We start from the raw sequence: 110,869 nt of genomic DNA on the forward strand, positions 1-110,869 counted from the left end.
CGTCGGCGTCCCCCGTCTTTTGGGGTGTTGCTTTTTTTTTTACTATTTGTCCCCCATTCCTGCCACCCAACCTGCCAAAAATTGCACAAAAACTCCCGTCCCGTTGACCGGTTGCCCGCACCGTGTAATCTTTATAGAACGAACGGTCGGTAATTTATTCGCTTCCGACCGCCCAGCTTCTGCGAAAAGGATGTTCTCATGGTCGAGGCTTTTCTGGTTGGCGGTGCCCGCACCCCGGTAGGACGATACGGCGGGGCGCTCTCGGCGGTCCGGCCCGATGATCTGGCCGCCCTGGTGGTGCGCGAGGCCGTGGCCCGGGCGGGCGTTGATCCGGACGCGATCGACGAGGTCATTCTCGGCAACGCCAACGGCGCCGGTGAGGAGAACCGGAACGTGGCGCGCATGGCCACCATCCTGGCCGGCCTTCCGTTGCACATCCCGGGCATCACCGTGAACCGGCTCTGCTCCTCCGGCCTGAGCGCCATCATCATGGCCAGCCAGATGATCAAGTCCGGGGCCGCGGACATCGTTGTGGCCGGCGGCGTGGAGTCCATGAGCCGTGCCCCGTGGGTCCAGGAGAAACCGCGGACGGCCTTCGCGAAGCCCGGAGACATCTTCGACACCTCCATCGGCTGGCGCTTCGTGAACCCGCTGTTCACGAAGGGCGAGCTGTCCCGCGGGGGCAAAATGACGTTCTCCATGCCGGAAACCGCCGAGGAAGTAGGCCGCGTGGACAACATCTCCCGCGAGGACGCCGACGCCTTCGCCGTCCGCTCCCACGAACGGGCGCTCGCAGCCATCGAGGCGGGCCGCTTCAAGGACGAGATCGTTCCGGTGACGGTCAAGACCCGCAAGTCCGAGACGGTGGTGGACACCGATGAGGGGCCCCGCGCGGGAACCTCCATGGACGTGCTGGCAGGCCTCCGCCCCGTCGTGCCCGGCGGCTCGGTGGTCACAGCCGGCAACTCGTCCTCCCTCAACGACGGCGCCTCCGCCATCATCGTGGCCTCCGAAGCCGCAATCCAGCGGCTGGGCCTCACGCCGCGCGCCCGCATCATCGACGGCGCCTCCGCCGGCTGCGAGCCGGAAATCATGGGCATCGGCCCGGTCCCGGCAACCCAGAAAGTCCTCAAGCGGAGCGGGCTCAGCGTCGGTGAAATTGGTGCCGTCGAACTCAATGAAGCGTTTGCCACCCAGTCCCTGGCGAGCGTCCGGCGCCTTGGGCTGGACCCGGACATTGTGAACAACGACGGCGGTGCCATCGCTTTGGGGCATCCGCTGGGTTCCAGCGGCTCCCGGATCGCCATCACCCTGCTGGGCCGGATGGAGCGGGAAGACGCGCGGATCGGCCTGGCCACCATGTGCATCGGCGTGGGCCAGGGCACGGCCATGCTGCTGGAGCGCGTCTAGTGCCGGGGCAGGAGAACGCGAACCAGGACAGCACGAACCAGGACAAAACGGCCCAGGACAGCGCGAACGGACACTTGGGCGCCCAGGAGTTCAGCACCCTCCTGGTCGAGGAGCGCGGGGACAGAGTGGTGGTGCTCCTCAACCGCCCCGAAGTCCGGAATGCGATCGACCAGCAGATGGTGGACGAGCTCCATGCCGTGTGCGCCGAGCTGGAGAAGACCCCGAAAGTCCTGATCATTGCCGGCACGGAGGGAGTTTTTGCCTCCGGCGCGGACATCGCCCAGCTGCGGGAACGGCGCCGCGACGACGCACTGCAGGGCATCAACTCCACCATCTTTGTGCGGATCGCCAAGCTGCCCATGCCGGTGATCGCCGCGCTGGACGGCTACTGCCTGGGCGGCGGCGCCGAGCTGGCGTACGCTGCCGACTTCCGGATCGGCACCCCGGCCATTCGGATCGGCAACCCGGAAACCGGCCTCGGCATCCTGGCCGCCGCCGGTGCCAGCTGGCGGCTGAAGGAACTCGTGGGGGAGCCCGTGGCCAAGGAAATCCTGCTGGCCGGCCGGGTGCTGAAGGCCGAGGAGGCCCTCGCCGTCAATCTGGTCACCGAACTCCACGAGCCTGCCGAGCTCATGGATGCCGCCCACCGGCTGGCCGACCGCATCGCCCGGCAGGACCCGCTGGCCGTCCGGATCACCAAGTCGGTGTTCCACGCCCCGGCGGAGGCGCACCCGCTGATCGACCAGCTGGCGCAGGGACTCCTGTTCGAGTCGCAGGCCAAGTTCGACCGGATGCAGGCCTTCCTGGACAGGAAGAACCCAGGCAAGAAGAACACCATCACAGACGGGACCAAACCATGACCGCCATTCCCCAGCACGTCGGAGTCCTCGGCGGCGGCCGGATGGGCGCAGGAATCGCCCACGCATTCCTCATCAAGGGTGCCACCGTGGTGGTGGTGGAGCGCGACGACGATGCTGCCGCCGGCGCCCGCACCCGGGTCACCGAGGCCGTGGCCAAGTCCGCATCCCGCGGCGCCCTGGACGGAACCCCGGAGGAAGTCCTGGTCCGGTTCAGCACGTCCACCGACTACTCCGCATTCGCCGGCTGCGGCCTCGTGGTGGAGGCCGTTCCGGAGGACTTCGGGCTGAAGGTCAGCGCCCTGAAGGCAGTCGAGGCGCAACTGGCACCTGACGCGTTCCTGGCCTCGAACACGTCCTCGCTCTCGGTCACAGACCTTGCCGCCCAACTGCAGCGGCCGGCCAGCTTCGTTGGGCTGCACTTTTTCAATCCCGTGCCCGCATCCACCCTGATCGAGGTCGTCGTGGCCAAAGAGACGTCGCCCGAGCTGGCGGCCCAGGCGAAAGGCTGGACGGAAGCGCTCGGCAAAACCGCCGTCGTCGTCAATGACGCCCCGGGGTTCGCGTCCTCGCGGCTGGGCGTGGCGATCGCGCTGGAGGCGATGCGCATGGTGGAGGAGGGAGTGGCCTCCGCGGAGGACATCGACGCGGCCATGGTGCTGGGCTACAGGCACCCCACCGGACCGCTGAAGACCACCGACATTGTGGGCCTGGACGTCCGCCTCGGCATCGCCGAATACCTGCACTCGACGCTGGGGGAGCGCTTCGCGCCGCCGCAGATCCTGCGGGACAAGGTGGCCCGCGGCGAACTGGGACGCAAGACCGGCAAGGGCTTCTTCGACTGGGCTGACTGACCCGCGGGGCACGCCTGACTGCCCGCAGGCGAGCCTTCAGCGGACCGGCGCGCTTACAGGAGAGCGTGCTATAGAAGGCCGACGATATAGCCGACGAAGAACAGCAGGCACAGCAGCACCACGATTCCGATGAGGACCAGCACCGCCACCTGGGTCCCACGTGGCGGTCCTCCCTCGTCGTGCCCCTGCGGTCCTCCGGTGGAGCTTTCAGCGGGCGGTGTTTCCCCGGGCGGCACTCCGCCGCCCGGTTCCAGCCCGGTGAGGTGGTCTTCAAGGGGATCGGGGTTCTGGCTGCTCACGGGGTCCTCCTTTGCTGGATTTGCGGCTGGCGGGCTACAGCGACTCGAGTTTCTGCCGCAGCCCGTTCAGGGCAGGGTCGCGCAGCTTCTTGAACTGTGGAGTGAGGAACGGCTGCAGCAGCTTATAGGGCCAGTTGATGCTGAACTGGGCCGTGTACAGGATCTCGGAACCGGAGCTGAGCGACCGCACGTCGATCGAATCAAAGGCCACGAGGTTCCGGTGTTCGCCCCGGAGCTTGATGTGGTTGTCGAACAGTTCGATGACCTCGTACTCGATGGGCTGGCGCCTGCCACGGAACACGGCCTCGGCATGGTAGCGGTGGCCGACGGCGACAGGCCCCTCGGTCAGCTTGTCCATGACCGCTGTGCCAGGGTCCCAGTCGCTGGTGTGCTCGAAGGCAGACAGGTAGGCGAACGCAGTCCGCGCCGGCAGGGATGAAGCGACAGTGCCCGACACTGTGATCATGACACCAGCCTAGCCACGCGCGGCGCCGGGCACACGGTGTTGGCCGCCGCCTAGTCGATCGCCGCCCGGATGGAGGCGGCGTACCCCTTGGCGTAGCCGTCGGCCGTCGGGTGGAAGATATCGGCGGTCTGGCTGCCGCAGGTGGCGGAAGCGGTGCAGATCGGCGGCAGCCCCACGATCCACGGCTCCGCGGACCCAATTCCGTGGCCGGAGAACGCGCGCGCCACATCGACGTATTCGACCTTCGCGCGGCCGCCGTCCGCCTGCCGGGCTGCCTTGGCAATGACCGCGTTCAGCTGCTGCGTCAGCCCGTTGATCGGATCAGCAGCGGGCCCGGCGCCCGGCTCGAACAGCAGGGGATACCCGGTCACGTAGATGTCAGCACGCGGTGCCTTTGACTTGACGTCGTTCAGCATGGCCAGAAGATCCTGGAAGAACGGGCTCGCCGCCGGGTTGGTCAGCGCGGTCTGCAGGACGGCGGCCCGCTGGGCCAGGGCGGCGGTGCACGCCGCGCCGGAGTCCTGCGAACAGATCACCAGCGCGCCGATGGAGTCCAGGTCGTTGCCGCCGGCGGTGACGGTCACCAGGTCCACCTTCTTGCTCAGCGCGGGGATCTGCTCCGCCCGGACGGTGCTGGTGGTGGCTCCACTGCACGCCGCATTCCCGGTCAGGCCGATCTTGCGCGCCGCGTCCAGCAGCACCGGGTAGCTGTGGCCGCTCCGCAGGCAGGCGTCCGCGTACGGTCCGGCGCCCTGGCCGGCGGCGTAGGAATCGCCCAGCGCCACGTAGGAATCGAACCGGTCCGCGGACGCCGGCGCGGCGGTCACGCCGGCGATGGCCAGCGCCGCGAGGACACCGGTGAGGCGGGCAATCCGCTGTCGCAAAGGCTGTCTGGCTGTCATCTGAATCCCCATATTCGCTCAGACCATGGAGCGGCGCCCCTGGTGTCCAAAGGTATTGTCCAAGGGTACGCCCGCCGTCAATGCGTGCGGCTGCAGGGGCAGGTGTGGTTAGCTGGCTCCGTGAACGCGAGGGGACAGGTCAGCTGGGACGGGGCGGTGAACGCGTGGCTCGTGGCTGGCTCCGTTTACCGGATGGGGCGGCGGGAATGGCTCACCGAGGCAGGTTGGAAGGAAGCCTACCGCGACGGCATCCGCACGATTATTGACCTCCGGAACTCCGGCGAACGGCAGCGCCGGCCCAGCGATCCGGACGTGGGCGCGGCACTCGCCGTGTTCGACGTCGTCCTGGCACCCACCGAGGATCGGGAGAACCCTGAGTTCAAGGCCCTGTGCGACCCCTACCTGAACGACCCCGCACACTATGCCGCCAACGCCCGCCTCTTTCCTGACAGGCTCGCCGCCGTGTTCAAGGCCGTGGCCGCCGCACCGGGCGGCGTGGTGATCCACTGCTCGGCAGGCAGGGACCGCAGCGGCATGATCGCCGCCATGCTCCAGGACCTTGCCGGGGCCAGCGACGCCGAGATCGTGGCCAGCTACCAGGCCGCCATGCGCAGCATCAACGAACGCCACCGGACCATGTGGCCGCCCCATCCGCACGAACGCTACCTCGACGAAGAAACCCTTGCCCCGCTCCTGGAGACCCGCGGCGCCAAGGTTCTGGACTTCGTGCGGGGGTTGAACACCCGCGAATACCTGCTCTGCAACGGCGTCACCGAGCCGGAGCTGGAAGCGGTGCTGGCCGCGCTCGGCGCCAGGGTGGCCCTGTGACTTCCCCCGCACCCGCCCGGGCACTCCGGCGCGCACTCGCCCTGTCGGCCGCGGTGGCGCTGGGCGCCCCGCTCGCGTCAGCGCCCGCCTACGCTGCCTTGGAAAGCACGACGACGGCGGAGGCCGGCGGAGCTGTCGCCCCGCCGGCGGTGCCGTCCCCGGCTGCGGATCCGGGAGGCCCGGCTGCAGGCACATCGACGGCTCGCACACCGGCCGCCGGTACAGCGGCCGCCGGCGCAACAGAGGCGGGCCTTGCCGAAGCCGTTTTGCGCGACCTGGGCATGACGCTTGAGGAATTCAACGCGGCAGGGGAGCAGGGCAAGCGTGCGGCGGCCGCCCTGGACACGCTCCGCGAGGTCTCTGGCTTCGACGGAATCATGCTGCACGGCGGCAAGATCGTGGTTTCAGGTACCGGCCCCGGCCTGGCCAGGGCTGTCGATGCACTCAACGCGGCCGACTCCGCGGCCCGCCAGGAGTTTGTGCTCGCTTCCCCGGAGCCCGCGGCCGGAAACACGGCGGCCCGGCAACCCGCGAAGGACCTTCGTGCCGCGAGCGTCCGGCAGCTCTACCAGGCGTACCTCCGCGAAGTGGGGCCGACTGGGCTCCAGGCTGTGGCGGAGGCGGACGGCAAGTTCATCGTCCGAACCGGCGGGGTAAACGAGCCCCAAGCAGACGCTGCCGATCCCACGGCCAGCCAGGCTCCGGCTCCGGCCGGCGTGGTGAGCGGCGGGCGACTGTCGCCGTCGGAATTCGTGGAGCAGTATGCCAACGTGGTCCTCGAATCCGGCGAACCGCTGGCTCCGGAGGAGGACTTTTTCGGCGGACAGGGGTACCGGATCGACGGCGGAGTGGTCTGTTCCGCCGGCTTCAGCGCGTTCAGCCCCGACGGCAAGCCCTTGGTCCTCACCGCTGGCCACTGTGCCGACGACGGCGCCGCACGGCTCGCCGAGGTGACCCTGCCGGCAGGGGATCCCGCTGGCGGATTCGCGGCCGACAATGCGGTCACCGGCGTACTCGGGACTTTCGGCTTCAGCCAGTTCGGCGGGCCCGGGAACTCGACGGTCGCGGACCCGGAGAATCCGGGCACGCCGGGGAACGACATCGCTGTCATCGGGTCCATCCGGCCGGACCTCGATCCGCTGCCGGCCACCACCACCTGGCAGGACCCCGCCAGACTCGGGACAGGTTCCGTGAAGATCGTGGGCATGACGTCGCCATTTGTGGGACAGTCCGTCTGCCGTTCCGGGCGGACCGCCGGTTGGTCGTGCGGCACCGTGGATGAGGTGGGGATTTACATCGTGGGCGGCGGCTCGGGGGACCCGGCCGACCTGCGGTCCTTCAGCGGCTTCCTCTCCACGTCCGTCCAATCCAGCGGTGGTGATTCCGGCGGGCCGTGGATCAGCGGAAACTACGCCGTGGGCACGCACTCAGCGGGCAACTCCAGCGACTCCGCCGAGAACTTCGCTGTCGCGGCCACGCTGCAGGATTCGATGTCAGTCCTCCCGGGCGTGCAGCTCAGGGTCTTCCTGAACAAGCCGGTCCTGGCTGGCTCACTTCCGGCAGGACCGATCGCTTCGGGTCAGCGGATCACCGGCCGGCTGGCCACTGCCCCGGCCACCGATGTTCCGGCCGGAACCCGTGTCCGGATCACGTTCCCGGGCAGCGAACCATTCGACGTGGAGGTCGACGCCGCCGGCAATTGGTCGTTCAGCGCGCCCGGCTCCGCCACGGAGTTCACCGCGCAGACGGTGAACGGGTTCAGCCGCTCGGAACCGGGCACATTCAGCACAGCCCCGGCGCAGACGCCCGGAGATTCCGACGCCGGCACCTCAGACCCCGCCGGCACCCCCGACCCCGCCGGGTCGCCGGCTGCGTCCCCGCCGGCCGCACAGGGCGGGCCCGCGGTGCTGACCCCGGCGCCGGAGCCGTCCGTGGTGGCCGTGCTTCCTGCCGCCGCCGGCCCCGCCGCTGCCGGAGGGCCCGACGGTGCTGCAGCCCCGGACCCGAACACGGTGCCGCCGATGCTTGCCGACACGGGCATATCGGGCCTGACCGTCGCCGTTGCCGGGGCGGGGACAGCTTTGCTGCTCGGTGTCGTATTGCTGGTAGCCGTGCGCCGCCGCGGCAGGCGTTAGGCCCGCGGCGAAGACAGGCTCAGCCGATGGTGGCGGCTTCGTCCAGCGTGTGCGGCTCGAAGTGCTCGATGATGTCACGGATCGACGCCAGGCCCTCGGTGAACGCAGCCGATGACCGCCACTGTTCCACCTGCTCGAGGGACGCCCACGGCCCGGTACTGATGAAGCGGTTGGGGACATCTCGGTCTCGCATCAGGAGGCCCCGGCCGCCCGGATAATCCTTGTGGGTTTTGTCGGCCATGTCCTTCCAGGCCTTCACGAACTCGTCCTCGCGCCCCGGCTTCACGAGCCAGATACCCATTGTGTACACAGACACATCCACCACCTCCATTGGTGTGCAGAGCGGATACCTGATTATCTTCCTGCGCTGCGACGCGCGGAAGGGCTGACCTGCCCCGCGCTAACAGTTGGACGGCTTGTATTCGTAGGCGCCGGCGTCGGACTGTCCGGGCCCGGCGCATTGACCGTTCTGCGGTACGGAGGCCTGGTCCAGGTCCACTCCGGACGGGCTGCTGCCGGCCCGGTCGATTGCCGGGCTGGCGCCGGTGAGGTGGAGGTCGTCAGGGGGATTGACGAGCTCCGCGGGAGCCGTGGTCGAACTGTTGTCCAGCGGGACGTTGCTGGGGCCGTTGACCACGTTGGCCTGTTCGGTCCAGCCCGATCCGTCCAGCCAGAGGGCGTCCCGGACGGCGACGAGGATGTTGGCGCGGATGACGGTGGAGGAGGGGCAGTTCGCGTGGCAGACCACGCCGCGGGAGTGGCTGCCGTCCAGCCACACGGTGTTGAACTCGAAGATCGTGCCGTTCGTGGGGCCGAACTTCGTGTCCGGGCCGCGGATGATCAGGCCTGCGGCTTCGGCGCATTCCGCGCCGCAGGAGGAACGGATGAGGTTGTAGCGGAAGACGTTCCCGTCGGCTGCCCCGTCGGAGCGCCCGATCTCTGAGAACACGTTGTTGTCGATGGCTTTGTTGTGGTGGATGTTGTTGCGGCTGCCGTTGTAGATCTCGAAGGCGCTTCCGTCCCGGCTGAAGTCGTAGGAGGATGCGGTGGAGCCGGTGACGGTGTTGCCGGAGAATTCGTTGTCGTTGCCGTTGATCAGTACGCCGAATGCGCCGGAGTCGTCGGTGCAGTTGGCCGCCTCCGGAGTGCCGCATTTGGTTCCCGGGGTGTTGACGTTCATGACGTTGTTGTCCGTCAGGACATTGTTGGTGTAGTTGCCGAAGTCAGAGCCCGTGCCCACCTTGATTCCGGCGGTGTTGTCCGAGGCCTCGGAATTTTTCACCACCACGTGGTCGCCGTAGACGTTGTAGCCCGCGTACCCGCAGTTGGTGGCCCGCAGCCCGTCCACCTCGATGTAGCTGCCGTCCAGCCGGAAGCAGTTTCCGCCCTCTCCGCTGGTGATGGTGGGCAGGGGCCCGTTTCCGTAGCCGTTCAGTTTGATGGCCGACGTCGGGGTTCCGCTTTCGTCCAAAACGACGTTGCCGATCCACTCGTCACCCCTGCGGAAATTGATGGAATCGCCGGGTTTAAAGGCCGTGTCGTTGATTTTCTGCAGCGACTGCCAGGGCGAATCGGGGGATGTCCCGGAGTTGGTGTCGCTTCCCACCGCGCTCACGTAGTAGTGCGTGGACGGCGTTGTGGGGTTCGCCGCCGAGACGCAGCCCGCCAGCAGCACCGGCAAGAGGACAGCCGCCAGTGCGGCGGCGGCCCTGGTGGAACGTGTGCTCATGATTGCACCTGCCGGGAGGCGGGACAGTAGGGCCCGGCCCAGGAGTGCCGCTGCCTCTGGTCCGGAGCGGCCAGAGTATAAAGCGCCCGGCGTAATGTCAACGGAACGGGTGCCGGGTTCGAAGGCGGGCGGTGGCACCCGGGGGAGGGCCGCCGTCGTACTCAGGAGGGGAGCCGCCTAGGGGAGCGGTGCCGGGCGTAGGCGGACGGGGGCCAGCAGGCTGATGAGCAGGATGGCGGTGACCGATCCCGCGGCCATGATCGAGGCCAGCACCACGATCTGGAACCGGCCCGCCTCCAGGGGTGAAAGGCCGCCGAAGATCGCCCCGACGAAGGCGCCCGGCAGCGTCACCAGGCCCGTCGTCTTGGTCTGGTCTACGGTCGGAATGAGCGCGGAGTACACGGCGCCGCGGGCCATCTCACGGGTGGCCTGCCTCGGAGTGGCGCCCAGCGCGAGCCAGCCCTCCACCTGGTCCCAGCGGTCGATCACGGACTCGTTGAACCTGCGGCCCGCGAGCCCGGCAATCGCCATGGAATTGCCGACGACGATCCCGCCGATCGCCAGCGCGTAGCGGGAGGTGAACTCGATGGCTCCGGTGCCGAACACGATGACCAGTGCGGCGAGGATGCCGGCGGCCATCGAGCCGGCCACAACGGCAAGGTGCCGCCAGGACCAGGCGAGGCGGAGTGCGGCGGTCACGGCGGCCACGGTGAACATGACGCCCAGCGCCACGGCCACCCATTCGGCGCTGGCGATCACAGCGCCGAGGATCAGGCTGACGGCGGCGAGTTGGGCGGCGCCGCGGAGGATGGCGAGGGCCGGCGCGAAAGCGTGCGGAACCCGGAATCCTTTGAGGACGGCGGCCGTCAGCGCCATCAGGAGGCCCACCGCGATCAGGGTGGGCGTCAGGCTGGCAAGCTCGGTCACCAGATCAGCCTAACCGGGGCGGCTGCTGGATGGCGGCTGTCCGGGGAGGCAGTCCGGCGGAAGGCGGTCCGGAGGGCGTCAGGCCCTCGGGGCGAGCAGCATGTTGGTGATCCGCAGCGTGCACAGCCGCTGACCCGCCTCATTGGTGATCAGCACTTCGTGGGTGGTCAGGGTGCCGCCGAGGTGGATGGGTGTGGCCGTGATGGTGATGAGCCCGCTCCGTGCGGACCGGTGGTGCGTGGCGGAGACATCGACGCCGACGGCGGTCTTGCCAAGGGTGCTGGCGTGGATCACCGCGGCCCACGAACCCACCGCCTCCCCCACGGCCAGCGAGGCGCCGCCGTGCAGCAGGCCGAACGACTGCCGGTTCCCCTCCACCGGCATGGTGGCCACGACGCGCTCGACGGACTCCTCGACGATCTTCACGCCCATCTTCTCGTCGAGCTCGCCGAGGGTGATCTTCCACAGGTCCGTCAGTTCTGCGTCGGGGGCGTCGGGCTTCATGGCTCTCCTTGGGTAGTGTGCGGTGCCGCTAGTGTGCAGCGGGGCACATTCATGTACTGTAGACATATTACCGAACGGACGGTCAGTAATGTTCTGGCCGGATCAGATTTGTCCCCCTTTGGAAGGACCCGTCAACGATGACCACCACCGCCACAGCCCCCGAAGCCACCCTGGACACCGTGGAAACCGTCCCCAGTTTCGTGCGGGATTCCTGGTGGACTCCCGACGCCGGCTCGGCAGCTTCCGCTGTCGCGGTCCGGGACGCCAGCACGGGGGAGATCCTGGCCAAGGTGAGCACCGACGGACTGGACCTGGCCGCCGTCGTGGATTACGGCCGCACCACCGGCCAGGCCGAACTCGGCAGGCTGACCTTCCACCAGCGTGCCCTCAAGCTCAAGGAACTCGCGCAGTACCTGAACGCCCGCCGCGAGCATTTCTACGCGTTCTCCGCGCAGACCGGCGCCACCAAGATCGACTCGATGATCGACGTCGACGGGGGCATCGGCGTGCTGTTCACGTTCGGTTCCAAGGGCCGGCGCGAGCTGCCCAACGCCCAGGTGGTGGTGGACGGCCCCATGGAGGTGCTGTCCAAGGACGGATCGTTTGCCGGCGAGCACATCTACACCCGCATCCCCGGCGTCGCCGTGCAGATCAACGCCTTCAACTTCCCGGTCTGGGGCATGCTGGAGAAGCTCGCCCCCGCGTTCCTCGCCGGCGTCCCCACCATCGTCAAGCCGGCCACCCCCACGGGCTACGTCGCGGCGGCCGTGGTCAAGGCCATCATCGAATCCAACATCCTGCCCAAGGGTTCGCTGCAGCTGATTTCCGGCTCGGTCCGCGGTCTGCTGGATGTGCTGGACTACCGCGACCTCGTGGCCTTCACGGGCTCGGCGTCCACCTCGCAGTCCCTCAGGTCGCACCCGAACGTGGTGCTGGGCGGGGTGCGGTTCACGTCCGAGACCGACTCGCTCAACGCAGCCATCCTGGGCCCGGACGCAGTGGACGGTACGCCGGAGTTCGACGCCTTCATCAAGTCCGTCGTCACCGAGATGACGGTCAAGGCCGGTCAGAAGTGCACCGCGATCCGCCGCGCCATTGTGCCGCAGGAGCTGGTGCCCGCCGTCGTTTCCGCCATCGGCGCCCGGGTGGATCAGCGCGTGGTTCTGGGCGATCCCCGGGCCGAGGGCGTCACCATGGGTGCGCTCGCCTCCCTCGAACAGCTCGCCGATGTCCGGGCCGCCGTGCAGTCCATGCTCGACGCCGGCGGCGAGCTCGCGTACGGAACCCTCGATTCGCCGTCGGTCACCAGCGCGGACGGCGCCACTGGCGTTGTCGAGGGCGGCGCCTTCATGTCTCCCGTCGTGCTCAGCTGGGCTGACGCGGAGGCAGAGCCGGTCCACTCGCTGGAGGCGTTCGGCCCGGTGTCCTCGGTGATCGGATACAAGGACATTCCCGACGCCGTCCGGCTCGCCGCCCGCGGCGGCGGCTCCCTGGTCGCCTCCGTCTGCACCAACGATCCCTCCGTGGCACAGGAACTGGTCACCGGCATCGCGGCCCACCACGGCCGGGTGCTCATGCTGAACCGCGAGGACGCGCGTTCGTCGACAGGCCACGGCTCTCCCGTCCCGCACCTGGTCCACGGCGGACCGGGACGTGCCGGCGGCGGCGAGGAACTGGGCGGCATCCGCTCGGTGATGCACCACATGCAGCGCACCGCCATCCAGGGCTCGCCCAACATGCTGACCGCCGTGACCGGGATCTGGCACACCGGGGCCGACCGCAACTTCACCGTGGAGACCGAGGGCACCCACCCGTTCCGCAAGTCGCTGAAAACCCTGCGCATCGGTGACGCCGTCCGCTCGGACCTGCGGCAGGTGACGCTCGAGGACATCTCCGCCTTCGCGAACTCGACCGGCGACACCTTCTACGCCCACACCAACCAGGAGGCCGCCGAGGCCAACCCGTTCTTCCCGGGCATCGTGGCTCACGGCTACCTGCTGCTGAGCTGGGCCGCGGGGCTGTTCGTGGAGCCTGCGCCGGGCCCGGTCCTGGCCAACTACGGCCTGGAGAACCTGCGCTTCATCACCCCCGTGGCCGCCGGCGATTCCATCCGGGTGACGCTGACCGCCAAGAAGATCACCCCGCGCGAAACCGACGAATACGGCGAGGTGGCCTGGGACGCCGTCCTGACCAACCAGAACGACGAAATCGTGGCCACCTACGACGTCCTCACCCTCGTGGAGAAGTAACCCGGACCCTCTCTCACTTTTCGCTGCCCAAGACCAAACCCTCTCTCACTTCCTGCCGGGTTTCCCCGGACCCTCTCTCACTTCCTGCCGGGTTTCCCCGGACCCTCTCTCACCTTTCGCTGCCCAAGACCAACCCTCTCTCACCGAGGTGAGGGAGGGTTTGGAACCTGCGACGATGCGATGGATCAGAGCTGATATTCAGCCTGGGTCCCGAGCGACTCGTGAACGCAGAGAATGTTGTTTTCGGTGTCCATGAACCAGGCGCATTTCTCGGCGTCGGTTGTACAGATGTGGTGATCGGTCTTCAAATTAGGGAGGTCGTAGTCCTGGAAACGGACGCCCTTGGACTCCATGTCCTGGACGGTCCGTTCGATGTCCGTAACCTCGAAACTCAATGTGGTGTGCTCGGAGTGCTTTCCGTCTTTCACAGGCATCAGCTGCAGCATCGGGCCGTCAGCGTTGCCGAATAAATCGCTTCCATCCTCTGCCTTGCCACGGTGTGGGAGGCCCAACGTTTCCGCGTAGAACCCGCGGGCGCGGTCCGGATCATCGACAGGCAGGATGGTTGTGGCTGTTCTTAGTGCTAGGGTCATTTCGCCACCTCCTACGGGGGTCATTTTACGCCCGGAAATCCCCGAAAGATCGGGGGAAATTCCCCGCTGCCCGGCACCATGAGGACGCGTTTCAGGAAACCCGGCAGGGTGTGATGACGCATTGCCAAATACCCTGCGGAAGGTGAGAGAGGGTCTTGGGGAACCCGGCGGAAGGTGAGAGAGGGTCTTGGGAAACCCTGCGGAAGGTGAGAGAGGGTCTTGGGGAATCGGTGAAAGGCGAGATACGCGTCAGGACCAGGGGGAGACCGGGTGCTCCTGCGGCTCGCCGTCCACAATCACGTCGGCGCGCTCGTTGAAGAAGCAGACCAGCCCGTGGATCTGCCGGGCATCGATGAACCGCGAGTCGTAGGCCCAGGCGATGTTCCTGCCCTTGGCGGACTCAGGGTAACTCCAGTACCTGGCCTCACCCTTGTAGGGGCAGACGGTCCGGTGCGGGCTCGCCTCCAGCAGGTCCAGCCGGACGTCCTCGGGCGGGATGTAGTACCGCACGGGAAGCAGCGTCTCGTACAGCAGGTGGGCGCCGACGGTGTCGGCCAGCCGCACGCCGTCGAGCTTTACTTCGATGTGCCGGAGCGTGGCGCGGATGTCCACGCGGTGGAACGGGTCCCGCGGGTGGCCGATGATTTCCTCGTGGTCCTCAAGCCAGTGGAACGCGCCGAAGTCCAGGATGACGTACCCCTCGAGATCCGGATCGGAGGGCCGGAACGCCGCCCGCGGCACGGTGAACGCAGACGCCACGACGTCGAGCTCCTCGCCGTCGGCCGTATGCCGCCGGAACCCGGTCCGCGGGTCCAGCGACTGCGGGGCGTCGGCCGACAGCCGGACGGGAAGCTCATCCGGCCTGCCGTCCCCGCCGGGCGCGGGCGGCTCCAGCCGTGCCAGCAGGTCCTTCTCGGGGACGGCGTACACCGGGGTGACGCGTTTCGGTTCCCAGACCAGGAGGGCTTCCTGGGTGTCGACGACGGGACTTCCGTCGATGCCTGCCCGGATCCTCTTGGAGGTGGGCTGATACCGCAGATCGGGAAATGCGCCGAACAGCAGCTCCGACAGTTTCGTGGCCATGCCTTCAGCGTGGGCACGCGGACGCCCGGCGTCAACGCCCAATTGTTGAGGGGCCCGGGGGGCCTGGCTCAGGGCTTGGCGTGCAGGCCGTCGAACGCCATGGTGATGACGTCGTCGGCCAGCTTTTCCGGCGAGAGCGAACCGCCCGGCTTGTACCACTCAACGATCGAGTTGATGGTTCCGAACAGGAGCCGGGTGACGGTGCGGGGGTCGATGTCCTGGCGCAGCGATCCCTCGTCGCGGGCGGCGGAGATCAGCCCGGCAACCTTGTGGTCGAAGGCGCGGCGGCGTTCCATGGCGTTGCGCTCGATGTCCGTGTTGCCGCGCAGCCGCAGCAGCAGCGTGACGAAGGGCAGCCGCTCCACCAGCACGGCGATGGTCTGGCGGAGCACGAACTCCAGCCGCGCGTCCGCCGCACCCGAGGTGGCCCCCGGCTGGTCCAGGATGGCCTCCAGCCCGCCGAGGGCATGGTCCAGGGCGAGCTTCAGCAGGTCCCCCTTGGACGGCACGTGATGGTAGATGGCCGACTTGGAGATGCCCAGGTTTTCGGCGAGGATGCCCATGGACGTGGCATCGTAGCCGTGGCGGTTGAAGACGTCGACGGCGATCAGCAGCACGGACTGCTGGTCGTAGCCCGGACGGCCGCGTTTGGTGGGGGCTGCTGTGCTGGCTGCTGTACTCGGCATACGGGCTATTTTCTCATGAACGTTCGGTAATCCCGGCACAGGCGAAAACAACACGCCCCGGAGTGCCAGCTCGTGACGCGGACCTGGGCATTCAGGACGGCGCCAGACCGCCTATTCGGAGGGTTTGCACGCTTGGCCATCAGTATTTTCCCAAGGTACGGACCCCACAGTTTTCGCCAGGGGAGTAGCGGCAGGAAAAGCGGCTCACGGGACAACGAGGTCCCGCGGCCAGGATTCGGTCTCATAACCAAACATATTGGGTTGACGACCGGGGCAGTGGAGTTGGCACATGCCCCATGCCAAGGAGGCGCGGACTATGTCTGAGGAACCTGAAAACACCAAGGGGCTGAGACGCCGGGCGCTGATACGCCTGGGTGCGGCCGGTGGAGCCGGCGCGGCGCTTGCGGCAGCACACACGTGGGCCAGCCCGCTGCTGGCCCGAAGAGGACTCCTGTCGCCCGACGGAGCATTCGCCGCCACGTCAACGGCCCTGAGTGATGAGCTCTTCTACATTGAAAAATACCCGACCAGCCCGTTGATCATTTCGCCGTTCAGCGACCCGCTGCCGATCCCGAAGGCGCTGGCCCCGGTGCCGAAATCAGTGGTGGACACGTGGAACAATCCACCCGGACCCGGACCGGGCCAGCAGAACTCGCTGCGCAATGAGCAGCACCAGCTCTGGCCAAGTCGGATCGGCTTTCCGGACCCCGTTGTCTACAAGATCAACGTGCTGCTCCGGACCCATAAATTCACCACGTCGCAGGTGCTGCCGATCGACTCAGACGGCAATCCGACGCGGTCTTTCGACTCCTTCGGCAGAAGGATCGAGGCGGGCATCAAGCGCACGCTTCCGCTCAGCACCATCTACGGCTTCAACGGCACGTTTCCCGGGCCCATGATCAACGCTGAGTACGGCAAGCCGGTGCTGGTCCGGTTCGAAAACCATCTGGACGAGAATCCGATGAATCTGGACCGCCAGGACTTCGGGTCGCCGGACCTGTCCTTCCTGACCCACCTGCACAATGGCCACACGGCGCCGGAGAGCGACGGCAATCCGCATTACTCGATGGTGGCCGGGCCGAAGCATCCTGGCTTCCGGCCGGGGATGTTCGTCGACAACCTGTACCTGAACTGGCCCGCCGGCGGCGACGAGCGGGAGAAGCAGAGCTTCTTCTGGTTCCACGACCACACCATGGACCACACCGGCTCGAACGTTTACAAGGGCATGGTGGGCATCTATCCAATCTATGACCCGAAGAACGGCACGGACATGGGCGACGAACGCCAGGGCCTCCGGCTGCCGGGTGTCCGGACAAACAATCCGGACGGGTCATTCGACGTGAAGTACGACGTCCCGCTGGTCTTCTACGACTGCCGGCTGGATGACGGCGTGACCATCCACAAGGACATCCACGACGTCCAGGGCGAATTTCCGGCGGCCAAAAACCCGGCCACGCATCCGGAATGGTGGGGTAAGACGTTCTACAAGCACTTCCCCAGCCACGGGTTCGTGGGCGATATCTTCACGGTGAACGGCACAGCTTCTCCGGTCATGGAGGTGAAGCGGCGCAAATACCGCTTCCGGTTCCTGGATGCCTCGGTGTCCAGGATCTACGAGTTCAAGCTGATGAGCTCCACCCAGGGCCCCAAATCGTCCGCGTCGCTCGGCTATCAGGATGACGAGCTGGAGGGCCAGTACCGTATCCCGGACGGGCAGCAGTGCATGCAGTTCACCCAGATAGCGTCCGACGGCGGGCTGTTGCCCGTTCCGATCAAACGCGACTCCTTTGAGCTGTGGCCGGCCAAGCGACGCGAGGTGATCATCGACTTCACGAAGTACCAGGACGGAACACCCACCACCAAGGGCGACGTCGTCTACCTCACCAACGTGATGAAGATGCCCAACGGCCGCATGTGGAGCAACTCGTCCCGGTTCTTCCCTGATCCGAAGTACAGAGTCCCGGTGCTCAAGTTCGTGATCGGGGATACGGCGCCGGACGACAGCAAGATCCCCACGGCGCTCCGCCCCCTGCCGCCGCTGCCGGGCAACTGGCAGAGCATGCTGGACAACCGGCTGATCTTCGAGGTGAAGCGCGGCAGCGCGGGCGGGGAGACCGAATGGCTGATCAACGGCAAGCCCTTTGATCCGGCGAAGGTGCCGGCGAGCCTCCCAAACCGGGCCGGCCGTACGCCGTTGGCCCAGCAGAAGACGGGCAGCTTCAACCTTTGGGAGCTCCGCAACGGCGGTGGTGGCTGGGTGCATCCCTTCCACCTGCACATGGAGGAGCACCGGACCGTCATGCGCAATGGCAGGGACGTGACCCGCGCCGCGGATTCGGGGCACCCGGACGACGTCTCCAAGGAAGACCTGGCAGCGCTGGATCCGGGTGAGTCGGTGATCGTCTACCGCGGCTTCCGGGACTTCGTGGGCCCGTATGTGGCGCACTGCCACAACCTGGCCCACGAGGACCACGCCATGATGTTCGGTTGGTCGATCACGCCGTGACCGGCCCCTGAACCCAGAGCGCCCATGAAAGTGCAGGCCGGGACCCGTCTTGGGACGGATCCCGGCCTGCAGTGCCCGGAGGAGGGCGGCCTATCCCTTCGGGCGCAGGTCGTAGATCCGGCGCAGCTTGCCGTTGGAACGCTCGAGCGAGCCGGGCTCCACCACATCCACGGTGCACGAAGAACCCACGTGGATCTTGATCTGCTCGCGCAGGGTCCGGGCCGCCGTCGTGCTGTCCTGGGCCGTGACATTGTCACGGCGCTCGATCTTTACGGTCAGCTGGTCCATCCGCTGGCCCTCGGGCCGGGTGAGCTCGAGCTGGAAGTGCGGGCTGAGCTCCGGGATGCGAAGGGCGATTTCCTCGATCTGGGACGGGAAGAGGTTGACGCCGCGGAGGATGATCATGTCGTCGCTGCGGCCGGTGATGCGTCCCATCCGGCGGTGTGCCGGGCGGGCGGTGCCCGGAAGCAGGCGGGTAAGGTCCTTGGTGCGGTAGCGGATGATTGGCAGGGCTTCCTTGGTGAGCGAGGTGAACACCAGTTCGCCGTGCTCGCCGTCGCCCAGCACGTTCTCCTGGCCCGGCGCCGGGTTGAAGGGGTCGATGATCTCCGGCCGGAAGTGGTCCTCCCAGATGTGGCTGCCGTCCTGGGTCTCCACGCATTCGCCCGCGACGCCGGGGCCCATGACCTCGGAGAGCCCGTAGATGTCACAGGCCTTGATGTCCATGGTCACCTCGAGCTCGTGGCGCATCTCCTGCGTCCAGGGCTCGGCGCCAAGCACCGCGTACCTCAGCGAGGTGGACGTGGGGTCGATGCCCATGTGGGCCATGGCATCGGCGATGGTCAGCAGGTACGTGGGGGTGGCCAGGATGGCGTCCGGCTGGAAGTCCTGGATCAGCTGGATTTGGCGCTCGGTCTGGCCGCCGGACATCGGAATCACGGTGCAGCCCAGGGCCTCGGCGCCGGCGTGGGCACCCAGCCCGCCGGTGAACAGTCCGTAGCCGTAGGCGTTGTGGACCTTCATGCCGGGGCGGACGCCGGACGCGCGCAGGCAGCGCGCCACCAGTTTGGCCCAGTCGGCCAGGTCCTGCTTGGTGTAGCCGACGACGGTGGGCCGGCCCGTGGTGCCCGAACTCGCGTGCACGCGCGCCACCTCGCTCTGCGGGACGGCGAACATCCCGAACGGATACTCCTGGCGCAGGTCCTCCTTGGTGGTGAAGGGGAAGTTGCCGAGGTCGGCGAGTTCACGCAGGTCCGAGGGGTGGATGCCGGCGTCGTCGAACTTGCGCTTGTACAGCGGAACGCGGTCGTAGGCGTAAGCGACGGTGTGCTGGAGCCGGCGGAGCTGCAGCGCCTCCAGCTCGTCCCGGGACATGGTCTCTTCGGGGTCGAGCACAGCATCGGCGGGTGTGGCGGCGGGAGCGGCGACAGCGGGTTCTGAGGCGTGGAGGGTCATGATCTGCTTCCTACTTCTTGGGGATGGTACGGCTGCGTCCGCGGAACTCTGCGATGAGTTCGCCGGGCTTGCCCGAGGTGAGCTCGGCTCCGGGATCGGCAGCGAAGATCTGGATGTCGTAGAGGCCGCTGCGGCCCGCACTTGAGCGGCGGTCGGCGACGGCGGTGATCACCTGGCCCTGATAGGCCGGCTTGAGGAAGTTGATGTCGACGCCGGCAGCAACGGTGATGCTGTCAGGGTCGGCGGGCGACGCGGGGTTGCAGGCGAGTGCGAAGGCGGAGTCGGCGAAGGCGAAGATCATTCCGCCGTGGGCCATGCCGAAGCCGTTGAGCATTTCCTGCCGGAGGGTCATCCGGACGGTTGCATGGCCGTCGCTGAGTGCAAGGACTTCTATGCCCATCCACTCCGAGGCGTAGTCGTTCTCAAGGATGGGGTGGGCTACCCGGGGAACTGCCGTTTCAGCCATGCGTCATTGCCTCCAGCTTTATTTACCGAATGTTCATTAGGTAATCCCATCGGAGGGGGTCGTGTCAAGGGTGCGTGCCAGCCTGGCGGGCCCGGCGACGGCGATGACCGCCAGTGCTGCCAGGACATGCAGGAGCGCCACGGTCCACCACAGAGTGAGGTAGTCGGGCCCCAGCAGGGCGGGAAAGACCAGGGCCCCGGAGGTGTTGAACGCGGCGTGGAAGACCATGCAGACGGGGATGCTGCCACTGCTGTTGTAGAGCCAGGCCAGCAGAACGGACTGCGCCAGGACCATCAGCAGGAACGGCAGCGCCGGCCGCTGCCCGGTGGGATCCGACAGCAGCTCGGGCAGGTGCCATGCCGCCCACACCAGCCCGAGGAGCAGTGCCCCCGACAGCGCCGGGCGGTTCTGCTGCAGCAGCGGAAGAGCGTAGCCGCGCCAGCCCAGCTCCTCGAAGAGGCCCACGGTCACCAGCGTGAACGCGAAGGTGCCGAGCAGCATGAACCAGCCCGGGTTCGGGCCGAGCTCCGGTGCGGGCGCGCCGCCGGACACCGTGAGGCCCGTCGCCACCGCCACCAGGAGGCAGGGCAGTCCCGCGGCGGCCAAGTACCAGCGGCCGGCCACGCGCCAGCGCGCCAGTTGCCGGAGCAGGTGCAGCAGCTCGGCCTTGCCGCCGGCGAGGAAGGCGGTGATCGCCGCGGCCACGGCGGGCCCGAACGGGATCAGGGGCGAGCTGTTCGGGTTCAGGAGCGTCAGCGGCCACACCAGCCATGAAATCGCGAAGGCCAGAACGAAGAACAGCGTGAGCCTGTGGCCGGCGGGCCAGGCCATGGCCTTGCGCGGCCCCACGGTCCGGCGCCGTGCTCCGGTTCCGCGCGGCGATACGGTCCGGTGCCGCGCCCCTTCCTTCCGGGACCGACGACGGTCCCCGCCGCCAGCGTGCAATGCACGTCTGGCAGGCACTGGCTGCTCAGCCGGTGACGGCTGCGCCATGACCCGCCTCCGCCGTCAGTGTGCGGAATTTCCGGAGCAGCGCCAGGACCGCCAGCAAAACGGTGGCCGCGGCAATCTGCTGCCACGCGCCGTCGAACACTGCCAGTTTCGACTGCTCCGAGGCGTTGAACGAGGCGTGGAGGAGGGCCACGATCAGCAGGCTCTGGCCCGTTCCAAGGTAGGCGATGCCCACAAGCAGCCGGAACAGCGGCGCGAAGACCAGCAGCACACCCCACGAGACCGCCGCGTCGGGCCACGCGGTGGCGCCGAAGCCCTTGTCCGCAAAGGCCAGCGGGAGGTGGATGAGTGCGAAGGGAATGGCGGTGAGCAGGCTGCCGGTCACCAGGCCGTGCCGCTCCATCAGCTGGCGCTGGACCACCCCCGTCCATGCCAGCTCCTCCCAGATGTTCCCCAGCAGGGCGCCAACGACCAGCGTGTTCAACAGGTATGACCCCGCCACCGTGGCCCACCCGTCCGCGGGCTGATGGAACGTGCCGGTGGCGGCCGCGACGAGCACGCTCAGTGCGGGCAGGGCCAGGACCGCCGCCACGTACCAGCCCGCTCCGACGCGCCAGCGCATGGTTTGGCGGAACAGGTGCCGAACAGCGGGCTTGCCGTCGGCTGCCCGGGTCACCAGGACGGCCGTTCCCAGGAGGATGAGCAGCTCAGCGAGGATGCCGGGCACCGCATTGCCGAGCACCGCGATGGACAGGATGAGCGCCGCCCATGTCAGGCTGATCGCAATGACGAGGAATGCGGCCACCGGGCGGGCGGCAATGGGCCCGCGCAGCGGACGGGCGGACGAAGCGGCGGATGGATCGGAAGCGCGGCCAGCGGAGTTCATCGGGACCACCATCGTTCAGGAACGATGCAGCTCGGGAGGTTGCAGCTCGGGAGGCTGCAGCTCGGGAGGCTTGCTGCGGATGGGCCGGTCCCGGGGCGCTGGCCCACTCCGGGTCCGGGACGGCGAATGTGCGCCGACGTGGCAATCAACACCATTGTGTGCTCCCGGAAGCGCGGCAACAAGTGAAAGTATGGGGGAGGGCCGCCGCGGCGCGTCCAGTCAGAACACCGGCACGTCCAATGCAGCACGTTCCACGCAGGAGCTTCCAACCAGAGGACAGATCATGGCCAAAGGGATTTACGTCAGCGCGACCACTCCGGGTTCGGGGAAGTCGCTCATAGCGCTGGGCCTGGCGGACACGCTCCACCGGCACGCGGACCGGATCGGATTCTTCAAACCCGTGGTCCATGGCGACGACGCCGGCGCGGATCCCATGGTGGCACTCATGAAGTCCCGCTTCGACCTGGACGACCAGCGCTGCCGCGGCGGGCTGACGTTCACCGAGGTCCGCGGCCTGCTCGCCGAGGGCCGGCGCGAGGACATCGACTCCCGCTGCGTGGAGATCTTCGCCGAGATGGGCCGGCACTGCGATGTCATCATCGTGGAGGGGACGGACCTCACCGGCCACGACGCGGCCGTCGAATTCGATCTCAACGCCCGGCTGGCGAACAACCTCGCCGCGCCGATCGTCGCGGTGGTGGGCGCCAAGGGGCGCAGCGTGGCGGAAGCCGCGGCCGCCGTCGACGTCGCCCGCAAGGAACTCGCCGCCGAGAAGTGCTCGCTGCTGGCCATGATGGTGAACCGCGCCGACCCGGCGGACGTGGGGGCCATCATTGCCGCCGTGAAGCCGGGCGCGTCCGGCCGGCCGGTGTACGTCTTCCCGGAGCTGGAGGACATCGCCCGGCCCACCACCGGCGAGGTGTGCACGGCGCTGGCGTTGCGCCAGATCGCCGGCCGCGCGGACATGGAGCGCGACGTCCGTGACGTCAAAGTCGCCGCCATGAATGTGGGCAACTTTCTAAACGTGCTCGACGACGGCGCGCTGGTGATCGTGCCGGGCGACCGGGCGGATGTGATGGTGGCCTGCCTGGCGTCGTCGTTCTCGCCCGAGTTCCCTGTGCCGTCCGGGCTGATCCTCACCGGCGGCCTGGCCCCGGACGCCAACATCTATCCGCTGCTGGCCTCAGCGCCGTTTCCGGTGTTCGCCACGGAGGATGACACGTACACCACGGCGCGGCGCGTGTCCGAGGTGCGCAGCGAAATCTGGAGCGGCCACCGGCGCAAGGTGGCCTCCGCGCTGGGCCTGTGGTCGCGGCAGGTGGACGAGGCCGAGATGCTCGAGCGCCTGCACCTGCCCCGCGCCGAACGGATGACCCCGCTGCGGTTCCTGCACGACCTCATCGAACGGGCCCGCTCGCAGCGGCGGCACATCGTGCTGCCGGAGGGCAAAGACATCCGGATCCTGAAGGCTGCCGAGATCCTGCACCGCCGGGACGTCTGCGACCTGACGCTGCTGGGGCGGGAAGCGGACGTCCGGGAACTCGCAGCCGGCCGGGGCATCGACCTTTCCGGCATCAACATCGTGGACCCGGCCACCTCCGGGCTGGGCCAGGACTTCGCCGCCAGGTACGCCGAGTTCCGCGCCCACAAGGGCGTGGATCTGGCCCGGGCGCTGGAGGTCATGCAGGACGAAAGTTACTTCGGCACCATGATGGTCCAGCTGGGCGTGGTGGACGGCATGGTGTCCGGTGCCGCGCACACCACGGCCCACACCATCCGCCCGGCCCTGGAGTTCGTGAAGACCCGGCAGGGCGTCAAGATCGTCTCCTCGGTGTTCCTGATGCTCATGCCGGACCGGGTGTTGGTTTACGGCGACTGCGCGGTGAACCCGGACCCGAATGTGGAGCAGCTCGCGGACATCGCGCTGGCCTCGGCGGAGACCGCTTCCCAGTTTGGGGTGGAGCCCCGCGTGGCCATGCTGTCCTACTCCACCGGTGGTTCCGGCTCGGGGTCTGCGGTGGAGGAGGTCCGGCAGGCCACCGACCTGGTGCGTGAGCGCCGCCCGGGTCTCGCCGTCGAAGGCCCGATCCAGTACGACGCCGCCGTGGACGCCTCCATCGCCGAGTCCAAGATGCCGGGCTCGTCCGTGGCCGGGCAGGCGACGGTGTTCATCTTCCCGGACCTGAACACCGGCAACAACACGTACAAGGCGGTGCAGCAGAGTTCCGGGGCGGTCGCCGTCGGGCCTGTCCTGCAGGGCCTGCGGAAGCCCGTCAACGACCTCTCCCGCGGCTGCACCGTGGAGGACATCGTGAACACTGTCGCCATCACCGCCATCCAGGCGCAGAGCCTGGCCGCCCCGGTGGAACCGTCCACCGCCGAACCGTCCGCCGTTTCTTCAGCCAAGGCTTAGGAGGCCCCATGCTCGTGCTCGTCATCAACTCCGGCTCGTCCTCGCTCAAGTACCAGGTGCGCGACGTCGCCGAAGGCAGTGTCCTGACCGAGGGGCTGATCGAGCGGATCGGCGTGTCCAACGGCGGCCAGGGCGACGGCGAGGTGGTGGGCCCGGCGGACCATGCCGAGGCGCTTGAGCAGGTGGACGCGGCCATCCACGAGGTGCTGGGCGAGAGGCAACTGGACGCGGTGGGGCACCGGGTGGTGCACGGCGGCGAGCGGTTCGGCGAGCCCGTGCTGATCGACAACGAGATCACCCGCGCCATCGAGCGGCTGAACCCGCTGGCGCCGCTGCACAACCCCGCGAACGTGCTGGGCATCCGGGCCATCACCAGGAAGTGGCCGAACATGCCGCAGGTTGCCGTGTTCGACACCGCCTTTCACCGCAGCCTGCCGGAGCACGCCTGGCGCTACGCCGTTCCCGACGAGCTCTATACCAACCACGGGATCCGCCGGTACGGCTTCCACGGGACGTCGCACGAATACGTCACCAACCGGGCAGCCGCGCTGCTGGATATTCCGGTGGAGGAGTTCGACGGTGTGATCGCCCACCTCGGCAACGGCGCCTCCGTCACGGCGATCCTGGGCGGCAGATCCGTGGACACGTCGATGGGTTTCACGCCTTTGGAGGGGCTGGTCATGGGGACGCGCTCGGGCGACCTGGACCCGTCCATCCTGGTGTTCCTGGCCCGCACCGGCTGGAACGCCGAGGACCTCGATTCGATGCTGAACCGTGAGTCCGGGCTCAAGGGGCTCGCTGGCAACAACGACATGCGCTCTGTGGTGGAGGCGGCCGAGTCCGGCGATTCCCGCGCGGCCACCGCCCTCGCGGTGGCCTCCTACCGGCTGGCGAAGTACATCGGCGGCTACCACGTGGCAGTTGGCGGGGCTCAGGCGCTGGTGTTCACGGCCGGGATCGGTGAGAACTCGCACCAGTTCCGCGCCTTGGTGGGGGAGCGGCTGGGTGCGCTGGGCATCGAGCTCGACGCCGGCCTGAACAGTGGGCGGTCCGGGGAACCGCGCGTGATTTCCACGGACGGTTCCGCCATCCCGGTGCTGGTGGTGCCCACGGACGAAGAGCGCGCCATCGCCGAGGCAACTGCGGCCGTCGTCGGGGGTTAAGCCTGCCGAATGCTCCGTAGATGCCCTTATCAGCCCGGAAAACGGCAGCTACGGAGCAACCGATGGGTATCAGCCGGGCCAGATGTCCTGCCAGGCGAGGCGTTCGGTGAAGTCGGCCGCGGGGAGGGGGCGGCTGAAGTAGTAGCCCTGCCCGCTGATGCAGCCGGTGTTTCGCAGGTGCTCGGCCTGCTCGGCGTTTTCCACGCCCTCCCATACGGCCTCGAGCCCGCAGGCCCGGATGAGCTGCAGGATGGCCGCGATCAGGGCAGGCTGCGCTGGGTCGCTGCCGAGGGCCGTGAGGAGTGTCCGGTCCACCTTGACCCGGTCCACGGGCAGCCGCCGCAGGTAGCTGATGGACGAGTACCCGGTGCCGAAGTCGTCGATCTCCAGTCCCACTCCGAGCTTGCGCAGGCTGGCGAGCGTGTACCGGTCGAGCTCGTTGCCCTTGATGATGTCGCTCTCCGTCAGCTCGAGGACCAGGAGCGCCGGCTCGAGGTCGGCGGCGGTGAGCGCATCCCGCACGTCCTCGATGAACTCGAGCCGCTGCAGGTCTGCCGCGGAAACATTGATGCGCATGTCGAAGTTGTGGCGGCCCGTTTCGGGAGAGCTCCGCCAGCGCCGCAGCTGCTCCACGGAATTCTTGAGCACCCAGTTGCCGAGCTCCGAGATGAGGCCCGTCTCCTCGGCGATGGGGATGAATTCGTCCGGCATGATCAGCCCGCGGTTGGGGTGTTTCCAGCGGACCAGGGCCTCCACGCCCTCGATTTTTCCTGAGGCGAGCTCGATGACCGGCTGGTAGTACAGCACCAGCTGGTCGGTGGCGATGGCCTCGCGCAGTTCCCCCACGAGCTGGTTCCGGAGCTGCCGTGCGTGCAGCATGGCCGGTTCGAACACGCGCAGCTTGTTGCGGGCGTCGGCCTTGGAGGCGTACATCGCGATGTCCGCTTCCATGAGCAGATCTTCGGACGTCTCGCCGGGATCGGCAATCCGAAGCCCCAGGCTGGCCCCGCAGCGGATGGTCTTGCCGTCCACCTCCAGGGTCGCGTTGAGGGCGTCCAATATCCGGTTTCCGACGGCGGCCGCCTTGGCCGGCGTCGTGGCGGGGAGCAAAACGGCGAACTCGTCGCCGCCCAGCCGGGCCACCATGTCGCCGTCGCGCACGCAGGAGCGGATCCGTTCGCCCACCGTCGCCAGCACCTGGTCGCCCATGGAGTGGCCCAGTGAATCGTTGATGCTCTTGAAGGCGTCCAGGTCCAGCAGCAGCAGCGCCGGCGGCAGCCCGCCGTCGGACGCCTCCGCCTGGGCATCATTGACGGCACTGACCAGCGCCGACCGGTTGTAGAGACCGGTCAGGGAATCGGTGAGCGCCATCTGCTGCAGCTCTTTGTGCGCCGCGTTGAGCATGCGCGTGCGGGATTCCACGCGCTCCTCGAGCTCCTGGTAGATGATCTGCAGGTCCTCGGCGAGCAGGTTGGTGCCCATGATCACCGCGTCCAGCTCGTCCCTGGCCTCGGAAATTTCAATGCGGGAGTGGAGTTCCCCGGCGGCCAGACGGACGATGCCGTCCAGCAGCTTTCCGAGCCGGGGATCGTCGTTAGAAAACATCGTCAAGGCGGCTCAACCAGTCGAGAGCGTCGTTTTCGGCGGTGAAATAGCGGGCGGGCACCGAGCTGAATTCGCCGCCGAGCAGAAAATGCCCCAGCAGCCTGTCCACGGGTGTTTCGCCGAGGATCGCCCAGGCGGACACCGAGGGGATCGCCGCGTAGGCGGCCCGAGCGGCGCGGTTTACGGATTTCACTCCGGACAGTTCAAGGACGACGGCGACCCTCCCGTCCCCGGCCAGCTCACCCAGGCGGCGGTACAGTTGGGCGGCGGCGGTCTCATTCAAGTCGGCGCCGCGGGGGAGGACCGCCTTGACAGCGAGGTCGGGCAGCACGGTGAAGGTGACGACCGGCGCGGGTGCAGGGCGTGTCGATGACTCCGGCTGCAGCGGTGCGGCACCTGGAAACACTGTCGCTTCTGGCATTTACCCCCCCTGGAGAAATTGCTGTTGGCGCCGGTCCGAAGACTCCGTTGAGGCGATGAAACCACGGACGGTGGCGCTACGCTCCGGTGCAGCAGCTGTATCGAACAGCGTAGCGGCCTCGTCAAGCATCTGCAGCGATTCCGCTTCGTGTCCCTGCGCCATCAGTGCCCTGCCCAGAACGAAGGTGGCCTCGGCCGCGGTCTGGGTGGCGAGGATGGGGAACTTGCTGCGCAGCGGCGTCAGGAGGCTGATCGCCGTCTCCATGTCCCCGGTGAGGTAATACCAGTGGGCGCGGACCAGGGACATCTCCAGGATGTCCCGTTCGCTGCCGCCCACCACCTCGGTGGCGAGCTCGGCGCGCTCGATGCAGCGCAGCGTTGCGGCGTCGCCCAGCTTGGCCTGCAGGCGCATTTCCGCGGAGGCACGGTTGAAGCGTGCCCACAGGTCGACGTCCTGCGAGGGGGAGAGTTTGCCCGCGGCAAGGTCGTGGTAGTGGCCGCCCTCGTTGACCCGGTTGCTGAGGAACGCGACGTTCCCGATCACCCAATAGGCCTTGCCTGCGGTGTCCTCGTCCACGTGGTCGGAGAGCAGCGACTCCAGGTCCAGGCACTCCTGCCAGGCGTCCTCGTGCCGGCCGCTTTCCGCGAGGGCGGCGATGAGGGCCTGCTGGGCCTGGATGTGCAGGTACACATTCTCAGAGTCCCCGGCCACGAGCCGGGCCGCGGTTGAGGCGGCTTCAACCGCCTCGGGCAGACGGCCCAGGCCCTGCAGTGAGTGGGCCAGCAGGGTTGCCGCCCGGGCGCCAAGATCGGGGGATGAGGCGGCAACGGGATGGGCAGCCAGGTCGGCCGCGAGTTCCTGGCACTCCTGGATGGACCCCTGGTTCCGCAGGCATTCGGCCTGCAGCAGGACCATCTTCCACCAGCGAACCTCGTCCCCGGCCTCCTGCGCCAGTTCCGCGGCGTGCCCGGCTCCGGCGTACGCGGCGGCGTAGTCCCTCCGCTTCCAGCTTTCACGCGCAGCCAACTCCGCGATCACGAAGGGTGACAAGTCGCGCTGCATAGGCATGCTCCCAATTATCCATAATCCTGCCCTTGGTAGGCCGTGCAGGAGGACTGAACTCTGCTTATTACGGCGATTGCAAGACGCCAGCGGAAAAACGTGGTTAATCCTGTGGAATTGACAGGAAATGACTTGACCAAACCTTGATCCAGTGACCGTATACTGTCGCCCGTAATGTGCAATTCGGTTCACGGCTACAAACGACGAAAGGGACAGCGGATGAAGAAACTTGCCGCAACACTTGTTATGACCGGCATCCTTGCAGTGGCAGGTTTCGCTGCTCCCGCAAACGCGGCACCGAAGGAGAAGGACACCACCACGTCCTCCACTTCGAACAGCGAGGTCAACTACGCCACCATCGGCTGGTGGCCCAACTAGGGTCCGCAGAAGCTGGCCAGAATTGTGAAAACCGCCCCGGACCTGATGGTCCGGGGCGGTTGTCGTTTTGGGCCGGACGGATGACGGCGACCGGGCGGTTGGGCGCGCAGGGTCAGTCGGTTTGGGGTGCGCTGGCCGCCGCCGCCGCTTCGCCGCCGTCGGCCTCGTCGTCGTCCGTTTCATCGGCCGCGTCTTCCCTCTGCGGGCCGTCGACCGGGAGGTTCACGGAAACGGTGGTTCCCTGGCCCAGCACGGAGGACAGGTCCAGCGAACCGCCATGGCGGCGGACGATGTCGTGCGCGATGGCCAGGCCGAGTCCGCTGCCCGGGATGGCTGCGGAGGAGGCGTTGGACGCCCGGTAGAAACGGGTGAAAACCTGGGCGATTTCCTGTTCCGGAATGCCGACGCCGGTGTCCACGACGTTGACGATGGCGCATGGGCTGCCGGCCTCGGAGGCTGCCGACATGAAGCTGATGCTGATCCGGCCGCCTTTCGGGGTGAACTTGATGGCGTTGGCCACGAGGTTGGTGAAGACCTGCTCCAGCTGGGCCTCATCGGCCTGGACCTTCACGTCCTCGTGCGAATCGGCTCCGGTGATGGTGACGTTCCGCGAATCCGCGAGCGGGCGCAGTGCGGCCACGACAATCCGCAGGACCTGGCCAAGCTCCACCTGCTTGAGGTTCAGGTTGCCGGAAGTGTCCTGCTGGGAGACCGTGAGCATGTCCTCGATCAGCCTCCGGAGGCGGTCCGAGTTCCGCGAGATGACGTCCATCATGGACAGGATGCCCGGCGGAACGGGGCCGCCCGCGCCGTCGCGGATCATGTCGAGGTAGGCGGTGATGGAGGTGAGGGGCGTGCGGAGCTCGTGGTTGACCGTGGCCAGGAAGTCCGTCTTGGCCTTGTCCAGCTCGCGGAGCTGCTGCAGCACCTGGAGCTGCGCGCTGATCAGGTGGCCCTGGATGAGGCTGTGCGCCAGGTTGCCGGCCACATGCTGGATGAGCGCGATCTCTGCCCTGGTCCAGTCGCGCCTGCCGTCGAGCTGCGCGATCCAGATGATCCCCAGCGCCGACTCGCCCTCTCCCACCGGCAAGGCAACCGACGCGCGGACGGAGGCCAGGCCGGACCACTCCCGCAATCCCTCGGCCAGCGGCGCGGACTGGTCCGTTCGGTGATCCGGAACTGCCAGGGCCTCGGCGGCCGACCACAGCGACGTGGTCTGTTCCCGGGCCTCGTCCTCAAACGCACCGAGCGTGTCCGGCAGCTTGGCACGGCCGGGAAGGGACCACTGGGAACTGATTCGGGGGACGCGTGAATCCTGGAAGGTAGTGAACCAGACGTGGTCCACGCCGAGGGATTCGCCAAAGCCGCGGACCAGGTGGCCGGCCATCTGCTTCGGGCTGTTGGTGCCGCGGATGGCGGCGGAGACGTTGCGCAGGCTTTCGCGCAGGAACTCGGCTTTGGCCCGGATCCGGCGGCGTTCCCTCGCCCGGCCGATCAGGGTCTCCACCCGGCGCGTGAGTTCGCGGGCGGAGGCGTCCCGGGAGATGTAGTCGGCGATGCCCCAGGACTCAAGCCGGGCAAGATCGAAGTCGCCGCCGAGGTCCACCAGGAGCAGCACGGGCGTGCCCTCCCACCGGTAGCCGTCCGTGAGCACCGCGTCAAGAAGTACGACGGCGGCCCGGTCGCCTTCCAGCTCGCGGGCGAGGGATCCGGCGTCGGAGGCTTTACGGACGGTGAAATCCGCATGGGTGAGCACAGACGCCACGGCGTCGAGACGGGCGGCATCGGTGAGCGCGACCACCGCCTCGCGAGGTGCGGAGGCGTACTCCGCCGGTGCCTGGACCATGTGCCCCCTGTGTTGCGAGTGCCTTTTGAGGCTACCGTGATTTTGGACTCACATTATCAGTAGGCGGGCCCGTGGCTGCGTCCCGGCGGGATGTACCTTGTTAGTTGTCCACATTTAGCCACCGCGGAGGATTAAATTTGAATTCCAACAGCACCGGACGGAGTGCGCTGTTTAACCTGGAGTTGGATGCCGACGGCCTGCTGCGGCTGACCTGGGCCAGGGGCGCCAGCATCACCGAGGGGGACGCCGAGGCTGCGATGGGGCAGGTCAACGCGCTTTGCGGGGACAGCCGTCACCCCATGCTCGTGGACATGGCAACCACTTCGGATGTGAGCCGCGGAGCCCGTGCCGTGTTCGGCCGTCCCTGCCAGGCCTCACGGATCGCGCTGCTCGGGGCGTCGCCGGTGGACCGGGTGATCGCCAACTTCTTCCTGGGCCTCAACAAGCTCCCGTGCCCCACGAAGTTCTTCACGTCCGAGGCCGAGGCGCTCACCTGGCTGAAGGTCGGCTAGTTACCCTCCCCTGCCGTTTTGCCAAATGTGGCCGCCTGCGCACCCGCCAGGCGGCCACATTTGGTAAACCGGAACGTCGGAAGGCAGATCGACGTCCGCGGCACCGCTGAACGCGGACGTGTCCCAGGCAACATATATTTGAAGGATGCTCTCGGCGCTCAAGAAATACCTGCTGCTTCCCAAACTGGTGAAGCTGTCCTCCAACGCGCCCAAGGACCCCAGCGTGGCCTGGGACCAGTACTGGGGGAGGGTCGGGGCCACCGGTGCGCGCGGCGACGTCCTCTGGGATTCGGGCAGCGACCATGAACTGCAGGCATATCTGGAGCACCTGACGCGGCAGCTGGACCCCAGCCTTCCTGTCGTCGACGTCGGGTGTGGCACTGGCGTCTTTAGCCGCGCGCTGGCTGCCCACTTTCCGCATGTCCTGGGAGTGGATGTGTCAGCCAACGCCATCGCCCGAGCAGCCGCCGAATCCGAAGGGCTGGAACGGGTCTCCTACGTCGCGGCCGACATGACAGCGCCCGCGGGCACCCGCGCTGTGACCGAAGCCCTGGCAGCAGCCGGGTTCCCCGATGAAGCCAACATCTTCATCCGGGGCGTCCTGCACGTACTCAAGAAACCCGCGCAGGCAGCGCTGGCCGCGCAGCTGCACCCGCTCGTAGGCAAGCGGGGCCGAGTGTTCCTGGCAGAGACGGACTTCCGCGGGAATCCGATCCAGTACGTCAGCCACCTCGGAGCCACGGTCCACTCGATTCCCGCACCACTCGAGAAGGCCATCCGGGGGCTGCCCATGCCCGGCCGGTTCGGTACCGAGCAGCGACGGCGGGCGTTTCCCGCGGCAAGTTGGGACGTGGTGGAGGACGGGGCGGTGACCATTGAAACCCGGCCCCTCACATCAGCTGACCGCCCGGAACAGATCCCGGGCTACTTCGCGGTGCTCCAGGCGCGCTGAACCGGAAACCCGCTGCGGGCGTTGAAACTCTCCGGTCGGGGCGCCGCGGGGGACGGAGCGCCCGTCGCCAGGCCCGGTCCGTAACGTCAGTCCCGCCGCCGTCGGGTGGGGTTTGCGCCGGCGTCGTCCCGCCCTTCCAAGTGCCGATGTACCAAGAATGGCCGCCTGGCGGGTTCCAGAGCGGCCACTTTCGGTGAAACGGCGACCCAGCCACCGCTATGGGGCGGCCGCCTCCGGGGTCGGCGACGCAGAGTCTGCGCCCCCGGTACCCGGAGTGGCGGGAGCCGGGGCGGCACCTGTGGGAGCCGGGGCAGGACCGGCGGGGACCGGCGTTGTTCCCGTTCCTGGCGTCGGGGCCGCGGGGTCCGGCGTCGTTCCCGGCGAGGGGACGCCAGTCGAAGGCCCCGCCGGCGGCGGTGCACTTGGCGACTGCACACCCGGCGACTGCCCAGCGGGCGACTGCCCAGCGGGCGACGGCGAACCCGGCCGGGAACCCGGGCCCGGGTCAGCCCCGCCACTGGCCCCGGGCGACGGGGAGGCGCCCGGCGACGGACTTCCGGTCCCGGGCGCGGCACTGGGATCGGTCCGGACGATCTCCATGAGCCGTTCCTTGTAGGCGGTCAGCCGTCCCTCGATCTCGGAGAGTGGAACGCCCTGCAGCGTGCGTCCGAACTCGGCGATCTCCTGCCACAGCGCATTGAGCCGGGCCATGCCGTCCGCGCTGAGCGGTCCGTCCAGTGTGAGCACCAGTTGGCTGGCGAGGGCGTAGGTCAGGCACCGGAGGCAGTTGTAGTTCGCGGCGGCGGAGAGGTTCTCGGGCACCACAACGTCCGCGTGGCCCACGATCAGCACCACCTGGAACCCGACGGCCACCGCCGCGCAGTCCGCGCAGCTGGCGAATGCGTAGGCCTCGTTGCGGGTGTCCACCGGTCCGTCCTCGGCCCACACCAGCGCGAACGCGACGTCATAGGTGACGGATCCGTCAGTGGTGTTCACCGCCAGTGCCTGGTTGCCGTCCTCTTCCGCCGCCGGTGGCTTGTCGAACGGAAAGACCCACGACGGCGGGGTGCCGCCGGCTGCCGAAGCCTCGCCCTGGGCTTGGCCCGGGTCCCTCGGGTTCGGGTCCGGCTGGCCGGGAACGGAGGCGGGTTCCGCCCCTTCCCTCGGCACTAGGACCATGCTGAGCTGCGGCTGCTCCCGGGTGGGCAGTGGCGTGCCGTCCGGCCAGAGTGCCACGGTCTGACCCGTCCGGCCTTCCCGCAGGGTGCCTCCGCCACCAGCCAGGTCGGGCAGGACGGCGGCCGTGGCGTCGGCGAGTGTCCCGCGTTCGTAGGGCTGCACCGGGCGGTAGGTGTCTGGCTGCGGCCACCAGGCCCAGGCCAGCCCCGCGGCGACGGCGCCGACCGCCGCGATTGCGGTGGCGCGCTGCAGTGGCTTGCCCTTGGTTTTGGTCCAGAGCCCGGTGATGAGCTGCCGCGCCAGCCGGAGCAGCATGTACACGACGCCCACCACGGGAAGGACGACGGCGGCAATCGCCAGGAGGCGCACGGCACCGTCTGCGAAGTTTCCCTCCCCGAGGCTGCTGGAGAGCAGGGCCTGCTGGTGCTGCAGGCTCGCCCACGCCGTGCCCAGGAGCCGCGGGAATGAGATGACCATGAGCATCAGGCTCACCAGCAGCAGAGGGACGGTAACCAGGACCCAAACCGTGATGACGGCGCGCGCCCACGGCTTGAGGGCCTGGGCCTCGGGTTCGGGCTTACCCCAGCGCCACGGCAGGAGCCCGAGCAGCGTGGGCCGGATCCGCTGGAAGAGGTCGGGCACGCCCGTGGCATCCGCCAGGATGTGGTAGCCGTCGAATCGGACCAGGGGAAGGAGCTGGCGCACCATCTGCAGGATCTGCGTGAGCACCACCAGGAGCAGCGCGTCGAAACCCGTGGCCCACCAGACGCCCATGGTGGTGATGGCAACGATGGCGTTGAAATACAGGCCGCCGGTATCCGTGCGCAGCCGGCCGCCACGGCCCAGCCGGTAGGAATCGGTGACGTCCGTGTAGAAGGCGGGCCAAACGAGGTAGAGCCCTGCGCCCATCGCGCCGGGCGTGGCACCGCCGCGGCGGGCGGCTGCCGCATGGCCGAACTCGTGGAAGCCGGCCGACAGGACCGTGACGGCGAAAATCAGCAAGAGCAGCCACGGGTTCGCGAAGGCGTCGTGCGTGGCGGAGGCCAGGCCTTTGACCATCAGGACCCACCAGCACGAGGCCAGGAACCCCGCGGCCACCACGGCCACGATGAGCGGGTTGAACAGCACGGCGAAGGGTGCCGTCAGCCTCCGGGTACGCTCGGGGTCCGTGACGGTGTACCGGAACCGCATGCCGAGCAGCGGATTCGCCCTGCGCACTTCCGGCTGCGACCCGTCCGCCAGCTGCAGGAGCCCGAGCGGCAGCAGCTGCCCCTCAATCAGCGTCCTGACGTTGTCGCCGCTGATAAACCGGCCGGAACGCGAACTGGCCGCCTCGGCGATCCCATCGATATTCCGCACGCCATCGATGGAGTCCAGGACATGGAACAGCAGCCGCGTGAGCTGGATGGTCTGGCCGTCGGCGCGACGGACCAGCGAAGGTGCCTCCCGGTAGCCGGACCCTTTGGCCTCGCCAATGAGCTGGATTCCCTCCGCCCTCACCGGCACCTCGCCGCGCTTGGTGTCAGGGCCGATTACGACGGCGGCCCGGGAGCTTTGGGTGGGGAACGGGCCTGCCGCCGTCGGGCCTCGTGTCGGGCTTGGTTCCGGAGACGGACCGGAAGAGGGTGTGGGGGAGACCGGCGGGCCGTCCATGCCGGACGGCCCGCTGTGTTTGGCGCTCATTCAGGATCTACTGCTGCAGATCCGACTGCTGATCTGCTGATGCGGTGGCCTCGCCGTCGATGTCCTGCGTGATGATGGCGTCCTGCTGGGCCACGGCGAAGGCGTCGCTGTCGATCGAGCCGATGTTGGCTGCAACGGCGGCGTCGATCGGAGCGGCAACGTTGGCGTTGGCAGCCACCGCGCCGTTGATCGGGGCCGCGATGTCGGCGTCGGCCGCAAGGTCCACATTGACGTTGAGCAGGTCGCCGTCGAGGGCTGTGGACGGATCGACGGGAACCGCACCGACACCTGATCCGTCGGGGAGGGTCCCGTCGGGGAGGGTGCCGTCCGGGATCGTGCCGTCCGGCACGGCGGTGGCGTCAGGAACCGCGGTGGCATCGGCAGTACCAGCCCCGGCCGAGTCGGTTCCGGTTGCCGCGGTACCAGCGCCGGCGGCGCTGTCAGGCGTCCCGCCGTCGACGGTTCCGGCGTCAGCGCCCTGGGTGATGGTGCTGTCCTGTACGGAGTCGGCCGTGGCATCCGCGGTGATGCCTTGGTCGATGATGACACCCTGATCCGCGAGGGCCTGCGACTCCGAACCGAAGGACAGGACGTTCGCCGAGGCCGCGGCATCGATGGGTGCTGCAACGTTGGCGTTGGCGGCCACCGCGAGGTCGATCGGCGCGGCGGCGCTGATGCCCAGGTCGAGGTCGGCGTTGAGGTCGAGTACGGACGCGACTTCCTTGTCCGGCAGGGCGGTGCCTGCCTGCGCATTCAGTTCGTCGTCGGAAAGCGGGGTCAATCCCTGTTCATTGCTCACGCTATGCTCCAGTTCCGGCGTCGGATTCCCAGCCCCCAGCGGACAGGTGCACCGAGCCCGTATGCCCGTCAATAGTAAGCAGGATTACTATTTTCCGGAAACACCGGACCCGTCCAGCCCGGACCCGCAGGGGCGTCAGATCTGCCCGCGCGTTCGACGCCGCGGCCTTCGTTCTCGGCCGATTTACCAAAAGTGGCCGCCTGCGCGTGTGGCGGGCGGCCATTTTTGGCATAACGTGGGCTCGCGGAGCCGGTGGCTACTTCAGCCCGGCGCCCGGCAGCAGCTCGGTGGCCCCGAGTGAGTCCGCGATGAAGCCGTAGTCCCAGGCCCGCTCGCGCCATTGGACGTAGCGGCCGGACGCCCCGCCGTGGCCGCCGTCCATTTCGATCTTCATGAGGATCGGCTCGCTGCCCTTGGTCTTGTTGCGCAGCTCCTGCACCCACTTGGCCGGCTCCACGTAGAGCACCCTGGTGTCATTGAAGGACGTCACAGCGGCGATTTTGGGATACGCCACCTCGCGGACGTTCTCGTAGGGCGTGTACGACTTCATGTAGTCATACACGGCGGGATCGGTGATGGGGTTGCCCCATTCCTCCCACTCAAGGGCCGACAGCGGCAGCTCGGGGTCCAGGATGCTGGTGAGGGGGTCCACGAACGGAACCTGTGCCACGATGGCGGCGTACTTCTCCGGGGCGAGGTTGGCGACGGCGCCCATGAGCAGCCCGCCGGCCGACCCGCCCAGCGCGGCGATCCGGTCCGGGGCCACCCAGCCGGATTGCGCCAGCCAGTCGGTGGCCGCGATGAAGTCCGTGAACGTGTTTTTCTTGCTGAGCTTCTTGCCGTCCTCGTACCAGTGCCGGCCGAGTTCGCCGCCGCCGCGGATGTGGGCGATGACGAACACCACCCCGCGGTCCAGCAGCGAAAGCCGGGCGATGCCGAAGCCGGGGTCCATGCTCAGCTCATACGAGCCGTAGCCGTAAACCAGGCCGGCCGCCGTCGAGTCCTGCTTGACGGCCTTGTGCCGCAGCACCGAAAGCGGAATGCGGGTGCCGTCGGCTGCCTCGGCCCACTCGCGGGTGGCCACGTAGTCCGAGCCGTCGTAACCTCCCAGGACGGGGCTTTCCTTGCGCAGCAGCAGTTCGCCCGCCGGCTGCTCCTCGGTGGGCAGCACGAAGTCGTACACCCGCGACGGTGTGAAGTAGGACGTGTAGACCAGCCGGATCACGGGCGCCTCGTAATCGGAACCGCCGACCCCGGCGGTGTACAGCTCCTCGTCAAACGCCGGTTCCACCGGAGCCTGCTGGGCGGCGGTTCCCAGGCCGGTCAGCGGCATCACCTGGACCCGCTCGATGGTGTCCTTCCGGATCGAGACCACAAGGTGGGTGGCGGTGACCCCCGCCCCGTTGACCCGGACGTCGTCGGAATGCCCGACGACGGTGGTCCAGTGCTGCTCGGCCAGCGGCTTGGACAGTTCGGCCGGGTCCGCCAGCGAGACCATTGAGTTCACCGCGTTGCGGTTGTGGGTGATGAGGATACGTTCGGTTTTCTGCCCGTCAGGGCCCTCGAGCAGGAACGGCTCGGCCTCGTAAAGCACGCGTTCGTTGCGGGAAATGACGGTGGACAGGCCGGCGCCGGGATCGTCGAAGCGCAGCAACCGGGTCTCGCTGTACTCGGAGCAGCCAATGCCGAGCACGAGGTGGCGCCGGTCCGCGGAGAGCTCGAAGCCGAGCCACATGGCGGCGTCATCCTCCTGGTAAATCACCTCATCGTCGGTGACAGGCGTGCCCAGGACGTGGGACTTGACCTGGTACGGCCGCCAGGAGTCATCCACCACGGTGTAAAAGATGCGCGTTCCGTCCGGCGAGAACGACACTCCGTAGAAGACGTTCTCGATGACATCCGGCAGCAATTCGCCGGTCCGCAGGTCCTTGATCCGCAGGGTGAACCGCTCGTCGCCGGCGTTATCCACGGCGTAGGCGTAAAGGTTCCCGTCGATGGTCACAGCCGTGCCACCCACCGAGAAGAAAGGCTTGCCTTCCGCTTCGACATTGCCGTCCAGCAGGACTTCCTCGCCGGGGATTTCGACGCCGGCCTCCACCGCCGGGGGAGTCCAGTCCGCCACGGGGTTTCCGGTGTCCTGGGCGCGGACCCGGCACTGGATGCCGTACTCCTTGCCCTCGACGGACCGGCTGAAGTACCACCAGCCGTCCTTCCGGTTGGGAACGGACAAGTCTGTCTCCTTGGTCCGGCCCTTGATCTCCTGGAAGATGGCCTCGCGCAGCGGTTCCTGGTGCGCCGTCAGGGCTTCCTGGTAGGCGTTCTCCGCCTTCAGGTGCGCCACGACCTCCTCGGATTCCTTGTCCCGCAGCCACTCGTACTGGTCCACGAAGGTGTCCCCGTGGTGCGTGCGCTCGGTGGGCACCCTCTTGGCGATGGGCGGCCGGGGCGTGGCAACGGCGGAGGAGCGTTCGGGTTGCTGCAGCGGAGTGTGGGTCATTCCCTCAATATATAGAGCCGCTCTGACATTTGGGCCGGCGTTCGCTACCGGGGGAGAGGACGGCATTTTGATGCGCCCCGGCGCCGGCCGGGGCCCTCTCCCTGCTGCGGCCGGGGCCCTGTCCCCGCTCCGGCGCCGGGCGTATCCTGAACTCGCGTCAGCAAAAAGGAACCCACACGAGCCTTCGAGGGGGAAGCATGACCATCCCGCCAGTGCACGAACCAGAGCCGTTCCCGCCGGAGCCCGGGCCCGATCCCATGCGGCCGGACCCGTCCCGCCCCGCACCGCCGAATCCCGTTCCCACCCCCGAGCCGCCCGGCCCGCTTCCGGTGCCCGATCCAGGGCCCGCGCCGCTGCGACCGGACCCCACCCGCAGCTGAGCTGCCCGCCCGACCGTCCGCCGCCGTCGTCGAACATGTGGCGCGCACGTGGTCGGGGGATGCATCCATGCATCCCCCGACCATTTGTGTGTCCGGGCCAGGCGGGTGGCCGGGTCCCAGCCTTGAAATGTCCCATTTCTGCAACATTCAAAATTTTCCTGTTACCTGAGTCACATGCAGGCTAGGGTTAGACCCGGTCGCAGCGTCGCGGCCGCGCATGAGGGGAGAAGTTTTGAACCAGAAGCTCAAGGTACTGGTCCGCGTGGACCTCGACTGCGGTGAAGCTCAGGTCGCCGCCCAGGGACACGTAACCGCCCAAAGCATCCAAGCTCTTTACGTCGTTATGAAGCGCGCCAACCACCTCCGTGAGGGCCTCCAGCTCGTCGTTGATGTCAGCCACGCCCGAGTCGAACCGGTCGCACTTGAACAGCTCCGGGAATGCTCCAAAACGCACCACCTGCCGCGTTCCATCGATCCGCAGCAGTCCGAATGCAACCTCCGCGTCCTGGCCCCCGCCGACGGCGGCATGGGTGCCGCAACCGGCCGCTTCCCGGTGGCCGTGGCTGCCTGAGGCTAATTAAGAGAAGTGAACACGCTGAGGCCCCGGACTCCCAAGGAGTCCGGGGCCTCATTTTCATGCCGGAGATGCCTCCGGGAGCCAGCAAGGACTGTGCCGGGCTACCTGTCCGGGTTCGGGTCGCGAACGTCGCGCTCGCCGATGTCCGCCGCGCCCAGAACCTCGGCAGCCGGCGAGTGCACGGCCTCGTGTTCGCGGACGCGCAGCTCAGGATGGTGCAGGTCCAGGGCCGGGCGTTCGGAGCGGATGCGCGGCAGCGAGGTGAAGTTGTGCCGGGGCGGCGGGCAGGATGTGGCCCATTCCAGGGAAGCCCCGAAACCCCAGGGATCGTCGACCTCAACCTTTTCCTTGCTGCGGGCCGTGATAAAGACGTTCCAGAAGAAGGGAATGAGCGAGGCACCCAGCAGGAACGAACCAAAGGTGGAGAACTGGTTCATGGCTGTGAAGTTGTCCTCCACCAGGTAGTCCGCGTAACGGCGGGGCATGCCTTCAACGCCGAGCCAGTGCTGAATCAGGAAGGTGGCGTGGAAGCCCACAAGCAGCATCCAGAAGTGGATCTTGCCGAGGCGCTCGTTCAGCATCTTGCCCGTCCACTTCGGCCACCAGAAATAGAAGCCGGCGAACATCGCGAACACCACGGTGCCGAACACCACGTAGTGGAAGTGGGCCACCACAAAGTAGGAGTCGGAGACGTGGAAGTCCAGCGGCGGGGAGGCCAGGATGATGCCGGTCAGGCCGCCGAAGAGGAACGTGATGAGGAAGCCGATGGCCCACAGCATCGGCGTCTCGAAGGTCAGTGAGCCGCCCCACATGGTGCCGATCCAGTTGAAGAACTTCACGCCCGTCGGGACCGCAATGAACATGGTCATGAGCGCAAAGAACGGCAGCAGCACCGAACCGGTGACGTACATGTGGTGCGCCCAGACCGTGGCTGACAGGGCGGCGATGGCGATGGTGGCGTACACCAGGCCCTTGTAGCCGAAGATCGGCTTGCGGCTAAAGACCGGGAAGATCTCGGACACGATGCCGAAGAACGGCAGCGCGATGATGTATACCTCCGGATGCCCGAAGAACCAGAACAGGTGCTGGAACAGGATGGCCCCGCCGTTTTCGGGGTCGTAAATGTGGGCGCCGAAACGCCGGTCCGCGCCGATGGCGAAGAGGGCCGCGGCCAGGGGCGGGAAGGCCATGATTACCAGGACGGAGGTGATGAAGACGTTCCAGGTGAAGATCGGCATGCGCCACATGGTCATGCCGGGGGCGCGCATGCAGACCACGGTGGTGATGAAGTTGACCGCGCCCAGGATGGTGCCGAAGCCGGACAGCGCCAGGCCGAAGACCCACAGGTCACCGCCAATGCCGGGCGTGAACGTGGTGTTGTTGAGGGGCGCGTAGACCGTCCAGCCGAAGGAAGCGGATCCCTGCGGGGTGATGAAGCCCGATACTGCAATCGTTGAGCCGAACAGGAAGAACCAGAAGGCCAGCGCGTTCAATCGCGGGAACGCGACGTCCGGCGCACCGATCTGCAGGGGCATGATCACGTTGGTGAAGCCGGCGAACAGCGGGGTGGCGAACATCAGCAGCATGACGGTGCCGTGCATCGTGAACAGCTGGTTGTACTGCTCCTTCGTCACCAGCACCTGCAGGCCCGGTTCGAAGAGCTCGGCGCGGATCAGCAAAGCCATCACGCCGCCGAGGCAGAAGAAGACGAAGGACGCAATCAGGTACATGTACCCGATGGTCTTGTGGTCGGTGGAGGTGATCCACTTGACCACCATGTTGCCTTTTTTGCGGGGCACCACCATGGGAGCCTCAGTGGCGGTGGTGGTTGCTGGTTGCTGATATGCGGTCATCGTCTGCCACTCCCCGGCATCGCGCTTCGACGCCCCGTATGGGGCGAGGGTGCCGGCCGGACCGTGAGCGGTTCACAGAACCGACGGCATCAGGATAGCGCCTGCGGCACACCTGCAAAAGGTTTACCGGAACGAAGTTCGCGGCGTTCTGGCGGTCCGGCGGCATCTTCGCAGGGCCGGATGGATCTGTTAGACCACGGTTTTGTTCCCGCGGCGGCGTCGCCAGATAACGACGATCAGGATCGTGATGATCAGTACCGCCGCGATGACGTATGGGGCGTATTCCAGGCGGTTGGACTCCGACGAAGCAGGCTCCCCAGTGCCCGGATTGGCAGGGGGTTCGGACGGAGTGGAGGACGGCGACGACGTTCCCGTGGGTGCCGGCGTCCCGGCCGTGCTGGACGTGCCCGTCTGCGCGGGCGCATGGCCTAGCGTCGCGGCGGAGGCCGCTGCGTACGACGGCGCAGCCGCGTAAGACGGTGCTGCGAGGAACAGGATACCTGCGAGGGCAACAAGGGCGGTAAACGTAGCAGACAGTCTGCGCATGGATTCTCCTGTGGTTGTCCGGAGCGGGCCTGAATATAGTAAGCATGATTAGTATCTCAGGATAAGTCCACTTTGTGACTTGTTGTGCCAGTTCAAAAGGCGGTTTCGTGGGAAACGGAAACGGAAACGGACAGGAAGTCCACGTTGGAGATCTGCAGGAGCTGATCTTTGCCCTGACGCAGGACCAGTGGCAGCCGTCAGAGGCCAAGTACCGCATCAACATCGCCTACCGGGGACTGTCGTCGGACGACTATCCGCTGGAAACCGGGCTGGCCAGGTTGCAGACCGAGGCCGCCGGCGGCCTTGAGCAGCACCTGCTGCGAAACTTCAAGAAGTACGCCCACAGGAATGCCACCCCCGGGGATTCGCTCTGGAACTGGCTGAGTGTCGCCCAGCACCACGGACTGCCCACGCGCCTGCTGGACTGGACGTTTTCGCCGTACGTCGCGCTGCACTTTGCCACGTCTAATCCGCGGGGCTACAGCCGTCCGGGGGTGGTCTGGTGCGTCGACTATGTGGCGGCGCATGAGATGCTTCCGGAGGGCCTGCGGGCGCATGTGGAGCCGTTGGCCCATGGCTTGTTTACGACCGAGATCCTCACCGCTGCCGCCGGCTCACTGGAGGATTTTGATGAATACAGGTCCGACGACGGCGGCGGCGTGCCGCTGTTCTTCGAACCGCCGTCGCTGGATGACAGGATCGTCAACCAGTCCGCCGTGTTCTCGGTCATGACAGATCCGGAGGCGTCGCTGGCAGATTGGCTTGCCCGGCACCCGGAGCTTTACCGCAAGGTGGTGTTTCCGGCGGAACTGAAATGGGCGATCCGGAATCACCTGGACCAGGCCAACGTCACGGAGCGGGTACTGTTCCCTGGCCTGGACGGCCTTTGCCGCTGGCTCGCCCGGTACTACGGGGACCGGCCCGAGGAGGTGTATCCGGATGCACAGATCTCACCCACCGAGGCTGCCGAACCGGACGCTCCAGATGTTCGGCCGGAGGATGCTCAATAAGAGATGAACTCCACCAGTTCGCCCACCCGGTCCTCCGGGTAGTTCCGGGCGATGTCGGCCTGGCTGAGCATTCCGATCAGGTCGTGCCCGTCGATCACTGGCAGCCTCCTGACCTGGTGCTGCTGCATGGTCCTGATGGCTTCCTCGACGGTGTCATCGGCGCCGATGGTGACAGGTTTGCCCTGGGCCAGATCGCCGGCCTTGGTGCTCTTGGGATCGCCGCCGTCGGCCAGGCAGCGGACCACGATGTCCCGGTCGGTGAGCATGCCCTTGAGCCGGTTGTCCTCGCCGCAGATCGGGAGGGAGCCGACGTCGAGATCCTTCATCTTTCTGGCCGCCTGCTCAAGGGTTTCATTGACGCCGATGCACTCTGCGCCGCCGGTCATGATGTCGCGTGCCAGGATGGACATTGCCGCTCTCCTCACCTTTAGTGCTCGTACGACGGCGGGCTGCCGCCGCTCCCTGCCACCCCGCCCTCCTCCCGAGTTTTTGTCCAGATAATGCTCCCAAAGTGGCCTCGAAAGCCGATTATCTGGACAAAAACTCGGGGGTCCCGTTCAGCCAGCGGGGTCTTGTTCAGTCGGGCACTTCCATTTGGAATCCGCAGCCGCAGCGCAGGAGCCGGGTGGGCAGGTGTACGTCGTGGATGGTGCGGCGCCGGCCGAGCTCTGTGCCGTAGATGCTGCTGGTTCCCGAGCTGACCGAGGCCATCGGTGTGCCGCAGTGGAAATACTCGCCGCCGAACTGCAGGACTCCCAGCACCTGGCCGTGGCGGTTCAGTACGCCTGCGACGTCGTGCACCCCGGCGGGGTGGGCGTAGAAATGGTCACATTCGACGCAGGTGTAGGACACGTCCACCATGCCGTTCTGAGGGGGATGAAGGGCCTCGATCGATTCGACGATCAGGTGCTCATCAGTCTGGCACTGGGAACACCACAACGGGGCGCCGGAGGGGCGCTGCGCTTCCCCGGACAGGTGGGCGTTGGAGATGGTCGTCATTGACGTGCTCCTGGTTAGGGGGCATCGGCGCCCGCTGCTTGAGCTCAATCCCACGCTTAAAATACTCCCGGCCCGCCGGGGCGGGCAATAGCACCCCAAGCACGCCGGAACGCCGTCTGGATACCCGGCCTGGCCGCCGTCGCACGTTCTGAGATCGAGGCCTTGGCGGACCAAAATCCGGCGGAAAAAGCGTGTCGGAGACCCTTGTGGCGGGGCCGGGCGGGTGCTATAAAACATCTACAGCCAGCCGATGCGGCTGGCGGTGAACGGGAGGACCCGGGGCTTCAATATGGCTGCCAGAAGGGGCGGTTAGCCCGGGAGCACGCCACCGCGCCAAACAGCGCACGGCAGCAGCATCCGGATCCTCTCGCGGACGGTCTCCGGCTCAACGAGCGGAGGCCGTTCCTTCGTGTTCCCCTCTTTCGCGGCGATACCGGGGGCGAGCGGGCCGGCCCTGCAGTCAACGCCGCCTACTGACAGCCCGGCACCAATTAGTTACGCTGTGTTCCACAGGTCTTCTAGTTGTGCGCGGGTACTCCGTACTGCGGACACGGTATGGCAGGAGCGCCAGGTGAATAGGACCAGAGGCCAGGTCAGGGCGGGCGTTCTGGCGGCGGTGTCACTGGCGGTGGCCTTCCTGGTGTCCTGCACGCCCGGCAATGGCCAGCCGCCCGCGCCCACACAGGACATTGACCATCACAACATCACCGTCTGGACGACGGAGACGCTCCCGGACCGGATGGCCAGGCTTCGCCTCATCATCGAGGATTTCACCGCTGCCACCGGAATTAGGGCCGACGTGGTGGGTGTTCCTCCGCACCGCTTCAACCAGGTCATGACGTCGTCAGCTGCCTCCGGAGATCTTCCCGACGTGATGGCTTCCTTATCGCTGGCGCAGGTCCGGACCATGGCTACCTCCAATCACATCGACTACAAGACAAACGCGGCCATTGTGCAAAGCCTGGGGGAGCAAACGTGGGCCGCCCGGTCACTCGAACTGACGCGCGGCAACGGCCAGCAGTTGGCCGTGCCGGGGTCCGCGTGGCACCAGCTGATCTACTACCGAAAGGACCTCTTCGCCCAAGCAGGGTTGAAGGCGCCCCGGACGTATGCGGACATCGTTGCCGCGGCCAGGAAGCTGGATTCACCTGAGCTGGCGGGAATTGTCGCGGCCAACAAGACCGGCCAGGCATTCACGCAGCAGTCCTTTGAGCACGTTGCGCTGGGAAACGGCTGCGAGATGGTGGATGCCAAGGGCGTCGTCGTGTTCGACAGTCCCCAGTGCGTTGCGGCGCTCGGTTTCTACCGCGACCTGCTCAAGAACTATTCCGTGCCGGGCATACAGGACATTGATACGGTGCGCTCGGCCTACTTCGCAGGGAAGGCCGCTATGGCCATTTGGCCGACGAACATGCTGGACGAGCTGGCCGGCACCCGTACCGATGCGCGGCCCAGCTGCCCGGAATGCACCAACGACCCGCTGTTCCTGGCGCGGAATACCGGAGTGGTGGCCGGTCTTCAAGGGCCGGACGGGCAACGGCCGGCGCACTTCGGCGAAGTGATCTCGTGGACGGTGACGGCTGATTCCGACGCCGAACCTGCCCGCCGCTTCGTGGAGTACTTCCTGACCGACGGCTATCCCGACTGGCTCGCGATTGCCCCGGAGGAGCGCGTGCCGGTGCGCTCGGGCAGCACCGCGAAGCCAGCCGAATATGCGGATGCCTGGATGTCCGCCCCCGTGGCCAACGGCAGGACAGAGCAGCTCAACAGCGTCTATGCCAAGGACGATCTCTCCATCCTGCTGCAGGCATCCCACGACCTGAAGCACTGGGGGATTGCCCAGGGCCTCGGCGACCTTGCCGGAGCTGCGCTGGCTGAACTGCCCATCGCCAGGGCGGTCAGCGACGTCGCAGCGGGCCGCGCCCAGCCGGAGGCTGCAGCCGCGAAGGCCGCCGCGTCGCTGCGTTCCATCCTGAAATCGCTGAAGTGAGCCTTAAGTGCCCAGTTCCATCATGAGCGGCGGCAGTTCATCGGCCAGTTCCCGTGCCAGGTAGCCGAGGCTGCCCACCCGGCTTGCGAGCCTGTCGCCCGCCGCAGCGTGAAGGTGTGTGCCCCAGCAGGCGGCCTGGGCATCGCTGGTTCCCCGTGCCCGGAGTCCAGCGATCGCGCCGGCAAGAATGTCGCCGCTGCCGGAAGTTCCCAGCCCGCCGTTGCCCGTGGTGATTTCCCAGCGGTCTCCGGTGTCCGGGAAATCGGCGGCGGGGGAGCCTCCGTCGGAAGAACCGCCGTCGGGATTGCCGACGCCGGGTGGCCCGGCAATCACGCCCTGGCAGCTCACGACGGCGCGGTATTTTGCGGCGAGTTCGACGACGTCGGCCGCCAAATCCCCGGTGTCCCGTCCTAGCAGGATCGCTGCCTCGGTGGGGTTCGGCGTGAGGATCAGCCGGGAGGCCCACGGCTCCAGCTCATCAGCCAGCCGGGGGAGGGCGCCCAGTGCATAGGCATCGAGCACCACAGTCGGACCGGCACCCTGGCCCGGATCCCGCGTGGACTCATGCTGTAGCAATCCACGGAGCAGCGCCTCGGTCTGCCCGATGTCGTCCAGACCGGGGCCGACCAGCACGGAATCTGCTGCATCGAAGTCCGGCAGCAGCGTCTCGAGCCCGGCGTCACCCACGGATCCGCCCGCGGATTGGGGCAACCCGATCACCCCCGCCTCCGGCAGCGTCACGGCCAGCTGAACAGCCACCGATTCCGCGACGGCCAGGGTCACCCGGCCCGCTCCGGCACGAAGTGCGGCTGTGCCGGCGAGCAGCGCGGCACCCGGTGTGCGGCGGCCGCCCCCAATCACCAGAACCGCACCGCGGGAGTATTTGTCGGACCCCGCAGAGGGCAACGGCCAGCCCCGCAGGAGCGTCGGCGTGATCAGGGTGGCGGCAGTCTTGGCGGAGTCCTCGGCGGCAGTGTCAGTGGGCTCAGCGCGGGTGGACATTGGCGTCCCCGGCATGTTCGGTCACTTCGACGCCCTGCTCCATGAGGTGCTCGGCCACGTTGAAGCTCTCCAGCGTCCACGGACCGACACCCTCCGGCCGCACATACCGTGTCAGCGAGGCGTTCAGGACCGGTGTGCTGGCCGCCACGTCCAGGAGCTCCCGTTCCGACATGCCTTCGAGGATGTAGCGGAACAGCATGACGACGGCGTCGTGGCACACCAGCATCACCCGGTGTCCGCTGCCCAGCGCATTCAGTTCGCCGATCACCGAGCGGAGCCGCAGCGCCACGTCCGCCCACGATTCCCCGCCCGGCGGACGGTAATAGAACTTGCCCAGCCATCGCCGTCGTTCTGCCTCCTGGGGAAGCCGGGTTTCCACGCCAAAGGCCGTGAGCATGTCCAGGATGCCCAGCTCACGGTCGCGGAGACGCTCGTCCGAGCGGACAGGGACGGGCCAGCCCGCGGTCTCCACGGCGATCTCTGCCGTCTGGTAGGCGCGCATGTAGGGGGAGGAGATCACGACGTCGGGCCGCCGGTCCTCCGGTACCGCCGCCAGGGCGCGGCCCAGCGCCGTCACCTGCTCCCGGCCTGTGGAGGAAAGCTCGACGTCGGCATCACGGGCCGGGACCGCGATCACCTCGGCGCCGGAAACCGTGGCGTCGGTGGCGGCCACGTTGCCCTGGCTCTCGCCGTGCCGGATGAGGATGAGTTCGACGGCGCCGGCGGTCCAGGCAGCGGGCACCGGAGCGTCCTTGTGCGTTCCGTCAGCGGAGGTTCCGTTCTTTCCCACGATTGCGCTCCCGTTCAGCCTAGGCCTGCGAATTTTCCACGTTACTAGTGCCGTACCCGGAATGTCAGCAGAGTAATCACCCGGCGAGGAACCCCACACGCTTCCTCAGATTTCGTCGCCTTTCTGGCACGCTCCTCAGGTCCCGTCGCCTTTGTTCGAACGCTCTCGCACTTCCTGCCGGTTTAAAGGAAATGCTCTCTCACCGGGTGATAGAGCGTCGGCCCGAAACCTGCAGGAGGTGATAGAGCGTCGGCCCGAAACCTGCAGGAGGTGATAGAGCGTCGGCCCGAGACCTGCAGGAGGTGAGAGTGCGTTGAGGGTTAGGGGATGCGTTTGCCGCCCGAGCGGTTGAGGAAGAACACCAGCACGGCAGCCAGCAGGAGGAACGGCGCCACCCACAGCAGGAAGGCCACCGCCTTGATGACGGCGCCCATGATGAAAAACACCACGGCGACCGCAAGGATGGTCCATAAAAGTTTCTTCATCACTTTCCCCTCAATTTTCGGGCATCACTTCCCCAGCGTCGCTGCGTACTGCCCCACCCGGTCCTTCCCCAGGGCAGCGCCCACAGCGGCGGCGGCACCGTAGTCCGGCAGGATGATCGACTGACCGTCCGTGCTGGTCCCGAATCCCGCCGTCGGAAGCGTGAAGAACACCGCGTCCTGCATCCGGACATTCCGCAGGCTGTACACGAGGCTGGCCAGGGCGGTCGCGTTCAGCCCCTTGTCCACCGTGATGTACTTCGACGCCGTATTGACCAGCTTGTACAGCGTCACCGGGTTGGTCAGTGTGCGGGCGGACAGCAGCTTGGCCAGGGTGGAGCGCAGGAACAGCTGCTGGTTCGCGACGCGGTGAAAGTCGCCGTCGGCGAACGCGTAGCGCTCGCGGACGAACTCAAGGGCACGCTGGCCCTCCAGTTTGTTCACGCCGGCGGGGAAGTGCTGGTGCGTGTCGAAACTGGCCGTGAACTCCACCGGATTGTTGACGTCCACGCCGCCGAGCGCCTCGGTGATGCCCCTGAAGCCTTCGAAATCGATCATGACGGCGTGCTGGATCCTCTGCCCGAACAGGGATTCCACGGTCCTCACCGCCAGCGGCATGCCGCCCTGCTCGAGCGAGGAATTGATCTTGGCTTCGCCGTATCCGGGGATCGTAACCCAGAGGTCGCGCATGAGCGAGATGCCGTAGGCGTGCTTCCCGTCGGCCGCCAGATGCACCAGCATGAGGACGTCCGCGCGCTGGTTTGGCAGGCCGCTCGGCGCCGGGGCGTCGCCCTTGCGGTGGTCGCTGCCGATCAGCAGGATGTTCATGGGCAGCGTGGGCGGCGGTGGCGGTTTCACCGGTTTGGGCGCCGGCTTCCTGGTGGGCGGGGGCTTGGTGGTTGCCGTCTGTGCGGGGCTTTCGGGGGCCGCGCTGATTTCCGTCTTGGCGGTCTGGGTATTCCAGATCTGGGCCAGGCTGAAGAGGAAGCCACCGGCCGCCAGGGCTATCCCGAGCAGCGCTGCCAAAACTATGTTGCGAATGGTCCGCTTGGGTTTGGCGCCGCCATTGGCGCCTGGAGCGGGGTCGCCGTTGCCCCCGGCTCCCGGACTGTTCCGGGATTTCATGATCGGACCGTACCACCAAAAGTTGCCCGTGAGAACGACGGCGGTCGGGCCAGTTTATGAGGGCGTGTTCAGCCGGGCGAAACGAAGGATGGAGATGATTGCAGGGGCCAGTTCGTCCTCCATTTGCCGGTAATATTCCTCGCTGCGGCGGTAGGGGTCAACGACGTCGTTGTCCGCGGCATCAGGGGCCAGCGCGAGGTGGCGCACCGATGCTGCCCGGGCGGGAAGCTTGCGCCAGAGCCTGGTGTTGGCCGCGAGCCGTTCGCCGTTGAGGCCGCCGCTCATGGGCGCCTTGCCTCCACGCTCCTCCAGGACGTCGAGCATCCGGGCAAACTCGCGGATGGTGAACGTGCGCTTTAGCAGCGAGGCATCCAGCTGCAGCACTTCTCCCCGGTGGCCGGAGGTCATGGTGAGGACCAGGTCCACGTTCCGGAGGATCTTGCCTGACAGCTGCCGTGCCGCGAAGCCGTCCGCCGTGCCGCCGAAGGTATGGATGATGTCCGCAGAGAGCGGCTGGACGGGCTCGCCCACCAGGGCCCGGGTTCCGGCGCTGCGCACCTCGAAGCCGCCGGGAAGCACCTGGTCCAGGCCGGCCTGGAGGAGGCGTTCCGCCACGGGGGAACGGCAGATGTTGCCCGTGCAGACGGTCAGGATTCGGACTGGCGAAGGCGATTCCACGTATTGGCTCTCTCAGGCTGGTGCGCAGGACAGGTCTGTCCCACCGATTCAACTTAACATGTGAGCCACCCTGCGTTCCGGAAGAGCTTCGTGCGCCCTCCCAACCAACTCCCAGCTTTCCTTCATGCTGCTGCCGGGCTAGTGGTGCCAGCATGGAGCCTGGACCCCTGGAGCCTGGCTTATTGAACCGGGACCGCGAACCGACATTGCTGCAGAAGGCAGGATCCAATGAGAGCTGCTCCGATTCAAAGGTGGCACTGGCATGGGTTACCCCGGCACGGCTCCCGTCAGCGCAGGCCCGCGGGAGGGAGACTCCTGCGGGCCGCGCTCCCCGCCGCGATGCTGGCGGTGGCCCTCACCGGGCTTGCTGCCTGCGGAACTGGCGCGCCGCCGTCGCCCTCGCCTTCACCGGCCGCGGCAACAAGACCGGGGCACATCTTTGTCATCAATTTGGAGAACAAGTCCTTCCGCGACGTCTGGAACGACCAATCCGACGCGGAGTACTTGTCCCAGACCCTGCGTCCGCAGGGCGTGCTGCTGAGCCGGTACTACGCCGTCGGCCACGCCTCCCTTCCCAACTACATTGCCCAGATCTCCGGGCAGGCCCCCAACACCGCCACCGAAGGCGACTGCCCGGTGTATAAGGCGTTCGACTCGGCAGGCACGGGGCCGCTGGGGCAGGAGCAGGGCAGCGGCTGCGTGTACCCCGAGTCGGTGCAGACAGTTGCCGGCCAGTTGGCTGCGGCCGGCAAGACTTGGAAGGCGTACATGGAGGACATGGGCGATCCCTGCCGCCATCCGGACCCCGGCACCGAGGATCCGGACCACGCTGCAGTAGAAGGCGACCAGTACGCCACGCGGCACAACCCGTTCGTGTACTTCGCCGGGATCACGTCCTCACCCGAGTGCCAGCGCAACGACGTCGACTTCTCCCATCTCGCCGCTGATCTCAAGAGCGTGGCAACAACACCGAACCTCTCCTACATCAGCCCCAACCTGTGCAACGACGGGCACGACAGTCCATGTGTTGACGGGCGGGAGGGTGGACTGGTCTCGGCCGATGTATGGCTCCGCAAGCATGCTCCGGAGATCATGGCCTCCCCGGCATACAGGCAGGACGGGATGCTGGTCATCACCTTCGACGAGGCGGAAGGGAAGGAAAGTGCGGATGCGGCACTGCCCGGGGGAGCGGCGGGCGGACTGATCGGGACTCTGGTGCTGTCACCGCTGGCCAGGGCGGGCACAACCTCGGACCGTCTGTACAACCACTACAGCCTGCTGGCCAGCATCGAGGATGCCTTTGGGCTGCCCTATCTGGGGAACGCCGCCGCGCCCGGGCTCAACCGCTTCGGGGCCGATGTTTTCAGCCGCTGAATCAGCAGAAATACCAGCAGCGCGGCCGCAACGTGCGCGTACAGCAGCACGTGCAGCGGCTGGGTTGGCACTCCTGCCAGCAGCAGGCCGGGGCCGGTGAACTGGACGGGGTCCGCGTGTCCGTGGCCGCCCACGTTGGCGGCCGGCGTGGTGGCCAGCGGGTCGGAGAAGAAGGCAAAAGCCCAGTGAATGGCCTGCTGTTCCACGCCGGCCAGCACCAGCAGCGCCCAGTTCGGCACACCGATGCGGAGGACCACCGTGCCGGCCAGGCTCAGCAGCGCGGTGGTGGCGACGACGATCGGTGCCGCAGGCACGGGATGCCCGGACACCCCGTGGATCAGCAGGCCCAGGACAACACTCGCGGACCCGAAGAGCCAGCCGGCAACGGAAAACTGCGTGCGACCTCCACGTTCCGCCATGCGCCTATCCTCCACCAGGTTGCCCGCCGGTGCCAGAGGCTCCTAGTAGGCTGGCCATGAGAGTTCTCCCGATCTGCCGTAAGGACAGCGTGGAATGGCAGCACTCATGAACGAGCCAGCGAAGAAGGCCGGGTTCCCGGGCGGGGAGGGCGAATTCGTCCCGCAGCGGATTGCCGGCCCGGTGGTGGCAGGCGTCGTGCCCGGGCAACCGCCCGCCGTCGTGCAAAGCGCCGCCCGGCTGGCCTACTCCCTGAACGTCAAGCTCATCTGTGCCTATGTGGACATCACCTCCTACCTCAGCAACGAGCGCGACGACCAGGACCTGCTGCAAACGGCAGGGCAGGAGGGAGCCGTTGACGACGTCGAGCAAACCAGCGCCCATCTGAGGGAGCACCTGCAGGCTGTCCTCGGCAAGGCCGGGATCCGCTGGTCGCTGCTGACCCTTGTGGGCGAACCCGCGCGGGCGCTGGCCCAACTGGCCGATTCGGCGGATGCCTCCGTCATTGTGGTGGGCACGCGCGAAGGCAGCGTGGGTGCCCGGCTGGAGCAGCTGCTGCTCGGCTCGGTGGCCGGCCACCTGACACACTGGCAGACGCGGCCGGTGGTTGTTGTTCCGCTCGCCCCGCAGCGACGGCACCGACCGAAGGAGGACGTCTGACGCCTTTTCGACGGGACTGAGCCGACGCGACACGACTGACGGTCCAGACCACCGACACCATCCACCCACCAAGATGAATGCGAGGGACTCCACATGGCCGACCTGATCGATTTTCTGGAAGCGCGGATCACTGAGGACGAGGCGGATGCCCGGCGCGGACTGGAGACGGAGGGATCGGCGGGACCCGCGGTCGGCTGGTTCCATCCCGGGCGCGTGCTTTCAGAATGCGCGGCCAAGCGGAAGATCCTGGGCAACGTCCCGCTGGTCACCGATGTTCCCGCCGCCATCGGTGCCACGAGCGAGTATGTCCTGATGTCCCTCGCCGCCGTTTACAAGGACCATCCGGACTACCAGGAAGGCTGGGCCGTTGACGGGCTGTAGGCCCTAGCCGGTAGTGCCTGTGTCGTCGTGCGCGGAACCCACGGGCTTGGACTCGGGTGAGCCGCGCTGACGGAGATAGATCGACAGGACCACCATGGAACCGACAGCGAGAAACTCGGACTGCCAGTTCTGCAGGGTGCGGTTCCAGAACTCAGGCGAGACGATGTACTCCGCCCAGCTGACGGGCTGCTGGAAATTCTTGATCTGCTCCTGGTTGTAGTTGCTGCTTCCGGCGATGGACTGGGCCAGCCACGACAGGAGGAAGATGAGCCCCATCGTCACCCCCAGCGAGTTGGAGTAGAGGGTGCGCCGCCATCCGGACACGCGTGCCCACTTGGGTGACTTGGCGTTGCTGAACTCGCCTACGAGCTGTTCCCTGTCCGACTCGGGGCCGGGCTTGTTCAGTTCCTTGGACTCGGGGGATCCCTTCTGCACGAGCCAGATGGTCGCGAAGATGTACAGCAGGAACTGCAGGTATTCGGACTGCCAGTTTTCCGAGACGTCCACTGCGAAGTTCGACGACGCCAGGTACTGTCCGAGGCTGATCTCCTCCAGTCCGGAGGCCACCTGCTCCTGGTTGAACAGGGCATGGCCGGTGAGTGCCTGACCCAGCAGGGCCAGGAGGAAAATCAGGCCGAAGAAGAGGCTGAGGCCGTTGTTTCTGAGTGCCTTTTTCACGGTCCGCCTATCCCCGGGCAAGCCCGACAGCGACCATATAGGCCAGTCCGCCGAAGATCAGGACGAGATACAGCGCAAAACTCCAGCGCATGCTATTTGCCTCCTACTTCGCAGATGTACGGCGCTTCTTCCCCATTGGGGGTGCAGCCTGCGCCCGTGACTTGCCAGCCGCCAGCGGATTGGGCCAGGAAGACGGTATCGTGCTCGAACTCAACGAACGCGACGCGGCCGTACTGCTCCGTGCTCAGCAGCTTTCCCGGGTCCGGGATCTTCGCCTTCTCCAGCTGGCTCTCGCAGGTGCCGGCGTCACTGGACCGTGCCGTCTCCTTCCGCGTTTCGGACTGCAGCAGCGAGCAGGCCGCCGTCATGTTGGAGCCGGCCATGTCCCGGTGGAACGCTTCGGCCGCCTCGGTGGCCTGCGTTCCGTCCGCGGCGGCGCACCCGGAAAGCACGCAGCCTGAAAGCGCGAGCAGGCCAAACCGGAGGCCTCTGCGGGCCCTAGGCGTCTTCACGTTCCGGGTTTTCTAACCGGAAAAAGTTGGACTGCGTTCCGTCCGTGCGTTGTTCCTGGTAGATGAAGTTGAGGCGGCGGCCGTCAAACGTCTTGAACCATTCCTCCCAGCTGACGCGGCGCAGGTTGCTGTCGTCGCGGCCAAAGTCGATCCGCAGCACGCCCAGGTGGTCCCCGTGTTCGGTGCCTTCAACAGTGGCGGGGGTTCCCCCGCGTTCCTCGGCCCATTGCCTGATGACCTCGTGATGGGTCGTGGCCAGGCTGCGGCCTTCGCGTTCGGGTTCATCCTCGGTGGAGGTGACTTCCTGTGAATACTTGAGCGAGCTGGACGAAGCGTCCCCGTGCCTGATCTTGCCGCCCTCGGGGCCGGCGCCCAGATCGTCAGCGTCAGCTCCGCCGCCGTTGTTGCCTCCGCCTTCGGAACGGGCCTTGGCAACTTCCTTCACTAGCTCCTCCTTGCGCATGCCGGAAGTTCCGCCGATGTTCTCGTCCTTCGCCTCCTGCCGGAGTTCATCGACCTTCATTTCCCGGAGCTCGGTCTCGCTGACCTCTGGCGTGTTAGGGGTTTGGTTCCCTGGCTGATCACTCACGGCATTTCCTCCTCCTGTACCGACACCGACAATAATAAGGTTACTTATTGTTTAGTCCGTGCCGGGAGTGCCGTCAAGGTGGCACGCCTGCTGAGCTGGTGGAATAGGGGCTGGCGAAGTCCAGCGGCGGGCGTGGCCACTTTTGGGGCGTAGGGAATCCATGGGTGCCGGCAATGCCCGACGGCGGGTGGTTGGGTCAGCGACGAGCGCGCCGTCCCGAATGACGCGTCACTCCCCGAATGGATTGCCCAGTTCGTAGATGGCGTGGTCCAGCAGGTCCCGCTGGATGGGGCGCAGCATGTAAGAGCCGTGGAGGTAGGCCTCGATCTCCATGGCGCCCGCGTCACCGCCGATGCTGAAGTAGTGCATCCAGAGCTTTTCCATATCGAGTTGGGCCTGCCGGAAGGCCCGGGCGGTCCGGTTTCTTTGCGCCTCTCCGTCCTGGTCAGCGTTCATGGCGTCCGGCGTCGGATTCCGCGGTGGGTTCCAGTATCCGCTGCGCCACCGCGCTCAGGAGGATGCCCTCTGCCCGGGCGCGGCTGATCATCGCCTGCAGTGCCGCCCGCTCGCCCACCCGCAGCCGCTCCATGAGCACGCCCTTGGCCATATCGATCAGGCTCCTGCTGTGCAGGGCGTCCTTGAGGACGTCGCTGACGTGCGCGGCGCGTTCCCGCGCCTGCAGGTTGGACAGGACGAGCGCCGCGGGACCAGCCAGGAGAGCCAGGACCTGCTCGCTGTGTTCGTCGAAGGCCCCGGGCTGGTCGGCATAGACCTTGAGGGCCCCGATGGCCCCGGGCCGGCTGCGTCCGCCCAGGTCCGGCACCAGGAGAGGCACGCTGATGCAGGACAGCATCCCCATGCCGGTGCTTGCCTGGCTCCACGCCGGCCAGCGTTGTTCGGTGCGTACGTCCTCCACCAGCACGGTCCGGGCGCTGGCCCAGGCCGTGAGGCAGGGACCTTCACCGAGGCGATACTGCAGCCGGTCGGCTTCTTGGACGAGGCTGTTGGTGGAGGCAGTGCTGGTGGGCCGGCCCTGGGCATCGATGAGCGTGCCGCCAGCGCCGACACTGCCGGCCAGGCTTTCGTGCGCGGCCTGGGCGAGGCTGCCCACCGCCTGGTCGACCACCGGTTCCGTGAGGAGCAGGCCCGAAACCCAGGCGAAGATCTCAGGCAGTTCCGCTGCCATTGGTTGCTTCCGCGTCACGGGGTGGCCTCACATCTCATCGGGGTCGGGAACATCCCTCTGGGCGGTACGTCCGGCAGGTGCTCTCCATCATAGTCACGGGCTTCCGGGCTGCTGGCCCGCTCACTCCGGCGTCGTGTCGTCACGGTATGCCCGCTGTGGAAGCTGTGCACCGTTGAGGATGTCCGTTGCAATCTGCTTCAGCTGTTGTTTGTTGGATTGCGCCATTTTGTGGAGTACCGCGGCCGCCTCCTCGCGGCTGCCGCGGGTCTGGGCCATGACCAGGCTGAGGGCTGCGTCAATGACCGCCCGGGACTGCAGGGCGCCGTGCAGGCCTTCGGGGAGGACCGCCAGGCGGTGGACGCGGAGCGCAAGGCGTAGAACACGGGACAGGGACCCGGCGTAGGTTTCGGCCGCGGTGATGGTGGCCGCATCGAAGGCCGAGGTTGTCCGGGCGTAGCAATTCAGCGCCGCAGCAGCGCCCGGACCGGCGTCAATGGGAACGGCGAGGATGGACGCCACGACGTGGTCCGTGACCGAGTCCGAGTACCCGCGCCATCTGGCGGAGGCCCTGAGGTCCTCCACCAGCACCGTGCGGCCTTCACGCAGGGCGGTCAGGCATGGCCCGTCGTCGAACCCGTACTGCTTCTCATCCATCCGCCTGGCACTTTCGCTGCTGCTGGCCACGGTGATCGCCCGTCCGTCCCGTTCAACGGAGATTGCACACATCAGTGGTTCCGGCGCGGCGAACTGGGAAGCAGAGAAGACCGCCAGCTCGAGGAGGAAATCATCAAACCCCGGGCTCTCCAGCAGCAGGTCCTGCAGTTGCTCCAGCGTCGGCGGGGGAGTGGGCGCCGGCTGCTGGCCTGAGTCGTCGTTGGCGGCCATAACCTGCCTCGGTTCACGCGGAGCCGGGTCCTCCGATCCACTGTATGCAACCGGACTCCAAGTCCGGGAATGATCGCGGACTCGCGCCCGCGGCTCGTTGTGCTCGCACGGTCTTCAGCGCCCCGGGACTCCCGGCGCGCCGGGGCGTGGCACGCAGGAACCCGTCTGTTTGATGGGCGCTTCGCCTTCATTTCGAGCCTACTCCCTCTGGGTCACGCGAGATACAACGCCGGTGAAACGGCGCCTGGCCGCTGCTGTCTGCCGGGCACCTCTACCGGGCCCGGACGCGCTGGAACGCTGCATCCGGAGATCGGCGGATGCAGCGTTCCAGGTCTCAGTGTTTCCAGGCTTTGCGCCGGGACCTACGTGTTTTGGACGTGGTCTTTGGCGTCGGTGGCGGTTGCTTTGACGTCCTGGGCGGCGGTTTGGCCTTCGTCCTTGACGTGTTGGGCGGCGTCGGTGGCGGTGGCTTTGACGTTTTCCACGGCTTCCTGGGCGGGTTCCTTCCAGCCCTGGGCCATGTCCTTGGCGGCTTCGGTGAGTTGGGTGGTGACCGGTTCGGCCGCGGTCTTGAGGGCGTCGGCGGCTTCGCGTTCCTTTTCGCTCGGGGGGATGAGGGAGGAGACGAGGAGCCCGGCGCCGAACGCGATCAGGCCGGCGGCGAGGGGGTTGCCCTGGGTTTTGGCGGCGACCTGGTGGGGTGCGTCGGCGATCGCTTCGCCGGCGTCGTGGAGGGCGTTGCCGGCGGCGTCGGTGGCCTGGTGCACTCCGCTGGTGGTGGAGTGGGCGGCGTGGTGGAGGCTGCCGGTGGCGTTGTGGGTGGTGTGCTCGGCGGTGCCCATGACTTTCTCCTTGACTCCGAAGACGGCGTCCTTCACTTTGCTGGTTTGGCGGTGGACGATGTTGGAGGGGGTGACTTTGTCGGCGACGGCGTCCACGTTGGTGCCGAGGCGGGCGCGGGTGGCTTCGATGTCGGCGCGGATGGCGTCCGGGTTCTCACTCATCGGTGGTCTCCGTTCGGTTTGAGGGTGGGCGGGATTTCCCGTGCTGTTTCGACGGTCTGGGGCATGCCTTGGATGGTTTTGAGTTCCTTGCGTCCGAGGGAGGCGAGGATCGCGGCGATGATGCCCCAGATGATGGCGACGACGACGGCGGACCAGCCCAGGCCCATGAGTTCGCCGAGGGCGTACCAGAGGGCGATGGAGAGGAACAGGAGCACGAAGTGGCCGGCGACGCCGGCGCCGGCGAGCATGCCTCCGCCTTTGCCGGCGCGGGTGCCGGATTGTTTGAGTTCGGCTTTGGCGAGTTCGATTTCCTGCCGGATCAGGGTGGACAGGTCCCGGGTGACCTCGCCGAGGAGGTCACCGAGGGAGGTGGTGTCGGCCTTGGCGTGCGCGGTCGTCTGCGGGGTATCGGGTATCTGGCTGCTCACAGGGGACGCCCCCCACCCTCGGTATACGGGTCCTCGGGGTCGCGCAGCGGAACGCCTGCCGAGCCGGGTGCATCAAAGCCGGGGCGGGCGGGCTCGCCGTACACGGTCTCGGCGTAGGTGGTCGGAGTCGCCTGCGGTGCGTCATACAGGGGAGCGGCCGGTGCTGCTGTCAGGCTGCTTTCCGTCACCGGCGGCTGGACGGGGTACTGGGGCAGGGTGCCGCCGGCGGATCCGTAGCCTGCCGCGGTTCCGGTTCCGGTTTCCGGGGCGCCGGCCTGCAGGCTGCGGCCAAGGCGTCCGGCGAGGAGGCCGGCGCCTGCCGCGAGGAGCAGGAAGGTGCCCGGGCGCTGGCGGGCGAAGGACTTGACCTCGTTCAGGAGCGAACCCGGATCCCGGGCGTCCAGCCAGGATGCGACAGATTCGGAGCGGTCGGCGGCCTGGCGGATGAGGTCCGCGGCCACGCCCTGTTGGTCCGGTGCGTCGGCCATGGTGCGCAGCTGTGAGGAGATGTTGCGGATGCCTTCGGCGGCCTTGGTCTGCTGGGTGCCGGCCTGGTCGGTGAGGTCCGACTTCGCCTGGTGCAGCAGGTCCCGGGCGCTGTTCTTGGCCTCAGAGGCAACGTTCTTCGCCTCGGTCTTGGCCGTTTCGGCCACGTTCTGCGCGGCCCCGGCGGCGTGGCCCGCCACGTTCGCGGCCTCATCCTTCGCGACGTCCTTCTTCGAGGAGCCGTCATCCTGGTAGCCGGTAGTACCCGTGTAGTCTGCGGTGCCCGCGCCGGTGGTGCCGTGGCCATTGGTGCCCGCTCCGGTTGTGCCGTAGCCCGTGGTGCCCGAGCCGGCGGTGCCCAGGCCCGTGGTTTCGGTGCCGAATGGGTTCTCGGTCATCATTGCTCTCTTTCCTTTGAGGGTTAGCTGCTGCTGATGAACCAGCACTCAGCAATAGTAAGCATGATTAGTATCTAATAGTAAGTAGACTTCCTACATGAGTTGAAAAATTACGGAAGGCCCCGTGACCGGTCCCGATCCCCTCTCACTTCCTGCAGGTAAATTCCCAACCCCTCCTCACTCTCTGATAGAGCGTTCGGGTGAAGGCGGCAGGATCTGATAGAGCGTTCGGGTGAAGGCGGCAGGATCTGATGGAGCGTTCGGGTGAAGGCGGCAGGATCTGATGGAGCGTTCGGGTGAAGGCGGCAGGATCTGATAGAGCGTTCGGGTGAAGGCGGCAGGATCTGATAGAGCGTTCGGGTGCCGGCGTCGAACGTATGCTTGAAAGATGAGCGCTGCAGCCGCATCAACCGTCACCTTTGAACGCCGCTTCGCCACGGAGCTGGCGGAGATGGCCATTCCCTGGAAGGCGGAGGAGGTCCCTGCCCCGAGGCTGCTCGTCCTGAACAAGCCGCTGGCCGCCGAGCTGGGCCTGGACCCGGAGTTCCTGCGGAGCCCGGAGGGGCTCGCGCTGCTTATCGGCAATGCAGTGCCCGACGGCGCCACTCCCGTTGCGCAGGCATACTCCGGCCACCAGTTCGGCTGGTTTGCGCCACGGCTGGGTGACGGCCGCGCGCTCCTGCTCGGTGAGATTTCCGACGTCGAAGGACGCCTCCGGGACATCCACCTGAAGGGCTCCGGCCGTACGCCCTTTGCCCGGGGCGGCGACGGTTTTGCTGTTGTGGGGCCGATGCTGCGTGAATACATCGTCAGCGAAGCGATGCACGCCCTGCGTATCCCTACCACACGGTCGCTCGCCGTCGTAGCCACCGACCGTTCCGTCCAGCGGGAGACGGTGCTGCCGGGTGCGGTGCTCACACGCGTCGCAAGCAGCCATCTGCGCGTGGGAAGTTTCCAGTATGCCCGGGTCGCCGGTGATAACGGGCTCCTGCGGCGCCTTGCGGACTATGCCATCGCCAGGCACTATCCCGATGCGGCGGGGGCGGAGAACCCGTATCTCGCCCTGTTCGACGCGGTGATCAGCGCGCAGGCGTCACTGCTGGCCCAGTGGATGCTGGTGGGCTTCATCCATGGCGTCATGAACACGGACAACATGGCCATCTCGGGGGAGACCATCGACTATGGCCCGTGCGCCTTCATGGACGCCTTTGACCCTGCCACCGTCTACAGTTCGATCGACGAGACCGGACGCTACGCCTACGCCAATCAGCCGCTCATTGCAGAGTGGAACCTGACGCGCCTGGCGGAGGCAATCCTGCCGCTGTTCGACGAGGACGAGGAGCGTGCGGTCGAGCTTGCCCAGGAGTCGCTGGGTGCTTTCCGCGAGCAGTACAGCGCCGCGTGGCTGGCCGGCATGAAGGCGAAGCTGGGCCTGGGCAGCAGCATCGCTGAGGAGACCGCCTCGCCAGTCATTGACGACCTCCTCGCACTGCTTAAAGAGGGGCGCGTCGACTACACGTCGTTCTTCCGGCGTCTCGGGACCACCGCCCGCGGCAAGGACGGTCCGGCGCGGGAGCTGTTCCCGGAACCGGGTGCCTTCCTTGCCTGGGCCGAACGCTGGCGGGCCCTGAGTCCGGACGCCGCCATGATGGACCGGGTCAACCCGGCGTATGTGCCCCGCAACCACCTCGTTGAGGAAGCACTCAGTTCTGCGACCGGCGGTGACCTGGACCCGCTCCGGCGATTGCTGGAAGCGGTGACGGACCCCTATAACGAGCGTCCCGGCGTCGAACGTTACGCAGAGGCTGCGCCGGAAAGCTTTGGCCCCTACCGGACCTTCTGCGGAACCTGACCTGTTACGGGCCGGGGTGGACGAGCGTGTCCGGCTCCAGCTCGCTGGCCGGTGCGTCGGCGAGTCCCTGCGGGGTGAGGTCCAGCTCATCCAGAGCGGCCATGGCTGCGGTCGGGGCGGCGTCCAGCCCGGCACCCGGGGCAATGTTGTTCGTCATGGTTCTCTGTCTCCTGAAGTAAGCGGGACGTGCATTGTGTGCTAACTGGCTATTTTCCTTGGAACTGGCCAGCGCGCCAAAATTGCGCGGCGGCGGAAAATGCTGTAGCCGGGGTCGGTCTAACCGGCCCAAGCCTACGGAGTGAGGCAATTCCCGACGGTGGCAGCCACCTTCCGCGCAGACCGTCACGGCCCGCAACCAGGCAGTTTTGTGACGGCTGGTTACACCTCTCCGCCGCCGATGATGTCCAGGGAGAGCTGGTGCAGTGGTTGCTCCCGCCGCCGGGATGCGCTGATGAGGGTGGCGAGGGCCTGGTCGCGGCTGACGTGGAGGCGCTCCATGATGATCCCGGTGGCCGTTCCGATCGCATCCCGGGCGCCGAGGGCACCGATGAGCCCGTCGCTGAGGCGCTGGGCGGTGTCGCGGGCCTGGGAATTGGCGAGCATGAGTGCGGCGGGCCGGGCCAGAAGCTCGATCAGGCGGATGGCCCTGGAATCGAATCCGTTTGGAATGGGGGAGTACACCTTCAGTGCCCCGATGGCGCCGTCCGGAGTTGATAGCGGCGTGCTGATCACCGAGCGAAGGGGCAGGTCGGCGATGGCGCGGCTCCAGGCTGGCCAGCGGTGGTCGGTGCGGCAGTCCTCAACCACGACTGTTGCCTGCTGGGCCCAGGCGGTCAGGCATGGCCCCTGGCCAAGGTCGTACTGGAACTGGTCTGCCTGCAGGATATCGGGATCAGTGAAGGCCGTGCTGGTGCGCCGGCCGCGCGTGTCCATCAGGCTGACTCCTGCGCCCAGGGTCCCGGGGATGGCTTCCTTCAGGGCCTGGGCAAGCGCGGAGACGGCTTCGTCGACGGTTTCGTGGGTTAGCAAAAGGTCGGCGATCCGGGCGGTGAGTGCCGCGAGCTCGTCAGCGAGGGGCAGATGCGCTGTCATTTCATGGCCTGGCTGGGATGTGGCGGCACGGCCGCCGGGGATCTGGCGGGCCGCAGGGGCGGATCGCGGGCCGTGCAAAAGTGGCTGCTGAGACAGGCATGCGCTGTCATTCCTCTCCTGAGTGCACAGAGTGCCGTCCCGGTGGCAGACTGCCGCGTGGAAATCGATTAAGACAATTATTTCAGTGCACGGCGCCTGCCGCGAGGGGGTAATTGCCCTTGAATGGCAACGAATTCGTGCCTGACAGCTCCGGCTGGAAAATGCCGCAGCCATTGCGTCTGCGCCGGTCTTGTCAGGGGATAATCGGTTAAGAACACGTGTGTATCTGTCGGATTGGGGCAAAGGTGACGGAACGTGGAGGAATCGGAGAACGGGTCGCAGCGGGTGAGGCGGAGCTGTTCAAGGTGCTGGCCCATCCTGCCCGGGTCCGCGTTCTGGCTGTACTCGCATCGGGCCCGGCTTCGGTGCCGGAGCTGTGTTCGGCCACGGGGTTGAAGGCGTCACATCTGGCCGGTCAGCTCGCTCAGCTGCGGGCCCAGCATCTGGTGGCCGGCCGCCGGGCAAACGGGCGGCTGCAGTACTGGCTCGCCTATCCGGAGATCGCCGACCTGCTCGCCGCCGCCGAGTCCGTGCTGACTGCCCGTGCGGCTGCCGACGCTGGTGGTCTGGCCGGTCTTGGAGCATTCCGTTCGGGATCCGCCCTGGGCGGATCCAACGGCGCAGGCATCGGTCCGGGCAGCGACGCCACCCTGACGGACGAGTCCGCCGCTGTATTGGAGCAGTCCCTCGGCAGGCGCGCCCTGATAACCGACGCCGTCCGATCCGTCAGTGCGAGGACCGGCCGCAGTCCGGAGCAGGCCCTGGCCGGACTGTTGACCGAGGCCCGGGAGCGCCGCCTCACGCTCGCCGAGGTTTCCACCGAAGCGGTGGCGGAACGGGGAACCGAATAGCGCCGGACCGTCCGGAACGGGATCCTGCAGGTCCCGAAAAATTTCGGTTTGGGCACTAAGGGTTTGTCTATTGACGGCGTGGCGGCCCTGGGCGAGACTCGTTATTGAGGAATTGATGAATTGATCGTTTTTTCAATCCTCTCCATTGGGGGCCCTCTGCTCCGGCAGGCGCAGAGGGACCGGAGCATCGCGGAGCGGGTGGAACATTCACCGTCCGGGGGCCGCGAAACAGGCGGAAAGGGGCCGGAACAGCGTGGTTCCGTCCCCTTTCCGATTCCCGCGCGAACCCGGAACAGCCCGGGTCCGGAACTAAGCGGATCCGAAACTACTGGCGTTCGAAGAGGCTCAAAATATTGCCTTCGCTGTCCAGGAACCAGGCGGCCTTCCCGCCGTCGGTCGCAGCAATCCCGTTCTCGGTTTTCAGCCCCGGAAAATCGTATTCCTCGAACACGACGCCGCGGCTCCGCAATTCCTGAACGTCCCGCTCGACGTCGTCCGTTACCCAGCCCATCTGGGTGTTCTTTGCGGTGCCGGCGTTGTCAGTTTGGTAGACCAGGAACCTGGTGCCGTTGCCGCATTCGTACATGACGTTGTCATCCGCAGGTTCCACCGGTTCCAGTCCCAGCTTGTCCCGGTAGAAAGCCTTCGCCCTACCCACATCCTTCGCCGGAAGCACGGCCGCGATTGCTATGTCCTTGAGCATGACAGTTCACTCCTCGTTGAGTCGATGGCGCTGTTGAGTTGTTGGCGAGGGTTCCCCTGATCGGTGCCGGAAACGGACTGGCCGTCCGTGCCCGCGCCGCGTCGCCGCCGGTTTCGCCGACAACCGGGCGGCCACCTGGGACCCCGGGGCGCCCGGCCTGCACCGCCGGGGGCGGGGTCCCCGAAGTTTATGGGGACATTATGGAACCGAAGTGCCACCTGCGGATATAGGACGCGGAGACAGGAAAGCACGACGGCGGCTGGCCGGGTGCAGTGCGGCGCCCGGCAACGTCCGCGAAGGTGCTAGGCGCGCGACTCAAGGCCGTGCGCGGTCAGCGGACCCACGGGGCAGAGCTTGTTGACGGTCTCCGTGAGTTGCCGCGGACGGAAAGGCTTGACCAGGTAGGCGGCGGCCCCCGACGCCATGCCGGCCATCTCGTCGTCGAGCTCCGCCCGGGCGGTGATGAACAGCATCGGCGCGTCGGAGCGGGCGCGGATATGCTGCGCCACCTCCAGGCCGTCCATGTCGGGCAGGTTGAGGTCCACTGTCACCAGGACAGGGTGGTGTTCCCATGCCGCGGCGACCCCGTCAGCACCATTGCCCACGGCATGAACATCAAATCCGATCCGCGTCAGAATCAGTGTGAGCAGATCGCGAATATCCCGGTCATCCTCGATGACCAGGCAGAGCCCCCGTGAACCCAACGTGCCCCCCGGCCGGTAGTAGGTGTGCACAGTCTATGGCGGAAACCTCAAGAAGTGCACGCCCGCACGAAAAAGCCCCGCACCATTGTGAAGGCGGTGCGGGGCTTTCCGGGGACGACCATCCGCATGGGGGAATAGGATGGGGCCCCGCACAAAGTTACCCGTGCGTAGGTTTGTCCTTCAACTGTACGATTCCCGTTATTCGGGCAGTTCCATCTGGAAACCGCATGTACACCTGAGGACCCGTGTAGACAGGTAAACATCCAGCGTGTCGTCACCTGTGCCTTCTGTGGACAGCGGCGCGGACAGCCTGCGGACCTCCGATTCTGCCTTGGTCATCGGCTGCCCGCAGTGCATGTAATGGCCGCCGAAGATCAGCACGTCCCCCTTCTGCTCGCGGCGGCCCAGGACTGCGGACAGCTCGGCCACCTGCGCGGGATGTTCGCTGAAGCGCCGGCACCGGCTGCAGGTGTAGGCAACCAGGACGACGTCGGTGGGACAGTCCGGGATATTCATCACCGATCTGATGGTTAGGTAGCGGTCGGTGCCGCAGTTGGTGCACCTCACCGGCAAAACGCGGGCCCGGTCGGCGTCGTCTGCGCCGTCGGAGCGGAAGTCGGGGGATCTGAGTGACATGGTCAGCTCGCTAGCGGATAGCTGGCCAGGATGTAATCTGCTGCGGCGCGTCCCTTCATCCGCCGCCGGGTGCCGCGGGGGTTGACCCTGCACCGGCGCATGCCGGCCCGGAAGGACGAGTCGGACTTGGGCGTCAGTCCCTGGATCAGGCACCAGCTCGTGTACAGCCCGTACAGGCAGTCAGGCCCCAGCGGGCTGTCAGTGTCCGGAGCGGGGGAGGTGGCGTCGGAAAGGAATTTTTGGAAATGCGAGGGGGCCATGTCAGGCTCTTTCCTCAGGTGCAGGGTGGCCGCCGTGAGGCTGCAGCGGCAAAACCTTCGGGCGCTGCACAACGCCGGAAGGGGTCCCCAGCGGAAAAGTCGCGGGGGTTCCTCAAATGAACTTACCCCCCAGTAGCTCAGTTGTACATAGGAGCGGTCAGGACCCCGGCGTGCAGTCCTCGCGCTCCGGGGCGAACCGGAACCAGTCGGGAAGGTCTGCGGTATAGGCCTTGGTGATGGCGGGAGTTCCCGCGGAGCGCCAGTCCACCACGGCCCTGACCTCCACCTCGTTCTTGTTCCATTCGAACCAGTTGATCATCTTCAGCTGGGGGTAATCCTTCGGGATCTGCGCGTCGAACAGCTGCCGCCACCAGGCCTGCTTGATGGCCAGCTCGGCGGCGCCCTTGCGGCTGGGGACACTCAGGGCGGCGGTTTCTGGGATCGCCACGGGCTTGCCGCGGCGCTTGCCGTATTCGCCGTAGAAGTCGGGGACGGCGAGGTCGTTGCCGCCGTCGCCCTGGTATTTTCCGGTCAGCTGCTGCAGGAACTTGCCGGGCTCGGGAACCACGTTGGCGCCCCATGGGTAGGTGTTGCCCCAGTGGTACAGCGACATTCCCACCCAGTCCACGGCGTCGTCGCCCGGGTAGTAGGGCGCGTAGGGGTCGTCCGCCCCGGTCACCTCACCGTTCCTGTCGGTGTCCAGTGCTGTGTGCGCCGCCGTTCCGGCCACCGCCTGGTGCGCGCCGCCGGTGAAGGGGTAGCCGCCGCCGTAGTTCGGCGCCCACATGGTGGCGCTGCCGGGCGCGAGCCTGTGGATGGAGCCGGCGACCCGCCGGAACGCTGCCTTGTACTCGGCCGGCTTTTGGCCCCATTCGTACCAGGAACCGTTCATCTCGTGCGCGAACCGAGCGATCACCGGAACCCCGGCCTTGTTGAACCGGTCCAGCGTGCCGGCCAGCTTGTCCGTCACCGCCTCGGTCACAGCGGCGAGGCCCTTCCGCGGCTCCAGCGTCAGCAGCAGGATCCCGCCCTCGGCCCGCACCTGTTCGTACGCGGCCTCCACGTTCGTTGCGTCGGCGGCCGTGAACGGGAACTGGGTAAAGCTGACCACCACGGCCGGCCGGCGGCCCAGGCCGTCGGTGTACTGCTGCAGCGTCCCGTGCTCCCAGTCCAGATTCACTCCGGACAGAATGCCCGACGACGGCGCCAGCTCGGTCCCGCGGGTCACCGTGCACCGGGCTGCGGTCGGGGTTGATGGCTCTTGCGCCTGTGGAGCGGGTGAGCAGGCCGCCAGCACCAGGCCCGCCACTGCAGTTGCCGCCATCCATCCCCAGCTGATGTTCACCCGCACCAATCTATGCCACCCCATCAGAAGTCCCTGGATCAGAAGTCCCTGAATCAGAAGTCCTGTCCAGCGTGCCGGTTTCCTCTACCGGTGCTGTCGAGGAGTGACGACGGTCCCCGGGACGCCGTTGACCGTGACCGCGGGACCTATGCTCCGGGTTGCGGGCGCGTCCGGAGCCAGTTGAGTGCTTCTTCGGTGTCCGTGAAGTATTGGTTTGGGCATTTCGGCAAAGTGAGCCCGACGAGCCGGTGGGCCACGAGCCGGTCCACCGGGGATTGTCCCACGAGGGCAAGAGCGGTCACCATGACCGCCTGGGCGTACTGGACCATGGCGTCCCTGTCGATCATGGCGACTCCGGCCAGGCGGAGCAGTACGCCCGCAGGCTGTCCGTCGAAGACCGTGATCAGCCGGTTTCTGACGATCGAACTGTGTGCGGCGGTAATCCGCACCCCCGGCTGGAGCGTGATCCCTACCAGCCCGTCGTCGATCCGCTCAACGGCGGCGCTCAGTGGACGCACGAACCCATCTCCCCCCGGACGCAACCACACTATGGGCCCCTTGCCACGACGGAACTACTGTGCGGCCTCACGTGCGTACGAGAATAGCAAACATGGGCTGGCTGTTGTGGGGCCGGCGGCGGACTGGGTTAGGCAGCCAGGTCCCGGAGGGTGGACCAGGGGCCACCGCCGCCGGCCTGCTTAGAGTTTCCGCTTTCGTCCTTGTAAGAACTTTGGAGTTCCCTTGGACCGGCACGGGGGAGCGGGGGGGTTTCGCGGGGATCGCTCCAAGGTGTCCCAGCTATTTCCCCATGTCAGCGGGCAATAGTGGCAGTGTCCTGAAGGGAACGGAATCCGCGCCCCGAACCTTCAGAACTGCCGGGTCCGGACGCACTCCCCCTCACGCGCCGGACCCGGCAACACCCTCCGTGGCGGCGTGGAAAATGACGGGCGTGTTGCACAGCCCACGTTCACAGGCTGTTCACCCCGAGCTGGTTCCATAGATACATGGACACGAACGCTGGCAACGATCACGACGCCGATCTTCCGGCGCTGTGGGGAATGATGACCCCGGGGGCGGAGACGGAGATCCGGAAGCCGGGCCGCCCCGCCCGAACCGGTCTTGCCGGTAGCGTGCCAGTTGACGGCTCGGTCGTCTTCGCCTGGCTCGACGGGCAGGCGACCCGCAGGCTGCATTTTGCTGGAGATCCGCTGGTGGTCCTGCGGGAACTGGAGCACGCGGAGGCCTTCTAGTGCCGCATCATGGGGGTCCGGGCGCGGCGCCAGTCCACACACCAGTGCCGCCGACCCGTGAAGTTGTGCCTCGGGCGGGTTTTTGTCAGAGGGGTCTGGAAGAGTGCTGCCTGGGACGGATCGGACGTCCCGCGAGTACCATCGGAAACATTCAGAGCCCGCAGGGTTCTGGAGACTGGAGCAGCACATGCAACTTGGCGCTTTCTCACTCAGCCTTGCCGTCAAGGACATCGCGGTCTCCGCGGCGTTCTACGAGAAGCTGGGATTCACCAGGTCCGGGGGCGACATCGGCCAGAACTGGCTGGTCCTGCGGAACGGGCAGACGGTGATCGGCCTCTTTCAGGGCATGTTTGAGAAGAACTCCCTGACCTTCAACCCGGGCTGGAACCAGGACGCGCAGCAGCTCGACTCGTTCACCGACGTGCGCGACCTCCAACGCCAGCTGAAGGACCGGGGCATCCCCTTCGTTGCCGAAGCCGGCGACGGTGCGGGCCCGGGCAGCTTCATCGTGGTGGACCCCGACGGCAACCCCGTCATCGTGGATCAGCACGTCTAACCCGGTTTTCGTCTTAAGAGGAGAAGGGAAAATGTCCACTAACCCTGAGGATCTGGCCAGCGTTAAGGACTTTGTCAGCGTCCGGTACATGGTGGACGACGTCGACGCCGCCGTCGGGTTCTACACGAAGCACCTCGGCTTCACCGTAAGAACGAACGCGGCACCGGCGTTTGCCGACGTCGTGCGTGGCCAGTTGCGCCTGCTGCTCAGCGGACCCACCAGTTCGGCGGGCAGGCCAATGCCCGACGGCGCGGTCCCGGCACCGGGCGGATGGAACCGCATCCATCTCGTCGTGGGCGACATTGCCGCCGAGGTGGACAGGCTGCGGTCCGCGGGCGTTCCGTTCCGGAACGAGATTGTGAAGGGCCCGGGCGGCCAGCAGATCCTGCTGGCGGATCCGGCCGGCAACGTCGTCGAGCTGTTTCAGCCCGCAGGCGCCTAAGCGCCGACAGCGCACAGCCCCGTCCGCCGGATTCGGGCGAATCCAGGTGACGGGGCTGTGCGGCCAGAGGCTCGGGGCGGCTGTAGCGCCCGGCGAAGCAGGGAGCTGTTAGTGGGCTGCCGTGGCCGGGATCTTGTGGACCAGGTAGATGGCGCCGGTGGTGACGTCCTCCTCGAGTGCCTCGAGGGTGCGGCCCCGCGTTTCCGGGACCTGGGTGTAGATGAAGATCAGGGCCAGGATGCCCACCACGCCGAACATGAAGAACGTTCCGGTAATGCCCACCGATGCCACGAGGGTCGGGAAGAACAGTCCCAGGAAGGCGTTGGCGATCCAGAGGCAGAAGATGGAGACGCCGATCGCGAAGCCGCGGATGTGCAGCGGGAAGATCTCCGAGAGCATCACCCAGACGGCGATGTTGAGGAACGTCTGCATGGAGCCGACGAAGGCAACCACAAGGAAGAGGATCACGAAGGGCCGTGCCGGGTTGCCGACGGGCAGGGCGATGGAGGCGATGCCAATCAGGAAGTGGCAGATGGTGGTCAGCGTGAAGCCGAGGAGCAGGGTGGTGCGGCGGTTGACGCGCTGCATCATGGTGAGCGCAATGACGCCACCGACGACGGCGATGACACCGGGAGCGATGTTGGCAATGAGGGCGGCGCGGGAGTCGAAGCCGGCCTCAACCAGCACGGACTGGCCGTAGTACATGATCGAGTTGATGCCGGTCAGCTGCTGCGCCACGCCCAGCCCGATGCCGACGAGCAGGATGCGCAGGATCCACTTGTTCTTCAGGGCGCCCCAGCCGGACAGGTTCATTTCCTTTTCCTCGTCGGCCAGGTGCTTGACGTCTGCCATCTCCGCTTCAGCGCGGTCGGATGAGCGGATGGTCTTGAGTACGGCCAGGGCTTCCTGGGTGTGGCCCCGGGAGATGAGCCAGCGGGGGGACTCCGGCATGCGGAGCATGCCGAGGAACAGGGCGACGGCCGGCACTGCGGCGACAGCGAGCATGATGCGCCAGACGCCGCCGAACTCGCCCCAGAGGTTGCCGATGATGGCGTTGACCACGAATGCCGCCAGCTGGCCGATGACGATCATGAGTTCGTTGCGGCCGGCAAGCGAGCCGCGGATCTCGTAGGGAGCCAGTTCGGCGAGGTACACGGGCACCACCGAGGAGGCGCCGCCGACGGCGAGGCCGAGGATGACACGGCCGGCCACCATGACCTCGAAGTTCGGCGCGAACACGCAGGACAGGGCGCCGAGGAGGAACAGGACGGCGAGCAGGATGATCGTCTTCCGGCGGCCCCAGGTGTCGGAGAGCCGGCCGCCGCCCACGGCGCCGGCCGCGGCGCCGAACAGCAGGGAGCTGGTGACGATGCCCTCGGTGATCGGGGTGAGGCCGAGATCGGCGGTCATCGGCCGGAGTGCGCCGTTGATGACACCCGTGTCGTAGCCGAACAGCAGGCCGCCGAAGGTTGCCACCATGGCGACCATGCCGAGGCGCTTGCGGTGCGGGCCGTTTGTGAGCGGCGGCAGCGAGGGCGTATGCGCGCCGTCGCGCTGGGCTTGGGTAGCAGACATAAGGACTCCTTTGTCTCAAGTTTGCGGGACGTGTGCCCGCTGTCACATCTAGACTAACGCGCGAAAGGCTCAAATGTAAGGTCAAACTTACAAATGAGCCAATTTTCTGCTGTTTCCTGCCATGGGAGGATGGCGGTATGACGATTCAGCGCCAGCATCGCCCGGCCACGCAGGCCGATGTTGCGCGCGCAGTCGGGGTCTCCCGGACGCTCGTTTCCTTTGCCTTCCGCGGCGCCGGCGGCGTGAGTGATGAGACCAAACAGGCGATTTTCGACGCTGCCAAGCGTCTGGGGTACCGGCACAACGCGGCAGCCGCCGCCCTGGCAAGCAAGCAGCGCACCGCCGTCGGGCTTTACCTCCTGGACCTCCGGAACGAGGTCTTTTCGGATGTCCTCAACGGCGTGAGCCTGGCGCTGCCGCAGGCGCGCAACCGGCTCATCCTCAGCGTCTCCCGCTCGATCGGCGGCGAGGACCGGGGGGCCGTTGACTCGCTGATCGAGGCGCGGGTGGGGATCATCATCGCCGCGACGCTGCTGGACCCCGACGAAAGAGTGAGGGAGCTGGCGCAGCTGGTCCCGGTGGTCAGCGTGACGCGCCGGGTGGAGGGCGTGGACAGCGTGTACCCGGACGACCGTGCGGGTGCGCGGGCCGCCGTCGACCATCTTCTTGGACTGGGGCACACGCGGATCGCGCATCTGGCCGGGCCGCGTATTGACGGGCATACTGTCCGCCGCGAAACCTACGAGCAGATGATGCTGGCCGCCGGCCTGGCCCCGCAGACCGTGGCGGCCGATGATTTCACCCAGGAGGCCGCGGAGCGGGTGGCGGGGGAGCTGCTGGGCAGGCCGGACCGTCCGACGGCCGTGTTCACGCACAACGACCAGTTCGCGCTGGGTGTGCGGGAAGCCGCCTACGCGATCGGCCTGACGATTCCCGGGGACCTGTCGCTGGTGGGCTATGACGACTCGCGGACCGCCCGGCTCCACGGCATCGACCTGACCTCCGTGGACCTTCACGCCGTGGAGCTCGGGAAGATCGCCGGAACCGTCGCGCTGGAGCGGCTCGACGACCCCGGCGCCCCCGTCGCGGACAGGTGCGTGACGCCGGAGCTGGTGGTCCGCGGTTCAACGGCCCCTCTCCGCTAACTCCCTTTGAGTTTTTGTCCAGATATCACGAGTTGAACCCCCTCCAAGTCGCGACAAGTGGACAAAAACTCCACCGCCTCGGTCGGTTGGGTCGCCTCGGTCGGTTGGGTTGCCTCGGGTGGGCCGTCAGCTGCCGCCGATTACCGTGGACCTCGGCACCTGGCGGCCCGGATCCAGCAGCGCGGCAATGGCCCCGGCGATTTTGGCCCCGCCCTGCACGGAGGGTTCGAGCGCGTTTGCGTAGTCGCCGTCGTCCGTGCAGATGATCCGGAGGTCGAGCACGCTGAGGCCGCGGGAAAACGCTGCCCTGGTGACGCAATCGTTGAAAACCGTGAGAGCGGTCCGGATGATGCGGTAGAAAGGACCGGCGGAGGGCGTGTCGTAGATGGTGCAGACCGCTGCGGGCAGCCCGGCCGCTGAAAGGGCCGTGGCCATGAGCTCATAGTCGGCGGCGAACTGCTCCTGGGCATCGGCGAACAAGGTCACCGACTCCGCCACGGATCGTGCGGGTGCTTCGAGGAGGTGGGCGAACCCGAGCGCATCGTTGCCGCCGGCGCTGACTATGAGGTGGGTGGCATCCTCGGGAAGGGCAAGCAGCTGGCGGTTGACCCCGGCGATGAGGTCGCCGTCGAGCGCCAGCAGCGTAGCCTTCCAGCCGGGCGGCAGCTCATCACGCAACTGCTGGGCGACGTCGGGCCCGCCGCCGACGTAGGCCTTGTTGTCGAAAATCGAGTCCCCGAGCAGGACGATGTGGCCGCCGTTGCTGCTGTCCATGCCGCATCGTCCCACGAAAGGCGCGGCGCTGACGAGGGGGTGGGACCGGCTCAGCGCTCGATCCTTACCGCCTCCACCACATCTTCCACGTGCAGCCTGTGCATCGTGCCCTGCCAGGTTTCATACCTGCCGTAGTTTGCCGGATCGAGCGCAAACTCCCAGCTCTGCTCAGCTTCGGCCCTCAGGTCTTCGGGCCAGCCCGCGATGCCGGCGTCTCTGGCGCCGGCCGCCTTGAGCCGGTCATCGAAATCCTCAAGCACTTGGTCGATACGGGCACTGAAGGCGTCGTCGCTCTCGCCCGGGAGGTCCGGGACAAACGGGCAAGCGTTCAGCACCGAATGCCAGTCCGCAAAGTTCGAGAGCAGAACCCGCCGACAATTTCCCGGGCACCGCGAAGAAACCGAAGGACAGCCGTTCCAGCCGGCGATTCCGGTGCGGCGGACGCGCCGGGGGAACACGAGTTTTTGTCCAGATGTCGCGGGTTGGACGCCCTCGAAGTCGCGACAAATGGACAAAAACTCCAGCCCCTCCAGGCCTGGAGGCCGCAACGCCTCTTGATGAAAGTGCCCGGTCTTGTTGCACTTGAGTACGCAGGTCTGTGGGCGCGCACGCTTCCTCCGGCGACTCCGGGCTCCGACCGCCAACCTCAGGAGACCGCCATGACCGCCGACCCCGCCAAGAAGCCTTCCGTCCTCTTCGTCTGCGTGCACAATGCCGGCCGGTCCCAGATGGCTGCCGGGTTCCTCACCAGCCTGGCCCGGGGAGCGATCGAGGTCCGGTCGGCCGGCACCCAGCCGTCGCACGAGGTGAGCCCGTCCGTGGTCGAGGCCATGGCCGACGTCGGCATTGATATCTCCGGCGAGGTCCCCAAGGAGCTCACCACCGGTGCCGTCCAGGAGGCCGACGTCGTGATCACCATGGGCTGCGGCGATGAGTGCCCGGTGTTCCCCGGCAAGCGCTACGAAGACTGGGAGCTCGCCGATCCCGCGGGCAAGGGCATCGAGTCGGTCCGCCCGATCCGCGACGACATCCGGACGCGTGTCGAGGCCCTGGTCACCGAGCTGCTGCCCGCCCGGCACGCCGACGCCCAGTGACAATTTCCGGAAAGAAGCCCGAAGAGAAGCCTGAAGAGAAGGAGCCAGCAGTGAGCAAGAACGCCAAGTCCGAGGACACCGGCACAGGGGTGGCCGGCGCCAGCGAAGCCAGCAGTGCAGAAGCCGGCAGTGCAAAGGTCACCAGCGAACAGCTGATCATCGTCGGCTCCGGGCCTGCCGGCTACACCGCCGCGATCTACGCAGCCCGGGCCGGCCTGAAGCCGCTGGTCCTGGCCGGCTCGGTCACGGCCGGCGGGGCGCTGATGAACACCACCGAGGTGGAGAACTTCCCCGGCTTCCCGGGCGGGATCCAGGGGCCCGAGCTGATGGACGGCCTGCAGCAGCAGGCGGAAAAGTTCGGTGCCCAGGTGGTGTTCGACGACGCCACGTCCGTTCAGCTCAAGGGTCACCTCAAGCGCGTGGTCACCGGCGCCGGCGAGACGTATGAGGCCCCGGCGGTCATCCTGGCCACCGGCTCCGCGTACAAGGAACTGGGCCTGGCGGAGGAGAAGCAGTTCAGCGGCCACGGCGTCTCCTGGTGCGCCACCTGCGACGGGTTCTTCTTCCGCGACCAGGACATCATCGTGGTGGGCGGAGGCGATTCCGCGATGGAGGAGGCCACCTTCCTGACCCGCTTCGGGAAGTCCGTGACCGTCGTCGTCCGCAAGGGCGAGCTGCGCGCCTCACGCATCATGGCGCAGCGGGCCAAGGACAACCCCAAGATCAGGTTCGCGTGGAACTCGGCCGTCACCGCGATCCACGGCAACGGCAAGGTCAGCGGCGTCACCCTGACCGACACCCGGACGGGCGAAACCCGGCACCAGCCCGCCACCGGGCTGTTCGTGGCGATCGGGCACGTGCCGCGCACCGAGCTGGTGGCCGGGCAGGTGGAGCTCGACGGCGAGGGGTACATCAAGGTGGATTCGCCCACCACCTGCACCAACCTGAGTGGCGTATTCGCCTGCGGGGACGCCGTGGACCACCGCTACCGCCAGGCGATCACCGCCGCCGGCACCGGCTGCGCCGCCGCCCTCGACGCCGAGCGCTACCTGGCCGCGCTGGAGGACGCGGACAGCATCGCCACAGCACTGGTCGAGGAACCCACGCACGCCTGACGCCGCTGAGCACGGCAGCAGGTCAGCTCAGCCCTGCGGGTCGGCCGGGGTCTGCCCGGACAGGGAATGCACCGCCGACTGGATGCTTTCGTCGTTGTTTTCGACGTTCTCCATGTAGAGCCGGCCTGCCGTTATCAGGCCGCCGGTGATTTCAAAGAGGGTTACCCCGCGGGCCCGGAACCGCTGCCCATCGGTGCGGTTTCCGGTCCAGGACCATTCGCTCCACGTGAGGTTTCCGTCGTCGACTGAGCGGAGCAGGTCAGCGTGGAAGTCGGGAATTCCGGCGAACATCGCCTGCCAGTTCGCGTGCATCTGGGCGCGGCCGACGAAGGCCCTGCCGGGGTGGGCAGGCTGCTCGCTGCGGTAGTCCTGATGGAAGAGCGCCGCGGCGCCCTCGAGGTCGTGGGCATTCATCGCCGCCGCCAGTCGGTCCACAACACCGCTCATCAGTCCGCCGTTTCGCCCTCTTCGGCCGGTTGGGTTTCCGTGGGCTCCTTGAGGCGTTCCTCGTCGGTATTTTCGGGTGCAATGACGGGGGAAAGCGCGTCGGCCAGCAGATCCGGGGTGCCTTCGTCGCGGTCCGGATCCGGAGCATCATCGGAGGGAACATCGCTCATGCCCTCACGATAGGACTCGCCTTCAGGCCTGTCGAGGCATGCGGGCGTTTGGGCGCGTGGAAGCGGTCGAAAGAGAAGGGGGCCGTGCTGAATTCAGGCGACCGCGGCATCTAAGGGACGGCGGCGGCTGGGGGGGGCCGCCCTGGTCTCAGACAGGCGACACCGCCGCCGGCCCAGCCCCGGTGGTCGACTTAATTATCATCCCCGCTTGATCCAAAAAGAAGTGGGAGCTGGCGCTTGGCTATCAAAACTCCACACCCCCCAAACTGGTGGCCCGGGGCAACAGTAAGGCAACGGTTCGGTAGCGGGGACCAGCTTTTCCCAAGTCCGTGCGCCGAGAATCAGGGGGTCCCGACGGCGGACAGCGCCTATCCAACGCCGGGCATGGCAGCCGGACCCGCCAGCATTCCCCCCAGCCGGATCCGGCTGCCGCTCGCACCATGCACCCGGGCGCCTCCCGGCCAGAATCACGCGGCCTAGATAAATTTCCGCACCCGCCCCCAGCCGGGATCGTGCGTGTGGGCCACCTCCACGTCGTTCCGCGTCCGGGCAAAACGGTCGAAGCTGTCCCGTCCGTTCTGGTCCTCAGAGTCGCTGTAGTAGTGCAGCACGCGGAGTCCGTTGGACGTTTCCGAAGCCACGACCCTGCCTCGGGGTCCGAGCGCCGACTCCAGGTCCTTTTCGAGATGGAGGAGTCCCATCAGCGCCTCTCCGTCCGGCAGTCCATCGTCCGGCAGGCCGTCATTCCCGGTCCGCCGGTAGCTGATCCGGACAGCGGTGTGCAGGTCCAGCAACGGGTGGTCGACCCACCGCAATGGCCGCAGTGCACAGACAATCACCCGGTGCCCCGAGGAAGTCTTGGCCTCCCGCATCGTCCAGCGGGGGTCCGGGTTTCGGGTTGCCACCGCCTGGAAGAATTCGGGAACGACGGCGGCGGGCTGGCTGTCGCGGGGATCAGTGCGGGTCACTTTGATGGCGCCGACCCACCGTTGGACATCGTCTTCGCCGAGCATCCAGTCCACCAGCAGGCGCGCCGCGTGGCGGCAGTCGTTCGTGCCCATACCCCTGAACGCCGGGTGGAAAACGGTGAGCGCTGCCAACGCGCTTCGGTCGTCCCAGTCCACCGCAATCCGCGCCAGCCCCAGGTCCACGTCCTCGCCCAGGCCTTCGAGGGTGCCGGTCAGCATGTCCGGCTGCGCCTGCCTGGCTGCGGCGAATTCCCACGTCTCGGTGGGCGGGGGAGCAGCCCGCCGCCACCGCTCGGCCAGGACCCGCAGTCGGGGATCACCTCCGCCTGAGACGCAAAGCCGGTTCCGCGAACGGGCGCCCGGGCCGGTCTCCCAGCGCAGATCCGGGTGAATCGCCATCACCATGGCGCCGATCATTTCCGGGAGGTCGCCGTAGACGCCGGTCATGACGGCTGCCGTGATGAGACCGGCTCCCGCCACAGACCACCACCGCCAGAAAGCGCCCACGGCTTCCGTCTCCGCTGCATTGTTCCGCTGCCGCACCAACTCCATCGGACCTCCTCGTCGTTCCGGTGTTCGCGCCAACCAATCCTGTTGAAGGATGATGCAGCCGCAGACTCAAGAAGAAGGCAACGTAGCCGCAGGTTCAGCGCAAGAGTTATTTGGGTGCACGGGAGAGCCGAACCTCGCGGGGACCGGCCGGGTACCCACGGTGGCGGCTGGCGACCATGATGACCAGCGCCACGGCCAGGGGAACAGCCGCGGCCAGCGGAACGTAAAGCGCGCCGACCGTGCTGAGGGCCAGCGCCCCGTAGGCGGCACCGACGGCGATGCCCAGCTGGATGGTCACCACGGCCAGCCCGTTGGCGGCGTCCTTGTGCTCGCCGCCCGCGCGGAGGATCGCGGCCTGGTTGTAGATGCCGGCGGCGCCGAAGGTGATGCCCCAGAGGGTCAGGAGTGCGAGGCTGCCGGTCCACGTGCCGCCGAGCGCGGGCAGCAGGGCGAAGCTGGTCAAGAGCAGTGCCACCCCGGCCAGGATGGAGCTCCGCGGCCGCGCGTCCGCCGTGAGGCCGGCGATCCAGATGCCCACCAGGCTGGCGGCGCCGATGACAGACAGCGAGATGCCGGTGGCGTTATCGGGCAGGCCCGCGGCCAGGAGGAAGGGGGCGATGTAGGTGAACAGGGCGAAGTGGCCCAGGAGCAGCAGCGGCCAGGCGGTGGCGACGGCGATGACGCCGGGCAGCGCCATGGCTGCCCGCAGCGACGGTGCCCCGTCCCGGTCGGCGTCGGATGCCGGGGGCAGCAAACGGATGGCCAGCAGTGCGAGGAGCGCGGCGATCCCGGCCAAGACAACGAAGGACGTGCGCCAGGACAGCACGGACCCCATCATGGTGCCGAGCGGGGCGCCGACGGCCAGGGCGATGCTGTTGCCGCTGAACACGATCGCCATCGCCTTGCCCACAGAATGCGCCGGCACGATCCTCGCGACGTACGGGGCCATGCCGGACCAGAGCAGGCCGTGGGCCACGCCGCCGAGGAGCCGGGCGGCAACTGCCAGGCCCAGGGTGGGGCTGGCGGCCAGCAGCACGTTGCTCAGCGCGAAGGCAAGCACGGTGGCGATCAGCAGCGTCTTGCGCGGCATCCGCGCGCCGAGCAGCCTGGACAGGGGGAGCGCCGTGATGACAATGACGGCGGCGTAGGCAGCGGTCAGCGAGCCGACGGCCGATTGGGCCACGCCCAGATCGCGGCTGATCTGTGGCAACAGCCCCGATGGCAGGAGCTCGGTGGTGACGGCGGTGAACCCGGCCATGGCCAGGATGAGCAGGCCTGCCCGCGGGATCCTGGCGGTGCGGGCCGGCAGGTCGGAGGGGGCGGAGGGTTGGCCCGATGGGGCCTGGGGCGGGGTGCCGGGTCCGGAGAGTTCTTGGGTCACGTATCTTCCTGCAAGTTTCGTAATGGGTTCGCTTATCCGTCGCCCCGGCTGGAACAGCCGACGGCGGGCCGGCCCCTTAAGGGACCGGCCCGCCGTCGGGCGTTTATCGCCTTAGAAGGTGGCGGAGTCAATCACGAAGCGGTAGCGCACGTCCGAGGCGAGGACGCGCTCGTAGGCTTCGTTGATCTTCCCCGCGGGGATGACCTCGATCTCCGCGCCGATGCCGTGCTCGGCGCAGAAGTCGAGCATCTCCTGGGTTTCGCGGATGCCGCCGATCATGGAACCGGCGAAGGAACGGCGTCCGCCGATGAGCGCGAACGCGTTAACCGGGAGCGGCTCGGCCGGTGCGCCGACGTTGACCAGGGCGCCGTCGAGGGACAGCAGCTGCAGGTAGGAGCTGATGTCGATCGAGGCGCTGACCGTGTTGATGATCAGGTCGAAGCTGCCCGCGAGGGCTTCGAACGTGCCGGCGTCGCTCGTGGCGTAGTAGTGGTCCGCGCCGAGGCGCAGGCCGTCTTCCTGCTTCTTCAGCGACTGGGACAGGACCGTCACCTCGGCGCCCAGGGCGTGGGCGAGCTTGACGGCCATATGGCCCAGCCCGCCGAGTCCGACAACGGCGACCTTCTTGCCGGGGCCGGCACCCCAGCGCTTCAGCGGGGAAAAGGTGGTGATGCCGGCGCACAAAAGGGGAGCGGCGACGTCGAGCTCGATGCCCTCCGGAATGGTGACGACGAAGTCCTCGACCACCACCACATGGGTGGAGTAGCCGCCCTGGGTGATGGTGCCGTCGCGGTCGACGGCGCCGTACGTGCCGACCATTCCCTTCAGGCAGTACTGCTCCTCCCCGGCGAGGCAGTTGGCGCACTCCTTGCAGGAGTTGACCATGCAGCCGACGCCCACCCTGTCGCCGACCTTGTGGCGGGTCACCTCGGAGCCCACCTCGGTGACGATGCCGGCGATCTCGTGGCCGGGTGCGAGCGGGTACTGCTGCGGGCCCCAGTCGCCGCGGACGGTGTGGATGTCGGAGTGGCAGATGCCGGCGTACTTGATTTCGATGAGAACGTCGCGCGGGCCGACGTCGCGGCGTTCGATGGTGGTGGGGATGAGGTCTTCGGAAGCGGAGGGCGCGGCGTAGGCGTTGACGGTAGGCATGGTTCTCCTAGGTGTCGGTGTGGGTGGAACGGGCCGCAGATGAAAGCGTTCGGCCGTCTCTTCATCTACTGAACCCCATCGCGGTGGCGTGAGGCAGACCCTGCTGTTAGGGGTAACCACAGGAACCCCCAAGTCTCTTCCCTGTTTCACGCAGCAATTTCATTTACCGCGCAGCGGAGGTGACTTGTTGATATCTACCCTAGGGACACCGCCGTGAAACGTGGGAGTCCCTGTCAGTGCCTGTCACGCGCCGGAGTGTCGCCTTTACTGTGGGAGTAGGCCTTACGGCGCGGTCAACGAGCAGGAATGGAGCAACCGGAGTGGCGAGAATATTCATCACCGGTTCTGCCGGCGGACTCGGCCTGAACGCCGCACGGGCCCTGATTCAGCGGGGCCATGACGTGGTGCTGCACGCACGTCACGAGTCGCGTTTCTCCGATGCCGGCGCGGTCCGGGACCAGGCCGCGGGGACCGTCGTCGGGGACCTGGCCGACCTCGCCGAGACGGTGCGTGTGGCAGAACGGGCAGGCGAGTACGGCCCGTACGATGCCGTCATCCATAACGCCGGCGTGTACAGCGGCAGTGAGATCTTTTCGGTGAACACCGTTGCGCCGTACGTGCTGACCGCGCTCATGGACCGGCCACGCCGCATGGTGTACATCAGCAGCGGCATGCACCGGTGGGGCACCCCTGACCTGCAGGGAATCGACTGGAGGAACGCGGGCCGGAGGGCGGCGGCCTACTCGGACAGCAAGCTGTACGTCACGGTGCTCTCGGCCACCGTGGCCAGGCGCTGGCCGGACACCGAAAGCAACGCGGTGGATCCCGGCTGGGTTCCCACGCGGATGGGCGGCCGCAGCGCACCCGATGACCTGGAGCTGGGGCACGTCACGCAGGTATGGCTCGCCACCCGGGATTCTGCAGGGGACCGCGTGTCCGGAGGCTACTGGTTCCACCAGCAGCGCCGCGAGCCGCATCCGGCCGTGAATGACGAGGCGTTCCAGGCTGAACTGCTCGAGGCGCTGGAGCGGTACACGGGCTTCGCGCTTCCATAGCCCCTCGGCCGCACAACCGGCCCTCCGCCGCTCGGCCGGCCGCACAACCGGCCCTCGGCCGCTCGGCCGGCCGCGGCCCGGGCCGGTCGAGAGGGGCAGGGCCGGTTGTGCGGGAAGGGCGCGTCAGCGGCGGGTGAGGAGGCCGCGCACCAGGGTCAGGCCCTGGCCCAGGTTGATCGAGGGCAGGTACGCGCGGGTGATGGCGTTCGCGATCGCGGGCAGGGCTGCCGCGTCCGGATAGAGCAGGTACATGGGCTCGTAGTCGGGCTTGAACTTTGCCTTGAACGCCAGCAGGGACCTGAACCCGTACACCGGTTCGAGCGCCGCGCCGAGCCAGTCGAGCATCCGGTCCAGTCCGCCGTTCGCGTCGGGCCCGCCACCGGAGGCCCCGCCGGCGGAATCCCTATCAGCACCCGATGCAGAAGGCACCCGCGCCAGCGGTGCCCCGGACAGGCTCATGAACTCGCACCCCTCGTCCTGCAGGCTCAGCGCGGCCGACGCGATGAGGAAGTCGATGCTCGCGCGGAAGCCGTCGCCGCGCCGGCGCATGAAGTCGAGCGTCCAGCCCACCACGTACCCGTTGCGGTATACCGGAAGCCAGGACGCCACTGCGTGGACGGTGTGGTCGGCGTCGATCGCCAGCAGGCAGCGGACTTCGGGGTCGTCCAGCTCATCCAGGCTGCCCAGCGTGAAGCCCATCTCCGGGACCTTCTTGTCCGCCACCCACTCCTCGGAAATCGCCTCGATCTGCGCCTGGACAGCAAGGGGCGCACGGGCGAACGTGGTCCATTCGGCGCGGATGCCGGCCTTGGCCGCCCGGTTCAGCGCGGTGCGGATGTCCTGGAATTTCTTGCCCCGGAAGGACACCTCGTCCAGCCGCAGCACGGTTTCCTGCGCCACCTGCACCGAGCCCCAGCCCAGGGATCCGGCCACGCCGCGAAGTTCCTCGGCCACGAAGTAGAAGCACGGCGTCCATCCGCTGAACCGGCAATGCCGGGCGAACTCTGCGAACGCCGCTTCCCGCTCGGAGCGCGGCCCCACGGGCGGCCCGAGCGCCACGGCCACCCCGCTGCGCACCCGGTAGGCGATGAAGCTCGAGCCGGAGAACCAGTAGCTGTTCCCGTCCCACGTGGTCATCCAGGAGAGCGAGCCGCCGCCGTGCGACTTGAGGATCCTCCGCGCCCGCTCCTCGTCCGCGCTGTGCCGGCCGTGGGCCGGACGCAGGAATGTCCGGAGCAGCAGTGCTCCGGTCCAGGCCCAGAACACGACGCCGATACTTTCGTAAAGCACGACGGCGGCGGTGCTTTCCGGGAAGAACGCCGGTGAGCGGTCCACCAGGAAACCGAGGGGCAGGAACCTGTCCGGGACGTCCGCCAGCAGTTGGACCAGTCCGGGCACAGGCGTGAATCCGGCGGCCAGGAGAAGGCCCAGGCCCACATACACAGCGCTTAGCAGAACCAGGGCAACCACAACCCGGCGCGCCAGCCGCAGGTACGTTCCGCGGGGTGCTCGCACCGGGAAAAGGTTCCGGCCGGCCAGCAGGAGCACGGTCAGGAAGACTGGCAGGAGCATGGGCAGCACCAGGCTGAGCGGGTGCGAATATCCGGACAGCTCGATCCCGCCCACACCCTCGCGCGACGGCAGCCCCGGACCCGGCGGCGGCAGGAGCACCCCGGCAATCGTGACGGCCGCCAGCAGCGACAGCGAGGCCTGGATCAGGAGCGCGCCGGCCCAGGCGAACCGCCGGCCGCGCCGCAGGCCGTCCGCGAACAGGAGCAGCAGGAACGAGGGCAGGATGGCCATGAAGATGCCGCCCGCCCCGGCCCGCAGCTGCAGCTGGGCGGCGGCGCAGTCCCGGAGGCCGGCGGGGCGGGAACAGGACGCCTGCAGCGCCGCGGGGTCCACGGGCTGGATGTTCGTGAACAGGAACTTGAGCACGGAAAGAGGCCCGACGGCGTGCGGGGCCAGCCCCGCGACCACGGGCCCGACTGCCGCGACGGTCAGGAGCAGTGCCATCAGGATCCGGGCCTCGTGCCGGGAGACGGCCGGCCGGCCGAAGCGCGGCCGGCGGCCCACCAGCACCGGACCAAGTAACCCTCCTGCCGCGGCGGCGCCGAGCCGGACCAGGTCCTCGAAGCCGCCGGCATACATCGCGAACAGCAGCACCACGGCCAGAATCACCACACGGATCCGCCGCCGCCACAGCGTGGAAAGCGAAGCCGTGGCAGCCATCGCGGCCGCACAGGCCAGTGCACTCGGCCCCAGGAAGAAGTGCCCGCTCAGATCCCGGATCCAGCTGCCCATCAGCCCCCGGGCCACAGGGAGGAACCCGAGCGTCGCCCCGATCCCCAGTACGTGCCCGGCCAGCGCCGCCGAGGCTAATTTCAGGGATCCAAAGCGGCGTTCCAGCGGGAGCCCGGCGAGCAGCACCACGAGTGTGCCCACGATGTACCCAGCCAGGTCCCGCTCCCAGAAGGCGGAGAGCAGCAGGGCATACCAATGGTCCGGCACCGAACGTGAAGTCACTTCGACGTGCGGCAGCAGAAACGGCAGGCCGGAGCGGATGCCCGCGGACAGGGCGCCAGTCGCCCAGAAAAGGACAACGAAGGTGAGGGTAGCTGGCGAGCCGCGCAGCACCCTGGCCCATCCCGCGGGTGTCCGGTAGCCGGGGGGTGCCTGTCGTCCCGGGTCCGGCTGGCGCATGGGTGAATGGTCCTTTCAAAGGGCTATTCGATTGTTCCACACGCGAAGCCAGGAGAAAGCGGACGCCTAGTGCCCGGCCGTGTGCGTCGCGGCGGACCCGGCAGCGGCGGACTCGGTCACAGCGCCCCCGGTGCCGTCGGCGTTGAGGACCCGGTAGCGGGTCATCATGCCCGCGCTGATGTGGTCGTTGACATGGCAGTGGAACAGCCAGGTTCCCACGTCATCCGGCACCATGTCCGCCACCACCATGCTCGCCGGCAGGAGATTGACCACGTCGGTGCGCATGCCGAGCGCCGTCACCGTGTTGCCGTGCCAGTGCGGGGTGTGCAGGTCCACCTCGGTGCCCATGCCCATCAGGTACCAGCGCACGTGCTCGCCCTTCTTCATGGTCATGGTTTCGACCGGCTGGTTACCGAAGACGTAGCCGTTGATCGAGTGCATCATATTGCTCTCCTGGAACCCCTCATCGTCAGTCTTCACGGTGGAGGGCTTGCCCGTGAACTTGTCGATGTTCTCCTGCAGGTACGGGCTGTTGTTCTCGTTGCTGACCTTGAACTGCAGGAAGAACTCGCGGTCCACGTCGTTCGGGGTACCGTCCGGGCGGGCGTTGCTGGCCCTGGTGATCACCATCGGTCCCACGAGTCCGGAGTAGTCGTCCGACACCTCGTCGGTGTGCGAGTGGTACATCCACATCACGGAGCTGCCGTCCATCGGACCCGGGCCCGCCCGCTCCGGCACCTCGTAGCTGTAGGTGTAAGTGACACCCGGGGCCACGCCGTCGTCGTTCTTCGCCGCGCCGGACGTGCCGTCCGCGTAGGGGGCGCCCTCGCTGCTCTTGTCGTAGAACACGCCGTGCACATGGACCGACGCCGGCCGGTCCAGGTTGTTCTTGAAGACCACCTTGATGGTGTCCCCGACGACGCCGCGGATCACCGGGCCCTGGAAGCCCAGGTGCTCCTCGGCGGCCGTGCGCTGCTTGAGGGTCTTGAAGGTGGCATCGGTGTAGGCCCGGTAAAGGGACTTCATGTACGTACTGCCGATCCGGTCCGGCCCCTGCTTGGTGAACACCGACGCTTCCTCGTCGAAGGGTTCACCGGTGATCTGGTTCTTGCCGGTGGGCGCGTAGTTCCACTCCACCTTGTCCGCGGCGATGTAGTACGTGCGGGTCTGCGGCACGTACGGTGCGGCGGTGCTGACCCGGGCGGTGGCACCGGATGCAAAGAACAGCGGCGCCAGCGCGGCCAGGATCCCCATCAGAATCGTCCCGATGACCCAGACCGGCGGCACCGCATGAGACCGCCGCCGCACCCTGAATAGTCCATGGTTCTCCATGGCGTTTCCTCCCCTGATTAGTTGCCCGCCGCAACGGCAGGCTCGATGCACAGGAAGCTAGGAGGGCGCGCTTGTGAATTTCTTGGGGGACTCAAGTAGGTGGGTGGACCACCACCCAGCTGGGGGAAGGGCCAGGAATCCGAGCAGGCTTTTTCCAACCGGTGGAGTAGAAGGTTGGCCTCGGCAACCAAATGTTGCCTTTGCTGCCCCGGCAAAGAAGAACCTACGACGCCGGTCCGCCCCACACGCGGGCCGCGCACCCGAGCCTGTCACCACCGCACGCCACGCACCCTCATGAGCGCAGGAACCCTGTTCCTGCATGTCCCGCACAGGAACAGTTCCGCTTAGGAACCGTTCCGCCCAGGAACACCGGCACCTCCGAAAGGACCAGCCATGAGGACCACCAACGTTCGGCCCAAAACGCTTCGAAATGCCACCATTCTCTGCGCCGCCGCCGGCCTGATTGCCACCGGCGGGGTCGGCGCCGCCCTGGCGAAGGGAGGCGGCGGCGGAACAGCCAAGCCGCCCAAGGGGATCGTGTCACCGTGGGTAGTGCCCACGCTGCCCACCCCGCCCTTATCCGTCCCCGCAGCGCAGCTGCACGGCTTCGACGACACCGGCCTGGCCCGCAATGCCACCGTCGACGGCAGCGCCTGCCCTACGGCGGACCCGTCCGACTTCGGCGGCACTGTGACCATCAACGGTGTCGTCGTCACCATTCCCTGCAACCTCATCGTCCAGATGCCCGCCAACACGCTGACCTGGGCAGACTTCGTCCACGGCACCGGCGGCAGCGCCCCGCTGGCCGTGGACGGCCTGGAGCTGAGGGCGGTGGGCAACATGGTTGGTGCGAAGCACATCGCCGGCCTGGCCTTCGTCTCCCAGCAGTCGGCGAACACCGGCCGCGGTGAAATCGCCGGCATCGACTACGCCAACGGCGCCCTGAAGATCGCCAACGCGGCCGGCGGCACCGTGACCGTGCAGCTGAACGACCCCAAGATCGCCGGCCTGCACGACAGCGCGGGCGCGGACACGGGCCGGTTCAGCAACGGCCAGTCGCCCGACAACCGCTTCAGCGTGGACCAGGACAACCCAACCGTGCACGCCGCCACCGGCTACCCGATGTGCATCCCGCGCACGGATCCCAGCGTGAAGGACGATCCGCTGTGCCCGCAGAAGAACCGCCCGCTCGCCCCGGGCTGCCGCAACTTCAGCATTGCGGGCGTCGCCCTGCCGGCCAGCGGCGAGCTCAGCGCCCCGGCGCCAGGGCAGAAGTACTGCTCGCAGTATGTGATGCCGGCCTTCACCGGCCTTCCGACGACGGGCCCGGACCCGTCGCAGCAGGCACCGTTTGAGATCGGCGACTACGTGGACTACTCGGGCACGCTCTTCCACGGCACCGAGGACTACATCTCCGCACACACCATCGAGGCCAACCTGGGCATCTACACCCAGCCGGGCACCCAGCCCAGCTACCTGGCGATCGGCGCGTTCGGCGTCGGCACCGCGGATCCGCTGGCAACGGCGGTCAACGGTGCAGCGCAGGAAACCCAGGACCGCATCTTCCTCGAGGCCGAAACGACGGACGTGAAGACCGCCGTCGACATCTACTACGAGGACCACAACGCGGACGGCTCGGTCCGCAACCGCTGGATCACGCCGTTTGAAATGACCGGCGAGAACGGTGTTCCCATCAGCGGCCCCACCGGCGGTATCACCACCCAGAACACCGGGGCCCAGCCGCAGCGGGCACGCCTGCGGGCCACCAAGGCGCCGAACGGGCTGCTGAGCCAGCCGGGACGGACCGTCCGGGTGGGCGTGCGCAGCCTCTGCCTGCCGACGCCGGTGAACGTCACCACCACCACGATCAACCAGGCCGCACTCGACGCGTGCTTCAAGAACGCGCCCACCCGGGCCAACGGGCTCCAGCCGGGGCAGTACATCGCGCCGGTGTTCGAGTACATCTTCCCGGAGAACGTGATGCCGGGCGCTCAGATTGTGCCGAACGACCTCTGGCACCTGCCGTTCCTCGTGAACGGCGAGGGTACCGGCAACACCGCGGCCCTGGTTCCGTCGCCGTGGTGACCGGCACGCTCTCATGAACCATCGGTCGGTTCTGTGGCGGGGACTCGCTTCGGCGGTCCTCGCCACTGCCGCGCTCGCAGGATGCAGTGCGGCGCCACAGGTAGTGCCGCCCGTCACCGCCTCTGTGGGGACTGCGCCGGCGGCAGCGAGCCGGGCACCGGCTGCTGTTCCGCCGTCGTCCTCTATTCCCGGGAGCACGACGGCGGGTGCGGCTTCCGCTCAGGCCGGCGGCCGGCGTCGTGGTTCTGACGGTGACGGTGAGGGCGGGGAAGGTGCCCGCACACTGCCGGCCCTGCCCGCGGACTGGCCGGCTGACGTTCCCGTTCCGCCCGGCCAGCTGCAGGGGTCGGGCGGGACCGCCGGCGCGTGGACGGTGCTGCTGACAATGTCTGGTGGCGCCGATGACGTGCTCGCGTCGGCCGAGGCGTTCTACGAGTCGAACGGATTCAGCCGCACCGGCAGCGGTCAGTTGCAGAGGGCGCCGTACTCGGTGGTGATGGTGGCCAGGAACCGGGACCACTCGGCGGCGCAGACGGACCTGACCATCTCTTTGGAGTTTTTGTCCAGATAATCGGACTTCGGGGGCCTTTAGCGACGAATATCTGGACAAAAACTCCGGGTCAGTGCGTGACGAGGGCCCCCTGGACTGCCGTGACGAGGGCCCCCTGGACTGCTGCGGGGACCGGGGCGGGCACCTTGTTCGGGGCGCCGAGGGCGCGGTAGTCCCAGCCGGCGGCGCGGTAGGCGTCGGCGTCCAGGGCGTGCCGGCCGTCCACGATGTTCCGCAGCTGCACGAGGGAGCCAAGCTTGGCGGGGTCTGCGTGGCGGAAGATGTCCCATTCGGTGAGGAGGGCCACGATCTCGGCTCCGGTCACGGCGGCTTCGAGGCTTTCCGCGTAGGAGAGGTCGGGGTAGCTTCGCTTGGCGTTGTCCATGGCTTTGGGGTCGTAGACGGTGACGTTGGCGCCGGCCTGGTGGAGCATGCGGGCGACGTCGAGGGCGGGGGCGTCGCGGATGTCGTCGGAGTCGGGTTTGAAGGCTGCGCCGAGGACGGTGACGTGGACGCCGGTGAGGTCTCCGCAGGCCATTTCGGTGATGAGGTCCACGGTGCGCTGGCGGCGGCGCTGGTTGATGGCGTCAACTTCCTGGAGGAAGCCGACGGCCTGCCCGACGCCGAGTTCTTTGGCGCGGTGGGTGAAGGCGCGGATGTCTTTGGGCAGGCAGCCGCCGCCGAAACCGAGGCCGGGTTTGAGGAAGCGGCCGCCGATCCGGTTGTCGTAGGAGAGGGCCGTGGCGAGCTGGTTGACGTCGGCGCCGGTGGCTTCGCAGACTTCGGCCATCGCGTTGATGTAGGAGATTTTGGTGGCCAGGAACGAGTTCGCCGCGGCCTTGACGAGTTCGGCGGTGGCGAGGTCAGTCTCCACCACCGGGGTGCCGTCCGCGATGACCGGCGCGTAGCAGGCGGCCAGTAATGCGCGGGCGTTGTCTGAGGCGACGCCGAACACCAGCCGGTCCGGGTGCAGGGTATCCTCCACCGCATGCCCTTCACGCAGGAACTCCGGGTTCCACGCGAGTTCCGCCCGGCCGGCCGCGGGGGCGTTCAGCTGGAGGAAAGCGGTCAGCCGTTCCGCCGTGCCCACCGGAACCGTGGACTTGCCGACAACGAGGCAGCCCCTGTCCAGGTGCGGCGCCAGCCGGGCAAGCGCCGAGTCCAGGAAGCGGAGGTCGGCGGCAGGCGAATCGGGCATCTGCGGGGTGCCGACGCACAGGAAATGGATATCGGCGCCGGCCGCGGCCGAGAAGTCGGTGGTGAAGCTCAGCCGGCCGCTGTCCAGCATCCGGCGGAGGAGTTTGTCCAGTCCGGGCTCGTAGAACGGCGGCTGCCCGGTGGACAGGGAACGGATCTTGTTCTCGTCGACGTCGATCCCCACCACGCGGTGGCCCAGCAGGGCCATGCAGACGGCGTGCGTGGCGCCGAGGTATCCGGTGCCGATGACGGAAAGGGAAAGGCCGGCTGTGGGTAATCCAGCTGCGGTTGGCGGGTTGTCCATGTCAGGCTCCTATCGGGATTCGTGCGGGCAGGGCCGGGCCCTGGGTGAGGAGAAGACCGGCCGGCAGGTTGCAGGCGGGCAGATGGCCGGAGGCGAGGTAGCCCGCGGCCTCGGCGCCCCACGGCGGGCGGAACGAGTAGAGGCAGGCCAGCCGGAGCCGGGTTGACGCTGCGTAGGCGCCGAAGCGGTCCGGGCTGACATGCAGGTGTTCGGCCGCCGACTTGACCGCCGCGTGGGCGATGGCATACCGGCGGCTGGTGAGCAGCTTTTGCCGCCACCGCAGTTCCAGGTGCACGTCGAGGTTGGCCAGGTCCAGGGCAGCTTCCGCCCGGCAGGACTCATCGAAATCCAGAAGTGCCGGAGCGGCGCGCAGGACGGTCTGCCCGCCGAGTGCCTGCCCGCCGAGCTCCTGGCCCCCGAGCATTTGCTTGTCGTGCAGGTCTCCGTGGGCCCAACCGACAGGGTCCGGGTGTGCGCCGAGCAGGCTGACGGTGACCGCCTGCGCACGGGCGAGGAGCACGGCGCGGGCGGGAGCAGCCGCGGCGATGCCGTCGCTGTGCCGAAGCCAGTGACCCACCCAGCGCTGCAGGCTCGCGGCCTCCTTTTCGGCATCACGGAGCGGAAGCCGGTGGAGACTGTCCTGGAAGGAAGGACTGCCGGCGGCGGTCACGGACCTTACCCAGGCCTCAGACCACCGCTTCCACAGCGCGGCATAGGCAGCGTCGCTGATTCCGGCCTGGCCTGTCATTCCAGCCTGATCGGTGATGCCGGCCCGGCTTTGCCCCAGCTCGAAGAATGACCGCCCGGCCAGCCGGCTGAAAGCCAGGACATCGGGGCCCACACTGACCAGCCGTGGCGTGTCGAAGCCGCCCTCGATCAGGGCAGCTGCGGTGATGTTGTGGCTGGCGGCTGCGGCCAGTGCCCGGCCGGGGCGGAAGACCTTGATGTATGTCCCGGGAGCCCGGACAACGGCGCGCTTGTGGGCGCGGTGCACCACCATCTCGCCCTTGGCCGACTCTGCCGCGAGGGCGGGAAGCCGGTGATCATCCACGGTGATGGCCTCGAAGGCGCCGCCGCTGAAATGCCCTGCCAGAACACCGTTCCGGTCCGGGCAGCGCACTTCCATGTCGTAGGAACCCGGTGATGTGCCGGGCCAGGCGCGCTGGACGGACCAGACCGTGCCCGCGGCGTCGGTTATCCGGCGGGGGACAGGCGGATGCCAGGTCATGCGATCAGCTCCTTTGCCCGGCCGAGGTGCCAGGTCATGCCGGCGGCCCACTCGGGGAACCGGTCGCGGAAGGGGTCAACACTGCTGTTGAAGAGCCGGTACGCGACCCAGGCATCGACAGCGGCTTGCGAAAACCGACCCCCGGCGTCCAGGTAGCCCTCGGCGAGCAGGGCCGTTTTGCGTCCCCCGGCAGGAGCGCCGGCGCGAGCTCCGCCGGCGCGAGTTCCGCCGTCGGGAACGTCGCTGGAGGGCGAACCGCCCTCCAACACGCCACCGAAAGCCTCTTCGGCGGCGGCGAACGATCCTAGGTCGGCCTCCGCCGCCCCGGTGCCCGCCCGGTCGAAATCGATCAGGCGCACCTCGGAATCTCCCACCAGCACCTGGTCGGGCGAGAAGTCCCCGTGGACCAGGACCGGTGCCCTCCGGGTCCGCTCAAGGACGGCAGTGAGCCTGCTTTCAAGGTCTCTGGCCAGCGGTTCGAGCTCCGGGAGCAGGGCCGAAACCATGCTCCGCGTGGCCTTCAGTTGCGCCGCGGGGCCCGGGTTTTCCGGGCCGGGACGGGTGCCCGGACCATGAGTACCGCCGACTGGAATGGCGTGGAGTGCGGCCAGCGCCTGTCCCGCCGTGTACGCGGCGGCGCGCGCATCGGCGGTGTCGCCGCCCGCGGCGAGGTCCCCTGTACCCCACGCAGTGCTGGCGCTGATTCCGTTGGCGAGGCATTCGGCGTCGGCAATCTGCGGCAGGATGGGGACGCCGTGGCGACGGAGCCGGTTCAGGAATTGGGTTTCGTGCCCGGGGCCGGCGGGCTTGGCCGCCGTTTTAATCACGACGGCGGTGCTCGCCTTGCGGGCTAAAAGGACCAGCCGCCGTTCCGGCTTGTAGCGCAGCACGCTGCTGCCGGTCAGCAGGGCCGGGTATGGCGCGTAGCGGAGGCCCAACCTGTCGATACCGTCCTTCCTCAGCCAGCTGAGGTTCCTGTGCAGGGCCCAGTCGTCCTCGACGCCGCCCACCGCCACCAGGGTGTCCGGGTGCCCGGGGTCCGGCCTGAGGATGCGCATGTCCCCGCCGCGGCTGCGGGCGGTGTGTTCGCGTTCCAGGAGTTTGCCGCTGCTGGCGGGGGAGCGGGTCATGGCCCAGCCGTAGTCGAAGCTGCCGTTGCGCACGCGGCGGAACGCCACCAGCAGGGAGGTGCCCGGCTTGTAGCGGACGCGCGTGACCCGGACGGCTTCGCCGAGCAGCTCGGAGAGGCGGCCGTTGTCCAGCAGGTAGGGGAGGCCGGCAAGCGCGGCATCGCGGCGGGCGAGGGAACGTTCGGCGTGCGCCACGCGGGGTGCCAGGGTGATCATGGCACGTCCACCCTGACGGCGTCCGAAGCACCAACAGCGACGGCCGCGGGACCAGCGCCGTCGAGCCGGTCACGTTCATCCACCCGTGCACCAAGCCCCTGCTCCTCCATCCACTGCGCGAACCGTGAGCCGGTGTCCAGGAGCAGGTCCTCGGGGCGGCCGGCCTCGATGACGCGGCCGTGCTCCAGCCAGATGATCCTGTCGCAGGAGCGCGCAGAGTGGGCGTCGTGGGTGATGGTGATGGACGTGCGCTCGCGGGTCAACGCCGCGAGCGCCTGCAGCACGGAGTTCCGCGACACGGGATCCAGCCCGGCGGTGGCCTCGTCCAGGATGACGATGGGCGCCTGCCGGAGGATGGCCCGGGCAATCGCGATCCGCTGCCGCTGGCCGCCCGAGAGATCCTTCGCCGCCTCGCCCAGCACGGTGTCGTAGCCGTTGGGCAGGGCGCGGATGAAACCGTCGGCCTGGGCCAGGACGGCGGCCTCCTCGATCTCTGCGTCCGTCGCGTCCAGCCGGCCGAAGCGGATGTTGTCCCGCACCGAGGTTCCGAAGAGGACGGAGTCCTGCAGCAGGATGGACACGTGCGAGCGGACCGACGCGATCCGAAGGTCGCGCAGGTCCTCGCCGCCCACCCGGACGGACCCGGTGCTGGGGTCAATCATGCGCAGGATCAGTGAAGCCAGCGTGGACTTGCCGGCGCCGGAGGGGCCCAGGATGGCGACATGCTCGCCCGCCGGAATCCGAAGGGTGATCCCGTGCAGCACGGTTCCCTCGCCGTGCCCTGCGGAGACGTTGTCCAGCACGATGTCCGGGGCGGCGGACCGGAGGGGCCGGGCGTGCGGAGCCTCGGGCAGGTCCGTCTGGGCTTCGAGCAGGTCCGCGACGCGCTCGCCGGAGGCGGTGGCGCGCGCGATCCTGCCGGTCTGCTTGGCCAGATCCTTCAGCGGCTTCATCCCGGTCTTCAGGTACATCAGGAACACCACCAGGTCGCCGGGGGTGATCGCGTGCTCCAACACCCGCCAGCCGCCGCCGGCCAGGACAACCGCCGTCGCAACGCCGATCAGCACATCGGTGCGCCGCTCCAGCCCGGCCGCCAGCCGTAGCGCCGCAACGCCTGTGCCCAAGGTGGCCTGGTTGCTCTTGCGGAAGCCGGAGCTGATGGTGTCCTCGAGCCCGTAGGCCTGGACTTCGCGGATGGCGCCGAGGGTCTGCGCAGCGGTGGTGGCGAGGTTTCCCTCACCCTTCCGGGAATTGCCAGCCGCAGCGGTGATCCGCCCGGAACTCGAACGGGACAGGAGCGCGAACACCCCGCCGGCCAGGAAAACCACCAGCGCCAGCAGCGGGTCGAGCCACAGCAGGATTCCGGTCATCAGCAGAAGGGTGAGCATGTTGCCCAGCAGCGGCAGCCCGGCGGTCACGGCCACCTCCTGCAGCCGGGACACGTCGCCCACCAGGCGCTGGACCGTGTCCCCGGTGGACGCGCGGGTGTGGTGGCGCATGGACAGACTCTGCACGTGGCGGAACGCGCGGGCCCGCAGGTCCGACGCCACCCGGGACCCGACCAGCGCGAAACAGATCGCGGACCAGTAGTTGGCCACCGCCCGCCCGATGGCGATCGCCACCACAAAGGCGCCGCACAGCAGCAGGGTCTCAAGGCCCGCTTCCATGGAGGGTCCGGGCTTCCGCAGCGTCGCGCCCAAGGCGCGGGAGACGGCGTCCACCACCATCTTCACCGGCCATGGCTCGATGAGGCGGAAGACGACGTCGAACGCCAGGGCGGAGAATCCGCCCGCCATCAGCCAGCGGTGGCCCTGCAGGTGCGGACGGACGCAGCGCAGCGTCCGCCGCAGCCCCGACTCCGGCCTGGTCGGGACGTTGTTCCGTGCAGCTCTTGACCCCATGGTCAGGCCACGCTCCTCTCGGACGTCAGTGCTTGGCGGATGGTTGCCAGGACGCTGTCCCAGCTGTAAAGCCCGACGGCGGCATTCCTCGCCCGGGCGCCCAGGCCCTGCCGCAGGGCTGCGTCGGCCCCGAGACGCCCCAGGGCGGCGGCAATCGCACCCCGGTCGCCCGGTTTCACCAGCAGACCGGTGCGTTCGTGCTGCAGGATGGACGGAATCTGCCCGACGCTGGACGCGACCACGGGCAGGCCCGCGGCCAGGTATTCGTAGACCTTCAGCGGTGAGAAGTAGTCGTCCCGGCCGGGCTCCGGTGCCGGGTAGGGTGCGGCGGCTGCGTCGCATTCATGCAGCAGCCCGGGCACGGAGCCCGGAGCCACCGCGCCGGTGAACTCGGCGTCCACGCCCAGCTGCCCGGCGGTCCACTCCAGCTCCTGCCGGCACGGTCCGTCGCCAATGATCTTTGCGCGCCAGGAGGGTCCGACCCGGCGGAGGTTGGCCTGGGCCACCGCCGCAAGCAGATAGGCCACGCCGTGCCAGGGCTTCAGCGTTCCCACGAACGCTACGGTGAGGGGGCCGGAATGGTCCCGGCCGAGAAGCCGCGGCGTGATGCGTTCGGTGTTGACGCCGTTGGGCGCCAGAACCGTCCGCGCCCCGGTAACGCGGCCCTCAACCCACCGCACCACGGGCTCCGAAACGCAGGCCACCACGCTGGCCGCGGCGGCGTTCGTCCGCAGCATCCGTTCCGCCAGTCCGGCGTCGTGGAGTTCGCGGTACTGCCGCTGTTCCTCGATCAGCGGGGCGTTGACCTCCAGCACGGCAGGGATCCGCAGGGGCCCGGCGAAGCTAACCATGGCCAGGGCAGGGCTGAAGAGCGAATAGCGCTCGTAGACCACGTCGCAGCCGTCCCGGATAACGGCCATGGCCAGGGCAACTGCCGCTTCGCGGACGGCGTGCTCCGGCTCCGCCCCGGAAGCGCGGCGAGGCAAAATTTCGACGACGGGCAGCCCGGCCAGGTCTGCCGGCCGGTCAGTGCCGGCGCGGGTGCAGTAGACAGTGACGTCTGCCCCGGCCCGGCGCCAGGCCCGCACGATTTCCTGGACGTGGACCGAGGAACCCTTGGTCCCGAAGACGGGGACGCCGCGGTCCGCACAGATGTAGGCGACGCGCATCAGGCCACCGCCTCCGTTTGCGGGGACGGGACATCCATCGCAGCTCCGGTGAGCGCGAGGGGACATTTGCTGCCCTCAGCGCCGGGGCCGCAAGTGTCCGTTCGCGCTTCCGGTGGTGCAACAGGCCGTTGCACAGCTGTCTGGAACGAGAGGCGCCGCAAGGCAGCGGCCTGCCGCCCGGCGTCGTACTCGCGTTCGATGAGCGCCCGCGCATTCCGGGCCAGCAGCGTCCTGTCCGTCCCGGGGGACGTGATCCGCCTGATCGCCCGGGCAAGCAGAACGGGGTCGCCGGGTTCGATGAGGAGGCCGGTGTGGCCGTCGCGGACCACCTCTGGGATGCCGGTGACGGCGGTGGAGACGCAGGGTGTGCCGGTGGCCATGGCCTCGAGCAGGACGGTGGGGATGCCGTCGGCGTTGCCGTCCGCCCCCACCACGCACGGTGCCACGAAAACGTCGGCCCAGTCCAGCAGTTCGTGGATCTGGTCCTGGGTCTGCGGGCCGAGCATCCGGACCTGGCGGCTCAGCCCGAGCCCGTCGATCCCCGACTGCAGTTCCTCGGCCATTAGGCCGCTGCCGGCGATGCGCACGTCCAGACGGACACCGGAAGCGATGAGTGAGGCCAGTGCCGGGAGCAGGTGCTGGAAACCCTTCTTCTCCACGAGCCGTCCGACGGCGGCCACCCGCACCGTGCTGCCGACCGGCCGCGGGTCCCGGTAGGGGAAACGGGCCAGTTCCAGGCCGTTCCGCACCAGGCGGAGCCGCTCGGCCTGCTGCGGAAAGTGGCGGCGCAGGTACTGGAGGTTGTAGTCGCTGATGGTCACCACGTGATGGGCGCCGGCCAGCTTCGCCCGCAGCCCGTCCGGGCTCACGCTGTCGCGGAAAATGTCCGCCGCGTGCGCCGTGAACGAATAGGGGATGCCGGTGATCAGGGAGGCGAGCCGGGTGACGGCGGTCGCGGCCGAGGCAAAGTGCGCATGCAGGTGGCGGGCTTCGCGGCGCTGCAGCTCGGCGGCCAGGTTGATGGCCTGGACGGCGTCGTCCGGGTCGGCTGCGGCGAGGTCCCCGAAAGCCCGGGCCACGTCGCCGGTCAGGCCGGCCGAGGCGGCTTTGCGGAAGCTTTCCCACACCCCGCTGGTGGACTGCGGCCGGCCAACATAGGTGACCGGGGCTTTGATGCGCGCCAGTTCTGGGTGGAACCTGGCGTCGGTGGTGGGGCGGAGGGCGAAGATTTCGATCCGTTCGCCGGCGGCCTCACGGGCAAGGATTTCCGAGACGATGAACGTTTCGGAGAAGCGGGGATACATCTTCAGGACGTAGGCGGTGACCGGCTCAGACTGCAGCACGTGCCGCACCTCCCCGCAGGCTCTGGGCCAGGCTGCCGAGCTGGGCGCCGACCAGCGGCTCGCTGGTGATCTGCTGACTGAGGGGCCGGAGCGGTGCCGGAAGTCCGGACGCCTTGAGAAGCTCGGCGGCCAGCCCCGGAACCCGGGACAGCCCGTTGAGCTGCGCGCCCCGGCGGTCTACCTTGGCCCCTGCCCGGCTCGCGAGCCAGCCTGCCAGGGCGTCCGGCGTCAGCGTGGCCAGTTCATGCTGTTCGAGGTATCCGGCGGCGGCGAGGGACGCAGCCCGGATCCTCTGCTCGCTGCGGGAATGGTCCCGCGGCACGATCAGCGCGGGAACCGCCGTGCTGAGGATTTCGCAAACGGAGTTGTAGCCGCCCATGGAAACCAGCGCGTCGGCGTTGCTGATGTGCGCCAGCATGTCCTCCAGTGCCTTCACAATTACGACGCCGGGACCCGCCGTGCGGCGCAGGTCGCGCCTTTGCGCTTCGGGCATCTGGGGTCCGGCCACAATGAGGTGCCCGAGGCCGGCGGGCAGCGGGGCGGCCGCTGCCAGCTTTGCCAGCGCGTAGCCGTCTGCGCCGCCGCCGACGGTGGTCATGACGTACCTGCCGGGCATCTTCAACTTTCCCGAACCCTTCGGCCGGCCGGCTGCCAGGTACCCGGTGTAGCTGACCATCCGCCGCAGTGAGAAGGGGATTTCGCCGGTAGCCACGGGATCATGGACGGAGCGGTCGCCGTAAATCCAGACTGCGTCAAAGAGCTCCTGCACCCGGCGGGGACCGCCGATGCCGTCCCATTCGGCGATGGCCGCCGCGGGGGAGTCCAGCACTTCGCGCAGCCCCAGCACCACCCGGGCTTTCCCGCGGGCACGGAGCTTGCGCAGGGCTGCCTCGAGTTCCAGATGGACGCCTGTCGCGTGCCGGTCCACGATCACCAGGTCCGGGTTGAAGCCCTGCAGCAGCGAGTCCAGCAGCTTGCCTCGCAGGGAGACGAGGTCCTGCATGGGGACGGAGAGGTTCCGGGGCTCGTAGCCGTCCGCGCCTTTCATGACGCCGGGCAGTATCACCCAGTCCCACCCTTTGGGGATGCGGAACCCCGGCGCGAGGGCAGTTCCGGCCACCAGCACACCGGTGACCGGCCGGCCGGTCAGGCCGGGCAGCTGGCTGCTCAGGGCGCCGGCCAGCGCGAGGTTTCGCCGCACATGTCCCAGCCCGAGAGAGTCGTGCGAATACAAAATAATTCTTAAGTGCTTCATTCCTGGACCCCACAGCCTGCCGGAAACTTCTACTGGAAAATTGACTTACCTGGGAGCCAGGAAAATGCCCTGGCGCCCTGAAAAATGTGCCGCGCGCAACAGGGTCTGTCCGTCTGTGCGGCGCCGCCTGTCTGACGCTTCGAATGAAGTATCCAGGTGCGCGATTTAGAAAATCCTGTGCACGGGTTGGCCCTGAAGGGTGGGCCGTGTCCCCCTCAACCCCTCACTGGTCCCCCTATAAAACAGGAGGTCAGGACGGGGTTTGGGGGATTCGGCTGCGTCGGCCGATGCGGACAGTGGCTGGCGGCGCACATATTTTTCCCTGCGCCCAGATAACTCCCGGGGCATTAGGAATTTTGCGCCGCGCCCATCCTCGCAGCGCCCATTACGGCGGGATTTCCGTTGAGGGGATTCCCCTGGCGGACGCTGTGGGGATGGCTGTTGGCTGCATGGCTCAACGCTAGGGATAACCCGTCGAGGATAGGTGCAGGGATAATCCAAGAATTGTCAAAGATTTCTCAGGGAGCTGCCTGCAAATTCCCAGAAACGCAGGGCCACCCGTGCCGGCGAGGCCGCGGTCAGCGCTCCAAGCGGCGGCCACCCTGTCATGGCCGTCCTGCGGAAAACTTGGAGGCCCCGCGGCTGGCCGGGTCGCCGTCCCTGAATGCGGCCCCCTGATTTCCCGCGCCCGGTCTGGCGCCCCCAGGATGGATAGGGCACCGCCCCTCATCTCTTCTGAACGTTTACCGGCTGATTCCACGACTGCCCGGCAAGGATCGGAGGCACCAAGAAGGGAGCGTGAGGCATGCCGAACCATGCATTGCCGGCACCGACACCGGGTCAGGACAGCGCCGAACAGGGCAGCGGCTCCCGGGGACTGCAGGATCCGACGCCGGCCGCGCTGCCTGTTACGGAACGCCGGGTGGTTGGACTGGCGCTTCGCCCGGTAATGGAGGCGGCGGGCGCACCGGACGCAGCACCGAGCGGAGGTGTTATTTCCCGCCAAATCCAGCGCTTGATCCTGGAAATTCTGACTGACGCCAACACGGATGAGCAGGTCCGGCTGGGGCTGCTGCGGCAGATGGCGGCGCACCCGGGCGACACTCCGGGCGCCATGCTCGCACACCTGCGCGACGTGGCGGACCGCAGTCCGCAGACAGGGCCGTGACACCCCGACTGCCTAGGAAAACCCTATGACGGCACCCCCGAAACGGGTTGGCCGGCAACGAATGGGGGTCCGTTTCCGTGCCCTTTTCCCATGGTGCAACCGCGAAGGTGGGAGTCAGAATTGGAGATTCAAGGGCGAGCGGAGGGCGGTGCGTGGTGAGGAAGATGCTGCTGCTGCTGCTGTTGATTCCGGTGCTTGCCGTGGCTGGCGGGCAGGTCTGCCGTCAGGTCTACGGCGGACCGGGGGACACCACATTGCCCGGTGTCGTTGTCAACCAGGGACCGGGGGCCGACCTGGATCTGGGACCAACCGCCCCTTCGACGACCGATGCACCGCTGCCGCTTCCGCCTCTTCCACCGCTTCCGTCCTCGGGGCTCGCCGTCAACAGGTAGGGGTGTGCCGTGCCGCTTGGATCGTTCCCGGGTGGCCCTCTTCGGCAGAACGGCGAGCGGACACAGGGCGACACGCCGGACTTACAACATGCGGTGGAGAAATTAGCGAACATTTTGTTTGCCTAATTGCAAGCGCGGGCTGTAATCTGCCGATTTAGGTTGTCCTAACTACGGACCATCCCTCTCCCCTCGCATGGCCCCGTGCACCGCAGCACGGGCGCACCCGCCGGCTGTCCGCCGGCGACCTTGAAAGGCAGCAGCATGTCCCCAGCAGCACCTGCTCCGGCACCGCCCGGCGCACCGCAGTCCCTTCGCAAGCCACAGACCGGCCATGTGTTGAAAGGTCCGAAAAGCCCGCGGCTCCGGCTGGTTCTGCTCGGAGTGTTGTGCACGGCGGGGTGGGCGGCCTCACTGCTGGTGGGGCACTTCATCGACTGCGGGCCTGAACTTCACCGGATCGGCTTGGCCGTCCACATCCTTGCCCTCGTGCTGTCCTTCGGCACCATCCTGGTGGTCGACTGGCTGGGCCTGCTGTGGCTGCTGGGCAAGGTGCAGATGCACGAGTCCGGGAGGCTGGAAGCCGCCGCGAAGCCGCTGATCTGGGGCGGACTTGCCCTGCTCCTGGTCTCGGGCTCCCTCATCGACCCCGACCTGACCAACCCGGTCACCGTCATCAAGCTCGCCTGTGTCCTCGCGCTCATGCTCAACGGCCTGAGTATCGCGCCGGCCATGCACCAGCTGCTGGCCCTGCCCGCGTGCACGCGCTTCGGGGAACTCGGCCGCAGGCTGCGGCTTCGTCTCATGGTGGCGCTCAGCATCTCGCAGGCCTGCTGGTGGACAGCTGTCCTCATTGGCCTGGTCAACAGCACACTCCGCCGCTGGGCCGGGGCCTAAGTCGCGCACATCGCTGCTGTCAAGGCACCGGGCCCGGGGAGGGCTCCGCCGTTCCCGGTGCCACCCGGTTGTCGCGCGGCAGACGAGTGTCCGGCAAGCAAAATTCTCGGGGGCATACCTTGGAAAAACCTTTGGCGCGCCAACTCACGGGCGGTACCCCGGCATTCGCCCGGGGGCCTTTCCGCCGGGCCCGGAAAGCATGGGGAACATTCCGGGCCCGGCGAATCAACCTGCCATCATTGCCCGTGATAGCCGGCCTGTTCGGCGTATGACAAATCTGTCTTGCCAGGCTTGGAGAAAGCTGGGAGTAGCTTGGGGGCCTCACGTAGCTTAAGCGCCGGCCCCGGAACCTTCAGCGGCAAATTCACGGCGGAGCCGCGTCTTCGCGCCCTTTTCAACCAGGGTGGGGATGAACGTTCTGATCCGGCCGGAGTCGAGCGCGTCATATTCCTCGGAAACGATCCCGGCAATCCGTCCCCGGTCGGCTTCCGGGAACCGCCCGGCAAGCCGTTCCACCACCTGCTCGACGGTGGACTCTTTCTCATCATCGCTGTCGCTCATCGACCCAGTGTCGGTTACCTCCACGGAACCGTCAACGGAAAACTGGCAGTCGCGGGGCGCCGCCGTCCGCCCGCTGCCCCGACTATCCGGCCACAATCCAACCAGGGGGCGTAATCTGAAAGAGGCCGGCGGCGGACCGGCCCGATGGTCCCCATGCCAGAGGGCACACCCAGCCCGTCGTCGGTCCCGTGGCTGGCACCACCCGTGGCCGACATTCCGGGGGAGACTGCGGAACTACCCGCCCCACACCGAGAACGAGCCGGAATGCCCGGTGATCACGCTTTGGTAGATGACGAAGAGGCCGGCTAGCACGCCCAGGGCCAGTGCCCCGATGCGGGCGGGACGGGAGCGCTGGAATGCGGCCAGCGCGGGAATGGTCTCGGCCAGGGGCGTGAACGTTGCGGCGAGCATCAGCAGCACCAGGAAGAAAAACACGACGGCGGTGATCTTGAGGATATCGCCCTGCCGGGCGTGGGCCTGGATGGCGTCGGTGGCGCCCCGGGTTGCCTGCAGCTGCTCGCCCGCCGAGGCCGTGACGAGCGCCAGCGGGGCCAGGATCAGTGCCAGCACGCCCAGCGGCCAGGCGAGATACCGGCGGGTGGGGCGGGCCAGGCCGTAGACGACGGCGCCCAGGCCGGCGAGCGGCCCGAAGACCACGACACCGTGGACCAGGAGAATGTGGGCCGGAAGGCCGCCGATCAGCAACACTGGAAGCTCCTTGCAGGTCAGAGGGGCGCAGGCACCTTGAATCTAACACCGGGAGAGCCGGTGACCTATGGGATGGGACCGAACGGATTGCCAGTCGGACTGCCCAAGCGTCGGCGTGCGGCCAGGGCCCGGACACCCAGCCCGGCCAGCCCGGCCGAGCAGGAACGCCACGAGGCTCGCAGTGATGCACGCAATGACGCCGGCCAGCAGCCCGGCAGGCTCACGGTGGCTCCTTGCGTGCATCGGCGGTTGGGACGGCGCGCAGCGTGCGGGCAGGAAGAATAATACACCAAATGGATTAATTGCCCGGCGAGGAAATTTTTCACAAACGGGGGAACTTTTCAGGAATTTCCCGCAGCGTTCGAACGTTCCTTGGATAACGCCGCAGGCGTACCGCGCCAGGGGCGTAAGGGAGAGGACGAGGCGATGAAACACATCGGCCGATTTGGACCCCGAAACTCCGCTGCGGACGCAACGGCTTCACACCCTTGGAGCCGGTATGTGGCAATGGGAGATTCGTTTACCGAGGGTGTCGGCGACCCCGAGGAACGCTGCGCCGGAGGGCTCCGGGGCTGGGCGGACCGGGTGGCAGAGGAGCTCAGCGCTGAGCGGAAGGACTTTGCGTACGCCAACCTGGCCATCCGTGGCCTGCTCTTGGACCAGATTCTTGACAGGCAGACCGAACCGGCGCTGGAGCTGAAGCCGGACCTGATAACGCTGTCCGCCGGCGGCAATGACATGGTGTTCCACCGCACCGACCCGGACAAGTTGGCGGCCAAATTGGAGGCCGGCGTCGAACGGCTGAGTGGCACCGGTGCCACGATCATGCTGTTCGCCGGGCCGGACTGGCGGCACACGCCGTTCCTGGGACGGAGCCGTTCCAGGGTGGCCATCTTCAACGAGAACATCCGGATTGTCGCCGCCGCGCATGACTGCCTGCTGGTGGATCTGTGGACCCTGCCGGGGCTCCGGGATCCCCGGATGTGGGACCCGGACCGGCTGCATTTCTCACCACTGGGCCACCACACCATCGCCATGCAGGTCCTGAACACGCTGCAGGTGCAGCACTCGCTCCAGCCGCTGGAGCCGAAGGCGCTGCCGAACAGCAACTGGCGCGACGCCCGTGCCGGGGACCTCGCCTGGGCGCGTAACTACTTCCTGCCGTGGGCATGGCAGCGGATCGCTATGCAGCGCGCCGCCCTGCCGCTCGTCCACGACCCGGCGCCGGCACCCCTGATGCCCAAGCGGCCGGTGTTCGCCCCGGTGTATGCCGTGCGGACGGTTGCGGTTAAGGCCGCGGCTGAGTTCCTGGCGTAACAGCCGGAACCAGGGGAGCAAGCAGGTGAACGGACGACGGCGGGTGGCCACCCGCCGTCGTCCGCTCACCTTTGCCTTGCGCCCGCTAGAACCCGCCCAATCCGGCAAACACGGACAGGAACAGGGCGAGGACGAGCCACAGCAATGCGTTAGCCGACGACGGCGGAAGCGAACTTGATCTGGCTGAACTCGGCTCCCGTGCTGGCCTTGATCCAGTCGATCACGTCCTGCCGGTCCGTGCGGTAGGAGAAGTTCGTCCCCTTGCAGTACCGGTTGTGGTTGAACGACGTGATGCCGGTGATGATGTTCGACTCGGAGGTGCCGTAGAACAGCGGGCCGCCGGAGTCAGCGTTGCAGGTGCCGCCCAGGCCGTTGCCGTTGCCGTTGGTCTGGACGTTGTAGCCGTCGGCGCTGGCGCTGTTGAGGTTCGTCAGCTTGGACTCTGCCATGAGCCGTTCCCGGAAGGAGGTCTCGCCTGCGGACGGACTGGCCGCGGAGATTCCGAAGCCGCTGGACGTGAACGTGGTTTCCTGCTGCCCGCGTTTGGAGCCCAGCGAGTCGAGGGTTCCCGCCGCGGCGAGGCGGCCGTATTCGCTGAGCTCGATGGGCTGGTCCAGGATCACCAGCCCGGCGTCCTTGGTTTCGGGCACCGCGTCCATGCTGGTGTAGCCGTAGTTGTACATCTTGAGGGAGGTGGCGCACAGGGTCCCCTCGGTTCCCGCCGCGCAGGTGCTCGGGTAGCCGGTGTCGGGATCAATCCCGGTCTGCGGGCTCCAGTCCACGCCGGCGTCCTGCTGGAAGTAGACGCGTGCCGAGGAGGCGCCTGCCGTGCAGTGCCCCGCGGTGAGGAACACCGTCGGCGTCAGCAGTGAGCCCGAGCACCTGTGGTTGAACCCGCCATTGGAATCGTAGAAAACGATCAGCCCCACGAAGGGGTGCTCGGTGTCCTTGACGTAGTCCCCGGTGATCGCACCTGCCGGAACCGCCGTCGTCATGGCCAGCATTGCGGCAACGGCCAGCGCGCCGCTTGCGGCGCGCAACTTTTTCAAAATGCGCATAAAAGCCCCAGCTTCCTTTTGCACAGCGCCCGGAAGCGCACATCAGTGTACGCGGCGGCCGCCAAAGTGTTGTCACCGCCCAAATGGGACGGTGACTCAAGATACCACCTGTAAGCAGGGGGTTTTCCTCCCTCACCACCACGCCACTCAACTACGCAGGGCCCCCAAGGTGCAGCTTGAGCAAACCTTGAGGCAGGGCGGAAATATCTTGATCGAGTATTGACCCGTCGCCGCCAGAATCCTTGAGGTTCCCGGCACAAAGTGGTCATCACCGGCACCGAAGACCGGTCCCACTCAGTCCGCAGGTCGGACTCCACCAAGAAACGGATGTTCGCCATCATGGGTCTCAACCTGAACTCCACCACCGGCAAGGTCGTCGCCTCCCTGGCACTGGTCGGCAGCGCAGCCGCCGTCGCAGGACTCGGCACATACGGTGCCTTCACCTCCACCACCTCGGCGTCCACTGACGTCTCGTCCGGCACCGTGGCTATCGCCCTGGGCACCGGTGCCGCCAGCCGCCTTACCGTAGCCGCCACCGGGCTGGTCCCGGGCGACACCGTCCAGCGGGCAGTCACCCTGAGCAACGCCGCCGGCAATCAGGCACTGGCCGGCATCAAGCTGACCACCGCTGCGGCCGCTGGCGCCACCTCGGTGCTGAACACCGACCCGACCAGTGGCCTGCAGCTGAACATCGACAACTGCTCCGTGCCGTGGACGGAAGCAGGCACCGCACCGGCCTACACCTACACGTGCACCGGCGGCACCACGACCAGTGTCCTGGCTTCCCGCGCGGTCATCGGCACCGACCTGCCGCTGTCCAACCTCACCAGTGTCGCGGCCAACAAGACAGACTACCTCCGGGTTACCCTGACCCTGCCCACGGGTGCCGACAACGGCTTCCAGGCCAAGAGCAGCACCATCGACCTGACCTTCACCGGCACGCAGCGCTCCGGCACCGACAAGTAACCCCCGAACGTCCCCTCCGCCGACTGACCCCCAACAGCGGCGGAGGGGGCCCTCACGGAAGGCAGACAGCCATGACAGCTGCAACGGGAGCCCCCGCATCAGGCACGGCTAACCCAGCGGTTCCGGCCGCCGGCGCATTGCGCACGGTGGGCCGCGTCGTGGTGAGCACGGTGACAACCGTGCTCATGGTTGTCGCTCTTGCGGCCTTCCTTTTCCTGGCCGTTGGCCCCCGGTTCCTGGGGTATCAGACATCCACCATGCTCACCGGTTCCATGGCCCCGCTGATCAACCCGGGCGATGTTGTGGTCTCGGTCCCGTCCCCGGTCGGCTCCCTGAAGGCCGGGGACATCATCACCTACAAGATCCCGGTGGAAGATCGGCGCGTCGAGACGCACCGGATCGTCGAACTCAAACGCAACAGCAACGGGACCACAACGGTGCGCACCAAAGGCGACGCCAACAACGGCGCAGACCCCTGGCAGGCCACCATCCAGGGTGACACCGTGGACGTTCAAGCCGCCACAGTACCCTACCTTGGAACAGTGATCCGGTCCCTGCGCGAACCGGCGGTCCTGATGGTTCTGACGTACGCGGCGCCGGGCATTCTGGTGCTGATGCTTCTGGCCAGGATCTGGCGAAAGGGACCCGACACTGTAAAGGGGTCCCGGGATGGGGCGGACGGTGCGCCGGCGCAAGCCGCAGCCCGTGTCCGGTAGCCGTCAGCCCGCCGACACGAAGAACGTGTCCCGGGTCCGGCGTGCCGTCTGCGTCACCGGAATCGCAATGCTGCTGGTGGGTGCACCGGCCATCGCCCAGGCGGCGTTCACCGGCAAGGCTTCTGGCCAGGTCACAGCGGCCACTCTGGTCCTCCCCGCACCAGTCAACGCTAGCGTGACGGCCACCTGCGGCAGCGGCCGCGCCCTGAACGTCACCGTTAATAACTACGGAACGGTGCCGCGGGCAACCTCGTACCAGTTCATCCTGCTCGACCCGAGCGGAACCGCAGTTCAAACCACCAACGGGTCATACTCAGCTCACCCAGCAACCAAAGGCACCTGGACGTACCAGGTCCGCGGCAACTACACGGCAGCTCCCGGCAACGTCTGGACCGGAACCCCCTACCAGGGCACTGTCACTTGCTGACTCTCCCACAGTCTTGTCCTGCTGGGCGGCTGCTTCTAACGTTTGTGGTTATGGGCACCGGAGATCAGTCGGACGACTTCGAGCAGCTTCACGCCCTGATCACCAATTCCGAGGACATCAAGGGCTTCCTGGACCGAATGGCCAGTTTCGCGGCCACAGCGCTGACGCGGTCCGCGGGCGCCCCGATCCAGTGCGCCGTGACGCTTCACCGGCGAAAGCGCAGCGCAACGATTGCGGGCAGCAGCGATGAAGCGGTGATGCTGGACGGAATCGAAGACCGCCTGGGAGAAGGGCCCTGCGAGGAGGCGCTTCAGACCGGGAACCCGGTGCTCCTTGGTGATGTTGCCACGGACGGGCGCTGGCCGCGGTACCGCAAGACTCTCGAAGCCGCGGGATGCAAGAGCGTTCTGGGCATGCCCCTTGATCTGGGGCCGAACGCGGCAGGGGTCCTGAACTTTTTCGCTCCGGCCACCGGCCTGTTCACTGAGGACGCCGTCTCCGATGCCGAGGTTTTCGCTGTCATGGCCGCGCAGGCCCTGCGTCTGGCGCTGAGGATCGCGGCCGCGGACCAGCTCGCGGAAGACCTGAGGGCCGCCATGGAAAGCCGGACGGCGATCGACCTGGCCCGCGGCATCATCATGGCACAGAACCGCTGCTCCCACGAGGAAGCCTTCGAGATCCTTCGGCGCAGCTCCAGTACGCGGAACCAGAAGCTGCATGACCTCGCCGAGGAGATCGTGGCAGGTTTTTCGGGCACGCCGGCGGCAGCGACCCATTTCGAGGACTGAACTGATCATTCCGGTGCCACACCGCCCTGAAAATCTTGAGTGAATCCTGATCATTTAGCGCATATTGTCCTGAGGCCTGCCCGGCATTGTTCTGTGCAGAAGGAAACCATCCGTACAAATTTTGAAGGGTCTCATCATGAAGAACAGCGCACTCATCAAGGGAACCGCCGCCATCGCCGTTGGCGCTGCACTGCTGCTGGGCGGCGGCGGCACCCTGGCCTCCTGGAACGCCTCGGCCTCCGGCGCCCCCGGTACCGTCATCGCCGGTGACCTGAACGTCGCCGCTGCCACCGGCACCTGGACTGACCGCAACGGTGCCACCATCGATATCTCCACCTACAAGGTGGTTCCGGGCGACAAGTTGACCTACACCCAGGCCCTGACCGTGACACTGACCGGTGACAAGATGGCCGCGAACGTTACGGCGACGGGCACCGGCGCCGTCAACGGCTTTACGCCGGCGAACGTGGTGGTTTCCGCGCCCGCCCTGACGATCGGCAGCACCCCGGTCGCCAACCCGCTGAAGACCTCGCAGACTGTCACCGCCACCATCACCTTTGAATTCCTGTCCAGCACCACGGGCCGTTCGGACGTGACCAAGGCCTACAACTTCGGCAGCGTCGGTTTCGCCCTGAACCAGGTCACCCAGTCCGGCCTGTCCTAGTCTGATACCGGCGGGTTGTGCGGCCGCGCGGCCGCACGACCCAGACGAACGTGATCGGCAGGCCGGGAGGAGGAACCATGCGCGTCCCGCGTGCTTTGCGGGCAGCGGCGCTGATTGCCACTGCGGTGCTCCTGGGCCTGCTGGCCGTTCAGGGCACGTACGCGCTGTGGAATGCCGCCACCACCGCCGCGCCCGGAACAGTGCAAGCCGCGTCGTTCACCGTTAACCTCACCGGGTCCCCTTCCGGGGCGAGCAGCCCGATGACGCTCGCCAATGGGCAGGCCGCCATTCTGTCGCTCAACTCCACTGCCGCTTCCCTGACGCCGGGGACCTCGGCCTACGCCAGTGCAACGGTGGTGAACGCCTCCGACGCCGGCGGAACCTTCAGCATCAGCGTCACCGCCGAAAGCGCGAATGTGGCCAACGTGGGAACTGGCACGCTCGCGGCATCCCTGACCGTCAACGCCAAGATCGGCGCGACCACGGCCGAGTGCTCAGTCACCACCGGCTACAACACGGCGCTGACGGCCACCACCGGCCTGAGCTCAGCCGCTGTTCCCAAGGGCGGCAGCACCGTGGTCTGCTTCCAGGTCACGCTCGCCGCCAACGCTCCGGCCGCGGTGAAGGGGCAGTCCGCGACTATCACGGTTCCCCTCACCGCGCGCCAACTTTGCGGTGTGCCCACGGGCTGTCCTTGATAGTCGCGGTGACGGTGCTGCTGGGCGCAGGCGGCGGCATCGCCTTCGGACCGTGGCAGCAAACGGCCACCACCATGGCGATTAACGCCGCCACCGTTTGGCCCGGCGACCAGGCGGTCCTGAGTTGCAGCTACGCCGGCAAGGGAAAGGCCACCTGCACAGCGTAGGGCCCGCCAGGGTACGCCGCGCTGGGCCGCCGGTGCCAGCCGGGGTGCTGGCTATAAAGCGGCCAGCAGGTCCTTCATCTCCTGGATTTCCTTCTGCTGCGCGGTGCTGATGTTCTTGGCCAGGGCAACAGCGTCGGGGTTCTGTCCGCCGTCCTTCTCGACGTTTGCCATCATGATGGCGCCCTGGTGGTGCGTGATCATCTGGGCCAGGAACAGCTTCGCGGCCTCGGCGCCCTGGGCGGCGTCGAGTTTCTTCATGTCGTCGGCGCTCATCATGCCGCCCATGGCCCCGTGGCTGGACATGTCATGCCCGCCGGGCGCCGCCGTGGATTCATTCCAGCTCTTCAGCCAGCCCGTCATAGTTTCAATCTCGGGGGACTGGGCCGCCTTGATCTTTTCTGCGAGGGCGGTGACCTTGGCTGGCACGTTCTGCTTCTTGAGGATCACGTCACTCATCTCCACGGCCTGTGCGTGGTGCGGGATCATCATCTGGGCGAACATCGTGTCGGCGGAATTGTGGGCGGCAGCGGATGCGCTGGCACTGCCGGACGTCGCGGTGGCCGGCGCGGTTCCGGTTGTAGTGGTGCCGCCGCCGGACCCACTGCCGCAGCCGGCCAGGGTGATTGCCGCAGCGACGGCGGCGGTGGAAAGGGTCAGAAACTTCTTGTTCATTTGGATCAGGTCCTTCAGCGTTCAATCGGCGCTGGGGCGCCGGAAAGGAGGATGGCGCGCTTCAATCCGCGCGCGAACACGCGGACATCGCCGCGCCTCTGGGGCTTGCGCCGGAGCGGTCCCGGCAGTGTCCTGTTTTACGTCCGGCTGATGGACAGTTGACACGGCGAAGGCGTTCCGGGGAGATAGGCATAGCCTCTCCTCGCCGGTCCTGCCGGGCCGGCACCGACCAGCGCTGCCAATATGGAAGTACCCGGCGCCGGCACGGCCAATGTGCCGGTCTTGCCCGCGGGGATGCATGAGAAGGTCATTGACTGGGTTCCGATGCAGTCCCCGTCGGGACATCCTGCCGCAGCCGAGACCGCATGACCCGTGGCCGCGGGAACAGCATCAGGACTCATGCCGTGGGTGGCCTCGTCTGCGGGGTGCGGGTGCCCGTGGGATTCCGCGGCCGCCATCGCGACGGTCGGGCCGTGCGTGAGGTGGTGGCCGTTCATGACATGCATGCCGAAGATCCCGGCAATAATGGCGAGCACCAGGGAAAAGAGTCCGGCACTGCGCAGGAACGTCGCCGCATTGCTGCGGTATGCAGGCATGACAATTCCTCCTTCCGTGCCGACCAGTGTGGTTTTAGGCTACCGGGCCGCGGGCTCCGGCATGGATGGTTGCGTCCGCAGGTTCAGCGCACCTGCGCCGGATTCAGCTTGACCCGGCGCAGCAATTGGGCGTTAAGTGCGACGACGATCGTGGACACTGACATGAGCACGGCACCGGCCGCCGGGGAGAGTGTGACTCCGGCGAAGGCCAGCACCCCCGCTGCCAGCGGGACGGAGATGACGTTGTAGCCCTGGCCCACACCAGGTTCTGCCACATCTTGCGGTAGCTGGCGCGGGACAGGTCCACCAGGGAAAGCACTGCCCGGGGATCGTTGCCGGCCAGTACCACGCCGGCCGATTCCACGGCGACGTCGGTTCCGGCGCCGATTGCGATGCCAACCTCGGCCCGGGCCAGGGCGGGGGAGTCGTTGACGCCGTCGCCCACCATCGCCACCTTGAGGCCCCGGTTCTGGAGTTCGCTGACCTTCTTGTCCTTGTCCGCGGGCAGGACCTCGGCGAAGACCTCATCGATGTTCAGTTCGTCCGCGACGGCCTGCGCCACCTGCCGGGCGTCGCCGGTGATCATGGCCACCTTGATGCCGCGGTCCTGCAAGGCCGCGACGGCCTGCCGGGACTCGGCCCGGACGGCGTCTTCTAGGCTAACGGCGCCCAGTACCCTTCCGTCGGCCAGGACGTGGAGCACGGCGGCGCCGCGGTCCATCCAGGCCCCGGTGGTCGCGGCCAGCTCAGCGGGTTCGGTGACGGCGAGTTCCCGCAGCAGGGATGGCCCGCCCACATGAACAGCACGGCTGTCCACGTGGGCGCTCACGCCACGGCCTGTCATGGACCTGAAGCCGGTTGCCTGGGGAACGGAAAGGCCCTCTTCCCGCGCCGCCCGGACGATTGCACGCGCCACAGGGTGTTCGCTGTCCGCTTCCACCGCGGCGGCGAGGGTCAGCAGCTCATCCCGGGTTACGCCGTCGGCGGCTACAGCCTCCCGTAGCTCCGGCTCACCTTTGGTCAGCGTGCCGGTCTTGTCGAACAGCACGACGCCGACGGTGCGCATACGCTCCAGTGCCATCCGGTTTTTGATCAGTACCCCGGCGCGGGCCGCCTGCTCGGTGGAGATCGCGATCACCAGCGGAATGGCCAGGCCGAGGGCGTGCGGGCAGGCGATCACCAGGACGGTGACCGTGCGGGTCACCGCTTCCGGGACACTGCCCAGTAGGGTCCAGGCGATGAAGGTGATGACGCCGGCGCCCGCGGCGAAGTAGAAGAGGAACGCCGCGGCCCGGTCGGCAAGGGCCTGCGCCCTTGATGATGAGGCCTGTGCTTCGGCCACGAGGCGTTGGATGCCGGCCAGCGCGGTGTCCTCGCCGACGGCGGTGATGCGGACCCTGACCGTGTTGTCCGTGGCCACGGTGCCGGCGATGACTGCGTCGCCGGGGGAGCGGGGGACCGTTTTGGATTCGCCGGTGATCATCGATTCGTCGAATTCAGCCCGCCCCTCGGTCACCGTTCCATCCGCGGGCATCCGCGCCCCGGACCGGATCAGCACGAGGTCCCCGGCCCGGAGCTCGGAGACAGTGACTGTCTCGGTGCCGGCAGCGGTGATTCGTTCCGCTTCGTCGGGCAGCAGTGCTGCGAGCGCCTCCAGGGCTCCCTGGGCCGAGCCGAGTGCGCGCATCTCGATCCAGTGGCCCAGGAGCATGATGGCCACGAGCAGGGCAAGCTCCCACCAGAAGTCGAGGTCAAAGCCGCCGATGCCCAGGGTGGTCACCCAGGAGGCAACGAATGCGACGCTGATGGCCATGGCGATCAGCAGCATCATGCCCGGGCGGCGTGCCCGGAGTTCATTCAGGCCGCCCTTGAGGAACGGCTGGCCGCCGTATAGAAAGACGACGGTGCCCAGCACAGGCGGGATCCATGCGGACCCCGGGAACTCGGGCGGCATGTAGCCGAGCAGGTCCCCGAACATCGGGCTGAAGAACACTACGGGAACGGACAAAGCCAAAGTCAGCCAGAACCGGTTCTTGAACATCGCGGTGCTGTGCCCGGCGTGCTGGCCGTGGGTGTGCACCACGTGGTCGTCATGCGCGTCATGGCCGGTATGCAGACCAAGTCCGACGCCGGCAGCTGGGTCAGGCGCCGGGTCCACCGGTGCGTTGTGTTTCGCGTGTCCGGCGACGGCCGTCCGCGGTGATCGGTGCAGGGTGTGTTCTTCCATGATTTGTCAGTTCCATTCCACTGTGACGGATGGGTGCGCTGGGGTTGAACGGCTGTGACGGGGACGCCCCCTGGACAAACCACTCACTGACAACGCTGACAATATACCCCCTAGGGGTATTCGGGTCAAGGATGCAGGTGCCTTTTTGGGGCCCCCGGTGGAGGTGCCATCTTGACGCAGACATAGATGGATGTGAATATTCAGATGTGTCTATGTCTATGGAACTGACCCCCGTTCAAACGGTGGCGTGCTGCTCCCCGCTGGCCCGCGAGCCGCTCTCCGCATCCGAGGCGGAGGGCATCGCCCCGCTGCTGAAGGCGCTGGCTGATCCGGTGCGGCTCCGGCTGATGTCGCTCGTCGCCTCCCATGAGGGCGGCGAGGCCTCCGTCTGCGACCTGAACGACGCATTCGAGCTGTCGCAGCCGACCATCAGCCACCACCTGAAGCTGCTGCATGAGGTGGGCCTGCTGGACCGCGAGAAGCGGGGTGTCTG

Annotated in this window: 111 protein-coding genes and 1 pseudogene (1 of these 112 only partly in view); 41 read left to right on the top strand and 71 right to left on the bottom strand. The window is 67.3% G+C overall.

Features of this window, described 5'->3' with window-relative positions:
- Positions 1-198 precede the first annotated feature (198 nt).
- The 3 genes from ACFTSA_RS00505 to ACFTSA_RS00515 all read left to right on the top strand — a co-directional run bounded on the left by ACFTSA_RS00505 (position 199) and on the right by ACFTSA_RS00515 (position 3,121).
- A complete protein-coding gene (locus ACFTSA_RS00505; protein ID WP_377948610.1) occupies positions 199-1,410 on the top strand; it encodes a thiolase family protein in 1,212 nt (403 codons plus the stop codon).
- Positions 1,411-1,484: 74 nt separating this feature from the next.
- Positions 1,485-2,270 carry an enoyl-CoA hydratase/isomerase family protein gene (locus tag ACFTSA_RS00510; RefSeq protein WP_377949794.1) on the top strand — a complete coding sequence of 262 codons (786 nt, stop codon included), beginning with the start codon at positions 1,485-1,487 and terminating at the stop codon, positions 2,268-2,270.
- Positions 2,267-3,121: a 3-hydroxyacyl-CoA dehydrogenase family protein gene (locus tag ACFTSA_RS00515; protein ID WP_377948612.1), complete on the top strand. Its 855-nt coding sequence runs from the start codon at positions 2,267-2,269 to the stop codon at positions 3,119-3,121. Before ACFTSA_RS00510 ends, ACFTSA_RS00515 begins: the two co-directional genes overlap by 4 nt.
- 68 nt (positions 3,122-3,189) lie before the next feature.
- On the opposite strand, the gene ACFTSA_RS00520 is transcribed toward ACFTSA_RS00515, so the two are convergent.
- The 3 genes from ACFTSA_RS00520 to ACFTSA_RS00530 are packed head-to-tail and all read right to left on the bottom strand — an operon-like array spanning position 3,190 to position 4,788.
- Positions 3,190-3,420, bottom strand: coding sequence for a DUF6480 family protein (locus ACFTSA_RS00520; protein WP_377948614.1), 231 nt, complete (start codon positions 3,418-3,420; stop codon positions 3,190-3,192).
- A gap of 34 nt (positions 3,421-3,454) precedes the next feature.
- The gene (locus ACFTSA_RS00525) at positions 3,455-3,886 is read right to left on the bottom strand and encodes an SRPBCC family protein (protein ID WP_377948616.1); all 432 of its coding nucleotides are present in this window, start codon (positions 3,884-3,886) and stop codon (positions 3,455-3,457) included.
- A gap of 50 nt (positions 3,887-3,936) precedes the next feature.
- Positions 3,937-4,788, bottom strand: coding sequence for an SGNH/GDSL hydrolase family protein (locus ACFTSA_RS00530; RefSeq protein ID WP_377948618.1), 852 nt, complete (start codon positions 4,786-4,788; stop codon positions 3,937-3,939).
- A gap of 120 nt (positions 4,789-4,908) precedes the next feature.
- Between ACFTSA_RS00530 and ACFTSA_RS00535 the strand changes: the two genes are divergently transcribed.
- Both ACFTSA_RS00535 and ACFTSA_RS00540 read left to right on the top strand, forming a co-directional pair.
- Positions 4,909-5,616, top strand: coding sequence for a tyrosine-protein phosphatase (locus ACFTSA_RS00535; RefSeq protein WP_377948620.1), 708 nt, complete (start codon positions 4,909-4,911; stop codon positions 5,614-5,616).
- On the top strand, positions 5,613-7,751 hold the full coding sequence (locus ACFTSA_RS00540) for a S1 family peptidase (protein ID WP_377948622.1): 2,139 nt from the start codon (positions 5,613-5,615) through the stop codon (positions 7,749-7,751). Before ACFTSA_RS00535 ends, ACFTSA_RS00540 begins: the two co-directional genes overlap by 4 nt.
- A 19-nt stretch (positions 7,752-7,770) precedes the next feature.
- Here ACFTSA_RS00540 and ACFTSA_RS00545 read toward each other — a convergent pair whose 3' ends face one another.
- The 4 genes from ACFTSA_RS00545 to ACFTSA_RS00560 form a co-directional block, all read right to left on the bottom strand.
- Positions 7,771-8,067 (bottom strand): antibiotic biosynthesis monooxygenase family protein, encoded by a 297-nt coding sequence (locus tag ACFTSA_RS00545; RefSeq protein WP_377948624.1) that lies wholly within the window; start codon positions 8,065-8,067, stop codon positions 7,771-7,773.
- 84 nt (positions 8,068-8,151) lie between these two features.
- Positions 8,152-9,480: a hypothetical protein gene (locus tag ACFTSA_RS00550; protein ID WP_377948627.1), complete on the bottom strand. Its 1,329-nt coding sequence runs from the start codon at positions 9,478-9,480 to the stop codon at positions 8,152-8,154.
- 177 nt (positions 9,481-9,657) lie between these two features.
- Entirely contained in the window at positions 9,658-10,407 is a 750-nt protein-coding gene (locus ACFTSA_RS00555) for an ABC transporter permease (protein WP_377948628.1), read from the bottom strand.
- A gap of 78 nt (positions 10,408-10,485) precedes the next feature.
- Positions 10,486-10,911, bottom strand: coding sequence for a hotdog fold thioesterase (locus ACFTSA_RS00560; protein ID WP_331572251.1), 426 nt, complete (start codon positions 10,909-10,911; stop codon positions 10,486-10,488).
- A 137-nt stretch (positions 10,912-11,048) separates the two neighbouring features.
- On the opposite strand from ACFTSA_RS00560, the gene paaZ reads away from it, so the two are divergent.
- On the top strand, positions 11,049-13,160 hold the full coding sequence (paaZ, locus tag ACFTSA_RS00565) for a phenylacetic acid degradation bifunctional protein PaaZ (RefSeq protein WP_377948630.1): 2,112 nt from the start codon (positions 11,049-11,051) through the stop codon (positions 13,158-13,160).
- Positions 13,161-13,345: 185 nt separating this feature from the next.
- On the opposite strand, the gene ACFTSA_RS00570 is transcribed toward paaZ, so the two are convergent.
- The 3 genes from ACFTSA_RS00570 to ACFTSA_RS00580 form a co-directional block, all read right to left on the bottom strand.
- Positions 13,346-13,753 carry a VOC family protein gene (locus tag ACFTSA_RS00570; RefSeq protein WP_377948633.1) on the bottom strand — a complete coding sequence of 136 codons (408 nt, stop codon included), beginning with the start codon at positions 13,751-13,753 and terminating at the stop codon, positions 13,346-13,348.
- A gap of 249 nt (positions 13,754-14,002) precedes the next feature.
- Positions 14,003-14,836, bottom strand: a complete 834-nt coding sequence (locus ACFTSA_RS00575) for a DUF427 domain-containing protein (protein ID WP_377948634.1) — start codon at positions 14,834-14,836, stop codon at positions 14,003-14,005.
- 68 nt (positions 14,837-14,904) lie between these two features.
- Positions 14,905-15,522: a TetR/AcrR family transcriptional regulator gene (locus ACFTSA_RS00580; RefSeq protein ID WP_314194020.1), complete on the bottom strand. Its 618-nt coding sequence runs from the start codon at positions 15,520-15,522 to the stop codon at positions 14,905-14,907.
- Between the two features lie 316 nt (positions 15,523-15,838).
- On the opposite strand from ACFTSA_RS00580, the gene ACFTSA_RS00585 reads away from it, so the two are divergent.
- Complete coding sequence (locus ACFTSA_RS00585) at positions 15,839-18,028, top strand: multicopper oxidase family protein (RefSeq protein WP_377948636.1); 2,190 nt, start codon at positions 15,839-15,841, stop codon at positions 18,026-18,028.
- Positions 18,029-18,118: 90 nt separating this feature from the next.
- Here the strand turns inward: ACFTSA_RS00585 and paaK are convergent, their stop codons facing one another.
- The 4 genes from paaK to ACFTSA_RS00605 all read right to left on the bottom strand — a co-directional run bounded on the left by paaK (position 18,119) and on the right by ACFTSA_RS00605 (position 21,786).
- Positions 18,119-19,483, bottom strand: coding sequence for a phenylacetate--CoA ligase PaaK (gene paaK / locus ACFTSA_RS00590; protein ID WP_377948639.1), 1,365 nt, complete (start codon positions 19,481-19,483; stop codon positions 18,119-18,121).
- A 10-nt stretch (positions 19,484-19,493) separates the two neighbouring features.
- Positions 19,494-19,949, bottom strand: a complete 456-nt coding sequence (locus tag ACFTSA_RS00595) for a hotdog fold thioesterase (RefSeq protein WP_377948640.1) — start codon at positions 19,947-19,949, stop codon at positions 19,494-19,496.
- A gap of 36 nt (positions 19,950-19,985) precedes the next feature.
- The gene (locus ACFTSA_RS00600) at positions 19,986-20,798 is read right to left on the bottom strand and encodes a CPBP family intramembrane glutamic endopeptidase (RefSeq protein WP_377948642.1); all 813 of its coding nucleotides are present in this window, start codon (positions 20,796-20,798) and stop codon (positions 19,986-19,988) included.
- 121 nt (positions 20,799-20,919) lie between these two features.
- Entirely contained in the window at positions 20,920-21,786 is an 867-nt protein-coding gene (locus tag ACFTSA_RS00605; protein WP_377948644.1) for a CPBP family intramembrane glutamic endopeptidase, read from the bottom strand.
- Between the two features lie 283 nt (positions 21,787-22,069).
- Here ACFTSA_RS00605 and pta point away from each other — a divergent pair, with 283 nt between their 5' ends.
- Entirely contained in the window at positions 22,070-24,199 is a 2,130-nt protein-coding gene (gene pta, locus ACFTSA_RS00610) for a phosphate acetyltransferase (RefSeq protein WP_377948646.1), read from the top strand.
- Positions 24,200-24,207: 8 nt separating this feature from the next.
- On the top strand, positions 24,208-25,362 hold the full coding sequence (locus ACFTSA_RS00615; protein ID WP_377948648.1) for an acetate kinase: 1,155 nt from the start codon (positions 24,208-24,210) through the stop codon (positions 25,360-25,362).
- A 69-nt stretch (positions 25,363-25,431) separates the two neighbouring features.
- Here ACFTSA_RS00615 and ACFTSA_RS00620 read toward each other — a convergent pair whose 3' ends face one another.
- The 3 genes from ACFTSA_RS00620 to ACFTSA_RS00630 are packed head-to-tail and all read right to left on the bottom strand — an operon-like array spanning position 25,432 to position 28,456.
- Positions 25,432-26,967, bottom strand: coding sequence for a putative bifunctional diguanylate cyclase/phosphodiesterase (locus ACFTSA_RS00620; protein WP_377949795.1), 1,536 nt, complete (start codon positions 26,965-26,967; stop codon positions 25,432-25,434).
- Positions 26,957-27,388 carry a hypothetical protein gene (locus ACFTSA_RS00625; protein WP_377948649.1) on the bottom strand — a complete coding sequence of 144 codons (432 nt, stop codon included), beginning with the start codon at positions 27,386-27,388 and terminating at the stop codon, positions 26,957-26,959. The genes ACFTSA_RS00620 and ACFTSA_RS00625 overlap by 11 nt, the downstream gene beginning before the upstream one ends.
- Positions 27,389-28,456, bottom strand: a complete 1,068-nt coding sequence (locus tag ACFTSA_RS00630; RefSeq protein WP_377948651.1) for a tol-pal system YbgF family protein — start codon at positions 28,454-28,456, stop codon at positions 27,389-27,391.
- Positions 28,457-28,669: 213 nt separating this feature from the next.
- Here ACFTSA_RS00630 and ACFTSA_RS00635 point away from each other — a divergent pair, with 213 nt between their 5' ends.
- The gene (locus ACFTSA_RS00635; protein ID WP_331572277.1) at positions 28,670-28,828 is read left to right on the top strand and encodes a hypothetical protein; all 159 of its coding nucleotides are present in this window, start codon (positions 28,670-28,672) and stop codon (positions 28,826-28,828) included.
- A gap of 112 nt (positions 28,829-28,940) precedes the next feature.
- On the opposite strand, the gene ACFTSA_RS00640 is transcribed toward ACFTSA_RS00635, so the two are convergent.
- Complete coding sequence (locus ACFTSA_RS00640) at positions 28,941-30,674, bottom strand: ATP-binding protein (RefSeq protein ID WP_377948654.1); 1,734 nt, start codon at positions 30,672-30,674, stop codon at positions 28,941-28,943.
- A gap of 137 nt (positions 30,675-30,811) precedes the next feature.
- Between ACFTSA_RS00640 and ACFTSA_RS00645 the strand changes: the two genes are divergently transcribed.
- Both ACFTSA_RS00645 and ACFTSA_RS00650 read left to right on the top strand, forming a co-directional pair.
- Positions 30,812-31,186, top strand: a complete 375-nt coding sequence (locus ACFTSA_RS00645) for an STAS/SEC14 domain-containing protein (protein WP_377948655.1) — start codon at positions 30,812-30,814, stop codon at positions 31,184-31,186.
- Between the two features lie 145 nt (positions 31,187-31,331).
- A complete protein-coding gene (locus ACFTSA_RS00650; protein WP_377948656.1) occupies positions 31,332-32,138 on the top strand; it encodes a class I SAM-dependent methyltransferase in 807 nt (268 codons plus the stop codon).
- 216 nt (positions 32,139-32,354) lie between these two features.
- Here ACFTSA_RS00650 and ACFTSA_RS00655 read toward each other — a convergent pair whose 3' ends face one another.
- The 3 genes from ACFTSA_RS00655 to ACFTSA_RS00665 all read right to left on the bottom strand — a co-directional run bounded on the left by ACFTSA_RS00655 (position 32,355) and on the right by ACFTSA_RS00665 (position 38,296).
- Positions 32,355-35,000: a hypothetical protein gene (locus tag ACFTSA_RS00655; RefSeq protein WP_377948659.1), complete on the bottom strand. Its 2,646-nt coding sequence runs from the start codon at positions 34,998-35,000 to the stop codon at positions 32,355-32,357.
- 7 nt (positions 35,001-35,007) lie between these two features.
- Positions 35,008-35,799: a peptidoglycan-binding protein gene (locus ACFTSA_RS00660; protein ID WP_377948661.1), complete on the bottom strand. Its 792-nt coding sequence runs from the start codon at positions 35,797-35,799 to the stop codon at positions 35,008-35,010.
- Positions 35,800-36,055: 256 nt separating this feature from the next.
- On the bottom strand, positions 36,056-38,296 hold the full coding sequence (locus ACFTSA_RS00665) for a S9 family peptidase (RefSeq protein WP_377948663.1): 2,241 nt from the start codon (positions 38,294-38,296) through the stop codon (positions 36,056-36,058).
- Between the two features lie 612 nt (positions 38,297-38,908).
- On the opposite strand from ACFTSA_RS00665, the gene ACFTSA_RS00670 reads away from it, so the two are divergent.
- Positions 38,909-39,247: a hypothetical protein gene (locus ACFTSA_RS00670; RefSeq protein WP_377948664.1), complete on the top strand. Its 339-nt coding sequence runs from the start codon at positions 38,909-38,911 to the stop codon at positions 39,245-39,247.
- Positions 39,248-39,354: 107 nt separating this feature from the next.
- Here ACFTSA_RS00670 and ctaD read toward each other — a convergent pair whose 3' ends face one another.
- Positions 39,355-41,106: a cytochrome c oxidase subunit I gene (gene ctaD, locus ACFTSA_RS00675; RefSeq protein ID WP_377948665.1), complete on the bottom strand. Its 1,752-nt coding sequence runs from the start codon at positions 41,104-41,106 to the stop codon at positions 39,355-39,357.
- 189 nt (positions 41,107-41,295) lie between these two features.
- Entirely contained in the window at positions 41,296-41,652 is a 357-nt protein-coding gene (locus ACFTSA_RS00680) for a LuxR family transcriptional regulator (RefSeq protein ID WP_377948667.1), read from the bottom strand.
- A gap of 107 nt (positions 41,653-41,759) precedes the next feature.
- On the opposite strand from ACFTSA_RS00680, the gene ACFTSA_RS00685 reads away from it, so the two are divergent.
- Complete coding sequence (locus tag ACFTSA_RS00685) at positions 41,760-42,662, top strand: FRG domain-containing protein (RefSeq protein WP_377948669.1); 903 nt, start codon at positions 41,760-41,762, stop codon at positions 42,660-42,662.
- Here ACFTSA_RS00685 and ACFTSA_RS00690 read toward each other — a convergent pair.
- Together ACFTSA_RS00690 and ACFTSA_RS00695 are read right to left on the bottom strand one after the other, a co-directional pair.
- Positions 42,656-43,072 (bottom strand): CBS domain-containing protein, encoded by a 417-nt coding sequence (locus ACFTSA_RS00690; RefSeq protein ID WP_377948671.1) that lies wholly within the window; start codon positions 43,070-43,072, stop codon positions 42,656-42,658. The genes ACFTSA_RS00685 and ACFTSA_RS00690 overlap by 7 nt on opposite strands.
- A 166-nt stretch (positions 43,073-43,238) precedes the next feature.
- Positions 43,239-43,661 (bottom strand): hypothetical protein, encoded by a 423-nt coding sequence (locus ACFTSA_RS00695; RefSeq protein ID WP_377948673.1) that lies wholly within the window; start codon positions 43,659-43,661, stop codon positions 43,239-43,241.
- Positions 43,662-44,232: 571 nt separating this feature from the next.
- On the opposite strand from ACFTSA_RS00695, the gene ACFTSA_RS00700 reads away from it, so the two are divergent.
- Positions 44,233-45,651, top strand: coding sequence for an ABC transporter substrate-binding protein (locus tag ACFTSA_RS00700; protein WP_377948674.1), 1,419 nt, complete (start codon positions 44,233-44,235; stop codon positions 45,649-45,651).
- Positions 45,652-45,654: 3 nt separating this feature from the next.
- Here the strand turns inward: ACFTSA_RS00700 and ACFTSA_RS00705 are convergent, their stop codons facing one another.
- The 5 genes from ACFTSA_RS00705 to ACFTSA_RS00725 all read right to left on the bottom strand — a co-directional run bounded on the left by ACFTSA_RS00705 (position 45,655) and on the right by ACFTSA_RS00725 (position 49,728).
- Positions 45,655-46,653: an NAD(P)H-hydrate dehydratase gene (locus tag ACFTSA_RS00705; RefSeq protein WP_377948675.1), complete on the bottom strand. Its 999-nt coding sequence runs from the start codon at positions 46,651-46,653 to the stop codon at positions 45,655-45,657.
- Positions 46,637-47,395: a histidine phosphatase family protein gene (locus ACFTSA_RS00710; protein ID WP_377949796.1), complete on the bottom strand. Its 759-nt coding sequence runs from the start codon at positions 47,393-47,395 to the stop codon at positions 46,637-46,639. Before ACFTSA_RS00710 ends, ACFTSA_RS00705 begins: the two co-directional genes overlap by 17 nt.
- A 368-nt stretch (positions 47,396-47,763) precedes the next feature.
- Positions 47,764-47,928, bottom strand: a complete 165-nt coding sequence (locus ACFTSA_RS00715; RefSeq protein ID WP_377948677.1) for a hypothetical protein — start codon at positions 47,926-47,928, stop codon at positions 47,764-47,766.
- Between the two features lie 24 nt (positions 47,929-47,952).
- Entirely contained in the window at positions 47,953-49,050 is a 1,098-nt protein-coding gene (locus tag ACFTSA_RS00720; RefSeq protein WP_377948679.1) for an LCP family protein, read from the bottom strand.
- A gap of 54 nt (positions 49,051-49,104) precedes the next feature.
- The gene (locus ACFTSA_RS00725) at positions 49,105-49,728 is read right to left on the bottom strand and encodes a low molecular weight phosphatase family protein (protein WP_377948682.1); all 624 of its coding nucleotides are present in this window, start codon (positions 49,726-49,728) and stop codon (positions 49,105-49,107) included.
- A gap of 450 nt (positions 49,729-50,178) precedes the next feature.
- Here ACFTSA_RS00725 and ACFTSA_RS00730 point away from each other — a divergent pair, with 450 nt between their 5' ends.
- Complete coding sequence (locus ACFTSA_RS00730; protein WP_377948684.1) at positions 50,179-51,102, top strand: alkaline phosphatase family protein; 924 nt, start codon at positions 50,179-50,181, stop codon at positions 51,100-51,102.
- Here ACFTSA_RS00730 and ACFTSA_RS00735 read toward each other — a convergent pair.
- A complete protein-coding gene (locus ACFTSA_RS00735) occupies positions 51,039-51,521 on the bottom strand; it encodes a hypothetical protein (protein ID WP_377948686.1) in 483 nt (160 codons plus the stop codon). The two genes, ACFTSA_RS00730 and ACFTSA_RS00735, sit on opposite strands and share 64 nt — an antisense overlap.
- Before the next feature lie 94 nt (positions 51,522-51,615).
- On the opposite strand from ACFTSA_RS00735, the gene ACFTSA_RS00740 reads away from it, so the two are divergent.
- Positions 51,616-52,179, top strand: coding sequence for a universal stress protein (locus ACFTSA_RS00740; protein WP_377948689.1), 564 nt, complete (start codon positions 51,616-51,618; stop codon positions 52,177-52,179).
- Between the two features lie 93 nt (positions 52,180-52,272).
- Positions 52,273-52,560, top strand: a complete 288-nt coding sequence (locus tag ACFTSA_RS00745; protein WP_377948691.1) for a DUF6221 family protein — start codon at positions 52,273-52,275, stop codon at positions 52,558-52,560.
- 3 nt (positions 52,561-52,563) lie between these two features.
- Here ACFTSA_RS00745 and ACFTSA_RS00750 read toward each other — a convergent pair whose 3' ends face one another.
- The 9 genes from ACFTSA_RS00750 to ACFTSA_RS00790 form a co-directional block, all read right to left on the bottom strand.
- Positions 52,564-53,238, bottom strand: coding sequence for a DUF6766 family protein (locus ACFTSA_RS00750; RefSeq protein WP_377948694.1), 675 nt, complete (start codon positions 53,236-53,238; stop codon positions 52,564-52,566).
- Between the two features lie 92 nt (positions 53,239-53,330).
- Positions 53,331-53,750: a hypothetical protein gene (locus ACFTSA_RS00755; RefSeq protein ID WP_377948696.1), complete on the bottom strand. Its 420-nt coding sequence runs from the start codon at positions 53,748-53,750 to the stop codon at positions 53,331-53,333.
- Positions 53,737-54,339 carry a Rho termination factor N-terminal domain-containing protein gene (locus ACFTSA_RS00760; protein WP_377948698.1) on the bottom strand — a complete coding sequence of 201 codons (603 nt, stop codon included), beginning with the start codon at positions 54,337-54,339 and terminating at the stop codon, positions 53,737-53,739. The genes ACFTSA_RS00755 and ACFTSA_RS00760 overlap by 14 nt, the downstream gene beginning before the upstream one ends.
- 228 nt (positions 54,340-54,567) lie before the next feature.
- Positions 54,568-54,795 carry a hypothetical protein gene (locus ACFTSA_RS00765; RefSeq protein WP_377948701.1) on the bottom strand — a complete coding sequence of 76 codons (228 nt, stop codon included), beginning with the start codon at positions 54,793-54,795 and terminating at the stop codon, positions 54,568-54,570.
- Positions 54,785-55,525, bottom strand: a complete 741-nt coding sequence (locus ACFTSA_RS00770; RefSeq protein ID WP_377948703.1) for a GAF and ANTAR domain-containing protein — start codon at positions 55,523-55,525, stop codon at positions 54,785-54,787. The genes ACFTSA_RS00765 and ACFTSA_RS00770 overlap by 11 nt, the downstream gene beginning before the upstream one ends.
- Positions 55,526-55,645: 120 nt before the next feature.
- Positions 55,646-56,410, bottom strand: a complete 765-nt coding sequence (locus tag ACFTSA_RS00775) for a GAF and ANTAR domain-containing protein (protein ID WP_377948705.1) — start codon at positions 56,408-56,410, stop codon at positions 55,646-55,648.
- 362 nt (positions 56,411-56,772) lie between these two features.
- The gene (locus ACFTSA_RS00780) at positions 56,773-57,414 is read right to left on the bottom strand and encodes a DUF3618 domain-containing protein (RefSeq protein ID WP_377948707.1); all 642 of its coding nucleotides are present in this window, start codon (positions 57,412-57,414) and stop codon (positions 56,773-56,775) included.
- A complete protein-coding gene (locus ACFTSA_RS00785; protein WP_377948708.1) occupies positions 57,411-57,842 on the bottom strand; it encodes a phage holin family protein in 432 nt (143 codons plus the stop codon). The genes ACFTSA_RS00780 and ACFTSA_RS00785 overlap by 4 nt, the downstream gene beginning before the upstream one ends.
- Complete coding sequence (locus ACFTSA_RS00790; protein ID WP_377948711.1) at positions 57,839-58,729, bottom strand: hypothetical protein; 891 nt, start codon at positions 58,727-58,729, stop codon at positions 57,839-57,841. The genes ACFTSA_RS00785 and ACFTSA_RS00790 overlap by 4 nt, the downstream gene beginning before the upstream one ends.
- A gap of 385 nt (positions 58,730-59,114) precedes the next feature.
- On the opposite strand from ACFTSA_RS00790, the gene ACFTSA_RS00795 reads away from it, so the two are divergent.
- Positions 59,115-60,578, top strand: a complete 1,464-nt coding sequence (locus ACFTSA_RS00795) for a YdiU family protein (RefSeq protein ID WP_377948713.1) — start codon at positions 59,115-59,117, stop codon at positions 60,576-60,578.
- Positions 60,579-60,582: 4 nt separating this feature from the next.
- On the opposite strand, the gene ACFTSA_RS00800 is transcribed toward ACFTSA_RS00795, so the two are convergent.
- Positions 60,583-60,735: a hypothetical protein gene (locus tag ACFTSA_RS00800; RefSeq protein ID WP_377948716.1), complete on the bottom strand. Its 153-nt coding sequence runs from the start codon at positions 60,733-60,735 to the stop codon at positions 60,583-60,585.
- Positions 60,736-60,956: 221 nt separating this feature from the next.
- Complete coding sequence (locus ACFTSA_RS00805; RefSeq protein WP_377948718.1) at positions 60,957-61,670, bottom strand: GAF and ANTAR domain-containing protein; 714 nt, start codon at positions 61,668-61,670, stop codon at positions 60,957-60,959.
- 344 nt (positions 61,671-62,014) lie between these two features.
- On the opposite strand from ACFTSA_RS00805, the gene ACFTSA_RS00810 reads away from it, so the two are divergent.
- Complete coding sequence (locus ACFTSA_RS00810) at positions 62,015-62,620, top strand: ArsR/SmtB family transcription factor (protein ID WP_377948720.1); 606 nt, start codon at positions 62,015-62,017, stop codon at positions 62,618-62,620.
- 325 nt (positions 62,621-62,945) lie between these two features.
- On the opposite strand, the gene ACFTSA_RS00815 is transcribed toward ACFTSA_RS00810, so the two are convergent.
- From ACFTSA_RS00815 to ACFTSA_RS00840, 6 genes are all read right to left on the bottom strand, one after another.
- On the bottom strand, positions 62,946-63,323 hold the full coding sequence (locus ACFTSA_RS00815) for a VOC family protein (RefSeq protein ID WP_377948721.1): 378 nt from the start codon (positions 63,321-63,323) through the stop codon (positions 62,946-62,948).
- A 302-nt stretch (positions 63,324-63,625) separates the two neighbouring features.
- Complete coding sequence (locus ACFTSA_RS00820) at positions 63,626-64,057, bottom strand: response regulator transcription factor (protein WP_377948723.1); 432 nt, start codon at positions 64,055-64,057, stop codon at positions 63,626-63,628.
- Between the two features lie 168 nt (positions 64,058-64,225).
- Positions 64,226-64,663, bottom strand: coding sequence for a hypothetical protein (locus ACFTSA_RS00825; protein WP_377948726.1), 438 nt, complete (start codon positions 64,661-64,663; stop codon positions 64,226-64,228).
- 2 nt (positions 64,664-64,665) lie between these two features.
- Positions 64,666-64,923 (bottom strand): hypothetical protein, encoded by a 258-nt coding sequence (locus ACFTSA_RS00830; protein WP_377948728.1) that lies wholly within the window; start codon positions 64,921-64,923, stop codon positions 64,666-64,668.
- A 157-nt stretch (positions 64,924-65,080) separates the two neighbouring features.
- Entirely contained in the window at positions 65,081-66,268 is a 1,188-nt protein-coding gene (locus ACFTSA_RS00835; protein WP_377948730.1) for a glycoside hydrolase family 26 protein, read from the bottom strand.
- Between the two features lie 146 nt (positions 66,269-66,414).
- Entirely contained in the window at positions 66,415-66,786 is a 372-nt protein-coding gene (locus ACFTSA_RS00840; RefSeq protein ID WP_377948733.1) for a hypothetical protein, read from the bottom strand.
- A 486-nt stretch (positions 66,787-67,272) separates the two neighbouring features.
- Between ACFTSA_RS00840 and ACFTSA_RS00845 the strand changes: the two genes are divergently transcribed.
- The 3 genes from ACFTSA_RS00845 to ACFTSA_RS00855 all read left to right on the top strand — a co-directional run bounded on the left by ACFTSA_RS00845 (position 67,273) and on the right by ACFTSA_RS00855 (position 68,516).
- Positions 67,273-67,518, top strand: coding sequence for a hypothetical protein (locus tag ACFTSA_RS00845; protein WP_377948735.1), 246 nt, complete (start codon positions 67,273-67,275; stop codon positions 67,516-67,518).
- A 187-nt stretch (positions 67,519-67,705) separates the two neighbouring features.
- Positions 67,706-68,074: a VOC family protein gene (locus ACFTSA_RS00850; protein ID WP_377948737.1), complete on the top strand. Its 369-nt coding sequence runs from the start codon at positions 67,706-67,708 to the stop codon at positions 68,072-68,074.
- A 31-nt stretch (positions 68,075-68,105) separates the two neighbouring features.
- Positions 68,106-68,516, top strand: coding sequence for a VOC family protein (locus tag ACFTSA_RS00855; protein ID WP_377948739.1), 411 nt, complete (start codon positions 68,106-68,108; stop codon positions 68,514-68,516).
- 108 nt (positions 68,517-68,624) lie between these two features.
- Here the strand turns inward: ACFTSA_RS00855 and ACFTSA_RS00860 are convergent, their stop codons facing one another.
- A complete protein-coding gene (locus ACFTSA_RS00860; RefSeq protein ID WP_377948742.1) occupies positions 68,625-70,091 on the bottom strand; it encodes a sugar porter family MFS transporter in 1,467 nt (488 codons plus the stop codon).
- 137 nt (positions 70,092-70,228) lie between these two features.
- Between ACFTSA_RS00860 and ACFTSA_RS00865 the strand changes: the two genes are divergently transcribed.
- A complete protein-coding gene (locus ACFTSA_RS00865; protein ID WP_377948744.1) occupies positions 70,229-71,236 on the top strand; it encodes a LacI family DNA-binding transcriptional regulator in 1,008 nt (335 codons plus the stop codon).
- Between the two features lie 126 nt (positions 71,237-71,362).
- On the opposite strand, the gene ACFTSA_RS00870 is transcribed toward ACFTSA_RS00865, so the two are convergent.
- Positions 71,363-72,010 carry a GDSL-type esterase/lipase family protein gene (locus ACFTSA_RS00870; RefSeq protein ID WP_377948745.1) on the bottom strand — a complete coding sequence of 216 codons (648 nt, stop codon included), beginning with the start codon at positions 72,008-72,010 and terminating at the stop codon, positions 71,363-71,365.
- A gap of 50 nt (positions 72,011-72,060) precedes the next feature.
- On the bottom strand, positions 72,061-72,345 hold the full coding sequence (locus ACFTSA_RS00875; protein WP_377948747.1) for a hypothetical protein: 285 nt from the start codon (positions 72,343-72,345) through the stop codon (positions 72,061-72,063).
- A gap of 324 nt (positions 72,346-72,669) precedes the next feature.
- Between ACFTSA_RS00875 and ACFTSA_RS00880 the strand changes: the two genes are divergently transcribed.
- Both ACFTSA_RS00880 and trxB read left to right on the top strand, forming a co-directional pair.
- Positions 72,670-73,104, top strand: a complete 435-nt coding sequence (locus tag ACFTSA_RS00880; RefSeq protein WP_377948749.1) for an arsenate reductase ArsC — start codon at positions 72,670-72,672, stop codon at positions 73,102-73,104.
- 89 nt (positions 73,105-73,193) lie between these two features.
- Positions 73,194-74,219: a thioredoxin-disulfide reductase gene (trxB, locus tag ACFTSA_RS00885; RefSeq protein ID WP_377949797.1), complete on the top strand. Its 1,026-nt coding sequence runs from the start codon at positions 73,194-73,196 to the stop codon at positions 74,217-74,219.
- A gap of 27 nt (positions 74,220-74,246) precedes the next feature.
- Here the strand turns inward: trxB and ACFTSA_RS00890 are convergent, their stop codons facing one another.
- The 5 genes from ACFTSA_RS00890 to ACFTSA_RS00910 form a co-directional block, all read right to left on the bottom strand.
- On the bottom strand, positions 74,247-74,666 hold the full coding sequence (locus ACFTSA_RS00890) for a nuclear transport factor 2 family protein (RefSeq protein WP_377948750.1): 420 nt from the start codon (positions 74,664-74,666) through the stop codon (positions 74,247-74,249).
- Positions 74,666-74,836 carry a hypothetical protein gene (locus ACFTSA_RS00895; protein WP_377948752.1) on the bottom strand — a complete coding sequence of 57 codons (171 nt, stop codon included), beginning with the start codon at positions 74,834-74,836 and terminating at the stop codon, positions 74,666-74,668. The genes ACFTSA_RS00890 and ACFTSA_RS00895 overlap by 1 nt, the downstream gene beginning before the upstream one ends.
- A 476-nt stretch (positions 74,837-75,312) precedes the next feature.
- Positions 75,313-76,356 carry a hypothetical protein gene (locus tag ACFTSA_RS00900; protein WP_377948755.1) on the bottom strand — a complete coding sequence of 348 codons (1,044 nt, stop codon included), beginning with the start codon at positions 76,354-76,356 and terminating at the stop codon, positions 75,313-75,315.
- A 106-nt stretch (positions 76,357-76,462) separates the two neighbouring features.
- Complete coding sequence (locus tag ACFTSA_RS00905) at positions 76,463-77,737, bottom strand: MFS transporter (protein ID WP_377948758.1); 1,275 nt, start codon at positions 77,735-77,737, stop codon at positions 76,463-76,465.
- Positions 77,738-77,848: 111 nt separating this feature from the next.
- Positions 77,849-78,889: an NAD(P)-dependent alcohol dehydrogenase gene (locus ACFTSA_RS00910; RefSeq protein WP_377948760.1), complete on the bottom strand. Its 1,041-nt coding sequence runs from the start codon at positions 78,887-78,889 to the stop codon at positions 77,849-77,851.
- Between the two features lie 320 nt (positions 78,890-79,209).
- Between ACFTSA_RS00910 and ACFTSA_RS00915 the strand changes: the two genes are divergently transcribed.
- Positions 79,210-79,944 (top strand): SDR family NAD(P)-dependent oxidoreductase, encoded by a 735-nt coding sequence (locus ACFTSA_RS00915; protein ID WP_377948762.1) that lies wholly within the window; start codon positions 79,210-79,212, stop codon positions 79,942-79,944.
- A gap of 123 nt (positions 79,945-80,067) precedes the next feature.
- Here the strand turns inward: ACFTSA_RS00915 and ACFTSA_RS00920 are convergent, their stop codons facing one another.
- Together ACFTSA_RS00920 and ACFTSA_RS00925 are read right to left on the bottom strand one after the other, a co-directional pair.
- Positions 80,068-82,647, bottom strand: coding sequence for a phosphatidylglycerol lysyltransferase domain-containing protein (locus ACFTSA_RS00920; protein ID WP_377948765.1), 2,580 nt, complete (start codon positions 82,645-82,647; stop codon positions 80,068-80,070).
- Between the two features lie 66 nt (positions 82,648-82,713).
- The gene (locus ACFTSA_RS00925) at positions 82,714-83,979 is read right to left on the bottom strand and encodes a multicopper oxidase domain-containing protein (protein ID WP_377948766.1); all 1,266 of its coding nucleotides are present in this window, start codon (positions 83,977-83,979) and stop codon (positions 82,714-82,716) included.
- Positions 83,980-84,372: 393 nt separating this feature from the next.
- On the opposite strand from ACFTSA_RS00925, the gene ACFTSA_RS00930 reads away from it, so the two are divergent.
- Both ACFTSA_RS00930 and ACFTSA_RS00935 read left to right on the top strand, forming a co-directional pair.
- Positions 84,373-86,064 (top strand): hypothetical protein, encoded by a 1,692-nt coding sequence (locus ACFTSA_RS00930; protein ID WP_377948769.1) that lies wholly within the window; start codon positions 84,373-84,375, stop codon positions 86,062-86,064.
- Positions 86,065-86,077: 13 nt separating this feature from the next.
- A complete protein-coding gene (locus ACFTSA_RS00935) occupies positions 86,078-86,635 on the top strand; it encodes a hypothetical protein (RefSeq protein ID WP_377948772.1) in 558 nt (185 codons plus the stop codon).
- Between the two features lie 49 nt (positions 86,636-86,684).
- Here the strand turns inward: ACFTSA_RS00935 and ACFTSA_RS00940 are convergent, their stop codons facing one another.
- The 7 genes from ACFTSA_RS00940 to ACFTSA_RS00970 are packed head-to-tail and all read right to left on the bottom strand — an operon-like array spanning position 86,685 to position 96,357.
- The gene (locus ACFTSA_RS00940; RefSeq protein ID WP_377948775.1) at positions 86,685-88,115 is read right to left on the bottom strand and encodes a UDP-glucose dehydrogenase family protein; all 1,431 of its coding nucleotides are present in this window, start codon (positions 88,113-88,115) and stop codon (positions 86,685-86,687) included.
- 1 nt (position 88,116) lies between these two features.
- On the bottom strand, positions 88,117-89,343 hold the full coding sequence (locus tag ACFTSA_RS00945) for a hypothetical protein (RefSeq protein ID WP_377948778.1): 1,227 nt from the start codon (positions 89,341-89,343) through the stop codon (positions 88,117-88,119).
- The gene (locus ACFTSA_RS00950; RefSeq protein ID WP_377948780.1) at positions 89,340-90,689 is read right to left on the bottom strand and encodes a phosphotransferase family protein; all 1,350 of its coding nucleotides are present in this window, start codon (positions 90,687-90,689) and stop codon (positions 89,340-89,342) included. Before ACFTSA_RS00950 ends, ACFTSA_RS00945 begins: the two co-directional genes overlap by 4 nt.
- On the bottom strand, positions 90,686-92,590 hold the full coding sequence (locus ACFTSA_RS00955) for an ABC transporter ATP-binding protein (RefSeq protein ID WP_377948782.1): 1,905 nt from the start codon (positions 92,588-92,590) through the stop codon (positions 90,686-90,688). Before ACFTSA_RS00955 ends, ACFTSA_RS00950 begins: the two co-directional genes overlap by 4 nt.
- Positions 92,591-92,592: 2 nt before the next feature.
- The gene (locus tag ACFTSA_RS00960; protein ID WP_377948784.1) at positions 92,593-93,759 is read right to left on the bottom strand and encodes a glycosyltransferase family 4 protein; all 1,167 of its coding nucleotides are present in this window, start codon (positions 93,757-93,759) and stop codon (positions 92,593-92,595) included.
- Positions 93,759-95,102 carry a glycosyltransferase family 4 protein gene (locus ACFTSA_RS00965; RefSeq protein WP_377948785.1) on the bottom strand — a complete coding sequence of 448 codons (1,344 nt, stop codon included), beginning with the start codon at positions 95,100-95,102 and terminating at the stop codon, positions 93,759-93,761. The genes ACFTSA_RS00960 and ACFTSA_RS00965 overlap by 1 nt, the downstream gene beginning before the upstream one ends.
- Positions 95,089-96,357 carry a glycosyltransferase family protein gene (locus ACFTSA_RS00970; protein ID WP_377948787.1) on the bottom strand — a complete coding sequence of 423 codons (1,269 nt, stop codon included), beginning with the start codon at positions 96,355-96,357 and terminating at the stop codon, positions 95,089-95,091. The genes ACFTSA_RS00965 and ACFTSA_RS00970 overlap by 14 nt, the downstream gene beginning before the upstream one ends.
- 805 nt (positions 96,358-97,162) lie before the next feature.
- On the opposite strand from ACFTSA_RS00970, the gene ACFTSA_RS00975 reads away from it, so the two are divergent.
- From ACFTSA_RS00975 to ACFTSA_RS00985, 3 genes are all read left to right on the top strand, one after another.
- Positions 97,163-97,525 (top strand): hypothetical protein, encoded by a 363-nt coding sequence (locus tag ACFTSA_RS00975; protein WP_377948790.1) that lies wholly within the window; start codon positions 97,163-97,165, stop codon positions 97,523-97,525.
- A gap of 164 nt (positions 97,526-97,689) precedes the next feature.
- Positions 97,690-97,917, top strand: a complete 228-nt coding sequence (locus tag ACFTSA_RS00980) for a hypothetical protein (protein ID WP_377948792.1) — start codon at positions 97,690-97,692, stop codon at positions 97,915-97,917.
- Between the two features lie 261 nt (positions 97,918-98,178).
- Positions 98,179-98,811, top strand: a complete 633-nt coding sequence (locus ACFTSA_RS00985; protein WP_377948793.1) for a hypothetical protein — start codon at positions 98,179-98,181, stop codon at positions 98,809-98,811.
- A gap of 330 nt (positions 98,812-99,141) precedes the next feature.
- Here the strand turns inward: ACFTSA_RS00985 and ACFTSA_RS00990 are convergent, their stop codons facing one another.
- Entirely contained in the window at positions 99,142-99,372 is a 231-nt protein-coding gene (locus tag ACFTSA_RS00990; protein WP_377948795.1) for a three-helix bundle dimerization domain-containing protein, read from the bottom strand.
- A gap of 234 nt (positions 99,373-99,606) precedes the next feature.
- Complete coding sequence (locus tag ACFTSA_RS00995) at positions 99,607-100,080, bottom strand: hypothetical protein (RefSeq protein WP_377948797.1); 474 nt, start codon at positions 100,078-100,080, stop codon at positions 99,607-99,609.
- A 507-nt stretch (positions 100,081-100,587) separates the two neighbouring features.
- Here ACFTSA_RS00995 and ACFTSA_RS01000 point away from each other — a divergent pair.
- Positions 100,588-101,397: an SGNH/GDSL hydrolase family protein gene (locus tag ACFTSA_RS01000; protein ID WP_377948799.1), complete on the top strand. Its 810-nt coding sequence runs from the start codon at positions 100,588-100,590 to the stop codon at positions 101,395-101,397.
- 149 nt (positions 101,398-101,546) lie between these two features.
- On the opposite strand, the gene ACFTSA_RS01005 is transcribed toward ACFTSA_RS01000, so the two are convergent.
- Positions 101,547-102,455: a trypsin-like serine protease gene (locus ACFTSA_RS01005; RefSeq protein ID WP_377948801.1), complete on the bottom strand. Its 909-nt coding sequence runs from the start codon at positions 102,453-102,455 to the stop codon at positions 101,547-101,549.
- A gap of 261 nt (positions 102,456-102,716) precedes the next feature.
- On the opposite strand from ACFTSA_RS01005, the gene ACFTSA_RS01010 reads away from it, so the two are divergent.
- The 7 genes from ACFTSA_RS01010 to ACFTSA_RS01040 all read left to right on the top strand — a co-directional run bounded on the left by ACFTSA_RS01010 (position 102,717) and on the right by ACFTSA_RS01040 (position 106,881).
- Positions 102,717-103,421, top strand: coding sequence for a TasA family protein (locus ACFTSA_RS01010; protein WP_377948803.1), 705 nt, complete (start codon positions 102,717-102,719; stop codon positions 103,419-103,421).
- Between the two features lie 71 nt (positions 103,422-103,492).
- Entirely contained in the window at positions 103,493-104,137 is a 645-nt protein-coding gene (locus ACFTSA_RS01015) for a signal peptidase I (protein WP_377948805.1), read from the top strand.
- Positions 104,127-104,564, top strand: a complete 438-nt coding sequence (locus ACFTSA_RS01020) for a hypothetical protein (RefSeq protein WP_377948806.1) — start codon at positions 104,127-104,129, stop codon at positions 104,562-104,564. Before ACFTSA_RS01015 ends, ACFTSA_RS01020 begins: the two co-directional genes overlap by 11 nt.
- Before the next feature lie 50 nt (positions 104,565-104,614).
- Positions 104,615-105,352, top strand: a complete 738-nt coding sequence (locus ACFTSA_RS01025) for an ANTAR domain-containing protein (RefSeq protein ID WP_377948809.1) — start codon at positions 104,615-104,617, stop codon at positions 105,350-105,352.
- 136 nt (positions 105,353-105,488) lie between these two features.
- A complete protein-coding gene (locus ACFTSA_RS01030; RefSeq protein ID WP_377948812.1) occupies positions 105,489-106,016 on the top strand; it encodes an alternate-type signal peptide domain-containing protein in 528 nt (175 codons plus the stop codon).
- Between the two features lie 77 nt (positions 106,017-106,093).
- Positions 106,094-106,714 (top strand): SipW-dependent-type signal peptide-containing protein, encoded by a 621-nt coding sequence (locus ACFTSA_RS01035; protein ID WP_377948815.1) that lies wholly within the window; start codon positions 106,094-106,096, stop codon positions 106,712-106,714.
- Between the two features lie 8 nt (positions 106,715-106,722).
- Positions 106,723-106,881 carry a hypothetical protein gene (locus ACFTSA_RS01040; RefSeq protein WP_377948817.1) on the top strand — a complete coding sequence of 53 codons (159 nt, stop codon included), beginning with the start codon at positions 106,723-106,725 and terminating at the stop codon, positions 106,879-106,881.
- A 51-nt stretch (positions 106,882-106,932) separates the two neighbouring features.
- Here ACFTSA_RS01040 and ACFTSA_RS01045 read toward each other — a convergent pair whose 3' ends face one another.
- The 3 genes and pseudogenes from ACFTSA_RS01045 to ACFTSA_RS01055 form a co-directional block, all read right to left on the bottom strand.
- Positions 106,933-107,553: a DUF305 domain-containing protein gene (locus tag ACFTSA_RS01045; protein WP_377948818.1), complete on the bottom strand. Its 621-nt coding sequence runs from the start codon at positions 107,551-107,553 to the stop codon at positions 106,933-106,935.
- Between the two features lie 137 nt (positions 107,554-107,690).
- On the bottom strand, positions 107,691-108,149 hold the full coding sequence (locus tag ACFTSA_RS01050; RefSeq protein ID WP_377948821.1) for a DUF6153 family protein: 459 nt from the start codon (positions 108,147-108,149) through the stop codon (positions 107,691-107,693).
- Between the two features lie 83 nt (positions 108,150-108,232).
- A pseudogene (locus ACFTSA_RS01055) lies at positions 108,233-110,376 on the bottom strand (copper-translocating P-type ATPase).
- 212 nt (positions 110,377-110,588) lie between these two features.
- Here ACFTSA_RS01055 and ACFTSA_RS01060 point away from each other — a divergent pair.
- On the top strand, positions 110,589-110,869 hold the 5' portion of the coding sequence (locus ACFTSA_RS01060; RefSeq protein ID WP_377948823.1) for a metalloregulator ArsR/SmtB family transcription factor. Its footprint extends 70 nt past the window's final position; the window shows 281 of its 351 coding nt (coding positions 1-281); its start codon is at positions 110,589-110,591; the stop codon falls past the right edge of the window.

The sequence above is a fragment of the Arthrobacter sp. NPDC057013 genome, assembly GCF_042674585.1.
Lineage (GTDB): Bacteria > Actinomycetota > Actinomycetes > Actinomycetales > Micrococcaceae > Arthrobacter.

Excerpts from the sequence above, each read along its gene's own strand:
- ACFTSA_RS00505 (WP_377948610.1), top strand. The coding sequence starts at position 199 with ATGGTCGAGGCTTTTCTGGTTGGCGGTGCCCGCACCCCGGTAGGACGA.
- ACFTSA_RS00515 (WP_377948612.1), top strand. The coding sequence starts at position 2,267 with ATGACCGCCATTCCCCAGCACGTCGGAGTCCTCGGCGGCGGCCGGATG.
- ACFTSA_RS00525 (WP_377948616.1), bottom strand. The coding sequence starts at position 3,886 with ATGATCACAGTGTCGGGCACTGTCGCTTCATCCCTGCCGGCGCGGACT.
- ACFTSA_RS00530 (WP_377948618.1), bottom strand. The coding sequence starts at position 4,788 with ATGACAGCCAGACAGCCTTTGCGACAGCGGATTGCCCGCCTCACCGGT.
- ACFTSA_RS00550 (WP_377948627.1), bottom strand. The coding sequence starts at position 9,480 with ATGAGCACACGTTCCACCAGGGCCGCCGCCGCACTGGCGGCTGTCCTC.
- ACFTSA_RS00560 (WP_331572251.1), bottom strand. The coding sequence starts at position 10,911 with ATGAAGCCCGACGCCCCCGACGCAGAACTGACGGACCTGTGGAAGATC.
- paaZ (WP_377948630.1), top strand. The coding sequence starts at position 11,049 with ATGACCACCACCGCCACAGCCCCCGAAGCCACCCTGGACACCGTGGAA.
- ACFTSA_RS00570 (WP_377948633.1), bottom strand. The coding sequence starts at position 13,753 with ATGACCCTAGCACTAAGAACAGCCACAACCATCCTGCCTGTCGATGAT.
- ACFTSA_RS00575 (WP_377948634.1), bottom strand. The coding sequence starts at position 14,836 with ATGGCCACGAAACTGTCGGAGCTGCTGTTCGGCGCATTTCCCGATCTG.
- ACFTSA_RS00580 (WP_314194020.1), bottom strand. The coding sequence starts at position 15,522 with ATGCCGAGTACAGCAGCCAGCACAGCAGCCCCCACCAAACGCGGCCGT.
- ACFTSA_RS00585 (WP_377948636.1), top strand. The coding sequence starts at position 15,839 with ATGTCTGAGGAACCTGAAAACACCAAGGGGCTGAGACGCCGGGCGCTG.
- paaK (WP_377948639.1), bottom strand. The coding sequence starts at position 19,483 with ATGACCCTCCACGCCTCAGAACCCGCTGTCGCCGCTCCCGCCGCCACA.
- ACFTSA_RS00595 (WP_377948640.1), bottom strand. The coding sequence starts at position 19,949 with ATGGCTGAAACGGCAGTTCCCCGGGTAGCCCACCCCATCCTTGAGAAC.
- ACFTSA_RS00605 (WP_377948644.1), bottom strand. The coding sequence starts at position 21,786 with ATGAACTCCGCTGGCCGCGCTTCCGATCCATCCGCCGCTTCGTCCGCC.
- pta (WP_377948646.1), top strand. The coding sequence starts at position 22,070 with ATGGCCAAAGGGATTTACGTCAGCGCGACCACTCCGGGTTCGGGGAAG.
- ACFTSA_RS00615 (WP_377948648.1), top strand. The coding sequence starts at position 24,208 with ATGCTCGTGCTCGTCATCAACTCCGGCTCGTCCTCGCTCAAGTACCAG.
- ACFTSA_RS00620 (WP_377949795.1), bottom strand. The coding sequence starts at position 26,967 with ATGTTTTCTAACGACGATCCCCGGCTCGGAAAGCTGCTGGACGGCATC.
- ACFTSA_RS00625 (WP_377948649.1), bottom strand. The coding sequence starts at position 27,388 with ATGCCAGAAGCGACAGTGTTTCCAGGTGCCGCACCGCTGCAGCCGGAG.
- ACFTSA_RS00630 (WP_377948651.1), bottom strand. The coding sequence starts at position 28,456 with ATGCCTATGCAGCGCGACTTGTCACCCTTCGTGATCGCGGAGTTGGCT.
- ACFTSA_RS00635 (WP_331572277.1), top strand. The coding sequence starts at position 28,670 with ATGAAGAAACTTGCCGCAACACTTGTTATGACCGGCATCCTTGCAGTG.
- ACFTSA_RS00640 (WP_377948654.1), bottom strand. The coding sequence starts at position 30,674 with ATGGTCCAGGCACCGGCGGAGTACGCCTCCGCACCTCGCGAGGCGGTG.
- ACFTSA_RS00650 (WP_377948656.1), top strand. The coding sequence starts at position 31,332 with ATGCTCTCGGCGCTCAAGAAATACCTGCTGCTTCCCAAACTGGTGAAG.
- ACFTSA_RS00655 (WP_377948659.1), bottom strand. The coding sequence starts at position 35,000 with ATGAGCGCCAAACACAGCGGGCCGTCCGGCATGGACGGCCCGCCGGTC.
- ACFTSA_RS00665 (WP_377948663.1), bottom strand. The coding sequence starts at position 38,296 with ATGACCCACACTCCGCTGCAGCAACCCGAACGCTCCTCCGCCGTTGCC.
- ctaD (WP_377948665.1), bottom strand. The coding sequence starts at position 41,106 with ATGACCGCATATCAGCAACCAGCAACCACCACCGCCACTGAGGCTCCC.
- ACFTSA_RS00680 (WP_377948667.1), bottom strand. The coding sequence starts at position 41,652 with ATGCGCAGACTGTCTGCTACGTTTACCGCCCTTGTTGCCCTCGCAGGT.
- ACFTSA_RS00690 (WP_377948671.1), bottom strand. The coding sequence starts at position 43,072 with ATGTCCATCCTGGCACGCGACATCATGACCGGCGGCGCAGAGTGCATC.
- ACFTSA_RS00695 (WP_377948673.1), bottom strand. The coding sequence starts at position 43,661 with ATGACGACCATCTCCAACGCCCACCTGTCCGGGGAAGCGCAGCGCCCC.
- ACFTSA_RS00705 (WP_377948675.1), bottom strand. The coding sequence starts at position 46,653 with ATGTCCACCCGCGCTGAGCCCACTGACACTGCCGCCGAGGACTCCGCC.
- ACFTSA_RS00715 (WP_377948677.1), bottom strand. The coding sequence starts at position 47,928 with ATGAAGAAACTTTTATGGACCATCCTTGCGGTCGCCGTGGTGTTTTTC.
- ACFTSA_RS00720 (WP_377948679.1), bottom strand. The coding sequence starts at position 49,050 with ATGAAATCCCGGAACAGTCCGGGAGCCGGGGGCAACGGCGACCCCGCT.
- ACFTSA_RS00735 (WP_377948686.1), bottom strand. The coding sequence starts at position 51,521 with ATGGCGGAACGTGGAGGTCGCACGCAGTTTTCCGTTGCCGGCTGGCTC.
- ACFTSA_RS00740 (WP_377948689.1), top strand. The coding sequence starts at position 51,616 with ATGGCAGCACTCATGAACGAGCCAGCGAAGAAGGCCGGGTTCCCGGGC.
- ACFTSA_RS00745 (WP_377948691.1), top strand. The coding sequence starts at position 52,273 with ATGGCCGACCTGATCGATTTTCTGGAAGCGCGGATCACTGAGGACGAG.
- ACFTSA_RS00765 (WP_377948701.1), bottom strand. The coding sequence starts at position 54,795 with ATGAACGCTGACCAGGACGGAGAGGCGCAAAGAAACCGGACCGCCCGG.
- ACFTSA_RS00770 (WP_377948703.1), bottom strand. The coding sequence starts at position 55,525 with ATGGCAGCGGAACTGCCTGAGATCTTCGCCTGGGTTTCGGGCCTGCTC.
- ACFTSA_RS00775 (WP_377948705.1), bottom strand. The coding sequence starts at position 56,410 with ATGGCCGCCAACGACGACTCAGGCCAGCAGCCGGCGCCCACTCCCCCG.
- ACFTSA_RS00780 (WP_377948707.1), bottom strand. The coding sequence starts at position 57,414 with ATGAGTGAGAACCCGGACGCCATCCGCGCCGACATCGAAGCCACCCGC.
- ACFTSA_RS00790 (WP_377948711.1), bottom strand. The coding sequence starts at position 58,729 with ATGATGACCGAGAACCCATTCGGCACCGAAACCACGGGCCTGGGCACC.
- ACFTSA_RS00795 (WP_377948713.1), top strand. The coding sequence starts at position 59,115 with ATGAGCGCTGCAGCCGCATCAACCGTCACCTTTGAACGCCGCTTCGCC.
- ACFTSA_RS00800 (WP_377948716.1), bottom strand. The coding sequence starts at position 60,735 with ATGACGAACAACATTGCCCCGGGTGCCGGGCTGGACGCCGCCCCGACC.
- ACFTSA_RS00805 (WP_377948718.1), bottom strand. The coding sequence starts at position 61,670 with ATGACAGCGCATCTGCCCCTCGCTGACGAGCTCGCGGCACTCACCGCC.
- ACFTSA_RS00815 (WP_377948721.1), bottom strand. The coding sequence starts at position 63,323 with ATGCTCAAGGACATAGCAATCGCGGCCGTGCTTCCGGCGAAGGATGTG.
- ACFTSA_RS00825 (WP_377948726.1), bottom strand. The coding sequence starts at position 64,663 with ATGTCACTCAGATCCCCCGACTTCCGCTCCGACGGCGCAGACGACGCC.
- ACFTSA_RS00830 (WP_377948728.1), bottom strand. The coding sequence starts at position 64,923 with ATGGCCCCCTCGCATTTCCAAAAATTCCTTTCCGACGCCACCTCCCCC.
- ACFTSA_RS00845 (WP_377948735.1), top strand. The coding sequence starts at position 67,273 with ATGGACACGAACGCTGGCAACGATCACGACGCCGATCTTCCGGCGCTG.
- ACFTSA_RS00850 (WP_377948737.1), top strand. The coding sequence starts at position 67,706 with ATGCAACTTGGCGCTTTCTCACTCAGCCTTGCCGTCAAGGACATCGCG.
- ACFTSA_RS00855 (WP_377948739.1), top strand. The coding sequence starts at position 68,106 with ATGTCCACTAACCCTGAGGATCTGGCCAGCGTTAAGGACTTTGTCAGC.
- ACFTSA_RS00860 (WP_377948742.1), bottom strand. The coding sequence starts at position 70,091 with ATGTCTGCTACCCAAGCCCAGCGCGACGGCGCGCATACGCCCTCGCTG.
- ACFTSA_RS00865 (WP_377948744.1), top strand. The coding sequence starts at position 70,229 with ATGACGATTCAGCGCCAGCATCGCCCGGCCACGCAGGCCGATGTTGCG.
- ACFTSA_RS00870 (WP_377948745.1), bottom strand. The coding sequence starts at position 72,010 with ATGGACAGCAGCAACGGCGGCCACATCGTCCTGCTCGGGGACTCGATT.
- ACFTSA_RS00880 (WP_377948749.1), top strand. The coding sequence starts at position 72,670 with ATGACCGCCGACCCCGCCAAGAAGCCTTCCGTCCTCTTCGTCTGCGTG.
- ACFTSA_RS00890 (WP_377948750.1), bottom strand. The coding sequence starts at position 74,666 with ATGAGCGGTGTTGTGGACCGACTGGCGGCGGCGATGAATGCCCACGAC.
- ACFTSA_RS00895 (WP_377948752.1), bottom strand. The coding sequence starts at position 74,836 with ATGAGCGATGTTCCCTCCGATGATGCTCCGGATCCGGACCGCGACGAA.
- ACFTSA_RS00900 (WP_377948755.1), bottom strand. The coding sequence starts at position 76,356 with ATGGAGTTGGTGCGGCAGCGGAACAATGCAGCGGAGACGGAAGCCGTG.
- ACFTSA_RS00910 (WP_377948760.1), bottom strand. The coding sequence starts at position 78,889 with ATGCCTACCGTCAACGCCTACGCCGCGCCCTCCGCTTCCGAAGACCTC.
- ACFTSA_RS00920 (WP_377948765.1), bottom strand. The coding sequence starts at position 82,647 with ATGCGCCAGCCGGACCCGGGACGACAGGCACCCCCCGGCTACCGGACA.
- ACFTSA_RS00925 (WP_377948766.1), bottom strand. The coding sequence starts at position 83,979 with ATGGAGAACCATGGACTATTCAGGGTGCGGCGGCGGTCTCATGCGGTG.
- ACFTSA_RS00930 (WP_377948769.1), top strand. The coding sequence starts at position 84,373 with ATGAGGACCACCAACGTTCGGCCCAAAACGCTTCGAAATGCCACCATT.
- ACFTSA_RS00935 (WP_377948772.1), top strand. The coding sequence starts at position 86,078 with ATGAACCATCGGTCGGTTCTGTGGCGGGGACTCGCTTCGGCGGTCCTC.
- ACFTSA_RS00940 (WP_377948775.1), bottom strand. The coding sequence starts at position 88,115 with ATGGACAACCCGCCAACCGCAGCTGGATTACCCACAGCCGGCCTTTCC.
- ACFTSA_RS00945 (WP_377948778.1), bottom strand. The coding sequence starts at position 89,343 with ATGACCTGGCATCCGCCTGTCCCCCGCCGGATAACCGACGCCGCGGGC.
- ACFTSA_RS00950 (WP_377948780.1), bottom strand. The coding sequence starts at position 90,689 with ATGATCACCCTGGCACCCCGCGTGGCGCACGCCGAACGTTCCCTCGCC.
- ACFTSA_RS00955 (WP_377948782.1), bottom strand. The coding sequence starts at position 92,590 with ATGGGGTCAAGAGCTGCACGGAACAACGTCCCGACCAGGCCGGAGTCG.
- ACFTSA_RS00960 (WP_377948784.1), bottom strand. The coding sequence starts at position 93,759 with ATGCGCGTCGCCTACATCTGTGCGGACCGCGGCGTCCCCGTCTTCGGG.
- ACFTSA_RS00970 (WP_377948787.1), bottom strand. The coding sequence starts at position 96,357 with ATGAAGCACTTAAGAATTATTTTGTATTCGCACGACTCTCTCGGGCTG.
- ACFTSA_RS00975 (WP_377948790.1), top strand. The coding sequence starts at position 97,163 with ATGCCGAACCATGCATTGCCGGCACCGACACCGGGTCAGGACAGCGCC.
- ACFTSA_RS00980 (WP_377948792.1), top strand. The coding sequence starts at position 97,690 with ATGCTGCTGCTGCTGCTGTTGATTCCGGTGCTTGCCGTGGCTGGCGGG.
- ACFTSA_RS00985 (WP_377948793.1), top strand. The coding sequence starts at position 98,179 with ATGTCCCCAGCAGCACCTGCTCCGGCACCGCCCGGCGCACCGCAGTCC.
- ACFTSA_RS00990 (WP_377948795.1), bottom strand. The coding sequence starts at position 99,372 with ATGAGCGACAGCGATGATGAGAAAGAGTCCACCGTCGAGCAGGTGGTG.
- ACFTSA_RS01000 (WP_377948799.1), top strand. The coding sequence starts at position 100,588 with ATGGGAGATTCGTTTACCGAGGGTGTCGGCGACCCCGAGGAACGCTGC.
- ACFTSA_RS01005 (WP_377948801.1), bottom strand. The coding sequence starts at position 102,455 with ATGCGCATTTTGAAAAAGTTGCGCGCCGCAAGCGGCGCGCTGGCCGTT.
- ACFTSA_RS01015 (WP_377948805.1), top strand. The coding sequence starts at position 103,493 with ATGACAGCTGCAACGGGAGCCCCCGCATCAGGCACGGCTAACCCAGCG.
- ACFTSA_RS01025 (WP_377948809.1), top strand. The coding sequence starts at position 104,615 with ATGGGCACCGGAGATCAGTCGGACGACTTCGAGCAGCTTCACGCCCTG.
- ACFTSA_RS01030 (WP_377948812.1), top strand. The coding sequence starts at position 105,489 with ATGAAGAACAGCGCACTCATCAAGGGAACCGCCGCCATCGCCGTTGGC.
- ACFTSA_RS01035 (WP_377948815.1), top strand. The coding sequence starts at position 106,094 with ATGCGCGTCCCGCGTGCTTTGCGGGCAGCGGCGCTGATTGCCACTGCG.
- ACFTSA_RS01045 (WP_377948818.1), bottom strand. The coding sequence starts at position 107,553 with ATGAACAAGAAGTTTCTGACCCTTTCCACCGCCGCCGTCGCTGCGGCA.
- ACFTSA_RS01050 (WP_377948821.1), bottom strand. The coding sequence starts at position 108,149 with ATGCCTGCATACCGCAGCAATGCGGCGACGTTCCTGCGCAGTGCCGGA.